The organism is Streptomyces sp. NPDC085900 (genome assembly GCF_044540925.1).
GTDB classification, from domain to species: Bacteria; Actinomycetota; Actinomycetes; order Streptomycetales; family Streptomycetaceae; genus Streptomyces; species Streptomyces gilvifuscus.
On the sequence record NZ_JBITSP010000004.1, the window covers coordinates 12,192 to 125,603 of the forward strand.

99 protein-coding genes and 1 pseudogene (1 of these 100 cut by a window edge) are annotated in these 113,412 nt (G+C 71.8%); 54 read left to right on the plus strand and 46 right to left on the minus strand.

Annotated features, from left to right (window positions below):
- Window positions 1-370: 370 nt before the first annotated feature.
- Entirely contained in the window at window positions 371-1,393 is a 1,023-nt protein-coding gene (locus ACIGDI_RS14175) for a LacI family DNA-binding transcriptional regulator (protein ID WP_399895339.1), read from the minus strand.
- A gap of 220 nt (window positions 1,394-1,613) precedes the next feature.
- On the opposite strand from ACIGDI_RS14175, the gene ACIGDI_RS14180 reads away from it, so the two are divergent.
- From ACIGDI_RS14180 to ACIGDI_RS14200, 5 genes are read left to right on the plus strand one after another with little or no spacing between them, the layout of a single operon-like run.
- Window positions 1,614-3,533: a glycoside hydrolase family 127 protein gene (locus ACIGDI_RS14180; protein ID WP_399895342.1), complete on the plus strand. Its 1,920-nt coding sequence runs from the start codon at window positions 1,614-1,616 to the stop codon at window positions 3,531-3,533.
- Window positions 3,534-3,586: 53 nt separating this feature from the next.
- Window positions 3,587-4,813: an extracellular solute-binding protein gene (locus ACIGDI_RS14185; protein WP_399895345.1), complete on the plus strand. Its 1,227-nt coding sequence runs from the start codon at window positions 3,587-3,589 to the stop codon at window positions 4,811-4,813.
- 7 nt (window positions 4,814-4,820) lie between these two features.
- Complete coding sequence (locus ACIGDI_RS14190; protein WP_399895348.1) at window positions 4,821-5,792, plus strand: carbohydrate ABC transporter permease; 972 nt, start codon at window positions 4,821-4,823, stop codon at window positions 5,790-5,792.
- Window positions 5,793-5,848: 56 nt separating this feature from the next.
- A complete protein-coding gene (locus tag ACIGDI_RS14195) occupies window positions 5,849-6,610 on the plus strand; it encodes a carbohydrate ABC transporter permease (protein WP_384811192.1) in 762 nt (253 codons plus the stop codon).
- Window positions 6,611-6,654: 44 nt separating this feature from the next.
- Window positions 6,655-8,406 (plus strand): RICIN domain-containing protein, encoded by a 1,752-nt coding sequence (locus ACIGDI_RS14200; protein ID WP_399895352.1) that lies wholly within the window; start codon window positions 6,655-6,657, stop codon window positions 8,404-8,406.
- Between the two features lie 73 nt (window positions 8,407-8,479).
- On the opposite strand, the gene ACIGDI_RS14205 is transcribed toward ACIGDI_RS14200, so the two are convergent.
- Together ACIGDI_RS14205 and ACIGDI_RS14210 are read right to left on the minus strand one after the other, a co-directional pair.
- Window positions 8,480-8,953, minus strand: coding sequence for a carboxymuconolactone decarboxylase family protein (locus ACIGDI_RS14205; RefSeq protein WP_399895356.1), 474 nt, complete (start codon window positions 8,951-8,953; stop codon window positions 8,480-8,482).
- Between the two features lie 116 nt (window positions 8,954-9,069).
- Window positions 9,070-9,765, minus strand: a complete 696-nt coding sequence (locus ACIGDI_RS14210; RefSeq protein ID WP_399895359.1) for a type 1 glutamine amidotransferase domain-containing protein — start codon at window positions 9,763-9,765, stop codon at window positions 9,070-9,072.
- A 121-nt stretch (window positions 9,766-9,886) separates the two neighbouring features.
- Here ACIGDI_RS14210 and ACIGDI_RS14215 point away from each other — a divergent pair, with 121 nt between their 5' ends.
- Complete coding sequence (locus ACIGDI_RS14215; protein ID WP_399895362.1) at window positions 9,887-10,843, plus strand: LysR family transcriptional regulator; 957 nt, start codon at window positions 9,887-9,889, stop codon at window positions 10,841-10,843.
- 209 nt (window positions 10,844-11,052) lie between these two features.
- On the opposite strand, the gene ACIGDI_RS14220 is transcribed toward ACIGDI_RS14215, so the two are convergent.
- Window positions 11,053-11,913: a fructosamine kinase family protein gene (locus ACIGDI_RS14220; RefSeq protein WP_399895365.1), complete on the minus strand. Its 861-nt coding sequence runs from the start codon at window positions 11,911-11,913 to the stop codon at window positions 11,053-11,055.
- Between the two features lie 200 nt (window positions 11,914-12,113).
- Here ACIGDI_RS14220 and ACIGDI_RS14225 point away from each other — a divergent pair, with 200 nt between their 5' ends.
- On the plus strand, window positions 12,114-12,413 hold the full coding sequence (locus tag ACIGDI_RS14225; RefSeq protein WP_399895368.1) for a hypothetical protein: 300 nt from the start codon (window positions 12,114-12,116) through the stop codon (window positions 12,411-12,413).
- Window positions 12,414-12,462: 49 nt separating this feature from the next.
- Here the strand turns inward: ACIGDI_RS14225 and ACIGDI_RS14230 are convergent, their stop codons facing one another.
- Entirely contained in the window at window positions 12,463-12,975 is a 513-nt protein-coding gene (locus ACIGDI_RS14230) for an NUDIX domain-containing protein (protein WP_399895371.1), read from the minus strand.
- A 58-nt stretch (window positions 12,976-13,033) separates the two neighbouring features.
- On the opposite strand from ACIGDI_RS14230, the gene ACIGDI_RS14235 reads away from it, so the two are divergent.
- Window positions 13,034-14,719: a DapH/DapD/GlmU-related protein gene (locus tag ACIGDI_RS14235; protein WP_399895374.1), complete on the plus strand. Its 1,686-nt coding sequence runs from the start codon at window positions 13,034-13,036 to the stop codon at window positions 14,717-14,719.
- A gap of 13 nt (window positions 14,720-14,732) precedes the next feature.
- Here the strand turns inward: ACIGDI_RS14235 and ACIGDI_RS14240 are convergent, their stop codons facing one another.
- Entirely contained in the window at window positions 14,733-15,239 is a 507-nt protein-coding gene (locus tag ACIGDI_RS14240) for a MarR family winged helix-turn-helix transcriptional regulator (protein WP_399895377.1), read from the minus strand.
- Window positions 15,240-15,626: 387 nt separating this feature from the next.
- Here ACIGDI_RS14240 and ACIGDI_RS14245 point away from each other — a divergent pair, with 387 nt between their 5' ends.
- Entirely contained in the window at window positions 15,627-16,034 is a 408-nt protein-coding gene (locus ACIGDI_RS14245) for an ATP-binding protein (RefSeq protein ID WP_399895380.1), read from the plus strand.
- Between the two features lie 4 nt (window positions 16,035-16,038).
- Here ACIGDI_RS14245 and ACIGDI_RS14250 read toward each other — a convergent pair whose 3' ends face one another.
- Both ACIGDI_RS14250 and ACIGDI_RS14255 read right to left on the minus strand, forming a co-directional pair.
- Entirely contained in the window at window positions 16,039-16,740 is a 702-nt protein-coding gene (locus ACIGDI_RS14250) for an SDR family oxidoreductase (protein ID WP_399895383.1), read from the minus strand.
- A gap of 157 nt (window positions 16,741-16,897) precedes the next feature.
- Window positions 16,898-17,503: a PadR family transcriptional regulator gene (locus tag ACIGDI_RS14255; RefSeq protein WP_399895385.1), complete on the minus strand. Its 606-nt coding sequence runs from the start codon at window positions 17,501-17,503 to the stop codon at window positions 16,898-16,900.
- Between the two features lie 192 nt (window positions 17,504-17,695).
- Here ACIGDI_RS14255 and ACIGDI_RS14260 point away from each other — a divergent pair, with 192 nt between their 5' ends.
- A complete protein-coding gene (locus ACIGDI_RS14260; RefSeq protein ID WP_399895388.1) occupies window positions 17,696-19,069 on the plus strand; it encodes a Tat pathway signal sequence domain protein in 1,374 nt (457 codons plus the stop codon).
- A 51-nt stretch (window positions 19,070-19,120) separates the two neighbouring features.
- Here ACIGDI_RS14260 and ACIGDI_RS14265 read toward each other — a convergent pair whose 3' ends face one another.
- Together ACIGDI_RS14265 and argG are read right to left on the minus strand one after the other, a co-directional pair.
- The gene (locus tag ACIGDI_RS14265) at window positions 19,121-20,221 is read right to left on the minus strand and encodes an NAD(P)/FAD-dependent oxidoreductase (protein WP_399895391.1); all 1,101 of its coding nucleotides are present in this window, start codon (window positions 20,219-20,221) and stop codon (window positions 19,121-19,123) included.
- A gap of 222 nt (window positions 20,222-20,443) precedes the next feature.
- Entirely contained in the window at window positions 20,444-21,898 is a 1,455-nt protein-coding gene (argG, locus tag ACIGDI_RS14270) for an argininosuccinate synthase (RefSeq protein ID WP_399897598.1), read from the minus strand.
- Between the two features lie 66 nt (window positions 21,899-21,964).
- Here argG and ACIGDI_RS14275 point away from each other — a divergent pair.
- Window positions 21,965-22,401, plus strand: a pseudogene (locus tag ACIGDI_RS14275) (VOC family protein).
- A gap of 4 nt (window positions 22,402-22,405) precedes the next feature.
- On the opposite strand, the gene ACIGDI_RS14280 reads toward ACIGDI_RS14275, so the two are convergent.
- The 6 genes from ACIGDI_RS14280 to ACIGDI_RS14305 all read right to left on the minus strand — a co-directional run bounded on the left by ACIGDI_RS14280 (window position 22,406) and on the right by ACIGDI_RS14305 (window position 28,537).
- Complete coding sequence (locus tag ACIGDI_RS14280; RefSeq protein ID WP_399895394.1) at window positions 22,406-22,978, minus strand: GNAT family N-acetyltransferase; 573 nt, start codon at window positions 22,976-22,978, stop codon at window positions 22,406-22,408.
- Window positions 22,979-23,016: 38 nt separating this feature from the next.
- Entirely contained in the window at window positions 23,017-24,345 is a 1,329-nt protein-coding gene (locus ACIGDI_RS14285) for an enolase C-terminal domain-like protein (protein WP_399895396.1), read from the minus strand.
- A 41-nt stretch (window positions 24,346-24,386) separates the two neighbouring features.
- Window positions 24,387-25,724 carry a gluconate:H+ symporter gene (locus ACIGDI_RS14290; protein WP_399895399.1) on the minus strand — a complete coding sequence of 446 codons (1,338 nt, stop codon included), beginning with the start codon at window positions 25,722-25,724 and terminating at the stop codon, window positions 24,387-24,389.
- A 156-nt stretch (window positions 25,725-25,880) separates the two neighbouring features.
- Complete coding sequence (locus ACIGDI_RS14295; protein WP_399895402.1) at window positions 25,881-26,645, minus strand: sulfite exporter TauE/SafE family protein; 765 nt, start codon at window positions 26,643-26,645, stop codon at window positions 25,881-25,883.
- 111 nt (window positions 26,646-26,756) lie between these two features.
- Window positions 26,757-27,857 (minus strand): Gfo/Idh/MocA family protein, encoded by a 1,101-nt coding sequence (locus ACIGDI_RS14300; protein WP_399895405.1) that lies wholly within the window; start codon window positions 27,855-27,857, stop codon window positions 26,757-26,759.
- Window positions 27,827-28,537, minus strand: a complete 711-nt coding sequence (locus tag ACIGDI_RS14305) for a ThuA domain-containing protein (RefSeq protein ID WP_399895408.1) — start codon at window positions 28,535-28,537, stop codon at window positions 27,827-27,829. Before ACIGDI_RS14305 ends, ACIGDI_RS14300 begins: the two co-directional genes overlap by 31 nt.
- A 112-nt stretch (window positions 28,538-28,649) precedes the next feature.
- Between ACIGDI_RS14305 and ACIGDI_RS14310 the strand changes: the two genes are divergently transcribed.
- From ACIGDI_RS14310 to ACIGDI_RS14335, 6 genes are all read left to right on the plus strand, one after another.
- The gene (locus ACIGDI_RS14310; protein ID WP_399895411.1) at window positions 28,650-29,039 is read left to right on the plus strand and encodes a VOC family protein; all 390 of its coding nucleotides are present in this window, start codon (window positions 28,650-28,652) and stop codon (window positions 29,037-29,039) included.
- 120 nt (window positions 29,040-29,159) lie between these two features.
- Complete coding sequence (locus tag ACIGDI_RS14315) at window positions 29,160-30,413, plus strand: EfeM/EfeO family lipoprotein (RefSeq protein WP_399895414.1); 1,254 nt, start codon at window positions 29,160-29,162, stop codon at window positions 30,411-30,413.
- The gene (efeB, locus tag ACIGDI_RS14320; RefSeq protein ID WP_399895417.1) at window positions 30,410-31,630 is read left to right on the plus strand and encodes an iron uptake transporter deferrochelatase/peroxidase subunit; all 1,221 of its coding nucleotides are present in this window, start codon (window positions 30,410-30,412) and stop codon (window positions 31,628-31,630) included. The genes ACIGDI_RS14315 and efeB overlap by 4 nt, the downstream gene beginning before the upstream one ends.
- Before the next feature lie 210 nt (window positions 31,631-31,840).
- Window positions 31,841-33,718, plus strand: a complete 1,878-nt coding sequence (locus ACIGDI_RS14325; RefSeq protein WP_399895420.1) for a phospholipase C — start codon at window positions 31,841-31,843, stop codon at window positions 33,716-33,718.
- 172 nt (window positions 33,719-33,890) lie between these two features.
- Window positions 33,891-34,376, plus strand: a complete 486-nt coding sequence (locus tag ACIGDI_RS14330) for a cation:proton antiporter regulatory subunit (protein ID WP_200698769.1) — start codon at window positions 33,891-33,893, stop codon at window positions 34,374-34,376.
- A 3-nt stretch (window positions 34,377-34,379) separates the two neighbouring features.
- On the plus strand, window positions 34,380-35,618 hold the full coding sequence (locus ACIGDI_RS14335; RefSeq protein ID WP_399895423.1) for a cation:proton antiporter: 1,239 nt from the start codon (window positions 34,380-34,382) through the stop codon (window positions 35,616-35,618).
- Between the two features lie 34 nt (window positions 35,619-35,652).
- Here the strand turns inward: ACIGDI_RS14335 and ACIGDI_RS14340 are convergent, their stop codons facing one another.
- From ACIGDI_RS14340 to ACIGDI_RS14350, 3 genes are all read right to left on the minus strand, one after another.
- Complete coding sequence (locus tag ACIGDI_RS14340) at window positions 35,653-36,093, minus strand: OsmC family protein (protein ID WP_399895425.1); 441 nt, start codon at window positions 36,091-36,093, stop codon at window positions 35,653-35,655.
- A 211-nt stretch (window positions 36,094-36,304) separates the two neighbouring features.
- Window positions 36,305-37,735: a rifampin monooxygenase gene (gene rox / locus ACIGDI_RS14345; protein WP_399897601.1), complete on the minus strand. Its 1,431-nt coding sequence runs from the start codon at window positions 37,733-37,735 to the stop codon at window positions 36,305-36,307.
- Between the two features lie 264 nt (window positions 37,736-37,999).
- The gene (locus ACIGDI_RS14350) at window positions 38,000-38,590 is read right to left on the minus strand and encodes a TetR/AcrR family transcriptional regulator (RefSeq protein WP_399895428.1); all 591 of its coding nucleotides are present in this window, start codon (window positions 38,588-38,590) and stop codon (window positions 38,000-38,002) included.
- A 123-nt stretch (window positions 38,591-38,713) separates the two neighbouring features.
- Here ACIGDI_RS14350 and ACIGDI_RS14355 point away from each other — a divergent pair, with 123 nt between their 5' ends.
- Window positions 38,714-39,589, plus strand: coding sequence for an NAD(P)-dependent oxidoreductase (locus ACIGDI_RS14355; protein WP_399895431.1), 876 nt, complete (start codon window positions 38,714-38,716; stop codon window positions 39,587-39,589).
- Window positions 39,590-39,601: 12 nt separating this feature from the next.
- Here the strand turns inward: ACIGDI_RS14355 and ACIGDI_RS14360 are convergent, their stop codons facing one another.
- Window positions 39,602-40,495, minus strand: coding sequence for a transglutaminase domain-containing protein (locus ACIGDI_RS14360; RefSeq protein ID WP_399895434.1), 894 nt, complete (start codon window positions 40,493-40,495; stop codon window positions 39,602-39,604).
- Window positions 40,496-40,711: 216 nt separating this feature from the next.
- Between ACIGDI_RS14360 and ACIGDI_RS14365 the strand changes: the two genes are divergently transcribed.
- Complete coding sequence (locus ACIGDI_RS14365; protein WP_399895437.1) at window positions 40,712-41,713, plus strand: GerMN domain-containing protein; 1,002 nt, start codon at window positions 40,712-40,714, stop codon at window positions 41,711-41,713.
- Window positions 41,714-41,774: 61 nt separating this feature from the next.
- Here ACIGDI_RS14365 and ACIGDI_RS14370 read toward each other — a convergent pair whose 3' ends face one another.
- Window positions 41,775-42,254: a nitroreductase/quinone reductase family protein gene (locus ACIGDI_RS14370; RefSeq protein WP_399895440.1), complete on the minus strand. Its 480-nt coding sequence runs from the start codon at window positions 42,252-42,254 to the stop codon at window positions 41,775-41,777.
- Between the two features lie 210 nt (window positions 42,255-42,464).
- Here ACIGDI_RS14370 and ACIGDI_RS14375 point away from each other — a divergent pair, with 210 nt between their 5' ends.
- Window positions 42,465-42,662: a hypothetical protein gene (locus ACIGDI_RS14375; protein WP_399895443.1), complete on the plus strand. Its 198-nt coding sequence runs from the start codon at window positions 42,465-42,467 to the stop codon at window positions 42,660-42,662.
- 62 nt (window positions 42,663-42,724) lie between these two features.
- Entirely contained in the window at window positions 42,725-43,747 is a 1,023-nt protein-coding gene (locus ACIGDI_RS14380; protein ID WP_399895446.1) for an Acg family FMN-binding oxidoreductase, read from the plus strand.
- A 105-nt stretch (window positions 43,748-43,852) separates the two neighbouring features.
- Here the strand turns inward: ACIGDI_RS14380 and htpG are convergent, their stop codons facing one another.
- On the minus strand, window positions 43,853-45,757 hold the full coding sequence (gene htpG, locus ACIGDI_RS14385; protein WP_399895449.1) for a molecular chaperone HtpG: 1,905 nt from the start codon (window positions 45,755-45,757) through the stop codon (window positions 43,853-43,855).
- A gap of 196 nt (window positions 45,758-45,953) precedes the next feature.
- Between htpG and ACIGDI_RS14390 the strand changes: the two genes are divergently transcribed.
- Window positions 45,954-47,312: an RICIN domain-containing protein gene (locus ACIGDI_RS14390; RefSeq protein ID WP_399895452.1), complete on the plus strand. Its 1,359-nt coding sequence runs from the start codon at window positions 45,954-45,956 to the stop codon at window positions 47,310-47,312.
- A gap of 45 nt (window positions 47,313-47,357) precedes the next feature.
- Here the strand turns inward: ACIGDI_RS14390 and ACIGDI_RS14395 are convergent, their stop codons facing one another.
- The 7 genes from ACIGDI_RS14395 to ACIGDI_RS14425 form a co-directional block, all read right to left on the minus strand.
- Window positions 47,358-49,211 (minus strand): RICIN domain-containing protein, encoded by a 1,854-nt coding sequence (locus tag ACIGDI_RS14395; RefSeq protein ID WP_399895455.1) that lies wholly within the window; start codon window positions 49,209-49,211, stop codon window positions 47,358-47,360.
- Between the two features lie 15 nt (window positions 49,212-49,226).
- Window positions 49,227-50,963, minus strand: a complete 1,737-nt coding sequence (locus ACIGDI_RS14400; RefSeq protein WP_399895457.1) for an amylo-alpha-1,6-glucosidase — start codon at window positions 50,961-50,963, stop codon at window positions 49,227-49,229.
- Window positions 50,964-51,276: 313 nt separating this feature from the next.
- The gene (locus ACIGDI_RS14405; RefSeq protein ID WP_399895461.1) at window positions 51,277-52,293 is read right to left on the minus strand and encodes a LacI family DNA-binding transcriptional regulator; all 1,017 of its coding nucleotides are present in this window, start codon (window positions 52,291-52,293) and stop codon (window positions 51,277-51,279) included.
- A gap of 268 nt (window positions 52,294-52,561) precedes the next feature.
- The gene (locus ACIGDI_RS14410; protein ID WP_399895464.1) at window positions 52,562-53,092 is read right to left on the minus strand and encodes a TerD family protein; all 531 of its coding nucleotides are present in this window, start codon (window positions 53,090-53,092) and stop codon (window positions 52,562-52,564) included.
- 135 nt (window positions 53,093-53,227) lie between these two features.
- Window positions 53,228-55,129: an SMI1/KNR4 family protein gene (locus ACIGDI_RS14415; protein WP_399895467.1), complete on the minus strand. Its 1,902-nt coding sequence runs from the start codon at window positions 55,127-55,129 to the stop codon at window positions 53,228-53,230.
- Window positions 55,117-56,313 carry a hypothetical protein gene (locus ACIGDI_RS14420; protein WP_399897604.1) on the minus strand — a complete coding sequence of 399 codons (1,197 nt, stop codon included), beginning with the start codon at window positions 56,311-56,313 and terminating at the stop codon, window positions 55,117-55,119. The genes ACIGDI_RS14415 and ACIGDI_RS14420 overlap by 13 nt, the downstream gene beginning before the upstream one ends.
- Before the next feature lie 236 nt (window positions 56,314-56,549).
- A complete protein-coding gene (locus ACIGDI_RS14425) occupies window positions 56,550-57,443 on the minus strand; it encodes an alpha/beta hydrolase (RefSeq protein WP_399895470.1) in 894 nt (297 codons plus the stop codon).
- Window positions 57,444-57,682: 239 nt separating this feature from the next.
- Between ACIGDI_RS14425 and ACIGDI_RS14430 the strand changes: the two genes are divergently transcribed.
- Both ACIGDI_RS14430 and ACIGDI_RS14435 read left to right on the plus strand, forming a co-directional pair.
- On the plus strand, window positions 57,683-58,399 hold the full coding sequence (locus tag ACIGDI_RS14430; RefSeq protein WP_399897607.1) for a YqjF family protein: 717 nt from the start codon (window positions 57,683-57,685) through the stop codon (window positions 58,397-58,399).
- Window positions 58,400-58,537: 138 nt separating this feature from the next.
- Window positions 58,538-59,077 carry a hypothetical protein gene (locus tag ACIGDI_RS14435; protein WP_399895473.1) on the plus strand — a complete coding sequence of 180 codons (540 nt, stop codon included), beginning with the start codon at window positions 58,538-58,540 and terminating at the stop codon, window positions 59,075-59,077.
- A gap of 29 nt (window positions 59,078-59,106) precedes the next feature.
- On the opposite strand, the gene ACIGDI_RS14440 is transcribed toward ACIGDI_RS14435, so the two are convergent.
- Window positions 59,107-59,535, minus strand: a complete 429-nt coding sequence (locus tag ACIGDI_RS14440) for an ATP-binding protein (protein ID WP_399895476.1) — start codon at window positions 59,533-59,535, stop codon at window positions 59,107-59,109.
- Between the two features lie 205 nt (window positions 59,536-59,740).
- On the opposite strand from ACIGDI_RS14440, the gene ACIGDI_RS14445 reads away from it, so the two are divergent.
- The 17 genes from ACIGDI_RS14445 (at window position 59,741) to ACIGDI_RS14525 (ending at window position 81,117) form a co-directional block, all read left to right on the plus strand.
- A complete protein-coding gene (locus ACIGDI_RS14445; RefSeq protein WP_399895479.1) occupies window positions 59,741-60,106 on the plus strand; it encodes an STAS domain-containing protein in 366 nt (121 codons plus the stop codon).
- A 267-nt stretch (window positions 60,107-60,373) separates the two neighbouring features.
- Window positions 60,374-64,642: a HAMP domain-containing protein gene (locus tag ACIGDI_RS14450; protein WP_399895481.1), complete on the plus strand. Its 4,269-nt coding sequence runs from the start codon at window positions 60,374-60,376 to the stop codon at window positions 64,640-64,642.
- Window positions 64,643-64,719: 77 nt separating this feature from the next.
- Window positions 64,720-67,179, plus strand: a complete 2,460-nt coding sequence (locus ACIGDI_RS14455) for a SpoIIE family protein phosphatase (RefSeq protein ID WP_399895484.1) — start codon at window positions 64,720-64,722, stop codon at window positions 67,177-67,179.
- Between the two features lie 186 nt (window positions 67,180-67,365).
- Window positions 67,366-68,433, plus strand: a complete 1,068-nt coding sequence (locus ACIGDI_RS14460) for a glucose-1-phosphate thymidylyltransferase (protein WP_399895486.1) — start codon at window positions 67,366-67,368, stop codon at window positions 68,431-68,433.
- On the plus strand, window positions 68,430-69,467 hold the full coding sequence (rfbB, locus tag ACIGDI_RS14465) for a dTDP-glucose 4,6-dehydratase (protein ID WP_399895489.1): 1,038 nt from the start codon (window positions 68,430-68,432) through the stop codon (window positions 69,465-69,467). Before ACIGDI_RS14460 ends, rfbB begins: the two co-directional genes overlap by 4 nt.
- Window positions 69,464-70,063: an acyltransferase gene (locus ACIGDI_RS14470; RefSeq protein WP_399895492.1), complete on the plus strand. Its 600-nt coding sequence runs from the start codon at window positions 69,464-69,466 to the stop codon at window positions 70,061-70,063. The genes rfbB and ACIGDI_RS14470 overlap by 4 nt, the downstream gene beginning before the upstream one ends.
- Window positions 70,064-70,315: 252 nt before the next feature.
- Window positions 70,316-71,485, plus strand: coding sequence for a hypothetical protein (locus ACIGDI_RS14475; RefSeq protein ID WP_399895494.1), 1,170 nt, complete (start codon window positions 70,316-70,318; stop codon window positions 71,483-71,485).
- Window positions 71,482-72,252 (plus strand): WecB/TagA/CpsF family glycosyltransferase, encoded by a 771-nt coding sequence (locus tag ACIGDI_RS14480; protein ID WP_200698797.1) that lies wholly within the window; start codon window positions 71,482-71,484, stop codon window positions 72,250-72,252. The genes ACIGDI_RS14475 and ACIGDI_RS14480 overlap by 4 nt, the downstream gene beginning before the upstream one ends.
- A complete protein-coding gene (locus ACIGDI_RS14485) occupies window positions 72,252-73,511 on the plus strand; it encodes a nucleotide sugar dehydrogenase (RefSeq protein ID WP_399895497.1) in 1,260 nt (419 codons plus the stop codon). The genes ACIGDI_RS14480 and ACIGDI_RS14485 overlap by 1 nt, the downstream gene beginning before the upstream one ends.
- A gap of 3 nt (window positions 73,512-73,514) precedes the next feature.
- On the plus strand, window positions 73,515-74,672 hold the full coding sequence (gene wecB, locus ACIGDI_RS14490; RefSeq protein WP_399895500.1) for a non-hydrolyzing UDP-N-acetylglucosamine 2-epimerase: 1,158 nt from the start codon (window positions 73,515-73,517) through the stop codon (window positions 74,670-74,672).
- Window positions 74,673-74,723: 51 nt separating this feature from the next.
- On the plus strand, window positions 74,724-75,620 hold the full coding sequence (locus ACIGDI_RS14495) for a chain length determinant protein (RefSeq protein ID WP_399895503.1): 897 nt from the start codon (window positions 74,724-74,726) through the stop codon (window positions 75,618-75,620).
- The gene (locus ACIGDI_RS14500; RefSeq protein ID WP_399895506.1) at window positions 75,583-77,136 is read left to right on the plus strand and encodes an oligosaccharide flippase family protein; all 1,554 of its coding nucleotides are present in this window, start codon (window positions 75,583-75,585) and stop codon (window positions 77,134-77,136) included. Before ACIGDI_RS14495 ends, ACIGDI_RS14500 begins: the two co-directional genes overlap by 38 nt.
- A 10-nt stretch (window positions 77,137-77,146) precedes the next feature.
- The gene (locus ACIGDI_RS14505; protein ID WP_399895509.1) at window positions 77,147-78,247 is read left to right on the plus strand and encodes a hypothetical protein; all 1,101 of its coding nucleotides are present in this window, start codon (window positions 77,147-77,149) and stop codon (window positions 78,245-78,247) included.
- Window positions 78,244-79,032, plus strand: coding sequence for a glycosyltransferase family 2 protein (locus ACIGDI_RS14510; RefSeq protein WP_399895512.1), 789 nt, complete (start codon window positions 78,244-78,246; stop codon window positions 79,030-79,032). The genes ACIGDI_RS14505 and ACIGDI_RS14510 overlap by 4 nt, the downstream gene beginning before the upstream one ends.
- Before the next feature lie 64 nt (window positions 79,033-79,096).
- The gene (locus tag ACIGDI_RS14515) at window positions 79,097-79,768 is read left to right on the plus strand and encodes a class I SAM-dependent methyltransferase (protein ID WP_272174509.1); all 672 of its coding nucleotides are present in this window, start codon (window positions 79,097-79,099) and stop codon (window positions 79,766-79,768) included.
- Window positions 79,768-80,751, plus strand: a complete 984-nt coding sequence (locus tag ACIGDI_RS14520) for a class I SAM-dependent methyltransferase (RefSeq protein WP_399895516.1) — start codon at window positions 79,768-79,770, stop codon at window positions 80,749-80,751. Before ACIGDI_RS14515 ends, ACIGDI_RS14520 begins: the two co-directional genes overlap by 1 nt.
- A gap of 12 nt (window positions 80,752-80,763) precedes the next feature.
- Entirely contained in the window at window positions 80,764-81,117 is a 354-nt protein-coding gene (locus ACIGDI_RS14525) for a VOC family protein (protein ID WP_399895519.1), read from the plus strand.
- Between the two features lie 9 nt (window positions 81,118-81,126).
- On the opposite strand, the gene ACIGDI_RS14530 is transcribed toward ACIGDI_RS14525, so the two are convergent.
- Together ACIGDI_RS14530 and ACIGDI_RS14535 are read right to left on the minus strand one after the other, a co-directional pair.
- A complete protein-coding gene (locus ACIGDI_RS14530; protein ID WP_399895522.1) occupies window positions 81,127-82,026 on the minus strand; it encodes a glycosyltransferase family 2 protein in 900 nt (299 codons plus the stop codon).
- Window positions 82,023-84,047 carry an O-antigen ligase family protein gene (locus ACIGDI_RS14535; protein ID WP_399895525.1) on the minus strand — a complete coding sequence of 675 codons (2,025 nt, stop codon included), beginning with the start codon at window positions 84,045-84,047 and terminating at the stop codon, window positions 82,023-82,025. Before ACIGDI_RS14535 ends, ACIGDI_RS14530 begins: the two co-directional genes overlap by 4 nt.
- Window positions 84,048-84,115: 68 nt before the next feature.
- On the opposite strand from ACIGDI_RS14535, the gene ACIGDI_RS14540 reads away from it, so the two are divergent.
- Complete coding sequence (locus ACIGDI_RS14540; protein WP_399895528.1) at window positions 84,116-84,787, plus strand: hypothetical protein; 672 nt, start codon at window positions 84,116-84,118, stop codon at window positions 84,785-84,787.
- A 17-nt stretch (window positions 84,788-84,804) separates the two neighbouring features.
- Here ACIGDI_RS14540 and ACIGDI_RS14545 read toward each other — a convergent pair whose 3' ends face one another.
- The 8 genes from ACIGDI_RS14545 to ACIGDI_RS14580 form a co-directional block, all read right to left on the minus strand.
- A complete protein-coding gene (locus tag ACIGDI_RS14545; protein ID WP_399895531.1) occupies window positions 84,805-85,851 on the minus strand; it encodes a glycosyltransferase family 2 protein in 1,047 nt (348 codons plus the stop codon).
- Window positions 85,852-85,939: 88 nt separating this feature from the next.
- On the minus strand, window positions 85,940-89,476 hold the full coding sequence (locus tag ACIGDI_RS14550; RefSeq protein WP_399895534.1) for a DUF4082 domain-containing protein: 3,537 nt from the start codon (window positions 89,474-89,476) through the stop codon (window positions 85,940-85,942).
- A gap of 130 nt (window positions 89,477-89,606) precedes the next feature.
- Window positions 89,607-90,725: a DegT/DnrJ/EryC1/StrS family aminotransferase gene (locus tag ACIGDI_RS14555; protein ID WP_399895537.1), complete on the minus strand. Its 1,119-nt coding sequence runs from the start codon at window positions 90,723-90,725 to the stop codon at window positions 89,607-89,609.
- The gene (locus ACIGDI_RS14560; protein WP_399895540.1) at window positions 90,722-91,411 is read right to left on the minus strand and encodes an acetyltransferase; all 690 of its coding nucleotides are present in this window, start codon (window positions 91,409-91,411) and stop codon (window positions 90,722-90,724) included. The genes ACIGDI_RS14555 and ACIGDI_RS14560 overlap by 4 nt, the downstream gene beginning before the upstream one ends.
- On the minus strand, window positions 91,408-92,547 hold the full coding sequence (locus ACIGDI_RS14565) for a DegT/DnrJ/EryC1/StrS family aminotransferase (RefSeq protein ID WP_399895543.1): 1,140 nt from the start codon (window positions 92,545-92,547) through the stop codon (window positions 91,408-91,410). The genes ACIGDI_RS14560 and ACIGDI_RS14565 overlap by 4 nt, the downstream gene beginning before the upstream one ends.
- A complete protein-coding gene (locus ACIGDI_RS14570) occupies window positions 92,544-93,518 on the minus strand; it encodes an NAD-dependent epimerase/dehydratase family protein (protein WP_399895546.1) in 975 nt (324 codons plus the stop codon). Before ACIGDI_RS14570 ends, ACIGDI_RS14565 begins: the two co-directional genes overlap by 4 nt.
- 31 nt (window positions 93,519-93,549) lie before the next feature.
- A complete protein-coding gene (locus ACIGDI_RS14575) occupies window positions 93,550-94,599 on the minus strand; it encodes a Gfo/Idh/MocA family protein (protein ID WP_399895549.1) in 1,050 nt (349 codons plus the stop codon).
- 38 nt (window positions 94,600-94,637) lie between these two features.
- The gene (locus tag ACIGDI_RS14580; protein WP_399895552.1) at window positions 94,638-96,044 is read right to left on the minus strand and encodes a sugar transferase; all 1,407 of its coding nucleotides are present in this window, start codon (window positions 96,042-96,044) and stop codon (window positions 94,638-94,640) included.
- 318 nt (window positions 96,045-96,362) lie between these two features.
- On the opposite strand from ACIGDI_RS14580, the gene ACIGDI_RS14585 reads away from it, so the two are divergent.
- Genes ACIGDI_RS14585 through ACIGDI_RS14595 form a run of 3 tightly spaced genes read left to right on the plus strand, consistent with a single transcriptional unit; the run spans window position 96,363 to window position 99,604 of the window.
- Entirely contained in the window at window positions 96,363-97,214 is an 852-nt protein-coding gene (locus ACIGDI_RS14585) for a glycosyltransferase (protein ID WP_399895555.1), read from the plus strand.
- A 30-nt stretch (window positions 97,215-97,244) separates the two neighbouring features.
- Window positions 97,245-98,549 (plus strand): MFS transporter, encoded by a 1,305-nt coding sequence (locus ACIGDI_RS14590; RefSeq protein ID WP_399895558.1) that lies wholly within the window; start codon window positions 97,245-97,247, stop codon window positions 98,547-98,549.
- Window positions 98,550-98,581: 32 nt separating this feature from the next.
- Complete coding sequence (locus ACIGDI_RS14595; protein ID WP_399895561.1) at window positions 98,582-99,604, plus strand: TolB family protein; 1,023 nt, start codon at window positions 98,582-98,584, stop codon at window positions 99,602-99,604.
- A gap of 19 nt (window positions 99,605-99,623) precedes the next feature.
- Here the strand turns inward: ACIGDI_RS14595 and ACIGDI_RS14600 are convergent, their stop codons facing one another.
- Together ACIGDI_RS14600 and ACIGDI_RS14605 are read right to left on the minus strand one after the other, a co-directional pair.
- On the minus strand, window positions 99,624-102,248 hold the full coding sequence (locus ACIGDI_RS14600; RefSeq protein WP_399895564.1) for a LamG-like jellyroll fold domain-containing protein: 2,625 nt from the start codon (window positions 102,246-102,248) through the stop codon (window positions 99,624-99,626).
- Between the two features lie 116 nt (window positions 102,249-102,364).
- Complete coding sequence (locus tag ACIGDI_RS14605; protein ID WP_399895567.1) at window positions 102,365-103,042, minus strand: TetR/AcrR family transcriptional regulator; 678 nt, start codon at window positions 103,040-103,042, stop codon at window positions 102,365-102,367.
- Window positions 103,043-103,124: 82 nt separating this feature from the next.
- Here ACIGDI_RS14605 and ACIGDI_RS14610 point away from each other — a divergent pair, with 82 nt between their 5' ends.
- Window positions 103,125-104,066, plus strand: a complete 942-nt coding sequence (locus ACIGDI_RS14610; RefSeq protein ID WP_399895569.1) for an aldo/keto reductase — start codon at window positions 103,125-103,127, stop codon at window positions 104,064-104,066.
- A 16-nt stretch (window positions 104,067-104,082) separates the two neighbouring features.
- On the opposite strand, the gene ACIGDI_RS14615 is transcribed toward ACIGDI_RS14610, so the two are convergent.
- Window positions 104,083-105,117, minus strand: coding sequence for an alpha/beta fold hydrolase (locus ACIGDI_RS14615; RefSeq protein ID WP_399895572.1), 1,035 nt, complete (start codon window positions 105,115-105,117; stop codon window positions 104,083-104,085).
- 147 nt (window positions 105,118-105,264) lie between these two features.
- On the minus strand, window positions 105,265-106,653 hold the full coding sequence (locus ACIGDI_RS14620) for a glycoside hydrolase family 43 protein (protein WP_399895575.1): 1,389 nt from the start codon (window positions 106,651-106,653) through the stop codon (window positions 105,265-105,267).
- Window positions 106,654-106,897: 244 nt separating this feature from the next.
- Between ACIGDI_RS14620 and ACIGDI_RS14625 the strand changes: the two genes are divergently transcribed.
- The 7 genes from ACIGDI_RS14625 to ACIGDI_RS14655 all read left to right on the plus strand — a co-directional run bounded on the left by ACIGDI_RS14625 (window position 106,898) and on the right by ACIGDI_RS14655 (window position 112,144).
- Window positions 106,898-108,322: an amidase gene (locus tag ACIGDI_RS14625; protein ID WP_399895578.1), complete on the plus strand. Its 1,425-nt coding sequence runs from the start codon at window positions 106,898-106,900 to the stop codon at window positions 108,320-108,322.
- Between the two features lie 26 nt (window positions 108,323-108,348).
- Complete coding sequence (locus ACIGDI_RS14630; protein ID WP_399895581.1) at window positions 108,349-108,576, plus strand: hypothetical protein; 228 nt, start codon at window positions 108,349-108,351, stop codon at window positions 108,574-108,576.
- A gap of 158 nt (window positions 108,577-108,734) precedes the next feature.
- Window positions 108,735-110,222, plus strand: coding sequence for an SPFH domain-containing protein (locus tag ACIGDI_RS14635; protein ID WP_399895584.1), 1,488 nt, complete (start codon window positions 108,735-108,737; stop codon window positions 110,220-110,222).
- A gap of 166 nt (window positions 110,223-110,388) precedes the next feature.
- Window positions 110,389-110,562, plus strand: a complete 174-nt coding sequence (locus tag ACIGDI_RS14640) for a hypothetical protein (protein WP_399895586.1) — start codon at window positions 110,389-110,391, stop codon at window positions 110,560-110,562.
- Window positions 110,563-110,760: 198 nt separating this feature from the next.
- Window positions 110,761-111,207 carry a type II toxin-antitoxin system PemK/MazF family toxin gene (locus tag ACIGDI_RS14645; protein WP_142145021.1) on the plus strand — a complete coding sequence of 149 codons (447 nt, stop codon included), beginning with the start codon at window positions 110,761-110,763 and terminating at the stop codon, window positions 111,205-111,207.
- 287 nt (window positions 111,208-111,494) lie between these two features.
- Window positions 111,495-111,752 (plus strand): hypothetical protein, encoded by a 258-nt coding sequence (locus ACIGDI_RS14650; protein ID WP_399895588.1) that lies wholly within the window; start codon window positions 111,495-111,497, stop codon window positions 111,750-111,752.
- Window positions 111,753-111,790: 38 nt separating this feature from the next.
- A complete protein-coding gene (locus tag ACIGDI_RS14655) occupies window positions 111,791-112,144 on the plus strand; it encodes a carboxymuconolactone decarboxylase (protein ID WP_399895591.1) in 354 nt (117 codons plus the stop codon).
- A gap of 6 nt (window positions 112,145-112,150) precedes the next feature.
- Here the strand turns inward: ACIGDI_RS14655 and ACIGDI_RS14660 are convergent, their stop codons facing one another.
- Together ACIGDI_RS14660 and ACIGDI_RS14665 are read right to left on the minus strand one after the other, a co-directional pair.
- Window positions 112,151-112,582, minus strand: coding sequence for a hypothetical protein (locus tag ACIGDI_RS14660; RefSeq protein WP_399897610.1), 432 nt, complete (start codon window positions 112,580-112,582; stop codon window positions 112,151-112,153).
- Window positions 112,582-113,259, minus strand: a complete 678-nt coding sequence (locus ACIGDI_RS14665) for a helix-turn-helix transcriptional regulator (protein WP_399895594.1) — start codon at window positions 113,257-113,259, stop codon at window positions 112,582-112,584. The genes ACIGDI_RS14660 and ACIGDI_RS14665 overlap by 1 nt, the downstream gene beginning before the upstream one ends.
- Before the next feature lie 125 nt (window positions 113,260-113,384).
- Between ACIGDI_RS14665 and ACIGDI_RS14670 the strand changes: the two genes are divergently transcribed.
- On the plus strand, window positions 113,385-113,412 hold the 5' end (the start) of the coding sequence (locus ACIGDI_RS14670) for a cupin domain-containing protein (RefSeq protein ID WP_399895597.1). The gene runs 359 nt beyond the window's last position; the window shows 28 of its 387 coding nt (coding positions 1-28); the start codon lies at window positions 113,385-113,387; its stop codon lies off the right edge, out of view.

Here is a 113,412-nt window from a genome sequence, read left to right on the forward strand (position 1 = left end):
GGCCCGGCGGAAAGTCCGGACCCCGTATACGCCAGGCCCTGTGCGCACGACCCGGTCAACCAGCGGCGGGCCCGCTCGGCCCGGCGGAAAGTCCGGACCCCGTATACGCCAGGCCCTGTGCGCACGACCCGGTCAACCAGCGGCGGGCCCGCTCGGCCCGGCGGAAAGTCCGGGCCCCGTATATGCCAGGCCCTGTGCGCACGACCGGTCAACCAGCGGCGGGCCCGCTCGGCCCGGCGGAGAGTCCCTGGCCCCGAGCATGCCGGGCGCCGGGCGCTGGGCCTGTGGCCGAGATGCCGACCCCGAGCCCGCCGACATTTCGCCGGGACCACCGCACCGACGCACCCCCGGAACCACCCCGCCGGACGGCTCACGTCGACTCCCTCACCACCAGTCGGCACGGCACCGTGTGGACGCCGGGTGTCGGGCCGGAGTCGATGGCCTCCAGTAGTTTCAGGGCGGCGATGCGGCCGATCTCGGTGAGGTTCATGTCGATCGTGGTGAGGGGCGGGCGGCAGGCCAGGGCCATGGTGTCCCAGTTGTCGTAGCCGACGACGGCGATCCGGCCGGGGACCTCCAGGCCGCGTTCGCGCAGCGCGTCGGCGACGCCCCGGGCTATCTGGTCGTTGCCGCAGAAGAAGGCGTCCGTGTCGGGCGCCGTGCGCAGCACCGCGTCCGCCGCCCGGCGTCCCCACGCCTCGCTCCACTCCCCGAAGTGGACGCGGCCGCCGGAGAGCCGCAGGTCGGAGCGGTCGAGGACGTCGACGGCGTGGCGGGCGCGGTCGCGGGCGGCCGCGTGGTGCTCGGGGCCGGTGACATGCGCGATCCGGGTGCGCCCGGTGGCGATCAGGTGCTCGACGGCGAGCTGTGCGCCGCCCCGGTCGTCCGAGGCGACCGAGGTGTCGGACGGGTCGGTGGACGGCGAGAGGGCGTAGACGATCGGAATGCCGTCGACGCCGCTCATTGGCGGACGGGCGTCGGTGCGGCGGCCGGTGACGATGATGCCGTCGACCCGCCGGTCCATGAGGTTGCGCAGGTGGTGCTGTTCCCGGATGGTGTCGCCCCGGGTGTCGCACAGCAGCACGGAGATCTTCCCGGCTCCGAGCGCGTCCTCCGCGCCCAGCAGGACGGGCGTGCTGAAGCGGCCGATGCCGTCGGTCGTCATCAGCCCGACCGTCCAGCTCCGGCCGGTGTGCAGGCTCTGCGCGTGCTGGTTGGGCCGGAAGCCGAGCTGCTCCACGGCGTCCAGCACCCGCTGCCGGGTCTCCGGACGCATCCGGCCGCTGCCGCTCAACGCCTTGGAGGCCGTGCCCACGCTGACACCGGCGAGCGCGGCGACGTCGGCGAGCTTCGCCCGGCCTGCGGAAGGGGAACGGGGAGCGGCTTCAGTCACGGGCAATCCTTTTCTCAGTCGCGGTGTCCGACGGGTCGACCGCGGCCCATGGTCGCAGGCGGCCGCACCGAGTGCCAGTCCTTGGGAAACAAGAGAAATCCTACGCAGGAGGCTTGACCGGGGTCCTCCGCCTCCCCTCTACTCTTCGACGAGGAAAACGGTTGCTCAAATCGTTGTCCTGTCGCTGTGTCGCTCCCCCGCCTTCCACCTCCGGAGAGCCATGCCCCGCACCCCCTCCGCCCAGCACCCCGCCGGCCCGATCCGGCTGGGCCCCGACGCCCGTGCCGCGCTGCGCCCCGCCACGGCCGAAGTGGCCGACGGCTTCTGGCAGTCGCGTCGCGAGGTCAACGCCGGCACGTCCATCCCGCAGGGCCCCGGCCTGCTGGAGTCCGCCGGCAACCTGCACAACCTGCGGCTCGCGGCGGGCACGGCCGAGGGCGAGTTCCAGGGTGCGTACCCGTTCGTGGACACGGACGTGTACAAGTGGCTGGAGGCCGCGGCCTGGCAGCTGGCCCAGGGCCGGTCGGCGGAGCTGGAGGCGGACGTCGACCGGATCGTCTCCCTGGTCGCCGCCGCCCAGCAGCCCGACGGCTACCTCAACACCTGGTTCCAGCTGGTCAAGGGCGGCGAGCGCTACCAGGACCTGCGCTGGGGCCACGAACTGTACTGCGCGGGCCACCTCGTCCAGGCCGCCGTCGCGCACCACCGGGCCACCGGACGCAGCGAACTCCTCGACGTGGCGGTGAAGTTCGCCGACCACATCGACTCCGTCTTCGGACCGCCCGGCAGCGGCAAGGAGATCGACGGCATCGACGGCCATCCCGAGGTGGAGACCGCCCTGGTCGAGCTGTACCGGGAGACCGGCGAGCGCCGCTATCTCGACCTGGCCGGTTACTTCGTCGACCGGCACGGTCACGGACTGCTCGGCGGCGAGGCCTACTGCCAGGACCGGGTGCCGGTACGCGACGCGGACAACGTCGAGGGCCATGCCGTACGGCAGTTGTACCTGCTGGCCGCCGTCGCAGACCTGGCCACCGAGACCGGCGAGGCCGAACTGCGGTCGGCCGCCGAACGGTTGTGGCACGCCATGACCGCCACCAAGACGCATCTCACCGGCGGCCTCGGCGCCCACCACGACTGGGAGGACTTCGGCGACCCCTACGAGCTGCCCAACGAGCGCGCCTACTGCGAGACCTGCGCCGCGATCGCCTCGATCCAGTGGAGCTGGCGCATGGCCCTGCTCACCGGCGAGGCCCGCTACTCCGACCTGGTCGAGCGAACGCTCTTCAACGGCTTCCTGGCCGGTGTCTCGCGGGACGGCGAGCGCTGGCTGTACGTCAACCCGCTGCAGGTCCGCGACGGTCACACCGACCCGGGCGGCGACCAGTCCGCGCGCCGCACCCGCTGGTTCCGCTGCGCCTGCTGCCCGCCGAACGTGATGCGCCTGCTGGCCGGCCTGGAGCACTATCTCGCCTCGGGCGACCACGACGGCCTGCAGATCCACCAGTACGTCACCGGCCGCTACACCTCCGGTCCGATCGTCGTGCGGGCCGAGACCGACTATCCCTGGGACGGCACGGTCGCCCTCACCGTCGAGGGCACGCCCACCGACCGTCCCTGGACGCTGTCCCTGCGCATCCCGCAGTGGTGCCGCGACTTCCGGGTGCGGTGCGGTCAGGAGACGTACGACCGCGCGGCGGACGACGGCTGGCTGCGGCTGGAGCGGACCTGGGCGCCCGGCGACCGGGTCGTGCTGGAGCTCTCGATGGAGCCCCGGCTGACGGCGGCCGACCCGCGGGTGGACGCCGTACGCGGCTGCGTGGCGATCGAACGCGGGCCGCTCGTCCACTGCCTGGAGCAGGTCGACCATCCCGGCGGCGGTCTGGACGACATCGTCCTGGACACCTCCCGCCCCCTCGCCGTGAAGCACCGGCCGGACCTGCTCGGCGGCGTCACCACCGTGGTGGCCGCCGGGCGGCGGCGCCGCACCCCCGACCGGGGCTGGTGGCCGTACGCCTCCGCCGACACCGCGACCGCCCCCGAACCCGACGGCGAGCCCGTCGAGTTGACCGCGATCCCCTACTACGCCTGGGCCAACCGCGAGGACGGCAGCATGCGCGTCTGGCTCCCCACCTCCTGACACCCGCCCTACGACAACGAGGTCACCCCGTGATACCCACCCGCCGTACCCTCATGGCAGCGCTCGCCGCCGTCGGCACACTCGCCTCCCTCACCGCCTGCGGAGGGGGTTCCAGCTCCTCCTCGGACTCCTCGTCGGGGGGATCGAAGGGGACGTACGCCTTCTGGGACCCCTACCCCCAGTTCAACGCCTCCTCGGCCTGGGGCAGGCTCGTGACCTCGTGCGGGACCAAGGCCGGGGTGAAGCTCAAGCGGACCGCCTACGACACCACCGACCTGGGCAACAAGGCGCTGCTGGCCGCCCAGCAGGGCAACGCGCCGGACGTGATGCTCGTCGACAACCCGGTCGTCTCCACGCTGGTGGAGGCCGGGATCCTCAACAAGACGAGCGACCTCGGCCTGGACACGAAGTCGATCCAGAAGAACATCATCGGCGCGGGCACCCTCGACGGCGCCTCCTACGGTGTGCCGATCGGCGCCAACACCCTGGCCCTCTACTACAACAAGAAGGTCCTCTCCGCCGCCGGCGTCGACCCCGCGTCCGTCAAGGACTGGAACTCCCTCACGGCCGCGCTGAAGAAGGTCAAGGGGGCCGGCAAGAAGGGCATCACGTTCTCGGCGATCAACACCGAGGAGGGCAGCTTCCAGTTCCTGCCCTGGTTCTGGGGCGCGGGCGGTGATCTGACGAAGCTCGACTCCGCCAAGGGAGTCGCCGCGCTGTCCCTGTGGAAGCAGTGGGTCGACTCGGGATACGCGCCCAAGGACGTCCTGCAGAACACGCAGACCACCAGCTGGCAGGAGTTCGCCACCGGCGACTACGCGTTCGGCGAGAACGGCACGTGGCAGCTGGGCAACGCGGAGAAGACGGGCTTCGACTACGGCATCGTCAACATCCCGGCGCAGAACGGCGGTTCGGCGCCGGTGCCGACCGGCGGGGAGTTCGTGACCGTGCCCGTGCAGAAGGACACCGGGCGCTACGACGTCAGCAAGAAGATCGTGACGTGTCTGACCAGCGACGCCAACCTGCTGCCGACCGACACGACGCTGCAGTACATCGCGCCCACGGCCGCCGTCCAGGCCGAACAGGTCAAGCAGAACCCGAAGCTCAAGCCGTGGGTGGACGCGGTGGCCGCGGCCCGTGGCCGGACCAGCGGCGGGCTCGGCACCAAGTACCCGACGATCTCCCAGCCGATGTGGACCGCAGTCCAGGGGGCGCTGTCGGGCGGCAAGAGCCCGCAGGACGCCCTGGCCACCGCCCAGCAGAGCGCGCAGAAGGGCTAGGACCGGCATGACCATCGCCCGGGTCGACCGTCCGCGGCGGGCACCGGCCGCCGCGGCGGGGGCGAGTGGCGCCGACGCGCCGTCCCTGCGCCGCCGTCACCGGCGCAGGAGCCGCCTGACCGCGCTCGCCTTCGTCACGCCCCTGCTCGCCTACCTCGCCGCCTTCTACGTCTACCCGCTCTACCGCAACCTCGACCTGAGCCTGCGCGACTACACCGTGCGGTCGTTCGTGGCGGGCGACGCGCCGTTCTCCGGCTGGCACAACTTCCGTACGGTGCTGGACGATCCGACGTTCGGCCCGGCGATGCGGCACACGATGGTCTTCACCTTCGTGTCGATCGCCTTCCAGTACGCCATCGGGCTCGCCCTCGCGGTCTTCTTCAACCGCCACTTCCGGCTCGCGCCCACCCTGCGCGCGCTGTTCCTGATCCCGTGGCTGCTGCCGCTGATCGTGTCGGCGTCGACGTGGTCGTGGATGTTCAACAGCGAGTCGGGGGTGGTGAACTACCTCCTGCACTTCCTCGGCGTGGGCCAGGTCGGCTGGCTGACCTCGCCGGACTGGGCGCTGACGTCGGTGATCGTCGCCAACATCTGGATCGGCATCCCGTTCAACCTGGTGATCCTCTACAGCGGGTTGCAGAACATCCCGGCCGAGCTGTACGAGGCGGCGTCCCTGGACGGGGCGAGCGCCTGGCAGCAGTTCCGCCGGATCACCTTCCCGCTGCTGCGCCCGGTGTCGGCGATCACCCTGCTGCTCGGGCTGGTGTACACGCTGAAGGTGTTCGACCTGATCTGGATCATGACCAAGGGCGGTCCGGGCGACGCCTCCTCGACCCTGGCGACGTGGTCGTACCAGCTCGGATTCGGCACCCTGCTGCCCAAGTTCGGCCCGGGGGCCGCGGTCGGCAACATCCTCATCCTCATCGCACTCGTCTTCGGGCTGCTGTACATCCGCGTCCAGAGGAGGCAGGAAGCGTGAAGTCCCCTTCCACCGGCCGCCGTCACACCGTCATCGGGGTCGTCCTCACCGCGCTCATGCTGTTCCCGGTGTACTGGATGGTGAACGTCTCGCTCACCCCGCAGCAGGACATGCGCAAGGATCCGCCCGACCTGTTGCCGCTGCACCCCACCTTCGAGGGCTACCGGGCCGTCCTGGACGACCAGTTGCCGTACTTGGGCACCAGCCTGCTCATCGGCCTGGGCACCGTCGCCCTGACCCTCGTCCTCGCGGCCCCGGCCGGGTACTCGCTGGCGAAGCTCCGCCCGCGCGGGGGCGGCGGCCTGGGACTGGCCCTGCTGATCGCACAGATGGTCCCCGGGATCGTCATGGCGATGGGCTTCTACGGCATCTTCCTGGACCTCGGTCTGCTCAACTCCTGGTGGGGGCTGATCATCGCGGACTCCACCATCGCCGTGCCGTTCGGCGTCATGATCTTCACGGCGTTCATGTCGGGCATCCCCGGCGAGCTCATCGCCGCCTCCCGGATCGACGGCGCCGGCACCTTCCGCACGTTCTGGTCGGTCGTGCTGCCGGTCAGCCGCAACGCCCTGGTCACCGTGTCCCTGTTCAGCTTCCTGTGGGCATGGTCCGACTTCGTCTTCGCCAACACCCTCGACGGCGGCGGCGATCTGCGGCCGATCACCCTCGGCATCTACAAGTACATCGGCAACAACAACCAGGAGTGGAACGCGATCATGGCCACCGCCGTCGTCGCGTCCGTCCCCGCAGCCGTCCTGCTGGTCCTCGCACAGCGCTATGTGGCCGCGGGCGTGACCGCGGGCGCCGTGAAGGACTGACGCCCGCATTCCCCTCACCCTTCCTCCCCGAGGAGATCCTTGTCATGAGCCGCACAAGACCGCCCGTTCCCGCACGTCTGACGGCCGTCCTCGGCGCCGCCGCCATGACTGCGGCCGCCCTCGCCACCGCCGCTCCGGCACAGGCGGCCCCCACGTCCTCGACCACACTGGTCGTGAACGCCGCCCAGACCCTGCGCCCGGTCACCCATGTGGCCAGCGGCGGCCTCTACGGTCTGGCCGACGCGAGCACCCCGGCCGACAGCCTGGTCACCCCGCTCAAGCCGAACACCTTCGTCCAGATGGCGCCGGGCGGCTCCCAACTGCCCAACGGCGAGCCCAGGCCGGCCGGTGACGCCCTGGTGGTGGCCGCCAAGGCGGCCAAGGCGGGCGCCAAGGTGGTCGTGCGGATGCCGGACTGGTATCCGAACTTCCCCTACAAATGGGTGAGCTGGAGCGACTGGCTGTCCGCGGTGGACAAGCAGGTCGCCTCCGTGCAGTCCTCCGGCGCCACGAACATCGCCGCGTACGAGCTGTGGAACGAGCCCGACTGGACCTGGGACACCACCAACGCGGGCGCGTTCGACGCCGGCTGGGCACGGACGTACAAGGAGGTCCGCGCGAAGGACACCAAGACGCCGATCCAGGGCCCGAGTCACTCGGCCTGGAACCAGTCCTGGATGAGCACCTTCCTCACCGACGCCAAGGCGAGCGGCACGGTGCCGGACATCATCGCCTGGCACGAGCTGCAGGGTTCGCAGAACATCGCCGCGCACGTCTCCGCCTACCGCGCCATGGAGTCGAGCCTCGGCATCAGCCCGCGGCCGATCGCGATCGAGGAGTACGGCACCACGAGCGAGGTCGGCGTGCCCGGACCGCTGGTCGGCTATGTCGCCAAGTTCGAGCGGGCCGGCGTCCACGACGCCGAGCTGGCCTTCTGGAACCACTACGGCACCCTCGGCGACACCCTGACCGACACCGGCGCCTCCCCGAACGGCTCGTACTGGCTCTACAAGTGGTACGGCGACATGTCCGGGAACATGCTCGTCACCACGCCTCCGGCGCAGACGGGCATCGACGGCTTCGCCTCCCTCAACGGCTCGGGCAACCAGATCAGCGTCGTCACCGGCGGCTGCACCGGCTCGTGCGCGGTCACCGTCAACGGACTGTCCTCACTGTCGGCCTTCGGCTCTACCGTGCACGTCAAGCTGGAGTACACCCCGTCCAAGGGCCGTACGACAGCGCTCTCCGGGCCGATCACCGTCTCGGACGCCAACTACCCGGTGGCCAACGGGTCCATCACCGTGCCCGTCACGATGAACGCCTCCGACGGCTACCACCTGGTGATCACCCCCAGCGGTACCGCGACCTCGCTGGCCGGGCGTTACCAGATCACCAACAAGAACAGCGGACTGGCACTGGACACCAGCGCGGCGGGCACCGCGCAGGGCACCGCCGTCGTCCAGGCCGCCTCCACCACCGGCACCGACCAGAACTGGACCCTGGTGGCCGCCGGAAACGGGCTGTACAAGATCCAGCAGCAGGCGAGCGGTCTGCTCCTGGGGATCACCAACATGAGCACCGGTGACGGCGGAACCGCGGTGATCTGGGGTGACAACGGCACGGCCGACCACCTGTGGCAGCTCATCCCGGACGGCAGCGGCTACTACAAGATCGCCAACTACAACAGCGGTCTGCTGTTCGGCGTGAACAACATGAGCACCGCCTCCGGCGCCCAGGTCCTGCAGTGGACCGACAACGGCACGGCCGACCACCTGTGGAGGCTCACCTCCCGCTGAGCCGGGCCGGGGTGGCCGGTCGAAGGCCCGACGCCGAGCGCGCGGTTCGCACGCTCGGCGTCGGGGTCCGCCGTCAGCCGAACTGGCCGGGCTGGTAGTCGCCGGCCGGCTGCTGCACGAGGACGTTGAACCGGTTGTACATGTTGATCAGGGCGATGGCGGCGACCAGGGCCGCCAGCTGGTCCTCGTCGTACTGCTTGGCGGCATTGGCCCACACCTCGTCCGGGACGCCGCCGGCCGCGTCGGCGATCCGGGTGCCCTGCTCCGTCAGCTCCAGGGCGGCCCGCTCGGCCTCGGTGAACACCTTGGCCTCGCGCCAGGCCGCCACCAGGTTGAGCCGCTGCTGCGTCTCCCCGGCGGCCAGGGCGTCCTTGGTGTGCATGTCGGTGCAGAAGCCGCAGCCGTTGATCTGGCTGGCGCGGAGCTTCACCAGTTCCTGCGTCGCGGCCGGCAGCGTGGACTCGGAGAGCGCCCGGCCCGCGGAGTTGACGTACCGGAAGATCTTGGCGGCAACCGGGTTCTCGAAGAGGTTGAGGCGAGCTTCCATGGTCCGCTCCTGTGTCGTCGTCGTTGGTTACACCTCATTGACGGAGCAGCCCGACGGGATGTGACAGGACGGAATGTGACCTGCGCCTCACCAAATGGAGCCCGGACGGTTGCGGTTCAGCCGAGCGCCTTCAGCAGTTCGGCCGCGAGCGGGGCGGAGGACGCCGGGTTCTGGCCGGTGACCAGGTTGCGGTCGACGACGACGTTCGGCACCCACGGCTCGCCTGCCTGCACCTGCACGCCCGCCTCGGTCAGCCGGTCCTGCAGCAGCCACTTGGCCTTGTCGGCGAAGCCGGCCTGCGTCTCCTCGGCGTTGGTGAACGCCGCCACCCGGTACCCGGCGAAGGTGTTGGCGCCGTCCGCGCCGGTGGCCGCGAGCAGGGCGGCCGGGGCGTGGCAGACGACCCCGAGGGGCTTGCCGGACTCCAGGGCGAGGGTCAGGAGCCTGCCGGAGTCGGCGTCGACGGCGAGGTCCTCCATGGGGCCGTGGCCGCCGGGGTAGAAGACGGCGGCGTAGTCGTCGAGGTCGACGTCCTCCAGCCGGATCGGGTGCCGCAGCTCGTCCGCCGCGTCGAGCACCCCGGCGATCCGGTCGGCGTTCTCCTGGCCGCCGTTCACCTCGGCCGCGAGGCTGCCCTTGTCCACGGTCGGCACCACGCCGCCCGGGGTGGCCACGACGATCTCGTGACCGGCGGCCTTGAACGCCTCGTAGGGGGCGACGGCCTCCTCGGCCCAGAAGCCGGTGGGGTGCTTGGTGCCGTCGGCCAGCGTCCAGTGGTCGGCGCCGGTCATCACGAACAGGATCTTCGACATGGTGTCTCTCTCGATGGTCGCCGGTGGTGGCCGCGCCGGCCCCGCGCGAGCGGATCGCCGGCACGGCGATGTACCCGACCGTAACCTCCCGCACCCATTGGATTCCAATAGGCTCATACATATGAGGCATAGGGAGACCAATGGCCGGGAGGGATCGGAGCAGGCGGGCGCGGCGGCGCTGGACCTGAACCTGCTGCGCACCTTCCTGGCCGTCTACCGCACCGGTTCCTTCACGGCCGCGGCCCGCCTGCTCGGACTGTCGCAGCCGACCGTCACCACGCAGGTACGCACGCTGGAACGGCAGTTGGGCCGGGAGCTGTTCGAGCGGCAGGCCCGCGGGGCCTCCCCCGTCCCCTACGCCGACGAGCTCGCCTCCCGCGTCGTGGGCCCCCTGGACTCCCTCGCCACGGTCACCGGCCCGGGCGGCGCCGGCGAGCACCGGCCGCCGGAGCCGGTACACCTGGCCGGGCCGAACGAACTGCTCACCCGTTGCGTCCTGCCGGGTCTCGCGCCCCTGGTCGCCCAGGGGGTACGACTGCGGGTCACGCCCGGACTGACCGAGCCGCTCCTCGACGAGCTGCGCGCGGGCCGCTACGACCTGGTGATCGCGACCTGGCGGCCGCGGGGCCGCGCCCTGGCGGCGACACCCCTCATGGACGAGGAGTTCGTGCTGGTCGCCTCCCCCGCGTGGGCGGAGCGCGTCGGCGGCCCGGCCCGCGTCGCCGCCGACGGCCCGGCGGCCCTGCACGGCGTCCCGCTGATCGCGTACGCCGAGGACCTGCCGATCGTCCGCCGCTACTGGCGCCATGTCTTCGGCCGGCGGCTGGTGCGGCAGGCCGCGGTCACGGTGCCCGACCTGCACGCGGTCAGGGCGGCGGTCCTCGGCGGTACGGGCTTCACGGTCCTCCCGCGCTACCTGTGCGCCGCCGAACTCGCCTCCGGCGCACTGGTCCTGCTGCACGACCCGGACGACCCCCCGATCAACACCGGCTTCCTGGTACAGCGCCCCGGCGCCTCGGCCAACCCGCACGTGGACCTCGTACGCGACCATCTGCTGCGGGCGGCACGGGATTGGTGAACCCCGTGGGCTGGGGCGGGGGCCGGACGGTCGACGGCCGGTGCTCGACGCGGACCCGGTGAATGCCACGGCCTCGGCGAGTGGCCGGACAGTCGGCGGTCGACGCGGATTCGCGGTCAGCGCGTGCGATCGGCACGGGATTGGTGAACACCGCGACTTCGCCCCAGGGGCCGGACGGCCGACAGCCGGCGCGCGCCGCGAGTCTGCGGTCATCGCGACAGTGCCGCGCGTGCCGTCGCCAGTGCCTGCTCGGCGTAACCGCGCCCGAACAGCACCGCGTGCACCAGGAGCGGGAACAGCTGGTGCAGTCCGATGCGGTCCCGCCAGCCCTCGGCGAGGGGCGCGGCCCGTCGGTAGCCGTCGAGGACGTCGTCCAGGTGGGGGCAGCCGAAGAGGTGGAGCATCGCCAGGTCGGTCTCCCGGTGGCCGCCGTGCGCTGCCGGGTCGATGAGCCAGGCGTGGCCGTCGGCGCCCCACAGCACGTTGCCGTTCCACAGGTCGCCGTGCAGGCGGGCGGGCGACTCGGCGGGGCCGGCGAGTTCGGGCAGCCGTTCGCAGACGCGTTCCACCACGGCCGACTCGGCGGGGCGGATCGTGCCGTCGTCGACGGCGGAGCGCAGATACGGCAGTACACGGTGCTCGGCGTACCAGCGGGGCCAGTCGGTGCCGGAGGCGTTGCGCATGGGGGCCAGGCCGATGTACGCGTCCACGGGGCCGTCCGGCGGCGGCGCGCCGAACGCGGGGGCGCCGGCGGCGTGCAGAGCGGCCAGTTCACCTCCCAGCGCCCGCGCCGCCGCGGCGGTCGGCCGACCCCGCGGGACCAGGTCGGTGACCAGCCAGTCCTCGTCGTGTCCCCGCACCTCGGGCACCCGGACCGCGTCGGCCTCGGCGAGCCAGCGCAGTCCGGCCGCCTCGGCACGTACGGCGCCGGGCGCGTCGCCGCGCTTGACGACGACCGACTGCCCGCCGTCGAGGCCGACCTCGGTGAGCGCCCCCGACAGCCGCCGCTCGCTGCGCGCCGCGCACCCGGTGAACCGCGCCGCGACCGCGCCCGGCCCGGGGCCGCTCATGCGACGGCTCCGCACAGCGCCACGGCCTCGACGCCGACGGGTGGCGTCCGGACCAGGAGCAGGTGTTCCACGCGGGGGCTGAAGTGACGCACGGGCTCCAGCGTACGGACAGGCCCCGCCGGGGAGGGTCAGCCGTGCCGGTGGTCATGGACTGCCCGGTCACGGGTACCCGTAGCGGTGAAAGACCTCATCGTGAGGAGATGACTCGGATGCTGTTCATCGGACTGCTCCTCCTCGGAGCCACCGGTGCCTTCACCGCCTTGGTGATCGCCGGAAACCTGTCCGGGGGACCCGAGTACACCGTGTCGGTGCTGGGTCACCACATCGCCACGATGAACACGCTCGCCGTCTTCTGCTCCGGCCTGGCGCTGGCGCTCATCTTCTGTCTGGCCCTGGCCATGCTGAGCGGGTCGACCCACCGCCGACGCCGCAGGCGGGCGTACGGTCCGGAGGAGACCACCCACCTCGACGAGATGATGGGCGGGGACGCACGCGCCTGAGGGAAGAGGACGGCGGCCTCCCAGCCACGGTGCCGAGTGCCCCGCGGCTCTACCGCCTCGGCATCCGCCGCGCGCACTCCCGCATCCTGAGCCGGTCCTCGGCGAACCAGCCCTGCCAGGGCGCGTCCAACGCATGCCAGGCCGCCGGCTGGCCCTCCTCGGGGGTCAGTGCGGTGTGCCGGTCGAGGACTTCGAGGAACGTGATCCCCGCCGTGGCCGCCCAGCCGGGGCGGTAGGAGCGCACGGTGACGGCCGCGGGCACGGGATGCAGGTCGGTCCGCACCCCGGTCTCCTCGAACAGCTCACGTCGTGCCGCCTCGCGAGGTGTCTCCCCCGGGTCCACGCTGCCGCCCGGCGGCACCCAGCCCCGCCACCGGTGCCGTACCAGAAGGACATGGGTCAGCGTCGAGTCGAAGGCCCACACCTCGCAGGCGAGCGGTCCCTCCAGCTCCGCTCCGGGGCGCAGCAGCCATTCCAGGGCGTCGTCGTACGCGGTCAACGCCTGCCGCGCGTCGGTGATCGCGGCACGCAGGGTGCGGGGGTCGATACGGTGACGGGTCACCGCAGGAGCGTAGGGCCTGCTCTTCCGTGCGGGCGCCGCGCTGCCTAGCGTGCGGTGCATGGATCTTCAACAGCCGCCCTCGGTACGGCATTTCGACCACTGCCCCTGGCTGTTCGGCGAGGCCGCGACCGACGAGCAGCGGCAGGCGCAGCGCGAACGGCAGCGGGCGCTCGGCGGGGACACCGTGATCGGCGAGCGCTGTTACGTCGCCGAGTCCGCGGCGGTCTTCCCGGACCGGCTGCGTCTGGGCGACGACTCGTACATCGCCGCGCACGCCTACGTCACCGGGGAGTTGACCACCGGCACGGACTGCACGCTCAACCCCTTCACCACCGTGCGCGGCACGGTCGCCCTGGGCGCCGGTGTGCGGATCGGCGCGCACACCTCGCTGCTCGGTTTCAACCACTCGATGGCCCCCGACCGCCCGGTCTTCCGGCAGCCGCACACCAGCCGCGGGATCAAGGTGGGCGACGATGTGTGGATCGGTTCGCACGTGGTCGTGGTGGACGGCGTCACCATCGGCGACCACTGCGTGATCGGGGCGGGAGCGGTGGTCACCAAGGACCTCCCGCCCTGGACGGTGGCCGCCGGAAACCCGGCCCGTCCCCTGCGCGACCGCCGTGACGTCCCCACCGCCGCTCCGGCCCGCCGCGACCCGCTGGCCCGGTTCGCCGACACCGCCCGCGCACAGGCGCCCGAGGTCATCGCCCGCTGCTGGGACGGCGCCCGCTACGTCGACCGCCCCGGCGCGGCACCGACCGTGCGGGCGCACTGCGACGCCGTCGAGATCGCCGACCTGCTGCTGGGAACGGCACCCGGGCAGCTGACCGCCGACGAGCACGTCCGGCGGCTGGCCGGGGCCCAGGACCCGGACACCGGTCTGGTGCAGGAGTTCGGCGAACCGCTTTCGGAGCCGGCGGAGGACGGCTTCACCGGCGAGGGCGCCGCCCTCTACCACATCCTGTCGGTGGGATACGCGCTCGACCTGCTGGGCTCGTCCTTCCCTCATCCGGTGCGCGGAGTACGGGACATGACGGCGCGTCAGCTCATGACGCGTTTGGCGGGGCTGGCGTGGCGGGACGGCGCGTGGGGCGCCGGGGCGTGGGTCGACGCCTGGGCCACCGCCGCGCACTGGAATCTGCGGCAGGCGGGGGACGACGGCGGCGGGGCGGTGGAGGCGCTGTTCGGCCGGCTGCTCGGCAGTGTCGACCCGTGGACGGGGATGTGGGGCAGTCCCTCGCCCGTTGAGGGACGGTTGCAGGTGGTCAACGGCTACTACCGGCTGACGCGCGGCTCGTTCGCGCAGTTCGGGCTGCCGGTGCCGCACCCGGAGCGGGTCGTTGACACGGTGCTGGACCATGCCCGCGACCCGCGCCACTTCGGCCCGGGCCGGGAGAACGCCTGCAATGTGCTGGACGTCGCCCACCCGCTGTGGCTGTGCGCGCGCCAGCTCGGTACGGGCATCGGCGGCGACGGGTACCGTACGGCCGAGATACGGGCGTGGGCGGAGCGGCAGTTGGCCGCGGTCCTGCCGCGCTGGCGGGACGGGCAGGGGTTCGGCTTCGGCCCCGCCGGTCCCGCGGGGCCCGGGCCGGAGCCGGGGTTGCAGGGCACCGAGATGTGGCTCGCCATCGTCTGGTACCTGGCGGATCTGCTGGGCCGGTCCGAGGAACTCGGCTACCGCCCAAGGGGCGTTCACCGTCCGGAGCCGGCCCGCACGGGCCTGGGGCCGAATGGCGGCTGAGGGCCCCGGGGGCTCAGCGGCGCCGCCACGGCAGCGTCGCCGGGTCCGTCCCGGCGTTCTCGGCGCGGTGCAGGGCATCGCTGATGGCCTCGCCGATCTCCGCGAACTGCCGGACCTGTTCCGGTGTCAGGGCGTCGAACACCGCCTGCCGGACGGCCTCCACATGGCCGGGCGCGGCCCGCTCCAGCAGGGCCCGCCCCTCGCTCGTGAGGACGGCGAGCTGGCCGCGGCCGTCGGCGGGGTCCTCGCGCCGGTCCACCAGGCCGGCCTCCCGTAGCCGGTTCACGGCGTGGGTGAGCCGACTGCGGGTGATCTTCAGCCGTTGGGCCAGGTCGGACATGCCGAGGGCGCCGTCGGACGCCGAGGAGAGGTGGACCAGCAGGCTGTAGTCGGCGTGCGTCACACCGGCGTCCCGCCGCAGCTGCCGGTTCAGATGGTCGGCGAGCAGGGTGGAGAAGTCGACGTAGGCCAGCCAGGCCCGTCGCTCCTCGGCGTCGAGCCAGCGCGGCGTCACGGACATGCGCTCACTCTAGCCAGCCCGCGTTTGAATTTTCACTCACAGCTCCGGAGCCCGTCGCCCGAACGACGCACGCCTTTGAACCCGCGCGAGTCGGCCATTCTGACCACGCGCCGACGACTCCCGCCACCTCAGCCCGACCGACGGCACCCACACCGCCGCCGTCCGGCTCCCCACCACGCGAAACACCCTCTGACCTGCGCGTCTCGACGACCACAACGATCTCTTACTCGTCGGCCACGGGGAGGCGCTCCAGAGGGTTCAGGTATTTCACCGAAGGTCCGGAACTGGCCGGATTCCTTTGCGCGTCGTGGGCGCGGTGACGTTGATCTGCCACTGTGCGCTCTTCCAGTGGGGGGCTTTTCGGTGGCGATCGAGGAGGGGACGCTCGTGCTGAGACGTGAGGCCTTGCGGCTGCCCAGGCATCCGGCTTCGGTCGGTTTGGCCCGGCACCAGGTCCGGCAGCATCTGGCCACATGGGGGTACGCCGAGGACGACGCGCTCACGGAGGACGTCGTGCTGCTGGCCTCCGAGCTGGCCGCCAACGTCGTCCGGCACGGTCCCATCCTGCAGCGGGAGTTCGAGCTGTCGGTGACGGCGCGGGCGGACGGCTCGTGCCTCATCGCCGTCTCCGACGCGAGCCCCGCGCAGCCCGTCCTGCAGGCCGAGCAGGGTGCGGACGACGAGCGCGGCCACGGTCTGCACCTGGTCGACCAGGTGGCGCGGACGTGGGGCGTACGGCACCGGGGGCGGCACGGCAAGACCGTGTGGGCGCTGGTGGGCGACGCCGCCCCCTGAGGCGCTACTGCACCAACTGGGGGTAGAGCGCCGCGAGTTCGCCCGACAGGCCGGCCTTCACCTGACGCGACAGGTCGTCGGCCAGCACCTCGTACGCGCCGCTCTCGATGCCGTCGAGGGCGAGCGCGGCGACGTCACGGGCGGCGGACTTGGGCGCGTCGATGCGTGCGGTGAGGTCGGTGTCCACGTATCCGACGTGCAGACCGGTCACCTCGATGCCGCGCGGCTGCAGCTCCAGGCGCAGGGAGTTGGTCTGCTGCCACAGGGCGGCCTTCGTCGCGCTGTAGGAGCCGGCGTTGCCCAGCCAGGACAGCACGGAGTGGACGTTGAGGACGTGTCCGCCGCCGTTGCGCTCGATGACCGGCACGAAGGCGCGGGTGACCAGCAGGGGCCCGTAGAAGTTGATCTCGAACTCGCGGCGCACGTCGTCCACCGGGGTGGTCAGGAAGGGGCCGCCGACGGAGACTCCGGCGTTATTGACCAGGACGGTGACGTCCTGGGCCTGCGCCGCGGCGGCCGCCACGGACTGCGGGTCGGTGACCTCCAGCGCCAGGGGTACGGCGTCGGGGTGCGTCACCGTGCGCGGGTCGCGGGCCGTGGCGTACACCTTCCCGGCGCCACGCGCGTACAGCTCCTCCACCAGCGCCTTGCCGATGCCCCGGCTGCCGCCGGTGACGAGAACGACAGCGTCCTTGATCGCGGTCATGACTGACTCCCCAAGCTCGATGATCTCGGTAAACCGATCGGTTTCCGCTTACTGTAAACCGATCGGTTTCCAAGTCTCAAGGCAGACCGGTGAGCCGACGGTCACACCTTGACCGTCGGCTGTCCGCAAAGGGGCGTGGGTGTGCCCTAGACCCTGCTCACGGGCGGGCGTCGGCGCGCGTCTGCGACCGACGGAGCGTCTGCGCGCGTCCGTCGAGCCTCCGCAGAGCCGTCTCCCCCCACTGCACGTTGGCGTGCTCCAGCGCCAAGCCGCCCAGGAGCGTGAGGTAGGGGCCGATGCGTTCGGCGTGGGCGAAGTACTCGTCCTCGTCCCGGCCGTCGAGCAGCCGCTCCCGCAGCCGCTCGTACCGGCCGAGCTTGGCCTCGGCCCGCTCGACGCGCTCGGCGATCGCGGCCCGTACGGCGTCGACGGCGTCGGCATCGGCGATGTCGACGCACTGCACCTTGACCATCAACTCGTCGCGGATCGCCAGCGGCTTGGCCGGGGCGGCGAGGACGTAGTCGCGCAGGACCGCGTAGCCGGCCTCGGTGAGCGAGAACAGCCGTTTGTTGGGGCGCCGTTCCTGGTGGACGACCCGCGCCGAGACGAGCCCCTCGCTCTCCATGCGCTCGAGCTCCCGGTACAGCTGCTGCGGCGTCGCCATCCAGAAGTTGGCGACCGAGGCCTCGAAGCCCTTGGCGAGGTCGTAGCCGGACGCCTCGCCCTCCAGGAGTGCGGCCATCACCGCGTTGCGCAATGCCATCGGCCCAAATTACACCGCGTTGACTAATCAACACGGCGACCGGTCGGCGCGGGCGCACACGCCGATGAGCCGGCCGCCCAACTGGTTTCGGCACGCCAGGCGTTGACCAAACACCACCCCCACAGCACAATGAGCGCGCATCTTTGAGAGCGCTCTCAAGAGCTGCTCGTTCCCACACCCCCGAGGAGACCCATGACCGGCAGCCAAGGCCCTGGACCGAGCCGACGCGCGCTCATCGGCACCGGACTCGGCGTCGGCGCCGCGGTCCTCACCACGGGCGGGACGGCGACGGCGGCGGACCGCACGCCCTCCGCCGCGCGCCGGGCGTCCGCCTTCCTTGCCGCCGCCATGGACGCCTACCCGCTGCACGGCACGGTCCGGCTGGCCCAGAGCTACACCGACCAGGCCGGCCTGTTCAGCACCGCGTTCACCTACGACAACGCGCTCGTGATCCTCGCGAACCTCGCCACCGGCACGGCCGACGGCCGCTCCCGGGCGGTGGCGCTGGGCGACGCGCTGCTCTACGCCCAGGCGCACGATCCCGCCCACGACGACGGCAGACTGCGGCAGGCCTACAACGTCGGGCCGTACACCTTCTACGACGGTTCGGCGCAGCCGGACGGTTTCGTGCGGGCGGACGGAACGGCCAACGTGGGCACCCAGTTCGGCTTCACCGGCACCGCCGTCGGCGACATGGCGTGGGCCGGTATCGCGCTGAGCACCCTCGCCGGACGGACCGGCCGGCGGCGTTTCCTCACGGGTGCCGTGCGGATCGGCGAGTGGATCGAGCGCGTCGGCCGCACCGACGAGCCGCTCGGCGGCTACAAGTTCGGCGTGAACGGCGCCGACGAGAAGCTGCCCTTCACCTCCACCGAGCACAACACCGACCTGGTCGGCCTGTTCGGCCGGCTCGCCCGGCTGACCGGGGACAAGGTGTGGCTCGAACGGCGCTCGCGGGCCGCGGCCTTCGTGCGCCGGATGTGGGAGCCGTCCGGCGGGTTCTTCTACACCGGCACGAACGACGGTGTGACGATCAACAAGTCGCCGGTCCCCGAGGACACCCAGACCTGGACCCACCTCGCCCTCTCCTCCCCCGCCCACTCCCGTTCGCTGGACTGGGCCGCGACCGAACTCGCCGTCCGGGACGGCGCCGACCGCCCCAACAGCACGGTGCCGCAGGGGCAGTCGTACGAGGGCGTCACGTTCAGCTCGGCCAGTCTGGCGGCGAACGAGGACGCCCCCATCGCCTCGGGGCAGCCCAAGCCCGACCGCAACGCCGTCTGGTTCGAGGGGACCGCCCACCTGGCGCTGGCCCTGCGCTGTCGCCGGGCCCCCGGTGACGGGGCGCGGGCCCGCCGGCTGCTCGCCTCGATCGAGCGCGCGCAGGATCTGCTCGGCGGCGGCCAGACCCTCGGCGGGACGGCCGTGGCTCGGGGCTCGGGCGTCGTCTCGGCGAGCAGCCCGCTCGACACCGGTTTCGGTTTCGGCTACTACCCCTACCGGCACACGGGCGCCACGGCCTGGTACCTGCTGGCGGCGGCGCGCGCGAACCCGCTGTCGGCCTGAGCGACGGTGCCGCACGTCAGGCGTCAGGCGTCAGGCGTCAGGCGTCAGGCGTCAGGCGGTGTAGCCGAGCTGGCGCCTCATGTACGGCGTCATGAGGGTCTTCGCCTTGGCCAGGACGGAGGTCCGGGCGCCGAGGACGGCGTTCGCACCCGGCACCGGCAGGATGGTCAGCCCGTCGCCCGCGCCGAACGGCACGATGACGGGGGTGCGGTGGACGGGCCGGTAGAGGCGGGGTTCCCTGCGGTGCCGGCCGGCGCTGTTGAGGTAGGTGCGGATGTTCCAGGCGGCGAGGTCGGCCTGGGCGAGCGCGGCCGGGGTGATCTTGAGTTCGGTGGCGTCGTTGACGTCACCGACCGCGAACACGTCCCGCCGCCCGTCGACCCGGAGGGAGCGGTCGACCTTGACGTGCCCGGCCGAGTTGAGCCAGTCGCCGTGGCCGCCGAGCCGCAGCCAGAGGGTGTTGGGCGTGGTGCCGGTGGCCCAGAAGGAGAGGTCGGCGGCGATGATGTTGCCGCGTGCGTCGCGATAGGTGCCGAAGTCGTTGCCGGGCGACATGAAGGAGTCGAGCCTTACCTCCACGTCGTGCGCCTCCAGCCAGGCCCGCGCCCGGCGTCCGGCGCGCTCGACGCCGGTGTTGTGCAGGAGTTCGGTGCCGGAGTGGGCGAGGGTGATCCGGACGTCGGGCCGGGCCAGGCGTATCTCGGCGCTGAGTTCGACCCCGGAGGGCCCGCCGCCGACGACCAGGACGTGTTCGGCGCCGGCGATCTTCTGCTGGTGCCCGGCGAACGTCTTGAGGGTCTCCTCGGTGGTGGTCCCGGTGAAGCGGGCCGGTTCGGGGTAGTCGGCGCCGGTGGCGATCACGACCACGTCGTACGGCAGCCGCTCCCCCGTGGCCAGTACGACCTGACGCTCGGCGGTGTCGATCCGAAGGGCCTTGCCCACCACCACCCGGCCGTTGGCCAGCAGCCGGTCGTAGGGGATGAAGGGGGTCACCGACCACTCGGGGCGCACACCGGCCCGCAGCGAGGCGATGCGGTGGAAGAAGACGTCCTTGCGGTCCACCAGGGTGACCCGCGCGGTCGCGTCCAGTCGTCTGGCCAGGCGGACGCCCGCGTAGCCGCCGCCGATCACCACTATGTCGCTGTCGTGCACAACGACTCTCCTGTGCCTGCTCGTGGGGAAGCGAGCAGCCGGACGCGTGGGGCTTCCTCGGCCACTCGGACTGGCGACGAGCGTAGCGCTTGAACTCTAAAGCTTCCATGGAGGCATGTGCGCATTGTGTGAAGCGTGGCAGGGCCCCGCGCGCCCCGCACCTGCGCCGAAGGCCGGCCCGACGCCTTTCGGCGCGGGCCGGCCCTCCTCAGCGTTCCGCGGTCAGTCCGTGCCGGACTCCATCGCGGCGCGGTCCAGCAGCGCCTCGTCCTCGGAGACCTCGCCGCGGGAGGCGATGGCCTCGGCGCCGCCCTCGGGCAGCTCCGGCATGGTGCCGATGAGCCCGGTCGCGGCGGCCTGGGAGGCGCCGATGGTGGGGCTGCCGGTGCCGATCAGGCCGAGACCGACGTACTGCTCAAGCTTGGCGCGGGAGTCGGCGATGTCGAGGTTGCGCATGGTCAGCTGGCCGATGCGGTCGACCGGGCCGAACGCGGAGTCCTCGGTGCGCTCCATCGACAGCTTGTCCGGGTGGTAGCTGAACGCCGGGCCCGTGGTGTCGAGGATCGAGTAGTCCTCGCCGCGCCGCAGCCGCAGGGTGACCTCACCGGTGATCGCCGAGCCGACCCAGCGCTGCAGCGACTCACGGATCATCAGCGCCTGCGGGTCCAGCCAGCGGCCCTCGTACATCAGCCGGCCGAGGCGGCGGCCCTCGTTGTGGTACTGGGCGAGGGTGTCCTCGTTGTGGATGGCGTTGACCAGGCGCTCGTAGGCCGCGTGCAGCAGGGCCATGCCGGGGGCCTCGTAGATGCCGCGGCTCTTGGCCTCGATGATGCGGTTCTCGATCTGGTCGGACATGCCCAGGCCGTGCCGGCCGCCGATGGCGTTGGCCTCCATCACCAGGTCAACGGCGGACGCGAACTCCTTGCCGTTGATCGTCACCGGGCGGCCCTGGTCGAAGCCGATCGTCACGTCCTCGGGTGCGATCTCGACTACGGGGTCCCAGAACCGGACGCCCATGATGGGCTCCACGGTCTCGATGCCGGTGTCCAGGTGCTCAAGCGTCTTGGCCTCGTGGGTGGCGCCCCAGATGTTGGCGTCGGTGGAGTACGCCTTCTCCGTGCTGTCGCGGTAGGGCAGCTTGTGCGCGACCAGCCACTCCGACATCTCCTTGCGGCCGCCGAGCTCGGTCACGAAGTGCGCGTCCAGCCACGGCTTGTAGATCCGCAGGTTGGGGTTGGCGAGCAGGCCGTAGCGGTAGAACCGCTCGATGTCGTTGCCCTTGAAGGTCGAGCCGTCGCCCCAGATCTGGACGTCGTCCTCCAGCATGGCCCGCACCAGGAGCGTGCCGGTGACGGCACGGCCGAGCGGGGTGGTGTTGAAGTAGGCCCGACCGCCGGAGCGGATGTGGAACGCGCCGCAGGTGAGCGCGGCCAGGCCCTCCTCGACCAGCGCGGCACGGCAGTCGACCAGGCGCGCGATCTCGGCACCGTAGTTCTTCGCGCGACCGGGCACCGAGGCGATGTCGGGCTCGTCGTACTGGCCGATGTCGGCGGTGTAGGTGCACGGGACGGCGCCCTTGTCGCGCATCCAGGCGACCGCGACGGAGGTGTCGAGGCCGCCGGAGAAGGCGATACCGACGCGCTCGCCGGCGGGCAGGGAGGTGAGGACCTTGGACATAGGAAGAGTATGCATGATGGCGCATGGTCATGCAAAGCCGGATTGCGGAACCGATACGGTCCGGTCATGGCAGCCAGAATCGATCTGACCCTCGACTGCGCGGACGCCCTGCTCCTGGCCCGCTTCTGGAAGACGGCGCTCGGCTATGTGGACGAGCCCCCGCCCCCGCCCTTCGCGACCCGGGAGGAGTGGCTGGCCCAGTTCGACCTCCCGGAGGACGAGTCGGCGGACGACGGCGCGTGGCTGTGCGACCCCGACGGCACCGGTCCCCGCCTGTCCATCCTCAAGGTGCCCGAGCCCAAGACGGCGAAGAACCGGCTCCACATCGACATCCGGGTGCCGGGGCACGGCGAACCGGAGGAGCGATGGGCGCGGATCAGGGCGGAGGCCGGGCGGCTGGTGGCGGCCGGCGGGCGCGTCCTTGAGGAGTTCAAGGGCACCACATCGTGATGGCCGACCCGGAGGGCAACGAGTTCTGCGTCGCCGCCGCGTCCCCGGGCTGATCACTCACCGCAGGTCGAGCCGCATCAGCACCCGGGGCCGGCCGGCCGGCACCGAGGTGGTGTCGGCGGCGTGGACGAACCCGGCGCGCTCGAAGTTCGCGCGGATCCCGGCGTAGGCCATGGTGGTGTCCACCCGGCCGCCGCCGCTGTCGAGGGGATAGGCCTCGATCGCCGGTGCGCCCTGGGCGCGGGCGAAGTCGACCGCTCCGGCGATGAGGGCGTGCGAGACGCCCTGTCCGCGGTGGCCCGGGCTGACCCGGATGCACCACAGCGACCAGACCGGCAGGTCGTCGACGTGGGGGATCGTCCGGCTGCGCGCGTAGGAGGTGGCCGCGCGTGGGGCGACGGCGGCCCAGCCGACCGGTTCGTCACCGTCGTAGGCGAGCACACCCGGCGGCGGAGAGATACGGCACAGTTCGGCGACGTACTCCCCGCGGGCCGGCCCGCGAAGCGCGCGGTCGAGCTTCGCCGGGATGCCGTGACTCAGGCACCAACAGACGGTGGCGCCAGGGGACTTGGGGCCCAGCACCGTACGGACGTCCGCGAAGGCCGATGCCGGGCGCACCTCGAAGGTCATGCCACCACGGTGCCACGGGCCGCCGGTCCGCGCTCCGTTCAGCGCACCAGGCAGGGGCGTTTGGGGTCGAACTCCCAGTCCTCCACCAGATAGCGCATGCCGATCGCGTCGTCGCGGCCCGACAGCGCCTTCGCCCGGTAGAGCTCGTGGGCCGCCATCAGCCGGTCGGGGTCGAGGCGGAGGCCCAGGCCCGGGGTGTCGGGGACGGCGACCTCGCCGCCGACGATGCGCGGCGGTTCGACGGTGAGCCGCTCCTGCCCCTCCTGCCAGATCCAGTGCGTGTCCAGCGCGTTGTACTCGCCGGGGGCCGCTGCGCCGCAGTGGGCCATCATCGCGAGCGAGATGTCGAAATGGTTGTTGGAGTGGCAGCCCCAGGTCAGGCCCGTCTCGTGGCACAGCTGGGCCACGCGCACCGACCCCTGCATGGTCCAGAAGTGCGGGTCGGCGAGCGGGATGGACACGGACTGCAGGGCCAGGGCGTGGGTGAGCTGACGCCAGTCGGTGGCGATCATGTTGGTGGCCGTGGGCAGTCCGGTGGCGCGGCGGAACTCCGCGAGGATCTCGCGGCCGGAGTAGCCGTCCTCGGCGCCGCACGGGTCCTCGGCGTAGGCGAGGGTACCCAGGAGGGGCCGGCACAGGTCGACGGCCTCGCGCAGCGACCAGGCGCCGTTGGGGTCGAGCGTGATCCGGGCCTCGGGGAAGCGGTCCTTCAGCGCCCGTACGGTCCCGACCTCCTCGGCGCCGGGCAGGACGCCGCCCTTGAGCTTGAAGTCCCGGAAGCCGTAATGGTCGTAGGCGGCCTCGGCCTGGCGGACGATCGCCTCCGGGGTGAGCGCCTCCTCGCGCCGGACGCGGTACCACTCGACGTCCGCGTCGGGTTCGCGCAGGTAGTCCAGGTCGGTGCGGTCGGGGTCGCCGACATGGAAGAGGTAGCCGAGGACCCGTACCGCGTCGCGCTGCCTGCCTTCGCCGAGCAGGGCGGCGACCGGCACTTCAAGATGCTGCCCGAGCAGGTCCAGCAGCGCCGACTCGACGGCGGTGACGGCGTGGACGGTGGTGCGCAGGTCGAAGGTCTGGGCGCCGCGGCCCCCGGCGTCGCGGTCGGCGAAGGCCGCCCGCACGGTGTTCAGGACGCGGTTGTGGTCGCCGAGGCGCGCACCGACGACCAGCGGCTCGGCCTCGCGCAGGGTCCGGGTGATCTTTTCGCCGCCGGGCACCTCGCCGAGGCCGGTGCGGCCCTCGGAGTCCTCCATGACGACGACGTTGCGGGTGAAGCAAGGGGCGTGGGCGCCGGAGAGGTTGAGGAGCATGGAGTCGCGTCCGGCGACCGGGTAGACGGAGAACTTCGTGACGACGGGTTGGCTCATGGGGTGAACTGCCGTTCTGCGATGAGGGTTCGGGCGGGCGGTCAGACCTGCAGGGCGTCCAGCACTTGCTCCAGGACCAGGACACCACCGAGGCCGAGGACGGCGAGGACCGTGGTGTACGTGGTGCGTGCCTTGATCGCGTCGACGACCGACAGGTTGAAGTACTCCTTGAACATCCAGAAGCCCGGGTCGTTGACGTGGGAGAAGGCGATCGAGCCGCAGGAGACGGCGAGCACCATGACCTCGGGGTGGACGCCGCTGCCGGCGAGCAGGGGCAGCGCCACGCCGGAGGCGGTGACGACGGCGACGGTCGCCGAGCCCAGGGCCACGCGCAGGATGGCGGCGATCAGCCAGGCCAGGATGAGGGGCGAGATGGACCAGTGCTCGGTGGAGTCCTTGATGTAGTCGGAGATGCCGCCCTCGACGAGGACGTTCTTGAAGGCGCCGCCGGCGCCGATGACGAGCAGGATCATCGCCATCGCCTGGGCGGCCTCCCGGCAGGAGGTGGCGACCTCGGCGAGGCTGCGGCCGATGCGCGGGCCGAGCGCCCACACCGCGAGGCAGAGGGTGAGCAGCAGGGCGATCGGGGCGGAGCCGATGAAGGCGACGAAGTGCAGCAGCGGACTCGACCCGGAGGTGGCGAGGTCGGTCACCGCGGCACCGGCGATCAGCACGACGGGCAGCAGGGCGACCGCGAGCGACCAGCCCATGCCGGGCATCTCGTCCTCCTCGAAGACGCGCTCGCTGACCAGCCCCTTGGGGACCTCGGGGTGCATCGCGCGGACGAAGGGCAGGCGCGGCCAGGTCAGGGCGATGAGCGCGCCGACCGGGACGGCGATGAACAGGCCGTAGAACAGGGTCAGTCCGACCGAGGCGTGGAAGGTGGCGGCCACCGCGGTCGGGCCGGGGTGCGGCGGCAGGAAGCTGTGCATGGTGGACAGGGCTATGGACATGGGCAGTCCGACCCACAGCAGGTTGGAGCGGGTGACGCGGACGAGGGTGAAGGCGACCGGCACGATGATGACGAAGGCGACCTCGTAGAACATCGTCACGCCGATGAGCATGGCGGTCAGCACCATGGCCACCTGCACCCAGCGCGGGCCGCACGCGTCGAGGAGCCGGGTGGCTATCCGCTGGGCCGCGCCGGAGTCCCCCATCACCCGTCCGACCATGGCGCCGAGCCCGATGGTGAGCATCGTGTCGCCGATCTGGCCGCCGATGCCCTCGGCGAGGACGTCGGAGATCTTCTCCAGGGGGATGCCCTGGACCAGGGCCACACCCACGGCCACGAGGAGCAGGGCGGCGAAGCCGTTGAGTCTGAACTTCGTCATCAGCAAAAGCAGGACCAGCACGCTGATTCCGACCACGACGAGCGGCATGCGTCAGTTCTCCTTTGAACTGCCAACGAGGAGAGCAGGGTTCACTCTTTCGAATGGCATCCCTGTATGGGGACATCGTCTACATATGAGGACGGAGGCTAGGTTGATCGACATGCCGTGGTCAATGGGTGTGCACGTGTCAATGCGGTACGGCGGTCAGCCGGTCCGCAGCCACAGCGAGACGGCCAGCCCCAGCCCGGCCAACGCGATGGCGATCCGCAACGGCCTCTCGGGCAGCCGCCGTACGACGACCGGACCCACGCGGCTGCCGACCAGGCACCCCAGACCGAGAGCCGCCGCGGCCCGCCAGTCGACGGGGGCGAGGAAGGCGTAGGCGATCGCGGCGGTGACGTTGGCCGCTCCGGTGGCGATGTTCTTCACGGCGTTGGTCACGCGCAGCGGCTCGTCCGCGGACAGGGACAGCACCGCCAGCATCAGTACGCCGGACGCGGCGCCGAAGTAGCCGCCGTAGAGCCCGACGAGCAGTACCGCGCAGGTCAGCGGCAGCGCCGTGCGCAGGCCTCCGCCCTCCGCCAGGCGTCCCTCGGTCAGCCGGCGCAGCGGTTCGCGGACCAGGATGAGCACCGACCCCAGGGCGATCAGCCAGGGCACGACCCGTTCGAACGCGGACGACGGGGTGCCCAGCAGCAGTGCCGCGCCGACCGAGCCGCCGACGGCCGCCAGGAGCGCCAGGCGGGCGAGCCTGCGGCCCTGCCCGCGCAGTTCCTCGCGCGAACCGGCCGCGGTTCCGGCGGTGTTGAAGAACAGGGCCACCGTGTTGGTGACGTTGGCGGACACCGGCGGCAGGCCGGCGGCCAGCAGTGCCGGGTAACTGAAGAGCGAGGCGAGACCGGCGATCGACCCCGCCAGTCCGGAGGCGATGCCCGCCACGGCGAGCAGCAGGGCGGAGCCGGCGGACACGGAGGGTTCCCTTCCGGAAGCTGACGCGGACGCCTCACCCTCCCCCACGCCCGTTCCGCATACAAGACACTGTCTACATACAGAGACAGTGGCCCATCATCGGGCGGGCCGTCAGCGCCAGGACGCCTTCCACGCCTCGGCCGGGGTCAACGGGACCGGCGCCGGCCGCGCCGCCGTCGTCCCGAGCGTCACGCGGCGGCCCTCGGCCGCCGAGCGCAGCAGGGCGGTCATCGTCTCCAGGACGTGCAGGGCGAGTTCGCCGCCGGCGCGCGGTCGGCCGCCGTGGAGGAAGTCGAGCAGGCCGACGCCGCGACTGCCGCCGGCGTATCCCGCCGACGGCTCGAGCTCGTGCCAGTCGGTCCCGTCCAGCGGGAAGTGGCGCACCTGACCGTCGAAGTGGTTGGGGTCGGGGACAGCGAGCGTGCCCGTCTCGCCATGGACCTCGATCGGGGCGGCCGTGGTCGCGACGCCGTCGAAGCTCGTGGTGAGGGTGGACAGGGCGCCGTTGTCGTGTTCGAGGACGCCGGAGACATGGGTGTCCACCTCGACCGCGATCCGCTCCCCCTGGCGCGGCCCGGAGCCGATGACCCGCGTGCCGCGCAGCCGGGCGGCCGCGCCGGTCACCGCCCGGACCGGGCCGAGGAGTTGGACGAGGGCGGAGATGTAGTAGGGCCCCATGTCCAGCAGCGGGCCGCCGCCCTGGGCGTAGTAGAAGTCGGGATGCGGGTGCCAGCGTTCGTGTCCCGGTGTGACCATGACGGCCTGGGCGGCGAGCGGCCGGCCGACGAGGCCCTTGTCGATTGCGGCGCGGGCCGTCTGGGTGCCGGTGCCCAGGACCGTGTCCGGAGCGCAGCCGACCCGCGTGCCCGCCTTCGTGGCGGCGTCGACGACGGCCTGCCCGCCGGCGAAGGTGTCGGCCAGTGGCTTCTCCGTGTACACGTGCTTGCCGTGCCCGATGGCGCCGAGGGCGATGTCGGCATGGGCGGCGGGGGTGGTGAGGTTGAGCACCGTCTGGATGTCGGGGGCCTCCAGCAGCGCTTCGACGCTCGACTGCCGTGTGCCGGGCAGCTGTTGGGCGGCGGCCTGCGCGCGGGAGCCGTCGAGGTCGGCGACCGCGACGATCTCGACGTCGGGGTGGGGTGCGAGGGTGTCGAGGTAGGCGCGGGATATGAAGCCGAGTCCTACGATGCCGATGCGGTGCGCGTCGCCCACAGCATTCCCCTCTCGACGACGGTGCGGACACTGGGGTGTTGCAGTACGTCCAGGCTGTGCCCCGGCGTCGTGACGACGACGCGTCCGGCGCCCCAGCGGCGGGTCCAGATCGCCGGTGAGGTCACCGGCCGGTGCCAGGGTTCGTACGGCCGTACCGGATGGGTGGTGGTGGCCAGGACGTCGATCAGGTCGTCGTGCAGCACCCAGTACTGCTCGGTCTCCAGCTCGAAGTCCGCCAGCCCGGCGGTGATCGGGTGGGTGCGGCCGAGTTCGGTGAACTGCACGGTGTGGGGCAGGAAGTTGTCCTCCGCCGCTCCGCGCCGCAGACAGGGCTCCTTGCCGGGATGGGTGGCGAACTGGCCGCCGACCAGGTGCAGATAGTCGGAGGAGGCACGGAAGGAGTCGGCGATGCCGCCGTGCCAGCCGGTGAAACCGGTACCGGCGACGACCGCCGCGCCGAGACCGGCCAGTTGCCCGGCGGTGATCTCCGACATGGTGACGCACTGCACGACGAGGTCGGTGCGCTCCATCTCGGTGGCGTCGCCGTAGACCGCGGTCGACTCCTCGACCCTCACCTCGTAGCCGTTGTCCCGCAGGAAGGGGATGAACAGCTCGGTGGCCTCGACCGGCCGGTGCCCCTCCCACCCGCCTCGGACCACCAGGGCCCTCTTCCGCGCCATGACCACTCCCTCGTACGGCAACTCCTCTCATCTTCCCGGCTCTCGAGGGCTCGTACACATGGGCGACTTAGGCTTCCCGCGTACCGGGCGCCCCACTTGAGAGGATCGGGGCATGGCCGACTCACCTCTGCAGATCAACGCCCTCATCGTCGACTCCGTGGACCCCGAGCGGCTCGCCGCGTTCTGGTCGGAGCTGCTCGGCCGCCCCGTCGTGGGCCGTACCGGCCCGTACGTCTGGCTGCGGCGGGACGGAGGTCTGGGGCTGGGCTTCCAGCGCACGACCGCGGTCAAGGCGGGCAAGAACCGGATGCACTTCGACGTGACCTCGCCCGATCCGGCGGCGGAGCGGCAGCGGATCGAGCGGCTCGGCGGCCGCCGGCTGGAGCAGTACGCCGAGGGCGGGTTCCTGGTGATGGCGGACCCCGAGGGCAACGAGTTCTGCGTCATCCCCGAGGGCCCCTTCGAACTCGACGACGAGGGGCGGGCCGACTACCTCGGGTGAACAGTGGCCGAATTCTGGCCCTTGCCCCGGTCAGGACCTGGTCAGGGGGGAGACCGCCGTTCCGGGACCTGCTTAGGATCAACCGGTCGCCCTGCTCGTACGACCCCCAGGAGGCCCCGCGTGCCCGAAGCCGCGGTCGGCGCCGAACCCGGAACCGGTGACGCGCCCGCCCCTCCCCCGCCCGCGCGGCGGCGCACCGCGCTGCTCACCGGCGGCGTGCTGGCGGTCGCGGCGGCCACGGTCGCCGGTCTGCTGGCGGCCCGCGGCGCCGGCGGTCGGCACGAGGCGGCGACGGGCGACGGGCTGCGGCACACCTCCGTGGAGGTCACGCCGGCCGGCTGCGGTCGCGGCTGGAGCCGGCCCGTGGGCGGACGTCAGGTCTTCGACCTGCACAACACCTCCAGCACGGCGGCCGAGGTGGATCTGACCGACCCGAGGACGGGAGCGGTCTATGGCGAGGTGGAGGGACTGGCCCCGGGCACCGTGCGCCCGTTGCGGGTGACGCTCGGCAACGGCACGTACGCCTTCAAGTGCCTGCCCGACGACGCGGACGCCGTCACCGGCCCCACCGTGCGCATCACCGGCGCGAAGGTCAGAAGCGGCCCGGCCGCGGTGCCGGTCACCCAGCAGGACCTCATCCCGCCGACCCTCGCCTACCAGAGGTGGATCCAGGGCCGCACCGTCGAGCTGGAGCGGAAGACCGACGCACTGCGTGACGCCGTCGACCGCGGCGACCTCGCGGCGGCGCGCGCGGCATGGCTGCCCGCGCACCTGGTGTACGAGCGGATGGGCGCCGCCTACGGCACCTTCGGGGACGCCGACGGGCAGATCGACGGCACCACGGCCGGGCTGTCCGGGGGCGTCCGCGACAAGGACTTCACCGGCTTCCACCGGGTCGAGTACGGCCTGTGGCACGGGGAGTCGGCGAGCGGTCTGCGCGGCCCCGCCGACCGTCTCGCCGCGGCCGTCCACGCGCTGCGCGCCGGCTGGCCGGACCAGCGGATGGACCCGGCGGACGTCGGGCTGCGCGCGCACGAGATCCTGGAGAACACCGTGCAGTTCGAGCTGACCGGCCGCAGCGACTACGGCAGCGGCACCAACCTGGCGACGGCCCGCGCCAACCTGGACGGCACCCGGGTGCTCCTCGGATACCTGCGTCCCCTGCTCAGCACCCGCGACACCGGCCTGCCCGGCCTCGACTCCTGGCTGGACCGTACCCAGCGGCTGCTGGACTCCTTCCGGCACGGCCGGAGTTGGACACCTCTGACCCGGCTGACCCGCGCCCAGCGGGAGACCGTCGACGCCGATCTGGGCGAACTGGTGGAACGGCTCGCCGACGTGGCCGCCCTGACCGACGTACGGAGGACCGCGTGAAGCCCGTCAGCAAGGTCGGCCGCCGGGGTTTCCTGACGGGCGCGGCGGCCGTGGCCGGTGCCGGGCTCGTGGCCGCCGATCACGGTGCCGCCTCGGCCACGCCGTCCCGGGAGAGCGGGCGGATCCCCTTCCACGGCCGCCATCAGGCCGGCATCCTCACACCGGCACAGCGCGCCACCGCGTTCGTCTCCTTCGACGCGACCGCGCGCGACCGCGCCGAACTGCGCGACGCGCTGCGCACGCTCACCGAGCGGGCCCGCTTCCTGACGGCCGGCGGCAGCCCGGACGAGCCCGGCATCACCGGCCCGCCCGCCGACTCGGGCACCCTGGGCCCGGACGTGCCCGCGGACCGGCTGACCGTCACCGTCGGCGTCGGCGCCTCCCTCTTCGACGACCGCTACGGCCTGACGGCCCGCAGGCCCCGGCGGCTGACGGCCATGCCGACGTTCCCCGACGACGACCTCGACGCCGACTGGTGCCACGGCGACCTCAGTGTGCAGTTCTGCGCGGACGGCGCGGACACGGTCCTGCACGCGCTGCGCGATGTCGCCCGGCACACCCGGGGCGCTCTGCAGGTGCGTTGGCGGATGGACGGTTTCGTCAGCCCGCCGCGGCCGTCCGGAACCCCGCGCAACCACTTCGGTTTCAAGGACGGCATCTCCAACCCGGACGTAGCCGACGCGCGGGAGACGGACCGGCTGGTGTGGGTGGGCCCCGGCTCCGGCGAGCCGGACTGGGCGACGGGCGGCAGCTACCAGGTCGTACGGCTGATCCGGATGCTGGTGGAGTTCTGGGACCGGGTCTCGCTCGCCGAACAGGAGCGGATGTTCGGGCGCGCCCGCGACACCGGCGCCCCGCTGGACGGGCGGCACGAGAAGGACATCCCGCAGTACGCGCAGGATCCCAAGGGCGACGTCATCCCGCTGGACAGCCACATCCGCCTGGCCAACCCCCGTACCCCGGCCGGCGCCGAGCAGCGGATCCTGCGCCGCGGCTACAACTACGACCGGGGCATGGACGGCAACGGCAACCTCGACATGGGCCTGCTGTTCTGCTGCTACCAGCAGGACGTGGTCCGGCAGTTCGAGACCGTGCAGCGACGGCTGGCCGGTGAGCCGCTCGTCGACTACGTCTCCCCGTTCGGCGGCGGCTACTTCTTCGCGCTGCCCGGCGTCCGGGACGGCTCCGACTGGTACGGGCGCGCGCTGCTGGCCTGATCGCACCGCCGTAGGTCAAGGGCGCCTCAAAAGACCATGAGGATTTCCTGACCGAACATTCGCGCGCATGACATTGCCGCTCACCCGACCCGCCGCAACGATTGCCAAGGATCCGACCGTAGTTGCCATGACCATCGATGTCGTGGCGGCGAAACGCAGTGCTCTCGGAAGCATGTCCTCTGAAGCAGTGTCCTCGGAAGGCGAGACAGCATGATCGGTACAGCAAGAACGACAAGCGCGCGGCGCGGCCTGAGCCGTGTGGGCGCCCTGCTGGGCGCGGCGGCGCTGGCGACGGCGGGTGGCGTAGTCCCGGCCGCGGCGGCCTCGGCGGGCGGCCACGGAACACGCACCGCGACACCGATCAAGCACCTGGTGGTGATCTACGACGAGAACATCTCGTTCGACCACTACTTCGCCACCTACCCGAAGGCGGCCAACACCGACGGCACCACGTTCAGGGCCGCGGCGCACACGCCGAAGGTCGACAACCTGCTCAACGCCGGGCTGCTGAAGAACAACCCGAACCTGTACGCGCCGAAGCGGCTGGCCAGTTCGCAGGCCATGACCTGCGACCAGAACCACTCCTACGGTCCCGAGCAGTACGCGGCCGACGGCGGCAAGGCCGACAAGTACGTGGAGAACACCGAGGTCAGCAAGTGCAGCGGCGGGCTGTTCGGCGAGCCCGGCCTGGTGATGGACTACTACGACGGCAACACCGTGACGGGTCTGTGGAACTATGCCCAGCACTACGCCCTCAACGACCGCTCGTTCAGCTCGGTCTACGGTCCCTCCACGCCCGGCGCGCTCAACCTGGTCTCCGGCCAGACGCACGGCGTGATCTCCGTCGACCCGGCCTCCGGCACGGAGAACCCGAAGCAGACGGCGACCCCGGACCCGTACACGGTCCTCTCCCCGAACGCCAAGGGTGTCGGCACGCTGATCAACGACCCCGACCCGGCCTTCGACGACTGCTCGGGCAAGAACCACACCAGCACCAACGCGCTCGCCGTGATGCAGGGCCGGAACATCGGTGACCTGCTCAACGCCAAGCGCGTCAGCTGGGGTTGGTTCCAGGGCGGCTTCCGGCCGAGCACCGCGTGGGACGGCAAGAGCGGCGACTACGCGAAGTGCGACACCACGCACACCAACGTCGGCGGCGCCTCGGTCGTCGACTACAGCCCCCACCACTCGCCGTTCGAGTACTACAGGTCGACGTCCAACCCGCACCACCTCGCGCCGAAGAACGTCGCCGAGATCGGGCACGACGGCCGCGCCAACCACAACTACGACCTGGCCGACTTCGACGCCGCCCTCAAGGCCGGCAACCTGCCCTCGGTCAGCTTCCTGAAGGCCGCCGAGTACCAGGACGGGCACGCCGGTTACTCCGACCCGACCGACGAGCAGCACTTCCTGATCAACGAGATCAACGCGCTGCAGAAGTCGCCGCAGTGGAAGTCGACCGCGGTCGTGGTCGCCTACGACGACTCCGACGGCTGGTACGACCACGTCACCTCCAAGGTCCTCAACGGCTCCAAGGACTCCACGACCGGCTCCAACGGCAAGGCACTGGACAGCCCGATGTGCCAGTCCGGGCCGGCCGCCGCGGGCGGCTACGCGGACCGCTGCGGGCCGGGCACCCGGCAGCCGCTGCTGGTCATCTCCCCTTACAGCAAGGTCAACTCGGTCGACCACACGGCCACCGAGCAGACGTCGATCACCAAGTTCATCGAGAACAACTGGGGCACCGGCCGCATCGGCGACGCCTCCTTCGACCGGCGGGCGGGCAGCCTGACCGGCATGTTCGACTTCCGGCACCCCAACGGCAAGCAGGTGCTGCTGAACGCGGACGGCTCGGTGAAGTCCGTGAAGCCGATCCCGCACCACTACGCCCAGGCGGCCTCGTCCGCGTCCACGCACGCGCCGTACCCGGCGTACGTGCAGGACCTCAAGGCCCAGAACGTGGCCGCCGCGAGCTCCACCTCGCCGGCCCTGCCGATCGCCCTGACCGCCGGCGTCGTCACCGCCGGCGCGATCGCGACGGGCTTCGCGCTGCGCCGCCGTAGGAGCGGCGCCTCCACCGCCGGGTGACTTTCCGACACAGGTGAACCCTTGAGGGCCCCGGCCGGGCGAAGGCCGGGGCCCTTCGCTCCGCCCGGAGCCGACGCGCCGCGAACGTTCGGTAATGAGAGGGTAAAGGCGGCAGGTTGGGGTAGGTGGGCCGAACGATCACCGCGCTTTCACCGCCGAAGGGAAACCAGACATGGGCGCACCACGCCTGAGCAGCACGCCTCTTCCGGGGATCGGCGTCCGCTACGACATGACGACGCGGGACCGGCAACCCCTGTCGGTGGTGGCGCACCGCGACGGCGACCGGACGTTCAGCGTCTACCGCAGGGACGACCCCGACGCCTGCGCCCTGTCCGTGCGGCTCACCGCCGGCGAGGCGGCCGCCCTCGTCGGCGCGCTGCTGCCCGACCATCACACGCCGAACCTGCTGTCCACCACGGATCTGGGCCTGGTGGCGGAGCGGATCGAGCTGTCGGCCACCTCGTACTGGAACGGCCGGGTCCTCGGCGAGACCCGGATGCGCACCGAGACCGGCGTCTCGGTGGTGGCGGTGCTGCGCCGGGCGGAGGCGATCCCCTCCCCCGCGCCGGACTTCCGGCTTGCGGGCGGTGACACGCTGATCGTGATCGGCACCCGCGAGGGCGTGGACGCGGCGGCGACGATACTCGGGCGGGAGTGAGCCGTGCACTCCTCCGCCACGTTCCTGATCGAGTTCGGTTCCATCATCCTCGCCCTCGGCCTGCTCGGACGCCTGGCCGGGCGGCTGCGGTTCTCCCCGATACCGCTCTACCTGCTGGCCGGGCTCGCCTTCGGCGAGGGCGGGCTGCTCCCGCTGGGCGCCAGTGAGGACTTCGTCGCCATCGGCGCGGAGATCGGCGTGATCCTGCTGCTGCTCATGCTCGGCCTGGAGTACACGGCCAGCGACCTGGTCTCCAATCTCAAGACCCACTATCCGGCAGGTCTGATGGACGCCGCGCTCAACGCCCTGCCGGGTGCCGTAGCGGCGCTGCTGCTGGGCTGGGGGCCGGTCGCCGCCGTCGTCCTCGCCGGGGTCACCTGGATCTCGTCGTCCGGTGTGATCGCGAAGGTCCTCGGCGACCTGGGCCGGCTCGGCAACCGGGAGACCCCGGTGATCCTGAGCATCCTGGTCCTGGAGGACCTCTCCATGGCCGTCTACCTGCCGATCGTCACGGCCCTGCTGGCCGGGGCGGGGCTGGCCGCGGGCGGTCTCACGCTCGCCGTCGCCCTCGGTGTCGCCGCCCTCGTGCTGGTCCTCGCGGTGCGCTACGGCCGTCACATCTCCCGCTTCGTCTCCAGCGACGACCCCGAGAAGCTGCTGCTGGTCGTCCTCGGGCTGACCCTGGTGGTGGCCGGGCTGGCCCAGCAGCTGCAGGTGTCGGCCGCCGTCGGCGCGTTCCTGGTGGGCATCGCCCTGTCCGGCGAGGTGGCCGAGGGGGCGCACGGGCTGCTGGCCCCGCTGCGGGACCTGTTCGCCGCGGTGTTCTTCGTCTTCTTCGGCCTGCACACCGACCCGGCGAGCATCCCGCCGGTCCTGCTGCCCGCCGTCGCCCTCGCGGTCGTCACCACCCTGACCAAGATCGGCACCGGTTACTGGGCGGCCCGCCGCGCCCATGTGTCCGTCAGGGGCCGCTGGCGGGCCGGCGGCACGCTCGTCGCCCGGGGCGAGTTCTCCATCGTCATCGCCGGACTCGCCGTCACCGCGGGCATCGAGCCCTCACTCGGCCCGCTCGCCACGGCCTACGTCCTGATCCTGGTCGTCCTCGGCCCGCTGACCGCCCGCTTCACCGAGCCCGTCGCCACCCGGCTGGCCGCCCGGTTCCGCTCCCCCGCCGCGTCACCGGCGGCCGGGACCGTCGAGCGGGAGAGGACGGCCGATCAGGACCCCGTCGCCCGCCCGTGACCGCCCCGGCGCCGTGTTCCTCGCGAAGGGCTGTTCAGGGGGTGTCCGCGACCGTCACGGTGACCGGCGTGCCGAGCTCGACGGTGCGGCTGACCGTGCAGAGCCGGTCGTGGGAGGTCTTGACCGCCCGGGGCAGGATCGCCCGGGCCCGGTCCGCGGACGCCCCTTCGGGAAAGGTGACGGCGAAGGAGACCGAGAGATCGGTCATCCGGTTGCCGGACTCGTCGGCGATCTTGTGGCCGGTCACGGTGACGGTGAATCCGGTGGGCTCGGCGTGCCGGGTGGTGGCCACGTCCACGTCGGCCGCGGTGCACCCGCCGATCGCGGCGAGCAGCAGCTCGACCGGGGTGAACTCGGTGCCGCCCGGCTCCCCGCCGGTGCCGAAGTCGATCGTGCCGCCGCGGGCGTTGACGGCGGTGAAGTGGCCGGTGGCGGTGCGCCGGACGGTGACCGAGCGCAGGGTGTCGTCTGTCATGCCACGACAGTAGTGCGGGTCGCAGCGAGGGGCCTGCCACCGGTACCCGGCGGCGGGAGCCGGGCGGTTGCCGCCGCCCGGCAGGGCCGTCGGGCAGGGGGCGCGGGACGACGCCCCGGAGCCGGTGTCGCGCGCGGCAGGGCGTCCAGCGCGACGGTTCCGTCCTCCAGGCCCGGGACGCGGAGCGTCTCGACCAGGCGCGCGTGTGCGCTCAGGCGGTGGCGGCCCCGAACCACTTCTCCAGGGCGGCCGGCAGGCCCTCCTGGTCCTCACCGGCCCACGCCACGTGCCCGTCGGGCCGCAGCAGCACGGCGGGGACGTCCTCCAGTTCCGCGGCGGAATCGACGACGTGGTCGACCCGGTCCGCCCAGCCCGCCGCGGAAAGCGTTCCGGTCCGGTCGAGCAGCAGCCCGCGGCCGGCGTGCATCAGCTCGTAGAGGCGCCCCCGCTCCAGCCGCACGTCGTGCAGCCGCCTGCCGAGCAGTTCGTGCCCGTCACCGAAGTCGTAGCGGATCCCGGTCGCGATGATCTTCTCGATCAGGTACCGGTTGACCTCCTCGAAGTCCATCAGTTCAGCCAGCAGCCGCCGCACCGCCCGCGGCCCCGGATCGAGGGACATCAGCTCCATCTGCGCGCGGGCGTTGTCCAGTACGGCGGCGGCCACCGGGCGCCGCTCGGTCTGATAGCTGTCCAGCAGCCCCTCCGGTGCCCACCCCGCCACCTGGGCGGCCAGCTTCCAGCCGAGGTTGAAGGCGTCCTGGACACCGGCGTTGAGCCCCTGGCCGCCCATCGGCGGGTGGACGTGCGCCGCGTCGCCGGCGAGCAGCACCCGGTCCACGCGGTACCGGTCGGCCAGCCGGGTGCCGTCGCCGAAACGGGACAGCCAGCGCGGCGAGTGCGCGCCGAAGTCGGTTCCGGCGGTGGCCTTCAGCTGCCGCCTGACCTCGTCCAGGGTCGGCGGAACCGAGCGGTCCTCGGCGACCTTCTCCGCGGGCACGACGACCCGGTACACCCCGTCGCCCAGGGGCATGGCGCCGAACATCAGCTGGGTCTCGCGTACGTGCGCGACCACGGCGGCCAGTTCCTCCGCAGGGGTGGTCAGCTCGACCTCGCCCAGCAGCGTGTCGACCCTGCTGGGTTCGCCCCGGAAGCCGACGCCCAGCAGTTTGCGGACCGTGCTGCGGCCGCCGTCGCAGCCCACCAGGTAGCGCGAGCGCAACCGCGTGCCGTCGGCCAGTTCGGCGGTCACCCCGTCGGCGTCCTGGCTCAGACCGACCAGTTCGCGGCCGCGGCGGATGTCGGCGCCGGCCTCCACGGCGTGCTCGGCCAGCAGGCGTTCGGTGACGGTCTGCGGAATGCCGAGGACGTACGGGTGGGTGGTGTCCAGCCGCTCCGGCGACGGCTTGGCGATGCCGGCGAAGAAGCCGCCGAGCGGGTGCCGCCGGCCGAGCGCGAGGAAGCGGTCCGCCAGCCCGCGCTGGTCCAACACCTCGATACTGCGCGCGTGCAGGCCGAGCGCCCGGACGACCTCGGTCGGCTCCGGTTCCTTCTCCAGCACCACCACGCTCACACCGTGCAACCGCAGTTCGGCGGCGAGCATCAGCCCCGTCGGTCCACCGCCGGCAATGACCGCGTCGATCATCATGATCCCCCGTTTCCGCAGGTCCTGGCCTCGGCCGACGATTGTGCGACAGCACGGGGACCTTGCCGCAAGCCCCCCTGTGCGCTATAGGTTGAAAGTGGCGAGGAGCCGACGACGACCAACTTCCGTCCGCGCGCCCGTCACCACCTCCTAGCGGTGCTCGTCACCTCTCCCCCCGCCGACACCGGAGCGTCGTCACCTCTCCCCCCGCCGACACCGGAGCGGCCGTAGGGCACTAGTCGCCGCCTACGGCGCAACGGCTGCTCAGTCGTCCTTCCGGACCGCCGCGTCGAGGAGTGGGCCGAGTTCGCGGGTGACGGTCGTCAGGGCCCGCACGTCCCGTTCCGCGCGGGCGATGAGGATGGCGCCCTCCAGGGCGCTGATCATGAGGGTGGCGAGCGCGCCTGCGCGTTCCTCGGGGACGCCCATGCCGGCGAGGGCCCGTGCCACGGGCGCGGTCCAGGTGGTGAACGCGGCGGCCACGGCCTCCCGGGTGGAGGGCACCGACTCCGCGCAGTCCACCGTGGCGGCCGCGACCGGGCAGCCGGCCGCGAACCCGGCGGACTCGTACTCGTCGGTCCACTGCCGCACCATCTCGGCGAACAGCCCGCTGGGCGTCGGTTCGTCCAGGGCGGCGAGGAAGCGGGCCACGCGCCGGCCCGCGTACCGGCCGGCCCAGCCCACCGCCTCGTTGACCAACTGCTCCTTGCCGCCCGGGAAGTAGTGCTGCAGCGACCCACGCGGCGCCTCGGCGTGGGCGGCGACCTCCCGCATGCCGGTGGCGGCGACCCCGTCGCGCCGGATGAGCTGGGCCGCGCTGAAGACCATCCGCTCCCGCGGCCCCCGTTCGGACATCTCCGACCTCCTCGCGTAGGCGTCTCAGCACCCATCCTATGACCGTCGTCATACGGCTCCGCTACTATGACAGCGGTCATAGAGCTATGACCGCTGTCATGGACCGTCGGGTGGTGGTGCGTCGTGTACGTCGGTTTCGTCGGCCTCGGGGTGATGGGGCAGCCCATGGCCCTCAACCTCGCCCGCGCCGGGACGCCCCTCGTCGTCTGGAACCGCACCCCGGCCCGGTGCGAGCCCCTGCGGGCGGCCGGGGCCGAGGTGGCGGCCGGCCCCGCCGAGGTCTTCGAGCGGGCGGGGACGGTGATCCTCATGCTGGCCGACGAGGCCGCCGTGGACACCGTCCTGGGCCGCGGCGGCCCGGACTTCGCCACGCGCGTCGCCGGGCGCACGGTCGTCCACATGGGCACGACCTCGGCCGAGTACTCCGGCGGCCTGCGCGAGGACATCCGCGAGGCGGGCGGCCGCTATGTCGAGGCGCCGGTCTCCGGGTCGCGGGTTCCGGCCGAACGGGGCGAGCTGGTGGGGATGCTCGCGGGCGACGCCGACGCGGTGGCCGCCGTGAGGCCGTTGCTCGCTCCCGTATGCCGCGAGATGTTCGACTGCGGGAGCGTGCCCGGCGCCCTGCTGATGAAGTTCTCGGTCAACCTGTTCCTGATCACCATGGTCACCGGGCTGACCGAGGCGTTCCACTTCGCCGACCGGCACGGCCTCGACCGGCGGCTGCTCCGGGACGTCCTGGACGCGGGCCCCATGGCCAGCGCGGTCTCCCGGGTGAAGGGGGCCAAGCTGCTGGACCGGGACTTCACACGCCAGGCGGGCGCCGCGGACGTACTGAAGAACAACCGGTTGATCGCGGAGGCCGCGCGCAAGGCCGATCTGGCCTCCCCGCTCCTCGACGTCTGCCACGCCCTGTTCGGGGAGACGGTCGAACAGGGCCACGGCAGGCAGGACATGGTGGCCGTACTGCGCGCGATCGAGAGGCGGAGCGGGGCCCGGTGAGACCCCGGCGGCTCACGGCTCGGCGACAGCCGCGAGACCGGCTCGGCCGCCTCCGGCGCCGCGGCGCCCCAGGACGGGCTCGGCCAGCAGTCTCGCCGTCACGCAGAGGGTCTGGCCGTGCCGGGCGAACAGCTCGTCGCGGGAGTCGAAGCGGCCGAGGTCGGCCAGGACGTGGCCCGAGAGGTCGCAGCCGGCGCCCGAGGCCGGGCAGAGCGTCGTGCCGTCCCAGTCGATCGCCGTCCTGGACAGCGCGTCGAAGAGCGTCTCCGCGCCGGCGTTGCTGAAGCCGTCGGCGCGCCGCCCGCTCAACTCGTCCAGGCTGCCGAAGAGTTCGGATGCCGACAGCCAGGGCGTGGCGGGTCCGCCGACCGACGCCGGGCCCGCGACCCGGAATTCGGGCCAGGCCAGCACGACCTGGTCCGGGACGACGCGACGCAGCCGCGGAAAGCGCGGATACCAGAACCTGCCGTCCACCAGCAGGCCGCGCACGCGCGTGGGCACCCCGGACGCCCGTGCCACGGCCTCCAGCACGGCCAGGCGCTGGCTGCAGGAGCCGCGGCCGCGGCGCAGCACCTCGGACACGGGCAGGTCGTCCCGCACCGAGTACACGGGCCGCACGGTGTCCGCGATGTGCCGGTGAGCCCGGCGCAGGAACGCCGACCGGTCGTCGGCCCCCAAGGCCACCCCCGAGCCGGTCTCACCCGAGGCGGTTTCCCTCCAGCCGGTCTCCCCCCAGCCGGGCTCATCCGAGCCGGCCGCCGCCTCGATCCGCCGGAGCAGGGCGACGACGCGTGGATGCCGCCGGTCGAGGATCCGCGTCGGGGCCGTGCTCCCCGTCGCCGCCGCTCCGGCGCCGCTCGTGCGGAGCCGGGCGCGCCTTCGTGGCATGAGAAGTGAACTCGTCATGGCGCCGTCCTCTCGATGCGGCACTCGGAGGGCCGCCGACGGCATCATGACGGAAGAATTGAACATGTTCAACAATATGGTCGCCGAGGGAACCAAGTCGCCGTCGAAAGGTCTGCCGGCCCGCGGTTGCACCCCATTGGGCCCCGTGACAGTGCCGGTCAGCCCTGGTCCGCCGATCCGTCGACGCGTTGGATGGAAGTGTCTCAGGAGGCTGCCATGAACACTCAGGCCCCGAGCGCCCACACCTTCCGACGCCACCGCGCAGCGGTCACCGCGGTGTTGACGCTCCCTCTGCTCACTGTCACCGCGTGCGGCACGACCAACGGCTCGGGTGTACCGGCCGGGGTCGACCGGATCACGAGCCCCTCGACCGGCACGTCCGGTTCGGGCGGCACCTCCGGCGCGCCCGCGCCCTCCGCGCCGTCGGCGCCGACCACCCCGGGCACGACGACCCGGGCACCCTCGACGAGCGGCGGCACGGGCATCGGGACCGGCGCCGCCGTGAAGCACATCCGTACGGCGGTCTACTTCCTGCACGGCGAGCACGTCTCGCCCGCCCCGCGCACCGTCACCGCCCCGGCCACCGCCACCGGCGCCGTCCGCGCCCTGCTGGCCGGCCCCAGCGGCTACGAGAGGTCCAAGGGCCGTACGACGGCCATCCCGTCCGGCACCACGCTGCACTCGATCGTGGTCCGCGACCATGTGGCGACCGTGGATCTCTCCGGACGGTACGACGACGGCGGCGGCAGCCTGTCCATGCGGGCCCGCCTCGCGCAGGTCGTGTTCACCGCGACCCGCTTCTCGTCCATCCACTCCGTTCGCTTCGAACTCGACGGCAAACCGGTGAAGTACTTCGGCGGCGAGGGCATCGTCCTCAACGGGCCCGTGGGACGGGCCGACTTCGAGGACGTCACGCCGGCCGTCCTGATGGAGTCCCCGGTGATCGGCAACAGCGTGCACACGCCCCTGCGGGTCTGGGGCAGCGCCAACACCTTCGAGGCCGTCTTCCGCCTGAAGGTCACCGACATCACCGGGCGCACCTGCGCCGACGTACGCGTCCAGGCGACCTCCGGCACCGGCACCCGGGGCACCTTCGACGTCACCTTCCCCTACAAGGCCGCCCGCAGCGGCCCGGGGCTGCTCACCGCCTACTACCTGTCCGCCAAGGACGGCAGGCCCGTCACCGTCGACACCGTCCCGCTGACCGTCAACCGCTGAGGAGGACCCGCGTACCGCTCCGAGCCCGGCGGCCGGCATCCCGTCCGGGCTCGGAGAACGTTCACGCGAGGGGGGTGACGCGGAAGACCGGGAACCGGTCCGCGATCCGCGCGAACTCCCGCAGCGGAGCATGCCGATCGACCGGGACGTGAGCCCTGGCGCCCGGCGCCAGCCGCAGGTACGCGCGCAGGACGGGCGCCCGTTCGCCCGGGTCCACCTCCTCCAGACGCACCTCCTCGCGGCGCCCGTGACGCAGCGCCACCCGCCCGTCGGCGGCGCGGACGTTCCGCACCCAGTTCGCGCGCTCGCCGAGCATCGACACCAGATAGCGCTCGCCCTCGTGCTCCGCGACGACGACCGGGAACCTGATCAGCCGTCCGGTGCGCCGTCCGCGGACCTCCAGCGCCACCCAGTTGCGGGGGCCGAGACCGGCCGCGTACTGGGCGGCCCCGACGCGGTTGAGCACCCGGGCCGTACGGTGGGGGCGGCCGCCCCGGTACAGCCACCGGTCCAGTCGGTGCAGTCCTCCCACCGCGGCCATCACGCCACCTCCCTGCGTTCACGAGCCGGCTCCCGGCCTCACGGGTTCCTCGGTCGTGCCAGGGTCCCGCCGTCCTGGCGCCGATCGCAGGGGTCCTTCGGTCCGGGTTCCGGGACGGTGGTCCCCTCCCGGGCGGGGGCCGGCAACGCGACCGTGGAGGAGCGGCCGCCGATCGGTGATCCGGCGGTGTCCCGAGAGCGAAGAGGCGACATGAGCATCCGGCGTCACAACCACCACCGGCACCAGCCCGCGGAGACGGTCACGGATCCGGTGTGCGGTATGCGGATCAGCAAGTACGGCGCCACCCCGCGCAGAGAGACGGCGAGCGCCCTCGTCCACTTCTGCTCCGCCGACTGCGCGTCCGCCTTCGACGGCGATCCGGCCCGCTACCTCCGCGCCCGCGAGTAGCGGCGCCCGGCGGCCGGGCCCGCCCATCCGACCACCGTCACGCAGACAAGGGGAGGCATCCCATGCAGGCCGTACGAGCCGCGCTCGACACCGCCACCGTGGAATCCCTGCTGGCCGCCGCCGTGGCGGCGCCCTCGATCCACAACACCCAGCCGTGGCGCTTCCGCGTGGACCCCGACGGCAGGCTGGTGGAGGTGCACGCGGCGCCCGGCCGCTCCCTCCCGCTGGCCGATCCGGTGCATCGCGCCCAGTACCTGTCGGTGGGCGCCGCGCTGTTCAACCTCCGTCTCGCGGCGGTCCGTTCGGGGTGGCGGCCGGAGGTGCGGCTGCTGCCGGAGCGGGCCCGTCCGGGGCCGCTGGCCACGGTACGGCTGACCGATTCGCTCACCGCCGGCGAGCGGGATTCCGACCCGGGCCTGTACGACGCCATCGCGCGCCGGCACACCAGCCGGCTGCCGTTCACCGGCCGGCCGGTGCCCGATCCGGTCCTGGCGGAGATGGTGACGGCGGCGCAGGCCGCGGGCGCGCGGCTGCACGTGCCGGACATCGCCGGCACCCGCCGTCTCCTGCGCCTGACCGCCATGGCCGAGGCCCGCAACCAGGGCCGGCCGGACCGCGCCGCGGAGACCCGCGCCTGGCTCAACGCGCCGGAGGCGAGGACCCCTTACGGCATCCCCGTCACCGCCCTCGGCCCGCCGGACGCGGCCGGGCGGATGCCGATGCGGGACTTCACCGGCGACCTGCCGGGCCTGCGGCTGCCGGCCCTGTGGTTCGAACGGCATGTGCAGCTGGCGCTGTTGTGGACGGGCAACGACCGGCGCGACGACTGGCTGCGCGCGGGTCAGGCCCTGCAGTACGTCCTGCTCACGGCGACCGCCCGCGGCCTGCGCACCTCCCTGCTGCACCAGGCCATGGAGTGGCCGGACCTGCGGGCGGCCATGGCCCTCCCGGGCCACAAGCGCTGCCACCCGCACCTGCTGCTGCGCCTCGGCCACGGCCCGGACGGCGGCCGTACACCGCGGGCCCCCGGACGGCAGGTCACCGGCCGTACGACGTCACCCGGCACCGGCGACGCGAAGGTCTGACGGCTGCCGAGGGGCGGCCGGTGCGACAAGGACGAGTGGGCGCCGCCACCGAGCCCGGCGAGGATGCCCCCACCGAGCCCGGCGAGGCGGCGCCCACCCCCCGGCTCAGTGCAGGCCGCGCTCCAGGCGTTCCGCGACCAGCTTCACGAAGCGTGCGGGTTCCTTCGGCTGACCGCCCTCCGCGAGGATGGCCAGACCGTGCAACAGCTCGGCCGTCTCGACGAGTTCGGCGCGGTCCTCGCGCTCCTGGTAGGCCTGGTTCAGGCCCCGCACGAGCGCGTGCCCGGGGTTGAGTTCGAGGATCCGCTTGGTGGGCGGGACCTCCTGGCCCATGGCGCGGTACATGTTCTCCAGCGCCGGCGTCAGATCGTGGGCGTCGGAGACGACGCAGGCCGGGGAGACGGTGAGCCGGGTCGACAGGCGGACGTCCTTCACGTCCTCGCCGAGCTGCTCCTTCATCCAGCCGAGCAGCCCGGCGTACTCCTCGGCCTGCTTCTCCCGCTCGCCGTCGGTCTGTTCGTCGCCCTGGACGTCCAGATCGATCTCGCCCTTGGCGACGGAGCGCAGCCGCTTGCCGTCGAACTCGCCGACCGCGTCGACCCACACCTCGTCGACGGGGTCGGTGAGCAGCAGGACCTCGACGCCCCGGGCGCGGAAGGCCTCCATGTGCGGGGAGTTCTCGATGCTCTGCCGGGACTCGCCGGTCATGTAGTAGATGTCGTCCTGGCCGTCCTTCATCCGCTCCACGTACTGCTGGAGCGTGGTCGGCTCGTCCTCGGAGTGCGTGCTGGCGAAGGACGCGACGGCGAGGATGGCGTCGCGGTTGTCGGGGTCGCCGAGCAGGCCCTCCTTCACCACGGCTCCGAACTCCCGCCAGAAGGTGGCGTACTTGGCGGAGTCGGCGGCCTTCATCTCCTTGACCGACGCCAGCACCTTCTTGGTCAGCCGGCGCTGGATCATCCGGATGTGCCGATCCTGCTGGAGGATCTCGCGGGAGACGTTGAGCGAGAGGTCCTGCGCGTCGACGACGCCCTTGACGAAGCGGAGGTACGGCGGCAGCAGCGCCTCGCAGTCGTCCATGATCAGGACGCGCTTGACGTACAGCTGGAGGCCGCGCCGGAAGTCGCGGGTGAACAGGTCGTGCGGGGCGTGTTCCGGGAGGAACAGCAGGGCCTGGTACTCGAAGGTGCCCTCGGCCTGGAGCCGGATCGTCTCCAGGGGGTCGCGCCAGTCATGGCTGACGTGCTTGTACAGCTCGTGGTACTCGTCGTCGGAGACCTCGTCGCGCGAGCGCGCCCACAGCGCCTTCATCGAGTTGAGCGTCTCGGGTTCGGGCGTGTCCTCGCCCTCGCCCTTCGTGCCGGGCACGAGCCGGATCGGCCAGGTGATGAAGTCGGAGTACCGCTTGACGATCTCCTTGATCGTCCAGGTGGACGTGTAGTCGTGCAGCTGGTTCTCGGGGTCGGCCGGCTTGAGGTGGAGCGTGACGGCGGTGCCCTGCGGCGCGTCGTCGACGGTTTCCAGGGTGTACGTGCCTTCGCCGCGCGACGACCAGCGGGTGCCGCTGCTCTCGCCGGCGCGCCGGGTCACCAGGGTCATCTCGTCGGCCACCATGAAGCCGGAGTAGAAGCCGACGCCGAACTGGCCGATGAGCCCCTCGGCCCCCGCCGCGTCCTTGGCCTCCCTCAGCTCCTTGAGGAATTCGGCGGTGCCGGAGTTGGCGATGGTCCCGATGAGCTTTCCGACCTCGTCGTACGACATTCCGATGCCGTTGTCCCGCACGGTGAGCGTGCGGGCGTCGGGGTCGGCGTCGATCTCGATGTGCAGGTCGGAGGTGTCGGCGTCGAGGCCGTCCTGCCGCAGCGCGGCCAGGCGCAGCTTGTCCAGCGCGTCGGAGGCGTTGGAGACGAGCTCCCGCAGGAAGACGTCCTTGTTCGAGTAGACGGAGTGGATCATCAGCTGGAGCAGCTGACGGGCCTCCACTTGGAACTCAAACGTTTCGGTCGGCATGGTTCGCATGTCCTCGCAGGTCCCGAAGTTGCCAGGTCAGGTGAGAGCCACTGTAGGACACCCGGCCGGGGTCGCCGACGCATCCCGGTAGAGGGCGGGAATTCACCCACGACACCTGGCGCGTCCCGCCTCCCCTCCGGTATGTCATGCCTCTGTCAGCATCGGCATTCTCGTGCCGGAGTGAAGGGAAGACCTTGTGCGCCTGCGCCCCTTGCGCCTCCTCAGCTGCTCCACCGCCCTCGCCCTGTCGCTGCCCGCCCTGCTTCCGGGCGCGGCCTCGGCGGCGGTCCCGGCCTCCTCGGTCTATCTGCAGAACTACGTCACCGGCCGCAACGCGGCCGACAGCGGCGGCACCGTCGCCGCGCACAACCCCAAGGGCAACGAGGACCACCAGCAGTGGACCCCGCTCGCGGTCGACGGCGGCTACCAGCTGCGCAACGCCGACGAGTCCGGCACCTGCCTCGGCCGCACCGCCACCAGCGCGGTCACCGCGGCCTGCGGCGCGGACGGCACGACCTGGACGCTCACCGCCGGCGCCGACGGCACCTACACCCTCTCCGCCCCGGGCACCTCGCAGTACCTCACCGGATCCTCCGCCGACGCCGGCGCCGTACAGCTCGGCTCCGCCGGCGACCTCGCCCGCTGGTACCTGACCCCCGTCGCCTACGCCACTGCGGCGATGCCCTCCGCCGACACCCGCACGCTGGACCAGGTCACCTTCCTCACCGCGCACAATGCCTTCGCCAACGGCGCCGACGGCGACTTCGCCTCCTGGCCGGTCAGCTGGTTCCCCAACCAGACCTACGGCATCAGCCGCCAACTCGCCGACGGCGTGCGCGGGTTCATGCTCGACGACTACACCGTCTCCGGGCAGGCGGTGCTGTGCCACAACAGCTGCGACGGCGTCAGCCGTCCCGTCCCGCTCGCCACCGACCTGCAGCGCATCGTCGACTTCCTCAAGGCGCACCCCGGCCAGTTCGCCACCGTCTTCCTCGAGGACTACGCCTCCTCCGACGTGCTGAAGTCCTCCCTCGCGTCCGTCGACGGCCTTTCCGACCTCCTCTACCGGCCCGACCAGGACGGCGTCGCCACCAAGGGCTGGCCCACGATGGCCGACCTCGCCGCGCGCGGCAGGCAACTGCTGATCTTCAGCGACCGCACCCGGGCGAGCGACACGGCCAACGGCTGGGCGACCCGGGACAGCTTCGGGGTGATGTACCAGCGGGAGTGGACGGTGGAGAACTACTGGTCCATGGGCGGCGGCCTCGGCGGCTCGGACTGGTCCTGCTACAGCCGCTGGGACACCAGGCCGCTGACCACGGACTCGTCCGCGTTCCATCCGCTGTTCGTGATGAACCACTTCCGTGACTACACCGTCGCCGCCACCGCCTCGACCGACAACGGCAAGATCCTCAACCGCGCGCAGAACTTCTGCACACCGGCCGCCCGCAAGAAGCCCAACTACGTCGCCGTGGACCGCTACGACCTCGGCTCCCCCGGCCCGCTGTCCACCGTGGAGACTCTCAACACCTACATCCTCGCGCCGGGACAGTGACCGCGGCCCGGTGCGGGCCCCCGCCGCCGGGGGCCCGCACCGCGCTCAGTTCTTGCCGGTGAGCCGCCAGATCTGGTTCTTCTTGGTGCTCAGCGCGCTCGCCGGGTCGCAGGTCCACTGGTGGATCCGCGCGCCGGCCGTGGTGGAGACGTTGCTGACGTCGACGCACTTGCCACTGTGCACGGCGAGCAGCTGGTAGTCCTTGCTGTTGCCGAGCGCGGTGACGGGCTTGAGGGTGAACTGCTGGTTGGTGCCTCCGTTGCAGGTGTACTGGATGACGGCGGCGCCGTCGGCGGTGGAGGCCTGCGACACGTCCAGGCACTTGCCGCTGAGCTCGTCGACCACGGTGTAGGTGTCGGTCCTGCCGCTGACCGGCTTCAGGTCGAGCATCTGCTGGTAGCCGCCTTCGCAGTACCACTGCTGGTACTGGGTGCCGTCGGCCCTGCTCAGGTCGGTGTCGTCCAGGCACTGGCCGCTGTTCTCACTGACCGCGACCGTGGAGACGGTCCGGTCGGACGGCGGGAGCAGGGTGACGGTGTAGCCGTCCTTGGCGCTGCTCCAGGGGATGCTCACCGAGGCCGCGTTGTCGCTGACGCTCAGCACGGTGTCGGAGACGGTCTCCGGCCCGGCCACCGCCGCGCCGCCGTTGTACGGGACCCGCTGGACGACCGCGCGGACCTTGCCGCTCTCCACCACCGAAGTGGTGTCGAGGCCGGTGAGGCCGACGGTGACGTTGCCGGTGTTGCCGTTGCTGCCGAGCAGGAGCTTGGTGTTCTTGGCCGTGTTGTCCTTGGTGGCCAGTCCGTCGATGCCGGAGCCGGGGGTGAGTTTGACGATGTTGCCGCTCTGGGAGCCGTAGTAGCGGTACATGAACCACTCGCCCAGCGGCAGGTACTGGCCGGCGCCGTTCTTGGTGAGCAGGTTGGCCTCGTTGTCGTGCAGGCCGGTGCCGGAGGCCCAGTTTCCGCGCAGCCCGTCGGCGCCGGCGCGCTCCAGGCGGCCGATGAACCAGGCGCCGCCGCCCGGGGACTGCATGGACAGGGTGGCGTACTCGTTGATCTGGTACGGGCGGGTGTTGGTCAACCCGGCTGCGGTGAGGGTGGAGTTGGCGCTGGAGACGCCGCTGACGGGGTCGCCGGGCTCGTCGTGCCAGCTGTAGATGTCCGGGGCGACCTTGTTGGCCTTGACGTAGTTCAGGTAGGTGGTCCACCAGGTGTTGGACGACGTGGGCTGCCCGGCGATGCTGGGGCCGACGATCAGCTGGCCCGGGAAGGCCGCCCGGACCCGCGCGTGGAAGCGGGACCACATCTGCAGGTACTGCGCCTGTGAGGGCTTCCAGAAGCCGCTGCCGTCGGGTTCGTTCCACAGGTCCCACTGGACCGTCATGTTGTTGGCCTTGACGTCACCGATGAGCTGGTCGAGGAAGGCGTCGAACTGCGTCCAGTCGCCGTTGTCGCCGGGGAAGGCCTGGTCGGTGGTGCCGTCCGCGCCCCACAGGTCGTGCGGCAGCAGGACGAAGGTGCCGCCGAGGGCGACGGTGCGCTTGTACTGCGCGAGCGTGGAGTCCCAGCGGGTCCGGTAGTCGGCGAGGCTGGTCGCGTAGCCGCCGCTGTTGAGCTGTGCGCCGCCGGCCCGCATGAAGTGCCACTTGATGTCCGTGAAGAAGTGGTCCTGCGGGAGTGAGCCGTTCGGCGTCATCCCGTAGATCATTCCGGAGCCGTGGTAGGTGGGTGCGCCGCCGGCGGTGGCGAAGTCCACGGTGACGCCGGTGTCGGCGGCACGCGAGGGGGCCGCGGGCACCAGGGTGGAGGCGAGGGCGGCCAGGAGGACGGCGACGGAGGCGGCTGCCCGGCGCCTGACGCGGGTCGTGGACGTGGCGGGTATGGCGGGTGAGTTCATGTGGGGGCTCCTGAGTCATCGGCGGTGTCGGTGTGCGTGTGCTTCGGCCAGCAGGAGGTAGCTGCCGGCGGTCCAGGTGTAGGCGCGGTCGCGCAGGCCCGTTCCGGTGAGGGCGTCGAAGTTCTCGGCGAATCCATGGGTCTCGCACAGGGCGCGGAAGCGGGCGCTGATGTCGTCGGCCAGCCGGTGGTGGCCCGCGCGGCGCAGGCCGTCCTCGACGAGGACGGTGGCGGGCGCCCAGATGGGGCCGCGCCAGTAGCCGTCGGCGCGGTAGTGCGGTGACGTGGTCAGTTCGGTGGCCAGGCCGTACGGCGTGAGGTGCGCCTCGATGCGGTCGGCCAGGGCGCCGGCGACGTCGGCGGGCAGGTGTTCGCCGAGTACGACGGGCATGAGGTCGAGGAGACCGGCGCTGCTCCAGGTGTTGCCGGTGGCGGCACCGCGGGCGAGGAACCTGTCGCCGGTCCAGAGCCGGTCGAGGAGCTCCGTCTGCATCTCCGCGGCTGCGGCGGTCCACCTGGCCGCCTGCTCCGGCCGCTCCAACTCGTCTGCGAGGTCGGCGAGTTCGCGCATCTGGAGGACGAGGAAGGCGGCCAGGTCGGCGGTGACCACCACGCGTTCGGGGTCGAAGGTGGTGGCGTTGTCCCAGCCGCTGTCGTTGCCGTGCTCGTAGTGGGCCAGTCGGGACCCGGGAGCCCTGCGTGCGGTGAGCCAGAAGTCGGTCCAGCGCTCCAACCGCTCGTACGCCTCGGCCAGTTCGGCCCGGCCGGGCGGGGTCGGCAGGCGGCGGCGCAGATGGCCGTATGCCCAGCCGTGGATGGGTGGCTTGACGAAGTTGTACAGGACCTCGGAGTGGGTGACGGAGTCGGGCAGGGCACCGCCGGCGTCCTGGTGGTCGAAGGGCAGGTGGTACTGGTCCAGCGCCAGTTCGGGGCAACCACGGGCCAGCGCGAGGGCGTTGAAGCAGTGGTCCCAGCTCCAGACCTTGTCCATCCAGTGCTTGGACATCAGTACGGCGGGCCGGGTGACCAGGCCGGCGGGCCGTACCGTCGCCGACCACAGGACGTAGGCGGCGAGTTCGGCCGCCGGGGTGGCGGAGGAGCGCCAGGGAGCCACCGCGTCGACGAAACCGGTGAACGCCCTCAGCGCGCGGTCCACGACGTCGTCGAAGGCGGCCTCGAGCCGGTACGGGGGGCGCGCGGTCTCGAACTCCTCGATCGCGATCTCCCAGGTGCCGTCCGCCTCCCCTCTCACGGCGAGACCGCGCTCGGCGCCGCCCAGGGCCTGGCTTCCGGCCGTCCGGGCGGTGGTGCCTCGCAGCACGGTGACGCGGTAGCGGCGTCCCGTCTCGTACGACGTGAACACCTGCGCGTCGGCCACGGGGTCGTGGAAGAAGTAGGTGCCGCTGAACGGGGTGAGGGCGGACGCGGCGGCGAGGACGCCTACGCCGAGTCCGCTGCCGCGCAGACGTACGGTGTCCGGCGACTCGTAGGCGAGGTCGATGCGCCCGCCCGGGGCGCTCCAGCGGAGCAGGGCCGCTGTGGCCTCGACGCGGGTCTCGACGCGGTCGTCCGTGCCGGGGTCCAGGGGAACCAGGCGCAGTACGGCGTGCATGCCGTTCTGGTGCGAGACGAGGTGGAGGTCGTCGGCGTACGCCTTCTCCGCGACGACGGGCGAGATGTCGAACCAGGAACCGTGGGTGCTGAACGGGATGTCGTGGACGGAGAAGGCCGGGCCGGGAGAGGCGGCGGTCATGTGGCGTGACTCGTTTCTGGAGCAGGGGGCAGCAGCAGGCCGACAACTGAGCGGCGGTCCGGGCGGGTTGGGGGTTTCAGTCCTTGACGGCACCGGCGGTCACGCCGGCGGCGACATCACTGCCTGGGCGGTCAGGGCGGCGGCGGTCAGCCGGCGCTGTCCTGCGGAGCTGTTCATCGCGGAGTCCTCTGTTCCGGGCATGCGGGTGCCGAGGCATGGGGTGATGAGGGTGAAAGGGGCATGCTGAAGGCACCGGGGGGCGATCGGCGGGTGAAGGAAGCGACGCCGCGCGGGGGTTGCCCGCGGGGCAGGGTCAGGTCGTCGAAGTACCGGGCCCGGTGCTGGCCCGCAGGGAGATCGGCGGGGTCAGGAGGTGGTGGCGGGGCGGCGCGTCGGGGTGGTCGAGCCGTTCCACCAGCAGGTCGACGGCTCGTCGGCCCATCTCCTCGGCAGGTACGTCGGCCGCGGTGAGCTGCGGGGTCACCGTCTCCGCCCAGCGACCGGCCACGACCCCCGTGACGGAGAAGTCGCGCGGCACATGGCGGCCGGCCTGGGCGAGCCCCCGGTACAGGCCGCCGAGGGCGGCCTCGTTCAGGGTGACCAGGGCCGTGGTGGCCGGGTCGTCGTGCAGGATCTGTTCCACGCAGGCCTGGCCGGAGGCCGCGTCGTCGCCGCAGCAGTACGTCCGTACCGTCAGCCCGCGCTCGGCGGCGGCCTTGGTGAAGCCGTCGAGGCCGCGCTGAGCGGACTCGTACCCGGACCGCAGCAGTTGCTCGGGCCGGTTGACGAAGGCGACCCGGCGGTGGCCGAGGTCCGCCAGATGGTGCACGCAGGCCGCCGCCAGGGCGGTGTGGTCCAGGCCCACCCACCAGCTGCCCTCGGGTCGTGCGGTGCGGCCGATGGCGACGAAGGGGAAGTCCAGGGCGGTCAGGTGGTCGACCCGGTCGTCCTGGAGCCTGATCTCCATCAGGATCGCGCCGTCGACGCGCCGCTCCCCCAGCAGCCGCTGGAAGGAGCGGTCGCTGTCGACGCCGCTCGGCGACAGCAGGACGTCGTAGTCGTGGGCCGCGGCGGCCTCGACCACGCTGCCGATGAAGTCCAGCTGCATGCCGGTGTAGTGGTTGCCGGCCGGCGGGAAGACCAGGCCGATCGTGCTGGTGCGGCCGTTGGCCAGGGCGCGGGCGCTGGCGTTCGGGCGGTAGCCCAGTTCGTCGATGACCTGCTGGATCTTCCGGCGGGTGTCGTCCGAGACCGGGCGCTTGCCGCTCAGCGCGTAGGACACGGTGCTCCGCGACACACCGGCCCGCCGGGCGATCTCACCGATGTTCACGAGGGGCTCCTAGCTCGAACCGGTGCGGCACCTCACAGGAGGGTACGCCCGCCGGTCGCGAGGGGGTGAGAGGGAGAGGGACCGCGAGCCGATCGCTTGTCGAACCGGTTCGCGTGAAGTGAACGTAGGAACTGCCCGCGCGGCTGTCAACACCCCTGGCAAGGCTCGTCCGTTGGAAAGAGAGAGGCGAAGTCCGCGCGAGAGGGATTGTCGGTCGGGGCAGCCGGCGCTAGTTTTCGAACCGGTTCGACGATTGGCGGGGCGGGCGTCAGTGCCGGACGCCGCCCATCTCCGCGGTGAACAGCACGGGGTCGCTGTCGAAACCTCTGACCATCTCGTGCATCTCCCACCGGCCGGAGGCGTCGCGGGTGAACTCCGCGATCGTCGCGGCGGTGGCATCGGCGACCTGCGTGAAGTCGTCCACGAGGAGTTGCCGGTATCCCTCGACGACGAGCACCCCGGCGTTGGTGAGGTCGCCGAAGGTACGAGGACCGCCGTCCTGGTGGATGGCCACGCCCACCACGACCCGTCCGTAGGCGGGCGAGAGCCGGTCGAACTCCAGCACCATGACCTCCACGTACCCGAAGCCCATGCCGGTCTCGCTGTGCCGGGGCATGTTGATGGTGCCGTCGGGTGAGCGGCTCTCGTAGTGCACGACGTAGGCGGGCCGCCCATGGGGATCGTCCGCCGAGTAGGTCGCCCCGATGATGTCGAGGTGACGGGCCGGCTCGCCGAAGGGACTCGGGTCCCACTTGAGCCTGACCTCGACCTTGCCCAGGCCCTCGCCGACACCGCTCATTTCCGCCACTCCCCCGTCAGACCGGCGCGGGCTCGCCCCGCATCCTCAAGTATGTGCCGTGACCAGCCGTTTGACGCCTTCATGACGGAGCCGGACAGGCCGCCGGACGACGGCGGATTCCGCCGAAGGCGGGGTTCAGGGCCGATACCGCACGAAGCGCAGGGTCGCGACGCGCTCGCCCGGCGCCGGGGGACGGTTCCACGGCCGGGTGCGGAAGCTGTGCAGGCGACCCCGGGTGAGGGCGAGCTTCGGCAGACGGACACCGAACTCGACGGCGAGGGCCTCCAGGGCGCGCCGCTCGCCCAGCCTCTCGGCGAGGGGCTCACCGGGAGGGAAGAGGCGGTCGGGATCGAGGGCGGCCGGAACGGGCCCTCGTCTGCCGATCGTGCCCGACCGCACGGTGAATCCGTAGGTTTCCTGGCCGTTCTCCGTGACGGACAGCAGGAAGTGCCCGATGGGGCCCCCGTCGCAGGGCTCGCTCCACACCGTGACCGCGCGGGCGCCCCGGGAGGCGGCGACGGCCGGGGAGACGAACCGCTTCTCGTCGAAGCCGCCGGGCCCGGGCTCCAGGGCGAAGCTCCAGCCGGGTCCCGCCCAGCCGACGACGGCCACCGCCTCGTCCCCGGACGTCGCGAGGTCGTGGTCGTGGCGCATGCTTCTGCGCGCGTCCCACAACGTCATCGGCTCCCGCAGGCCGGTGGCTCCGTCCGCGCCGATACGGCCGGGCAGTTCGGCCGGTTCCACGCCCTCCACCAGCAGGAAGCGGTACGACGTCAGGATGGAGCCCCGATCCGTGTCCGCCAGCCAGGCCAGGCCCGGGGGATCCTGGTCGGCCGCCGGAGCGGGGGCACTGCCGTGCTGCCCGGCCCTCGGTGTGGCCAGCAGTTCCCGGCCCCGCTCCGGCGTGAGGAGGGGGCCCAGGACCGGGTCGGCGCACAGGCCGACGGGTGCGATGTGGTCCGGGCCGAGCGGCCGCCATTCGGGCAGCGCGGTGCGCAGCGTGTGCCAGGCAGCGTCCGTCTCGCCCCAACGGGCCTGCTCCCGGGCCTCCTTCACGGCGGCCGCGAAGGGGCCCGCGGGCGTGTAGCGGAACGTGCCGTCCCGCAGCTGCCGCAGGGACTCGTCCACCGTCGGGCGCACGGTCTCGGGAGCTCCCCGCAGGAACGTGCTGTCGTCCCAGTGGTTCCGTATGTGTTCGGCGGCCAGCACCGGCAGCATCTCCGGCGCGTACCGCGGGTCGTCCGAGAGCCCGTGGAAGGACACCGTGTACGTCTCCCCGAGCAGGCGGCGGATCTGGTCACGCAGCCCCGTCGCCCGGGGCCTGCCGTACTCGATCGCCTCCGTCAGGGCCGCCGATGCCCGCTCGTATCTTCCGGCCAGGGCGTCGAGCCGGGCGGCCTCGACGGAGGCGTCCAGGGACCGCGTGGTGGCGTTGACGAACTCCCGCCCCTCGCGCGCCGATCGGTCCGTCTCCAGTTGGTGGAACTCCCTGTGCATCGCCTCCATGAAGGCGCGGAACGACGGGTGCCGTTCGGGCGGACTCGCACGCCACGGCGCCCAGGTGTGGACGGCCCACTCGCCGGTGTCGTCGACGTCACCGGGGTCGAGCAGGACGTACACGGCGTCCGACTCCACGTCGAGTTGCAGGGCCCGCTGCCACATCCCGGCCAGGAGTGCCTCTTCCCTGGTCGGGGCGTCGTCGAGTTCGCCGGGGAAGTACTCGGACAGGCCTGCCGCGTCCTCGTGCGGACGGATCCGGTCCGAGCCCGCCAGCAGCCAGACGAAGGCGCCCGCGTGCCGCCAGCCGTCGCTCACCGCCAGGAACGTCCGGTACGAGGGCGGCAGCCGGAGTCCGAGTCGTTCCTCCAGCGCCTGGATGCGCTCCTCGGAGGCGGGGGGAAATCCGAGCCACCGTGTGCGGCGCGGTTCCTCGTCACGCGGGTGTGTGTCTTCCGGTGCCTCCGGGTCCTGTGCGTCCGCCCACTCCTCGCTCCACCGCCGTAGGAAGGACCGCCAGTCGTCGCTCATGTCCGCCATGCCCGAAGCCTGACAGGTGCCACTGACAACGCCCTTGGCCCGGCAGGCGGTTGGCCCGGCGAAGGGGCCAAGTGCCGTTGGGCGGGGCGCGGGTCGGGGTTCGGTGGGCGGCGGGTGTCGCGTCTGCCGCGCGGCATGCGCTGGGGCCACCACAGGACGTAGGCGGCCGAACCGAACGCGAAGGCGAGGCGGATGAGGCCGCGGGCGCCGTCGGACGGGATCAGCAGGGCGCTGCCGTAGAGGGACAGCAGCGCGATCCAGCTCACCCAGGGCACCAGACGCCGCTGGCCGATCGAGTCCCAGATCAAGGTGCCGAGGAGGACGGAGGCGTTGTAGTACGTGTACACGCTGGGGTCCAAGGCGATGCGGGCGTCGGCGGCGAGCAGGACGACGGCCGGCCAGCGCTGCCGGCGGACGGCCAGGACGCCCAGGGCGACGCCGAGGCCCATCTGGGCGGGCCGGTCCCACCAGGGGGTGACGGGATCGTGCACGCCGAACCAGCGCAGGGACGAGGCCGGTTGGTTGGGAATGGTGAAGCGGGCGGCGGCGAAGGTGTCCGTGTGGGTGAGGTAGAACGGCAGCCAGGCGGCGGCCACCAGGGCGAACAGCCAGGCCGCGGCGCGCGCCCGGCCGCCGCGCGGCAGTGCCAGGAAGAGGGGAACGAAGCCGACCGCCCAGGGCTTGCAGCCGACGGCCAGGGCCAGGCAGACGCCGACGGCGGTCGCCCGGCCGCGGACCAGGGCGCGCACCGCCAGCGTGGTGAAGAACAGGGCCAGGACGTCGTCGAGATGCGCGAACCGCACGGCGACCTCCACCCACATGGGGATGAAGGCCGCGCCGGCGACCAGGACCCGCTGCTGGAGGCGCCGGTGGTTGACCCCGGTGCCCCGGTAGTGGTCCGCGGCCGCCCGGCCGACCAGGACGAGCATGTACAGGCCCAGGACCGACATGAACAGGTCCGCGAGCTTCTCCCCCGTCTCGGGCGGGAACGGCGCGAACAGCCCGGCGACGAGGAAGCTGACGGGGCCGATCTGCAGCTCGGGGTGGTTGGCGTAGAGAGCGAGGCCGCCCCCGGGGATCTGGTTGAACAGCAGCTGCTGGCCGGTCCTCAAGTAGTGCCAGGAGACGGCCTCGTGACGTTCGGCCACGACGAACCAGCCGGCCGTCCACACGGCCAGCAGCATGGTGTGCCGACGGACCGGCAGCCGCTTCGCCCAGCCGAACCGCTCCCCGCCCCCGGGCGCGGCACTCGCCGTTCGCCGGTTCGGCACACCCCGTCCTTCCGCTCCACGCACTGTCGGCACCGGGGCGGCCGAGGACACGGCCCCGCCCGGCTCACCTCAGTAGAGGGACTGGGCGCGACGTGGGTTCCTCCGGGGCGGGCCGGATCCCCGCGTGGAGCGCGGTGGCGCCGTCGGCCTCACTCGTGGAGCGCGCCGCGCAGGGTGGTGGCCATCAACTCCAAGGCCTCCTTCGCCGCCGTCGCCGGGCCGGTGTGGGTGAAGTAGTGGTCGACGCCCGTGAAGACCCGGTGGGTGACCGGGACACCGGCGGCCTCCAATGCCTTCGCGTAGGCGTCTCCTTCGTCGCGCAGGCGGTCGTTCTCGGCGGTGATGACCAGGGCGGGAGGCAGGCCGGCGAGGTCGTCGGCGAGTGCGGGCGAGACGAGGGGGTCCGCGCGGTCGGCCGGGTCCGGGACGTAGACGTCGGTGAAGATCCGCATCAGCCGGGGGCCGAGCAACGGTCTGGCGATGGGCGACTGCTTGGTGGCGGGGTCGGCGTGCTGGTCGAGCGGGGCGGAGTCCAGGATCTGGAGCCGGGGCGTGAAGGTGCCGCGGTCCCGGGCCGTGCGGCAGACCGCGGCGGTGAGGTTGCCGCCGGCGCTGTGCCCGCCCACGGCGAGCCGCGAACCGTCCCAGCCGTTCGCGGCGCCGTTCTCGACGACCCATGCGGTGACGTCGTACGCCTGTGTGACGGGGACCGGGAAGGGCCGCTGCGGGGCGACGGCGTAGTCCACGTTGACGACGACGCAGCCGGCCTCGGCGGCCAGGTAGCGGCAGATGTGGTCGTCCTGTTCCGGGCGGGCGATCACGAAGCCGCCGCCGTGGAAGTTGACGTAGACGGGGGCGTGGGCCTCGGCGGTGGCCGGCGGGCGGTAGACCGTGGAGGTCACCGGTCCGGCGCCGGTCTCCACGCGGAGGACTTCGGTGCGCTTCGGTATGTCCGTGAAGCGCAGGTCCTCGTGCACCCGGGCCATCACGCGGCCGAGGAGCAACTGCATGCCCCTGGCCTGGAGTCTGGAGCCGAACGGCATGACCGTACCCCTTACTGCAACATTAAATCAACAGGATTCCTGATGATGAATGATCGCCTCGCGCAGCGCAATGGGGTGGAGGACAGAACCGTGTGCCGGGCCCGGTTCGCGGGAGTGACCTCGCGAACCAGGAGCTGTGTGTGATGGCGTTCCGTGATCGCGGGCACGGGGCGCAGCTCACCGGGATCATCCCTCTGACCTGCAGTTTTGCTCTGGCTCGTGTGGGGGACTCGTCCCGTGTGGTGGCCTATGGGGCGGAGCAGCGGGTGCGGGTGCCGGCTCTGCGGGCCCGGTGGCGGAGCCAGGCTTTCGTGCACTGGGCGTACCCGCCGCAGGCCGTGCAGGCCCTGCTGCCCGGGGAACTCGTCGTGGACGAGTACGACGGAGCCGCCTGGGTGGGCCTGACGCCGTTCGAGATGACGGGGGTGCGCCCGCCGGGGGTGCCGGGCGCGGGCTTGACGTTCGCGGAGACGAACCTGCGCACCTATGTCCGCAACGGCGACGGGCAGGACGGGCTGTGGTTCCTCTCCATCGAGGTCGGCTGTCCGCTGATGCTGGCGGCGCGTGCCGTCGGGGCGCCGTACCACCCGGGCAGACTGGGCCTGCGGGTGTGCGGGGACACCGTCTCGTACGCCGGTTCGCGCCGGGGCGGCCGTCCTTCCTACCGTCTCGTCGTCCGGCCCGGAGACCCTGTCCGGCCAACGGAGCGCGATGTGTGGCTGACCTCGCGCTGGCGGTCGTACACGCGGCGGTTCGGCAGGCTGTGGGAGACACCGGTCGAGCACGAACCGTGGCCGCTGGCCGCGGCGACGGTCGACGTCCTCGAGGAGACGCTCACCGCCGCGGCGGGCCTGCCCTCCCCCGCGGATGAGCCCGTCGTGCACTTCTCGGCGGGCGTCCGGCACGTACGGCTGGGCGCGTCCCGCCCCGTGCGCACGGGACCACGCCGGTCGTGACGCCGCCGGGCGGGCGCGGTCGTCCCCTCCGAAAGGCGGTCGTCCGGGCGGTGGACCGGCCCGGACGGGGCACTCGCCGCCCTACGGCGGATTTCCACCCACCCACCGACGGCGGTTTCACCGACCCCAAGGAGTGCCATGCCTGCCCCACGACTGCTCGGCGTCTATCTCAACGACCACCTGGCCGGCGCGACCGTCGGTGCGGAGCTGGGGCACCGCATGGTCCAGGAGCACGGCGACACGGCGTACGGCGACGAGCTGCGGAACCTGGCGACCGAGATCGCCCAGGACCGGCGGGCCCTGCTGCGGATCATGGGCGAAGTGGAGGTCCCCGCGCGACGGTACAAGGTCTACGGGGCGTGGCTGGGCGAGAAGCTGGGCCGGGCCAAGCCCAACGGCCGTCTGCTGCGCCGATCCGGCCTCACACTGCTGATCGAGTTGGAGGCGCTGCGGTCGGGCGTGGCCGGAAAGGCGCTGCTCTGGCGGGCCCTGCTCGCCGCGGCGGCGGACGATGCGCGCTTCGACCAGGACCGGCTGGAGGAGTTGCGGCAGCGGGCGGACCGGCAGAGGCAGACGCTCGACTCACTGCACGCCCGGGCCGCCGCCGGCCTGCTGTCCGCCCCGGAGTCCGCCCCGGAGTCGCAGCTCTCGGGATCGTCGGCGGCCCGGTCCGGCTGATGCCCGCGGTGCCGCCGCCGTCGAACCACTCAGCCCAGCAGCGGATCGTCGAAGAGCGAGAGCCTGGCGGTGACGCGCTTGCCGACGGGCTCCCGGCGAGCCTCGAAGCCCTGCACGACCGCCATCACGATCTCCAGGCCGTGCTGCCCCACCCGTCCGGCGTCGGCGGCCTGGGCCCAAGGAAGCGTGGGATCGGTGTCCCACACCTCGATCTCCACCGTGCTGCCGTCCGCGATACGCAGCTGCAGCAGGGCCGGGCCGGGCGCGTACTTCAGCGCATTGGTGACCAGTTCGCTGACGACCAGCTGCGACAGGTCCAGCGTCCGCGCCGAGACCGGCAGTCCGTGCTCGGACTGTGCGCGCGCCAGGAAGGCGGACACCTGGCCCCTGGCGTCGGCGATGCAGCCCGGCGCTCCGTCAAGGGCCACGGTTACCTCGGCAGGTGCGGCTTCCGGCATCCGAAACCACTCCTCGGGCGGAACAGACTGCCTGCCGCCGATGTGCAATACCCCGTTCATGAGCGCGCGACTACCCCGTAGGTCTCGTCCTACTCCTGCGCCGCGCACACATGAATGCGGCTCGTGCGTGCATCGAGCCCGGAATACGGGGCAGCGATGGCAAGAGGGACGTGACGGGGTGCCGACCGACCGCGGAAGGACGCGAGTGGCAGACAACCGGGAAGCAGTGGGCCACGGCGGGCTGTCCGTGGTCCGTGCCGACGTCGGCGGCATCGCCGTCCTCGGCCTCGAGGGGGAAGTGGACTACCAGAGCTCGTCGGCCCTGACCCGGGTGATGCCACCGGCCGACGACGACCCGGGCCGTCGGCTCGTGCTCGACCTGAGCCAGGTCACGTTCATGGACTCCAGCGGTGTCAACGCCCTGATCGCCGCCCATCAGGCCAGGCGGCCGGTACAGGGGTGGCTGCGGCTGGCCGGGGTGCGCGGAGCGGTGCTGCGCACCTTGCAGCTGGTGGGCCTCGACACGATGATCGCCTGTTTTCCGAGCGTCGAGGATGCCCTTCGACCGTGACGGGCGGGCGGTGGACGACCGCCTGAGAATCTGTCCGAGTACCCCGCATCACCCAGGGCATGCCGCCTTTCGCATGCCTTTTTTCGGCCTCCTCAATGGCCTGCGCGAGGCTTTGGCCGCCGCCCGGGAACTGCGTTAACCTTCGACCGATTTCTCATCAGGCATATCCGTGAACTGCGGATTTGCCGCTCAAAGCGGGGCTTCGGGCCCCGGCGCGGTTCCGAGTCCTCGGGGTGAGGGCTCTTGGGGAGCGGAACGAGGATGCGCATGACCACCAAGTCGGTCGAGGTCGAGAAGCAGGGGCCGGGCGAGCAGGAGCTGCGGCAGCTGCTGGCCGGGCTGACCGCCGTACGCGACGGTGACTTCGGCACCCGCCTGCCGTCGGACGGCGAGGGGCTGCTCGGCGACATCGCCACGGTTTTCAACGGCATGGTCGACCAGCTGTCCGTGTTCACCTCGGAAGTGACGCGGGTGGCCCGCGAGGTGGGTACCGAGGGCACGCTGGGCGGGCAGGCGGAGGTGCCGGGAGTCTCCGGCACCTGGGCCGACCTGACCGACTCGGTCAACGCCATGGCGGGCAACCTGACCACGCAGGTCCGTGACATCGCCCAGGTGGCCACCGCGGTCGCCAAGGGAGATCTGTCACAGAAGATCGACGTGCCCGCCCGCGGCGAGATCCTGCAGCTGAAGGAGACCGTCAACACGATGGTCGACCAGCTCTCCGCGTTCGCCGACGAGGTCACCCGCGTCGCCCGCGAGGTCGGCAGCGAGGGCCGGCTCGGCGGCCAGGCGCAGGTGCCCGGCGTCGGCGGTGTCTGGCGCGACCTGACCGACTCGGTCAACTTCATGGCCGGAAACCTGACCTCCCAGGTCCGCAACATCGCCCAGGTGACGACCGCGGTGGCGCAGGGCGACCTCTCCCAGAAGATCACCGTGGACGCCCGCGGCGAGATCCTGGAACTGAAGAACACCATCAACACCATGGTCGACCAGCTCTCCGCCTTCGGAGACGAGGTCACCCGCGTCGCCCGGGAGGTCGGCACCGAGGGGCGCCTGGGCGGCCAGGCGGACGTCAAGGGCGTGAAGGGCACCTGGCGCGACCTCACGGACTCCGTGAACTTCATGGCGGGCAACCTCACCGCACAGGTCCGCAACGTCGCCCAGGTGGCCACCGCGGTGGCGCAGGGCGACCTCTCCCAGAAGATCACCGTGGACGCCCGCGGCGAGATCCTGGAACTGAAGAACACCATCAACACCATGGTCGACCAGCTCTCCGCGTTCGCCGACGAGGTCACCCGCGTCGCCCGCGAGGTCGGCACCGAGGGCAACCTCGGCGGCCAGGCGATCGTGCGGGGTGTGTCGGGGACCTGGAAGGACCTGACGGACAACGTCAACGTGATGGCGTCCAACCTGACCGGGCAGGTCCGCTCCATCGCCCAGGTCGCCACCGCGGTCGCGCGCGGCGACCTGTCGCAGAAGATCACCGTCGAGGCCAAGGGCGAGGTCGCCGCCCTCGCCGACGTGATCAACACCATGGTCGACACGCTGTCCGCGTTCGCCGACGAGGTCACCCGCGTCGCCCGCGAGGTGGGCACCGAGGGACGCCTGGGTGGCCAGGCGCACGTGCCGAACGTGGCCGGCACCTGGAAGGACCTGACGGACAACGTCAACTCCATGGCCAACAACCTCACCGGGCAGGTGCGCAACATCGCCCTGGTGACGACCGCGGTGGCCAACGGCGACCTGTCGAAGAAGATCGACGTCGACGCGCGCGGCGAGATCCTGGAGCTGAAGACGACCATCAACACGATGGTCGACCAGCTGTCGTCGTTCGCCGCGGAGGTCACCCGCGTCGCCCGCGAGGTCGGCAGCGAGGGCCGACTGGGCGGCCAGGCCGAGGTGGAGGGCGTCGAGGGCACCTGGAAGCGGCTCACGGAGAACGTCAACGAGCTCGCCGGGAACCTCACCCGGCAGGTCCGCGCGATCGCCGAGGTCGCCAGCGCCGTGGCCGAGGGCGACCTGACCCGCTCGATCACCGTGGAGGCGTCCGGTGAGGTCGCCGAGCTGAAGGACAACATCAACTCCATGGTGGAGTCGCTGCGGGAGACCACGCGGGCCAACCAGGAGCAGGACTGGCTCAAGACCAACCTGGCCCGTATCTCCAGTCTGATGCAGGGCCACCGCGACCTGCCGGTCGTCGCCGAGCTGATCATGGACGAGCTGACGCCGCTGGTCTCCGCCCAGTACGGCGCCTTCTACCTCGCCGAGGACACCGAAGCCGGGCACGACCTGCGCCTGGTGGGCTCCTACGGCTTCCCGGACGACGACGGCCGGCCCACCCGCATCCCCATCGGCCGCTCCCTGGTCGGCCAGGCGGCGCGCAACCGCCGGACCATCACGGTGGAGGACCTGCCCGAGGACTACGTCAGCATCTCCTCCGGCCTCGGCCACGCGCTCCCGCGCGCCCTGGTGGTGCTGCCCATCGTGGTCGAGGAGCAGGTGCTCGGCGTCATCGAACTGGCCTCGCTCACCCGCTTCAGGCAGATCCACCAGGACTTCCTGACGCAGCTGATGCCGACCATCGGCGTCAACCTCAACACCATCGTCGCCAACGTCCGCACCGACGAACTGCTGGAGGAGTCCCAGCGGCTGACCGTGGAACTGCAGGCCAGGTCCGGGGAGTTGCAGGTCCAGCAGGTCGAACTGCAGCGCTCCAACGCCGAGCTGGAGGAGAAGGCCTCCCTGCTGGCATCGCAGAACCGCGACATCGAGGCCAAGAACCTGCAGATCGAGCAGGCCCGGCAGGAACTGGAGACCCGGGCGCAGCAGCTGGCCCTGGCCTCCAAGTACAAGTCGGAGTTCCTGGCCAACATGAGCCACGAACTGCGCACCCCGCTCAACAGCCTGCTGATCCTGGCCCAGTTGCTGGCCCAGAACCCCTCGCGCAACCTCACGCCGAAGCAGGTCGAGTACGCGGGAATCATCCACTCGGCCGGTTCGGACCTGCTGCAGCTGATCAACGACATCCTCGACCTGTCCAAGGTCGAGGCGGGCAAGATGGACGTCTCCCCCGAGCGGGTCCCGCTGCGCCAGCTGCTGGAGTACGTCGAGGCGACGTTCCGCCCGATGACCACGCAGAAGAGCCTGGAATTCACCGTGGCCACCGCGCCCGGCACGCCCGCGGACCTGCTCACCGACGACTCCCGGCTGCGCCAGATCCTGCGCAACCTGCTGTCCAACGCGGTGAAGTTCACCGAGCAGGGCGGCGTGGAGCTGCGCATCGAACCGGCGGCCGACCGGGAGGTGCCGCCCGGTGTGCACCGGGGCGGCCCCGTGGTGGCGTTCCGGGTGAAGGACACCGGCATCGGCATCCCCCAGCAGCAACTGGAGACGATCTTCGGGGCGTTCCAGCAGGCCGACGGGACGACCAGCCGCAAGTACGGCGGCACCGGCCTGGGCCTGTCCATCACCCGGGAGATCGCCCACCTGCTCGGCGGTGCCGTCAGCGTCGACAGCACTCCCGGCCAGGGCAGCACGTTCACGCTCTATCTGCCCGTCGCCCGCGCCGACTTCGAGGAGCTGGCGGACGGCGGACGGCCGGCCGAGCAGCACCGGGACGAGAGCGTGCCGGACACGGCGGAGCCCCGGGCGCTGTCCGGTGCCACGCCACCGTCCGGGCACCGCAGGCGCCGCCTGCTGGTCGTCGAGGAGCGCCAGCGCGGTCTGCTCTCGCTCGTCGCCGAGCGTGCCGTCGCGGACATCGCGCACGACCCGGCGGACCCGCACGGCGAGATCGACATCATCACCGCCGTCGGAGCGGAGGAGGCCGCGAGCACGCTGGCGGCCGAGCCCTGCCACTGCGTGGTCCTCGAACTCGGCATGCCGCACGCCGAGGGCGCGGACTTCCTGGAGGCCATGCGCGGTGACTCCGCGCTGGCCAGCGTGCCCGTGCTGGTGCACACCGGTCACCGGGTGGACCTCTCCCAGGAACAGGCCCTGCGGGCGCTGGCGGGCGACCGGCCGCTGGACTTCCTCTCCAGCCTGGACGAGCTGCGCGAGCGGATCACCCTGCACCTGTCCGCCGAGCAGCCGGGCGACGTGCTCTCGCTGGTGCGCGCCGAGGAGTCGCAGCACGCCCCGGCGCAGGTGGTGGACGACTCGTTCATCGGCCGGACGGTCCTGGTGGTCGACGACGACGCGCGCAACCTCTTCGCCCTCAGCGGGGTACTGGAGCTGCACGGTTTCGAGGTCCTGCACGCGGACAACGGCCGCAAGGGCATCGAGATGCTGCTCGCGCACCCGGACATCTCGCTGGTCCTGATGGACGTGATGATGCCGGAGATGGACGGCTACGCGGCCACCTCGGAGATCCGGTCCATGCCGCAGTACGCGGAGCTGCCGATCATCGCCGTCACCGCGAAGGCGATGCCGGGCGACCAGGAGAAGAGTCTCGCGTCGGGCGCGAACGACTACATCACGAAGCCTGTCGACACCGGCGACCTGATCGCCCGCGTCCGGCACTGGCTGCCCTCGTGACCGGGCGGCACCACCGCCGCGTCCCCCAGCCGACCGTGTGACGTCCCCCGGCGTCCCCGCCGCAGAACAGGCCAACCGTGAGTGATCTCCGTCAGCCGCCCGAATCACCCGCCGCCGAGCCCGCCGAGTCGCCCGACGACGTCGGCACGTCCGTCGCGGAGAGCGCCGGCACCGACGATCCCGGGCAGACGTCCCCCGTCGGGCGGCTGGCGGCGACCGTGGACCGGCTGCGCCGCGAGGTACGGGCGGCGCAGGCCGAGGCGGACGGGCGCGCCCTGATCGAGCTGGCCAAGGGCATCCTGGTCGAGCGGCTGGGCTGTGGTCCGGCGCAGGCGGCGCGGCAGCTCGCCGAACTGACCGAGCAGGCGGGCGTGACGCCACTGGAGTTCGCCGTCGAGGTCATCAACCAGGCCTCGCGCGACCGGGTCTCGGAGGTCACCAGCGCCTTCCTCGCCGCCACGGCGGCCCGGTCCGACGTGGCCGCGGCCGCGGCCACCGACGGCACCTCCTCCGCCGTACGGCTGCGCACCGCGGAGAGCGGGGTGCTGGCCGCGGACGACACCCAGGCCGTCGCCGACTCCCTGCTGGAGCACGCCCTGACCCCGCTGGGCGCGGAGGCGGTGGCCATCTGGGGGCTGGGGGCCGACGGCTCGCTGAGCCTCGCGGGCAGCGCCGGGTTCTCCACCGCCGAGGCCGGGCGGTGGCGGCACGTGCCGCCGGGCGTGACGACGGTGGCGCGCCGTGGGCTCACCGAGGAGGGGGGCCAGTGGATCCGCAGCCTGGCCGACACCGGGCTGCCGTCCATCGGCCAGCACCACCACCCCGAGGGCGGCCGGGTGGCCGTACCGGCCGGGACCGGCGGGCGGATCCACGGTGTGCTGGAGATCGCCTGGCCCGCACCGCTGGACACGCTGTCGCCGCCGATCGTCCGGCAGATCGAGGCCCTCGCGGAGCTGTGCGCGCACACGCTGGAGACCTCGGCGCTGCCGGACCCCGCGGAGGACACGGGCCCGCGCGTCCTGCCGGACGTCGCCGAGCTGATGGACCTCGCCGACGGGCTGCACGACCCGGCGCTGGTGCTGACGCCGCACCTGGACGCCGAGGGACGGCTGGTCGACTTCCTCATCCAGCACGTCAACGGGCGCTTCCTGGACCCCGCGGGCCGGCCGCGCGGCGTCATCAACGGCGCCCTGCTGCTGGAGACCTATCCCCTGGCCGCGGGGCAGAGCGAACTGTTCGAGCGGATCGAGCGCGTCTACGCCACCGGCGAGCCCTACCGTGCCCACCGTATGCGGCTGACGGCGCTGGTGGACGACGTGCACCTGACCGCGGTCGCCGACATCAACATCAGTCGGCACGGCAGCAGCGTCCTGCTGATCTGGCGCATCGAGGACGAGACGGCCAGGCTGGCCAATCTGCTCCAGCACGCCCAACGCCTGGGCCGCATCGGTGGTTTCGAGGAGAACCTGCTCACCGGCGAGATCACCTGGAACGGCCAGCTGTACCACCTCTACGGCAGGTCGGCCTCCAGCGCTCCGGTGCCGCTGGAGGAACTGCCCGCCCACGCGCACCCCGACGACGCCGTGGCCATCGGCCGGTTCCTGCGGGCCCTGCTGCACCACCGCCGGCCCGCGTCCGCCGCCTTCCGGCTGCAGCGCCCCGACGGGGTCACCCGGCACATCCGGGTCGTCGCGGAGCCGGTCCTCGACTCCGACGGCCAGCTGTACGTCGTACGCGGCGCGTACCAGGACATCTCCGCGCACCACTGGACCGAGGTCGCGCTCGCCGCCACCCGTGACCAGCTCGCCCACACCGAGCAGCAGGCCAGCGAGCGCAACCGGCTCGCCCTGCAGCTGCAGCACGCCATCATGCCTCCGGCGCAGGCTCCGCTGGAGGCGCCCGGGCTGCGGGTGGCCGTGCGCTACCGGCCCGCGGAGACCCAGCACCTGGTGGGCGGCGACTGGTACGACGCGGTCGTGCTGCCGTCCGGGCTGGTGCTGCTGTGCGTGGGCGACGTCGCGGGGCACGGCATAGAGGCGGCCACCAGCATGGTCGTGCTGCGCAACGCGATGCGCGGGCTCGCCGTCACCGGCGCCGGGCCGGCCCAGGTGCTGGCCTGGCTGAACATGGTGGCCCACCATCTGACCGGCGCCGTCACCGCCACCGCGGTCTGCGCCCTGTACGACCCCGACAAGCGCACCCTGCGCTGGGCCCGCGCCGGCCATCTGCCGCCGGTTCTGGTGCGCGGCACGGAGGCGACGGCCCTGCCGCTGGTCAAGGGCCTGCTGCTGGGCGCCGTACCGGAGGCCGGTTATGAGGAGCACGAGGTGCAACTCGCCGTCGACGACACGCTGTTGATGTACACAGACGGCCTGATCGAGCGCCGCGACCGGTCCGTGGAGGAGTCCCTGGCGCAGTTGCTGACGGCGGCGCGCGCGGTTCCGCCCTCGCTGGACCAGCAGCTGGACCGGCTGCTCACGCACAGCAGGTCCGACACGGACGACGACACCTGCATCGTCGGGATCCGCGTCGCCTGACCCGCGAACGGCCGCCACGGCCCGAACCGCCCTACACCGGACCGACCGAACCCGCCCGACACCTGACCGACCGAACCGCCCGACCTGACGACACCGGAGCGACCGGCGCGGGCCGGCCCGGCCGGCACCGGCCACACCTGTGCGGAATCCTTTCCTCTACAAGTGTGGCGTAAGTATGGTGATCTCGTGAAGGCACTCCTGCTGTCAGGTGGCTCGGGCACCCGTCTGCGTCCCATCACCCACACGTCGGCGAAACAGCTCGTACCGGTCGCGAACAAGCCGGTGCTGTTCTACGGACTGGAGGCGATCGCGCAGGCCGGTATCACAGAGGTCGGGATCGTCGTCGGGGAGACGGCCGAGGAGATCCGGGAGGCGGTCGGCGACGGGAGCGCGTTCGGCCTCGACGTCACCTACATCCCGCAGTCCGCGCCGCTGGGGCTGGCCCACGCGGTGCTGATCGCCCGGGAGTTCCTGGGCGAGGACGACTTCGTGATGTACCTCGGCGACAACTTCGTCGTCGGCGGCATCACGGCCCTGGTGGACGCCTTCCGGGCCGAACGGCCCGACGCGCGGATCCTGTTGACGCGGGTGTCGAACCCGAGTGCGTTCGGCGTGGCCCAACTCGACTCCTCCGGGCGGGTGGTGGGCCTGGAGGAGAAGCCGGCGCAGCCCAGGAGCGACCTGGCACTGGTGGGCGTCTATCTGTTCACCCCGGCCGTCCACGAGGCCGTGCGCGCGATCAAGCCGTCCGGGCGCGGCGAGTTGGAGATCACCGACGCCCTCCAGTGGATGATCGACGCCGGGCGCGACGTGCGCTCCACGACGATCTCCGGGTACTGGAAGGACACCGGGAACGTCACCGACATGCTGGAGGTCAACCGCTCGGTGCTGGAGACCCTGGAGCGCCGGATCGACGGCACGGTCGACGAGGGCAGCGAGCTCATCGGCCGGGTGCGCGTCGAGGCGGGCGCGAAGGTGACCGGCAGCAGGATCGTGGGCCCGGTGGTCATCGGCGCGAACACCGTGATCGCCGACTCCTACGTGGGCCCCTTCACCTCGATCGCCGAGGACTGCCGGATCGAGGACAGCGAGATCGAGTACTCGATCGTGCTGCGCGGCTCCTCGGTGCGCGGCGTCCGGCGGGTGGAGGCCTCCCTCATCGGCCGCGACGTCGAGGTCACTCCGGCGCCCCGCAAGCCCGCCGCCCACCGTCTCGTCCTCGGCGACCACAGCAAGGTGCAGATCTCCTCATGACGACCAGGATCCTGGTGACCGGCGGGGCCGGTTTCATCGGCTCGCACTACGTCCGCACCCTGCTCGGCCCGACCGGACCGGGCGACGTGACGGTCACGGTGCTGGACGCGCTCACCTACGCGGGCGACCCGGGCAACCTCGACGAGGTGCGCGACCACCCGCGGTTCGCCTTCGTCAAGGGCGACGTCTGCGACGCCGGGCTCGTGAGCGAACTCCTCGCCGAGCACGACGAGGTCGTCCACTTCGCCGCCGAGTCGCACGTCGACCGCTCCATCCTGGGCGCCGGCGAGTTCGTCCGGACCAATGTGCTGGGCACCCAGGCCCTGCTGGACGCGGCCCTGCGACAGCGCAGGCCGCCCGCCTTCGTGCACGTCTCCACCGACGAGGTGTACGGCTCCATCGACGTGGGCTCCTGGCCGGAGACGGACCCGCTGCGCCCCAACTCCCCCTACGCCGCGTCGAAGGCCTCCTCCGACCTGATCGCCCTCGCCCACCACCGCACCCACGGCCTCGACGTTCGGGTGACCCGCTGCTCCAACAACTACGGTCACCACCAGTTCCCCGAGAAGGTCGTCCCGCTGTTCGTCACCAACCTGCTGGACGGCAAGAAGGTCCCGCTCTACGGCGACGGCGGCAACGTCCGCGACTGGCTGCACATCGACGACCACGTCCAGGGCATCGAGCTGGTGCGCGCCGGCGGACGCCCCGGAGAGGTCTACAACATCGGCGGCGGCACGGAGTTGTCCAACAGGGAGCTGACCGCACTGCTCCTCGAGGCCTGCGGCGCGGACTGGGACGGCAGCGTCGAGTACGTCGCCGACCGCAAGGGCCACGACCGCCGCTACTCGGTGGACTGCGGCAAGATCCGCACCGAGCTGGGCTACGAGCCCCGTAAGGACTTCGCCGCCGGACTGGCGGAGACGGTCACCTGGTACCGCGACAACCGCGACTGGTGGGAGCCGCTGAAGAAGCGCTCGGCACCGGAGACGGCGTCCGCGGTCGCGTTCGACGACGAGAGAGGTCCAGCCCGGTGAGCTTCAGGAAGCAGCCGACCGCCCAGGTCGACGACAAGGCGACGATCGGTGACGGCACGACGGTCTGGGACCTGGCCCAGATACGGGAGGACGCCCGGCTGGGCAGCGGGTGCATCGTGGGCCGGGGGGCCTACGTCGGTCCCGGCGTGCGCATCGGCGACAACGTCAAACTCCAGAACTACGCGCTGGTCTACGAACCCGCGGTGCTCGCCGACGGGGTCTTCGTCGGCCCGGCCGCCGTCCTCACCAACGACTACTTCCCCCGCTCGGTGGACCCGGGCGGAAAGCTCAAGCGCGGGGACGACTGGGAGGCCGTGGCCGTGACGGTGGACGAGGGGGCGTCGCTGGGCGCGCGTTCGGTGTGCGTGGCGCCGGTGCGCGTGGGGCGGTGGGCACTGGTCGCGGCGGGCGCGGTGGTGACCCGGGACGTGCCGGACTTCGCGCTGGTGGCCGGTGTTCCGGCGCGCCGCATCGGCTGGGTGGGGCGGGCCGGTGTACGTCTGGTGGAGCGGGAGGGCGAGCCGGGCGTGTGGGAGTGCCCCGAGACGGGCGCGCTGCACGACGAGAGGGACGGCGGACTCGTCGAGCGCGCATGACGCGTCTTTCCGCCAAATCGCAAATCTTCGAACATTCACCGGCATAACATGTGTGCGAACTGTGCAGACACAGCACAATGAGCACACGAACCAGTGCCCAGGGGGGGTTACCGGGTGAGGACACCTGTGCCTGAAGCGAGGAGCGGAATCCGCTCCGTCGCCTGACGTCCGTCTTGTCTCGCACCGTCCGGCCGTTCGCGCCGCGACGCTCTCAAGTCTGCGCAAAAACAGGGGGGTTGGTGTGTCCAACCGATGACCAGTTCACGTCTCGCGGCACTCGGTGACGAGGACCCGCCGCTGCTCGCACTCACCCAACGCCTGCTGGCCGTGGCCGAGTCGGGGCTTCCGTCGATGCTGCTTCCCGGCGGGGAGGCCTTCGTCTTCACCATGGCCGGACAGCAGGCCCCCGACGGCTCCTGGACCCTGGAGCGGCGCGGTACCAGCACCCGCTATGCGGCCATCACGGTGCTCGGGGCCCGGTTCCTGCCGGAGGACCGCCAGCGCGCGGTGCTCGGTGGACGCACCGCCGAGGAGTTCGCGGGTCTGCTCATCGAGTCGCTGCCCGCGGTGACCAACCTCGGTGACGCGGCGCTCATCGCCTGGGCCGCCGCCGAGACCGGGCACCCCAAACTCTCCGACGCCCTCGCACGGGTCGGGGAACTCGACGTGGAGGGCCGCCCGCAGTACACCGTGGAGGCGGCCTGGGTGCTCTCCGCGCTCGCGGCGGCCCGTGCCACGGTCGATGTGGAGAGACGTTTCACCGCAGCTCGTGACCGTCTGCTCCGCTCCCGGATCGGTGACAGCCCGCTGTTCCCGCACGCCACCGCACTCGGCCTGGTGCCCTGGTACCGGGCGCACGTCAGCTGCTTCGCCGACCAGACGTACCCGCTGCAGGCCCTGGCCCGCGCGCACGCCAGCGGTGACGGGGACGGCGATCCCGAGGCACTGGCCGCCGCGGACGCGTGCGCGGCGCGCATCTGCGAACTGCAGGGCGACGGCGGACAGTGGTGGTGGCACTACGACGCCCGCACCGGCGCGGTGATCGAGGGCTACCCCGTCTACAGCGTCCACCAGCACGCGATGGCGCCGACCGCCTTGTTCGACCTCGCCGACGCCGGCGGCACCGACTTCGGCGCGGCGATCCGCAAGGGCCTGCGCTGGATGACGGACGTACCCGAACTGGCCGGCTCCCGGCACCGGGAGCCGATGATCCTGGACGAGCTCGGGGCCACCTGGCGCAAGGTCCACCGGGGTGATCCGAAGAAGGCCGTGCGGGCCGCCCGCGGCCTGTCCACCCGGCTCGCTCCGGCCCTGCGGCTGAAGTCACTGGACCGGGTCTACCGTCCCCTGTCCGTGGACCGCGAGTGCCGGCCGTACGAGTTCGGCTGGATGCTCCACGCCTGGCAGGCGGGCCGAATATGAGCGGGCGCCGCACGCTGTTCGGGGTCGAGCTGGACCCCCTGACCATGGACGAGACCGTGGCGCACTGCCTGGAGGCGGTACGCGACGGCAGGCAGCTGGAGATCGGCGTGGTCAACGCCGCCAAGCTGGTGAACATGCGCCGCGACCCGCGGCTCGCCGAGGCCGTGTCCGGCTGCGACCTGGTCCTCGCCGACGGTCAGGCCGTCGTGTGGGCCGGGCGGGTGCTGCGCGCCCCGCTGCCCGAACGGGTCGCCGGGATCGACCTGTTCCTGCGGCTGCTGGGCGAGGCGGAGGCCGCGGGCATCTCCGTGTACTTCCTGGGCGCCCGGCAGGACGTGCTCGACCGGATGCTGCTGCGGGTCGCCGACCGCTTCCCCGGCCTGAAGGTGGCCGGCAGCCGCAACGGCTACTTCGACGACTCCGAGCAGGAGACGATCGCCGACGGCATCGCCCGCAGCGGTGCCCAGATGCTCTTCCTCGGCATGACCTCCCCGAAGAAGGAGATCTTCACCGCCGCCCACGGCGCCCGCACCGGCGCCCGCGTGGTGCACGGCGTCGGCGGATCCTTCGACATCCTCGCCGGGGTCACCAAGCGGGCCCCCGCGACCTGGCAGCGGTGGGGGCTGGAATGGCTCTACCGCGTGCTGCAGGAGCCGCGCCGCCTGGGCCGGCGCTACCTCACCACCAATGTCTCATTCCTCCTCATGACGGCACGGGAGCTGATCCGGCTCACCCCGTCGACCGCTCCCGCGAACAGGAGTCACTGATGCGCGTCGTCGTGGTTGGACAGGGATACGTCGGCCTGCCGCTGGCCATCCGGGCCGCCGAGGTCGGACACGAGGTGATCGGCTACGACGTCGACGCCCGCCGGATCAAGAGCCTGGCCGCGGGCGAGTCCTTCGTCGAGGACGTCTCCTCGGAGAGAATCCGCGCGGCACTGGACGACGGCACCTACAGACCGAGCGAGTCGGCGCGGGACTGCGGCGGCTTCGACGTCGCCGTGGTGACCGTGCCGACACCGCTGCACGAGGGCACCCCCGACCTGCGCTACATCAGGGAGTCGGCGGTCACCCTCGCCCGCTATCTGCGCCCCGGGGCGACGGTCGTCCTGGAGTCGACGACCTATCCCGGCACCACCCAGGAGCTGTTCGCCCCGATCCTGGAGGAGGGCTCGGGCCTGACCGCGGGCAGCGACTTCCACCTCGGCTACAGCCCGGAGCGGATCGACCCCGGCAACGCCGTGTGGGGGTTCAAGGAGACACCGAAGGTCGTCTCCGGGGTCAACGAGGCCTCCTTGAAGGCGGTTCGGGACTTCTACGGCCAACTCGTCGACACCACCGTGCCGGTGCGGTCGCCCAAGGAGGCCGAACTCGCCAAGCTGCTGGAGAACACCTTCCGGCACGTGAACATCGCGCTGGTCAACGAGATCGCGATGTTCGCCCACCACCTGGACATCGACGTCTGGCAGTCCATCGACGCCGCCTCCACCAAGCCCTTCGGGTTCATGAAGTTCACGCCCGGACCGGGGGTGGGCGGGCACTGCCTGCCCATCGACCCCTCCTACCTGTCCTGGCGGGTGCAGCGCGAACTCGGCCAGAGCTTCCGGTTCGTGGAGCTCGCCAACGACATCAACAACCACATGCCCGAGTACGTGACCCGGCGGATCGGCGACCACTTCAACGCCAGACGGCGTTCCGTGAACGGCTCGCGCATCCTGTTGCTGGGCCTCGCGTACAAGAAGAACACCGGCGACGCCCGCGAGTCGCCCGCCCTGCGCATCTCCCAGCTGCTGCTCGACATGGGCGCCCAGGTCAGGGCGGCGGACCCGCACGTCGTCGAGGGCCTGCCGGCGGACAACCGGCTGGTGCGGGTCGAGCCGACGCGCGAGGAACTGGCGGAGGCCGACGTGGTGGTGCTGCTCACCGACCACGACGGCTTCGACTACGAACTCGTCGCCGAACATGCCCAGTTCGTCCTCGACTGCCGTCGGCGGCTGCCCTCCGGACCCACGATCGAGGTGCTCTGAACCATGCCGCGCATCGTGTGCGTCGCCGGGGCGCGCCCCAACTACATGAAGATCAAACCGGTGATGGACGCCCTGGAAGGACGGGGCGCGGAGGTCCTGCTCGTCCACACCGGCCAGCACTACGACCCGGCCATGAACGACGTGTTCTTCGCCGACCTCGGCATCCGCCCGCCCGACCGCTTCCTCGGGGTCGGCTCCGGCACCCACGCCGAGCAGACCGGCCGGGTGATGACGGCGTTCGAGCCGCTGCTGGAAGAGGTGTCCCCGGACATCGTCGTCGTGGTCGGCGACATCAACTCCACGCTGGCCTGCGCGCTGGTCACCGCAAAGGCCGGGCCGCTGCTGGCCCATGTCGAGGCGGGTCTGCGGAGCCGGGACTGGAGCATGCCCGAGGAGGTCAACCGGGTCGCCACCGACCGCGTCGCCGACCATCTGCTGGCCCCCTCCCCCGACGCCGTGGACAACCTGCGCGCGGAGGGGTACCGGGAGGACCAGATCCATCTGGTCGGCAACGTCATGATCGACACGCTGCTGACCAACCTGGAGCGGGCCCGCGCCTCCGACGTGCTCGCCCGACACGGGCTCACCCGGCGCGAGTTCGGGCTGGTCACGTTGCATCGCCCGGCCAACGTGGACGATCCCGCGGTGCTCACCGGGCTGTTGAAGGCTCTTGGCGAGATCGCCGGGCGCTGCCCGCTGCTGCTGCCCGTGCATCCGCGCGCGGCCGGACGGCTCGCCGAGATCGGCGTCCCCGGCGGCATCCGGCTCGTACCACCCGCCGGCTACCTGGACTTCATCGCCCTGCAGGACGCCGCCCGGGTCGTGCTCACCGACTCGGGCGGGGTGCAGGAGGAGACCACCGCACTGGGCGTGCCGTGCGTGACGCTGCGGGACAACACCGAGCGCCCCATCACCGTCGAACAGGGCACCAATGTGCTGGCCGGCCGGGATCCGGAGCGGATCGTGGCCACGGTCAACCGGGTGCTGGACGATCCGCCCGCGCCCCGCCGGCCCGAGTTGTGGGACGGCCGCGCCAGCGACCGCATCGCCGACGTGCTGCTGAACGGAGGCACCGCGAGCACCCGGCCGCGGCCCACCTCTCTCCCCCGGCCGAAATCCGCCGACCGGCCCAGCCCCGAGGATCGAACGCTCCCCATATGATCCGCTTGCAACTTATGCTCGTCGAACGTTTGGCCGCTAGGGGGGACCGTCATGGATCTCGCTGAGATCTTCCGGGTGATGCGCAGGCGCTGGTACGTCCTGCTGCCCGGGCTGCTGCTGACCGCCGCCCTGATCGTCGGTGTCGTGGTGCTGGTGCCGGTCAGCTACCAGTCGCAGAGCACGGTGGTCCTGCTCAACTCCCAGAAGGCCACGCGCGCCTACGACGGCAACCCCTTCCTCAGCACGCAGACCTCGCTCACCGGCATGGCCGACAGCCTGGCCCGCAACCTCAACTCCGACGACTCGCTGCGGGACCTCAAGGCCCGCGGCGCCACGGGCACGTTCGAGGCGAAGCTCGCCGACAACGCGCAGGGGCCGCTGCTGTGGCTCACCGTCACCGGCACCGACAAGGCGGCCGTCCTGTCCTCGGACAAGATCCTGACCGCCTACGCCAAGGAACGGCTGGACCAGTTCCAGAAGCAGCAGTCGGTCGCGCCGAAGGCCATGATCCGCATGACGACCATCGTCTCCCCGCAGAACCCGGTGGCGCAGACCAAGACCCGGCTCGAGTACCTGATCATGGCGGGTGCCCTGGGCCTGGTGGTCACCCTGGTCGCCGCCTTCTACATGGAGGCCCGCAAGAGGCCCCGCACGCCCGAGCCGCAGGCCGCGCCCGAGGGACCGCGGCAGCCGGGGACGACCGCGGCCGCCACCGCTCCCTCCGCCGAGAAACCGGTCGCGGAGGAGCCGTTCGTGCAGGAGGGGGCCGTGGAGGAGACGCTCGCCATCCGGCGCCCGCCGAGCTGGTCACGGTCCGCCGGGGACGGCAGGGCCGCCGCCGAGACCGACGCGCCCCGGCCCGCCATGGCCGTGGCGTCCGCCGCCGAGCCGCTCGACGAGGAGTCGACCCATGGACATCGCCCGCGCACCGGACAGCGCGACCGGTGAGACGGGCGACGTACCCGCTGCTCCCGCTCCCGCACCTCCCGCCACCGCCTCCCTCGGCCGCAAGGTCCGCTCCGCGGCCCGCTGGAGCCTGATCAACACCGTCGTCCTGCGCCTGGGCAACTTCGCCACCGGCATCGTCCTGGCGCGCTTCGCCCTCGGCCCCGCGGAATGGGGCGTGTACGGCATCGCCCAGACGGTGCTGCTGGTCCTGCTGTCCGCGAACGAACTGGGCGTGGGCCTGGCCATCGTGCGCTGGGAGGGCGACGCGCGGCGGTTCGCGCCGACCGTGCTGACCCTCAGCACCCTCTCCAGCGGCCTGCTGTACGTGGCGCTGTTCACTGCTGCCCCGACGGTGGCCGGACTGCTCGGCTCGCCGCACGCCGCGGGCGTGCTGCGGGTGATGTGCCTGTGCGTGGTGATCGACGGGGTGGCGCAGGTCCCCGGCGGCTTCCTGACCCGTGAGTTCGCCCAGGGCAGGCGAATGATCATCGACGGGCTCAACTTCGTGCTCGGCACGGCGGTGACCCTGCTGCTGGCCTTCCAGGGCTGGGGCGCGATGAGCTTCGCCGTGGGAGCCGTCGTCGGGAACGTCGTGACGCTGATCGGCTGCGCGCTCGCGGCGCCGGGCACGTTGAAGTTCGGCTGGGACGGCGAACAGGCCCGGGCGCTGCTGCGGTTCGGGCTACCGCTGGCCGGGGCGAGCATGCTGGCCCTCGCGGTGGTCAACGTCGACACCATGGTGGTGGGCGCGACGCTGGGCAGCGTCTCACTCGGCTTCTACGTCCTCGCCTTCAACATCTCCGGCTGGCCCGTACGGATCATCTCCGAGGCCGCCCGCCGGGTGTCCTTCGCCGGGTTCTCCCGGCTGGCCGACTCGCCGCAGGCGCTCGCCCAGGGCTTCAGCCGTGCCCTGGGCGTGCTGATCACCGGCACCGTCCCGCTGTGCGTCCTGCTGGCGGGCCTCGCGGAGCCGCTCATCCGGACGGTCTACGGCGACCGGTGGGCCCCCGCCGCCGCGGCCCTGCCCTGGTTGATGGTCCTCGGCCTGATCCGCATCGGCGGCGAACTCGCCTACGACTGCCTGGTGGCGGTCGGACAGCGCCGCTCGCTCTTCCTGGTGCAGGGTCTGTGGCTGGTCTCCCTCGTCCCGGTGCTCCTCGCCGCCGCCCACCTCAACGGCATCGTCGGCGTCTCCCAGGGCCATGTCCTGGTGGCCGCCGGCCTGGTGGTGCCCGTCTTCCTGGTCGCCCTCCGCCGGGGTGGTATCGGCCTCGGACGCATCGCCCGGGCCTGCGCCTGGCCCTTCCTCGGCGGGGCAGTGATGGCCCTGATCATCCTCGGTCTGGAGCGCCTGTTGGGCGACGGACGGCTCGCGCTCCTCGCCATCGGCACCATCGCCCTGGCCGGCTACACGCTGTGCGTCCTGCCCAGCCGCGACTTCCTGCGCGGCGTGGACCGGCCCCACCGCGGACGGCACCGGTCGACGGCACCGTCCGCCCTTCCCGACAGGACATGAGGTGAACCGCATGTCACGGCGTATCCGCCGGAGCTCGCTCGTCTGGCTGCTGCTGGCGTCCCTGCTGGCCGTCGTGGGTGCCGCCTGCTCGGGATCGCACGACTCCGCGCTGCCGGACTGCCCGGACGACGCGCTGACCTGCCCGGCGAGCGGGTCCTCCGCGGCGGCGCCGAGCACGAGTCCGACGAGTTCGGCCCCCGGCGGGACGACCACGAGCCCCGCCGCCTCGCCGTCCCCGTCCGGCAAGCCCTCGGCGAGCGGCACGTCCGGCTCCCCCGCGGCGAAGGCCGCGTGCTCCTCGCCCGGCGCCTGCGGCTTCCCCGACGCCCGCACCACCGGCCCCCGTATCGCCCTCACCCCCCACAGGACCGGCTACAAGGCCATCCGCACCAACGGGCTCACCATCCGGGGCTGGGACATCACGGGCTCCCTCGACATCTACGCCAACGACGTCACGATCATCGACACGAAGATCACCTCGGACAGCTGGTGGGGCATCAACCTGCGTCCGGGCTACCACGGCCTGCGCGTGCTGCACTCCACGATCACGGCCGTGCCCGGCAAGGGGCCGGACAACGGCGGGGTGGACTACGCGGTGTCGAACATGGGCGGCAGCTCCATCGAGGTCGGCTGGTGCGACGTCTCCGTGTTCGGCGACGCCCTGTCCATGGGCCAGGGCAGCATCCACGACAACTACGTGCACGACATCGAGCCGTTCATCAACCAGGGCGGCGAGTGGCAGCACACCAACGCGGTCATCAGCGGCGGCGGCAACACCGGGCACCTGGTCATCCGCCACAACACCCTGCTGAACCCGACCGGTCTGAAACAGGGGGCCTCGGGCAGCATCGGCCTGTTCGCCGACACCGGCGTGGTCCGCAACGTCACCGTCGACCACAACTGGATCGCCGGCGGCGCGTACGCCCTGTACGGCGGGGACACGGGCGCCACCGGGATCAGGGTCACGAACAACGTGTTCTCGACGCAGTACCACCCCGCCGCCGGCGGCTACGGCGTGGTCGCCCACTGGAACCACGACGGCGCCGGGAACGTCTGGCGCGACAACCGGATGTCCGACGGCCGCCCGATCGCCCCCGAGCCCGCCTCATGATGCGCCGCGTCGCGCGGGCGCCCTGGACCCTGCTCAAGGCGCTGTTCGGCTGGCTGGTGCTCTTCGAGGCACGCAACAAGGTCCTGCTGGCGCCCTCCGCGCTGCGGCTGCGCCGCGTCGAGGACGCCGAGACCCGGCGGCTGTCCGCCGAACTGCCGACGCCGCCCTCGGCGCTCGTCGCCACCGTGATCGCCACCCACCGGCGCCCGGAGGCGTTGCGCGCCGCGGTGCGCTCGGCCCTGGACCAGACGCTGCGCGACCAGGTCGTCATCGTCGTCGACGACGGCGCGGGACTGCCCGAACTCCCCGCCGACACCCGGCTGTTCGCCGTCTCCCTGGCCCGCAACACCGGCGTCGCGGGCGTCGTGCGCAACGTCGGCATCCGCCTCACCCGCTCGCGCTACGTGGCCTTCCTGGACGACGACAACCTGTGGGAACCCGACCACCTGGAACGGGCGTTGGCGGCCCTGGAGGCCCCCGGCGGCCCCGACGGCGTCTACACGGCGCTGCGCCGCGTCCTGCCCGACGGCAGCGAGAAGGACGTCCTGTCGGTGCCCTTCGACCGGCGCCGGGCGGCCCGCGAGGCCTTCCTGGACACCAACGCCTTCGTCGCCCGCCGCGACCGCTCCCTGCGCTTCAGCCGGCTGCGCCGCACACCGGAGGTGCTGCCCCGGGAGGACTGGGAGCTGATCCGCCGGTACGGCCGCGGGCACCGGGTGCTGCACGTGCCCCACCCCACCGTGCGGTACCTGGTGAACCCGGCCAGCTTCTACACGGACTGGTGACGGCCCGTGCCCCTCCGCCCTCTTCCGCGCTCCTCTTCCGCTCCGACGTCAGGTGGTTGATCCGATGCCCCGATCCCGCGCACTGAGAAACAAGTTCGTCGACGCACCGGGCTCCCTGGGCGAACGCCTGCGCATCGCCCGCTGGGAACGGTTCCGGCGCTGCTTCCCCGGCATCGAGAACATGAGCGTCGTCGATCTGGGCGGGACGGCCGAGATGTGGCTGCGCGCGCCGGTGCGCGCCAAGCACGTCCACCTGATCAACCTGGAGGCGCATCCGGCCGACCTGCCCGACTGGATCACCGCGGAGAACGCCGACGTCACCGACCCGGCGGTCGCCGCGGAACTGAGCCGCGACGGCGGCTACGACATGGTGTTCTCCAACTCCACGATCGAGCACGTGGGCGGCCACAGCCAGCGCCAGAGGTTCGTCGCGGCCGTCGAGCGGCTGGCGCCGCTGCACTGGATCCAGACGCCGTACCGCTACTTCCCCGTCGAGCCGCACTTCGTCGCGCCCGGCTTCCAGTTCCTGCCCCTGGCCGCCCGGGCCCGTCTGGTGCGGCACTGGCCGCTGGTGCACAGCCGCCCGGACAGCCCGGAGTCGGCGATGAACGCCGTGATCAACATCGAGCTGCTGACCCGCACCGAGATGCGCTACCTCTTCCCCCGGTCGGAGCTGCTCAGCGAGCGGGTGCTCGGCGCGCCGAAGTCGCTCATCGCCGTACGGACGGAGCGCTGATGCTGAACAACCTGGTCAACAGACATGACGCGGACCGGCTGCTGCGCAAGGTGCGCAAGCTTGACCTGGACCCGGTACTGGCCAAGCTGCGGGTGCGCGGCGGCGCACGGGTCGTCCAGCACTGGTCCCAGGTCGACCCCTCGCTCACCGAGTGGTGGGCGATACCGGCCGTCATCAAGCGGTGGAACCTGCTGATGACGGGAGACGCGAAGACGTCCTTCCCTCAGTACGTCGCCGCCAAGCACTTCGCGCCGCGCACCGACCTGCGCGGCCTGTCGCTGGGCTGCGGCACCGGCGGGAACGAGCTGCTGTGGGCGCGGACCGGCGCGTTCTCCCTGCTGGAGGGCGTGGACGTGGCCCCGGAGCGCATCGACTTCGCCACCCGGACGGCCGCCGAGGAGGGGCTCGGCGACGTGCTGCGCTTCCGGGTCACCGACGTCAACCGGATGACCGCCGACGGGGAGCGCTTCGACGTCCTGCTGGGTCTTCAGTCGCTGCACCACTTCGACCACCTCGACGAGACCCTGCCGCGGCTGGCCGAACTGATCGAGCCGGACGGCACGTTCGTGGTCGACGAGTTCGTCGGCCCCACCCGCTTCCAGTGGACCGACGCCCAGCTCGACGCGGCGAACGCCCTGCTGGCCGAACTCCCCGAGGAGCGCCGCCGCCTGGCCGACGGCCGGATCAAGCACCGTGTCGTACGGCCCAGCAGGCTGTCGATGGTGCTGGACGACCCCTCGGAGGCCGTCGACGCGGCGGCGCTGCTGCCGGGTCTGCGACGGCATTTCGAGGTCGTCGAGGAACGCCCCTACGGCGGCACCGTGCTGCACATCGCGTTCTCCGGCATCGCGCACAACTTCCGCGACGGGCGGCCCGAGACGCTGGGGCTGCTGGAGCGGTGCTTCGCCGCCGAGGACGCCGCGCTGCCCGAAGTGGGACACGACTTCGTCGCCATGGTGTGCCGAAAGCGAAGCGCCGGCTGACAGGATGGCGGCATGGAACGAGTGCTGGGAATCGGCGGTTACTTCATGCGGGCCGCCGATCCGGCGGCCCTGACCGCCTGGTATCGCGACTGCCTTGGTCTGGACGCCGACGAGGTCGGCCTGTGGCGGCAGGAGGCGGGGCCGACGGTGTTCGCGCCGTTCGAGTCCGACACCGACTACTTCGGCTCCCCCACCCAGCAGACCATGCTCAACTTCCGCGTCCGCGACCTGGAGGCGATGCTCGCCCAACTGCGTGCCAGGGGCGCGGACGTGGCCGAGGAGACGCAGGACCTGCCGGACGTCGGCCGGTTCGGCTGGGTCACCGATCCGGAGGGCAACCGGATCGAGCTGTGGCAGCCGGCCTGATCGTGCCCGTCACGGACCCGGCGTGACGCTCAGGGACCCCGGCCGGGCGAGGGCGGCCGCGGCCGCGCGGCTGGCCGGGCGGCCGAGCGCCGCGCGCGAGGTCTCCCGGAGCAGGACGGCCGCACGGAAGGCGGCCGTGGCGAGCGGGCCGTGCCGGCGCCGGTAGAGACGGACGCGGTTGAGGGTGAGCAGGGTCCACAGGCGGGGTGACACCTGGGAGTCGCCGCCCAGGTGGACGGCCTCGGCCGTGGGCTCCAGCTGCGTGGCGTACCCCAGGTCCCGGGCCCGCAGACAGTACTCCGTCTCCTCCGAGTAGAGGAAGAAGGACTCGTCCCACGGGCCGCACGCGGCCAGACAGTCCCTGGAGACGGCCATCAGGGCGCCGGTCGCCCAGTCCGCGCGTGTGGGCCGACGGTAGGCGACGGGATCGGTGACCAGCTCGCTCAGGGCCGGGAACCGTCCGGCCCGGGTGTTGCCGATGACGGCCTCGCCCAGTGCCCGCAGCACGCTCGACTCCCGGCGCAGTGACCGGTGCGGGGTGTCGTGCCCTTCCTCGTAGAGCAGGGGCACGGCGATGCCGACGCCGGGGCCGAGGCTGTCGAGGAGGCGTTTGGCGCAGCCCTGCCGCATGCGGATGTCGGGGTTGCAGATGAGGACGGCGTCGTACTCCCCCGCCGCGGCCAGCGCCGCGTTGATGCCGGCCGCGTACCCGGCGTTGCGGCCGGTCTCGACGACCGTGGCGTCCGGGGCCAGGGTGCGCAGCACCTCGACGGTGTCGTCGGCGGAGTCGTTGTCGGCGACGACCAGCCGGTGGTCGAGGCCGGCCATGCCGTCGGGCAGCGCGGCGAGGAACCCGGGCAGCACCTCGGCGCTGTTCCAGGTGACGACGATGACGGCGACGGTGCTCATCGGGACTCCGCGAGTTGGGGGAGCTTGACTTCGGACGTCGTACGAGGGGCGGGGAGGGCCGCGATGGCGGCCTCGCGGCGGATGAAGCCCAGGTAGCTGCCGCCGGCGCCCAGGGTCAGGAAGAACATCCCGGCGTACATGGGGAAGCTGAGCGCGTCGAAGGTGGCGCTGATGACCAGGGCGACCAGGGCCGAGGCGAGGAAGGCCTGGCCGAGTTCCCGGTCCGACTCCGTGCGGGCGAGGCGCCGTATGGCACCCCCCTGGTGGATGCCGGTGACGAACAGGGCGAGCAGCGCGACCATCCCCAGGGCGCCCGTCTCGGCCAGGGTCAACATGTACTGGTTGTCGGTGAAGAAGTACAGGTCCGGGGTGAAGGTGCCGAACCCCCGCCCGAACCAGGGGTGTTCCTCCAGATAGGGCACGATCGCGCTGTACTTCACGGTGCGCGCCTGGGTGCTGCTGTCGGAGTTGGACAGGAAGGTGGCGAACAGGTTGGTGATGGTTCCGATCAGGCCCGGGATGATCACCTTGAAGCCGGCCACGGAACCCAGGATCAGCCCGATCGCGGCCCAGCGGCGCTGCGGCTTCCAGCGGGGCACCATCACCAGGATCACGATGAAGGCGCCGATGATGGAGGTCCTGGACACCGTCAGCGGCAGGGCGCCCGCCATGATCGCCACGGGGCCCCAGCGGCGCATCGCGCCCGCGTGCCTGCGCACCGGGTCGAAGGCCTGGTGGACGGCGAAGGGAAGCAGGATGGCCAGCATCCCCCCGAACTCCAGGGGATGGGCGGTGGTGGAGCGCGGCCGGGTGAACGAGCCGCGGTCCATGGCGCTGATCCCGGCGGTGCTGGAGTGCAGGCCGGGGATGTGGATGGAGTCGGCGATGTTCGTCGCGGCGAAGAAGTCGTAGTAGCCGATCAGGGCGACCACGGTGCCCAGGACGACGAGCCGGCGCATCAGGGTCTCCAGTCGGCTGCGCTCCTGGATGCCGGCCGAGGAGAGCACCACCAGCGCCACCCACACCCCGAGCCCGATGAGCCCGCGGTCGGCGCCGAGGACCTCCTCGTGCGAGCTGTCCCGGGTGGCGTTCGCCAGGTAGGCCAGCAGCACCGCCGCGGCCAGCAGGCACATCACCACGCGCGGCAGCCGGGTGCCCGGGGCCGGGAGGATACGGCCGCCCAGCCAGGTCGCGAGGTACCAGAGAAGTCCCAGCAGGGCGAAGACGTTGGCGGGGGTGCCGACCCCGCCCAGCGCGGGCAGGGTGAGGTTGGACGGCACGAAGAAGGCCAGCGCCAGATAGCCGCTGAGGACGGTCGTGGCGTCCAGTCTGCGCACCAGCAGGCCCTTGGGCCGCTCGGGCGGCCGGGCGCGGTGGCGCCGGGGCACGTAACCGGCCAGGGCGCGGCCGCGGCGGCGGACCACCGCGACGCCCTCGGCGAGGATGGACAGCAGGAAGGCGGCGACCATCCCGACGATGACGACCGCCGCGATGCCCTGGTAGCGGCCCTTGGACTGCGAGACCGGGGTCTGCGGCAGGACGACCGGCGCGCTCTGCACCGCGTACACGGCCGGCACCTTGGAGGCGGCCTGCAGGGCCTTGAGCTGCTCCCCGGTGAACTTGGTCAGCGTGGTGGTCTCCCGGAGCACCTTCGCCCGGTCGGTGCCGGTGACGCTCAGGGTGAGCAGCGGGCTGTCGGCCTGCGGCGCGAAGCCGACCGTGTACTGGTCGGTGACGCCGCGGGAGTGCAGTTCCTTGGCCGAGTCGCTCGACTGGAGCGTCCTGATCAGCACGTCCGCGGTGACGACCAGCGAACCGCCCGCGTTCGACAGGGGGTTGCCGAAGGTCGGGGCGAGATCGGCGATCGCGGTGGAGTCGAGGAGCGTGACGGAGCTCTGCGACTCGTAGGAGACCGGGATGGTCCGGTACAGGTAGCCGCCGGCGAGAACGCTGAGCAGGGTCAGGGGCACCATGAAGTACCAACGCCTGCGCATGATCGCCAAAAGGTCGGCAAGGCTCATGAGAACTCCCTTTTGGTGGCGAACCGCCCGTGCGCCTGCGAGGATCGGTGCCGACGGAAGGAATCCCCGTGTCGCCTCGTGACGTCGCCGAAGCGCTGCTCCGCCGCTGGTACGTGCTGCTGCTGGCGCTCCTGCTGACGGCCGCCGGAGCCTACAAGGTGCTGCACCCGGCCCCGCGCTACCTGAGTTCGGCGGTGGTCGTGCTCAAGCCGCCCGTGACCGGCTCGCAGCCGAACCAGCTGACGAACCTCCAGCCGCCGCTCGCCACGCTGTCCTACGGCGTCATCCAGCAGCTCGAGTCGCCCGCCGGACGCGGCGAGCTGGCCGCCGCAGGCGTGCACGGGACGTACCAGTTGATCCCGCGCAACAGCGGCACCAGTGCGACGCCGCGCTATCTGATCCCCTCGGTGCAGGTGCAGGCGCGGCGCGGGGACGCCGTCGAGGCCGACACGGCGGTCCAGCGGGTCATCGAGGTGTACTCCCGGCATGTGGCGGCCATGCAGGAGAAGCAGGGCGTCGCACCCGGCTCGCGGATCACGGCGTCCGTACTGGTCGCCCCGAGCGCCGCCCCGGTGCAGGGCAACAGGTCCCGCGCCCTTGCGGGTACGGCGCTGCTGGGCGCGACCACCGGGCTGCTGGGCGCGCTGTGGCTCGACAGGTTCGCGCTGCGCCGCGCACGGCGCGAGGATGACACGCCGGGCACGGTCCGCGGCGCCGACCGGGTGCCGGTGGCGGGCTGAGCTGAACTGATCGCGCATCAGATACCGCGGCGCTTCCAGGACTCCCACCACAGCCACTCCCGCCCGCGCTCGGCCACGGCCGACCACACCAGCGGCTGCAGATACGGCATGGCCTTCGGCCCGACGCGTCTGCGCAGGCGCAGGGCGCGGTACTCGGGCAGCTTCCGGTAGTCGGGCAGGCACTGCTCGGCGAACGCGACGCACTCCTCGACCGGTACGACGGCGGTGCGCCCCCGGTCGTAGGCCCGGTAGGCGCGGCGCAGGGCGTAGCGGGCGAGGCGGGTGTGGACCTGGTCGGCGAGGCGGTCGGCGTGCGGCAGCCGGTCGGCGCACTTGGCGAGCACCGAGTCGAAGGCCACCAGGCGCTGGCGCAGGTCGTCGAGTTGGCCGCCGAAGTCGACGGTGGACATGTTGTTGCCGTGGACGCGATAGAAGGCCTGGTCGGCGCCGCGAACGTAGCCGACGTCGGCGTGGGCGGCGAGCCGCATCCACATCTCGATGTCGCCGGCGTGCGGCAGGGCGGGGTCGTAGCCGCCGACCTTGCGCTGCAGGCCGGTGCGGACGACGACCTCCGGGGAGGTGATGCAGCCGGTGCCCTCGCGGAAGCGGCGCTCCAGCCACCACTGGCCGGGGTAGACGACCGAACCGGTGCTGCGGGTGCGGGCCTTGGGCAGTGGTCCGCCGTGCTGGAAGCGCAGGGGCCGGCCGTAGGCGAAGCCCGCCTCGGGGTGGGCGTCCAGGAGCCGGGCGGCCCGGACGAGCGCGCCCGGGACCAGCCGGTCGTCGGCGGACAGCAGGGCCACGTAGTCGCCGTCGGCCCAGTCCAGGAGGCCTTCGTTGTAGGTGGCGATGTGGCCCTTGTTGGTCTCGTGGACGTGGACCTCGATCCGCGGGTCGGCGGCGGCCAGCTTCTGCGCCACCTCCGCCGAGTCGTCGGGCGAGGCGTCGTCGATGATGAGTACGCGGACGTCAACGCCGTCCTGCTCGTCCAGGACGCTGCTCACGCAGTCGGCGAGGAAGTGCCCGTACTTGTAGCAGGGGATCACAACACTGACGCTGCTCATCGGTGGGGAAGCCAATCCCCGTCGGTGGTCCGCGCCGTGCTGGCGCGGACCACCGACGGTGTGTGGGGACGGGTCGGTGCTGGTTCCGTCAGTTCTTCTTCTTCTTGAAAGTGGTCTTGCCGGTCAGGGTCCAGCTGTGGGACTTCACCGTGTGGTGGTGTTTGTCCCTGGCCGTCACCGTGACCTTGAACCGGGTGCCGTCCGGGAGCGGCGAGGACAGGTGCACGGACACCTTGTGCGTCGCCCGGTTGTAGGAGACGACGGCCGTGACGTGGAGCTTCCGGGCGGCCTTGGAGCCGCTCAGCACGGTCACGGTCGCCTTCACGGACGCCACCGGGGCCTTCTTCTGCACGGTCATGACGAGGGCGTTCGCCGCGTCGGCGGTGTGCGCCACGGTGGACGCGGTCACCTCCGAGGCGGCCGTCTCCGACGCCAGGGACGCGCTCGGGTTGTCGGCGGTGAAGACGGGGCCCACCCAGTAGTTCGACGATCCGTAGGAACCGTTGGGGAAGGCCGAGCCGCTGCCGTACTTGTAGAGCCCGTTGTGGTGGGTGGTGGTGTCGGCCGTGGCCGTGAGCGGATAGGACTTGTGGGCCGCCGCGAAGTAGCCGCCGTCCACCGCGTAGTTGCCGTTCGGCGCGTGGTAGGAGACGACGTACCCGGTGTCCGCGGTGACGGCCACCGGAGTGGCGAAGGTCAGCGTCTGCCAGCCGGAGGCGGTCTCGTTGGTGAAGGTGCCGCTGGCGAGCAGGGTGCCGTCGTCGCTCCACAGGCTGCCGGTGTGGGTGCCCGTGTTGCCGGTGCCCTTGTAGAAGGTGACGCCGGTGACCCAGCCGGCCGCGGAGGACGTGAACCGGGTGCCCAGCTCCACGGAGTTGGGGTCGGCGGTCATGTCGGGTGTGGCCGGTACCGCGGAGGAACTCCACAGCGTGCAGGGGCAGGTGACCGCGGGCGGTGTGGAACTGGTGGTGAACGACCAGGTCACCGGGTCCGCCATGGCGTTGCCCCACACGTCGGAGGCCTGGACGGACGCGGTGTAGGTGGTGTGCAGTTCCAGTTCCGTCGACGGCGTGTAGGTCGCCTTGTTCGACGCGGGGTAGGTGACGGCGCCCGGCACGGTGTTGCCGTCCGGGTCCTTCAGGGTGAACGTCACGCTGTCGGTGTCGACGGCCGAGCTGAAGGTGGCCGACACCGGTGCCGTGATCGAGGCGCCGGTCGCCCCGGAGGTCGGTGAGGTCGAGGTGACGGTCGGCGGGGTGGTGCTGGCCGTCGAGGTGTCCAGCACGACGTCGACCCAGTAGTTGCTGCCGGAGGTCTGCGAGGACGGGAAGGCGCTGGAGGAGCCGTAGTGGTAGACGCCGTTGCCGCCGTCGGTACCGGACTTCAGGGCCGTCAGCGGGGCCAGTCCGGCGTCACTGCCGGCGAACGTTGTGTCGTACGAGTAGCCGCCGTTGGGCGCGAAGTAGGAGGCGACATAAGTGGTGTTGGCCTTGACGGTGACCGGGGTGGAGAAGTTCAGCTGCTGCCAGCCGGAGGCCGTCTCGCCGGTGAAGGTGCCGGTGGCCAGGCGGGTGCCGGATGCCGTCCACAGGTTGCCGATGTGGGTGCCGGTGTTCACCGGGGACTTGTAGAAGCGGACACCGGTGATGGAACCGGCCACCGTGGTGCGGAACTTGACGCCGAGCTCCACCGAGCCGCCGTCGCCCCCGTTGACGGTGCCGGGCACGGCGGAGGCGGGCCAGATGGTGCAGGGGCAGGCCTGGGGTCCGACGGTCAGCGGGATGGTGGTGACGGCGCCGATGTTGACGCTGTCGTCGACCGCGCGGACCTTGATGGACGCCGAGCCCGGGGTGGTCGGGGTCCAGCTGAAGCTCCAGGACGTCAGGCCGGTGGCGGCCTTCCAGGTCGTGCCGCCGTCCGTGGACACCTCCACCCGGGCCACGACGCCGCCGGAGTCACTGGCGGTGCCCTTGATGGTGACCGGCTTCAGCGCGGGCACGGTGACCCCGGAGGACGGGCTCGTCACGGTGACGGCCGGGCCACTGGTGTCGGTGGAGGCCGTCGCCGCGACGAGGTTGCTCTGCCGGGTCAGCGGCTGGACACCCATGTCGGCGAGCACGTTGAGCGTCGCCTGCTGCATCCGGGAGTCCTCGGTGACCACCGTGTCGGCGGGGTCGTAGGTGGGCACGTTGGTCAGGCCCCACGACCACTGCACGGTTCCCGAACCGAACACCAGCGCCCCGGAGTCCTGGTCGCGGAACTCGACGAGGTTGTGCGTGGCGGTGCCGTTGCCGTAGAGGTTGCCCCAGTCCTGGCGGAGCTTGCCGTCGTTGATGTCGACGGTCGTGGACGACACGTCGATCGCGCCGGCGGGCCGGGTGCTGTTGTCGAGGTCGCTGTCCCACTCGTAGCCGAGGGTGCCCGTCGGGAAGGTCGCGGTCTGGCTGGACGTGAGGTTCGCGATGGAGGTGTTGCGCCAGATGCGGTTCTTGCCGTAGGAGCCGGGGACGGTGATGGCGTCGGCGCGGTAGCCGTTCACGGTGAACATGGAGCCGGTGAGGATGTTCGGCGGCTGGTAGGTCTGCCCGTAGTTGGTGCTGGCCGGGTCCATCCAGGTGCCGGTCCACACGCCGCTGGGATCGGCGATCCCGTTGTTCTGCGCCATCTTGGTCATCTTGTAGCAGACCAGGGTGCGGTCGGCCGTGCTCGTGCCGTCGATGCTCGGCGCGAGCCGCGTCTTCCAGAACACCTCGTTGCCGCTGAAGAAGGCCTCCCGCACCCCAGCCTTCCGGGCCGCGAGGACGTTGGAGTACTGGCTCTGCGTCCAGTACTCGTCATGGCCGGACGACAGGTACACCTTGTGCTTCTTCAGCAGGGTGGCGCCGCCCGCGGACGACACCTGCACCCCGGAGGTGTAGCTGACGTCGTAGCCGTTGCGCTCCAGCCAGGACAGCATCATGTACTCGGAGCCGTAGATGCCGTTGTCGCCGCCGATGTCCAGCGGCCGGTTGTAACTGACCTCGTAGGCGCGGCCGTCGGGCGCGGGCCCGGTGCCGCCGTACAGGTCCTGGCCGCCGTAGTCGTTGTACGCCTGCCAGGTCTGGTCACTGGTCTGTACGACGATGTCGGAGGTGCTGGCGTCGTTGCGCACCACGAACGGGTACGGCATCAGGCCGTCGCCGTCGGTCTGCGTGATGTTGGCGATGTACAGGCCGGACACGGCGTCGCTGGGCACGGTCCAGGTGGCGGTCACCGGCCAGTTGCCGCAGTCGACCAGGCCGGTGCTGCTCTTGGTGGTGCAACTGGCGGCCTTGGAGGTGTAGTTCGCCGGGTACGTCACGGCCGCCTGGGCCGCGGTCGACATCTGGCGGGCGCCGTCGCCGCCGTACCAGCCCAGCCGGTAGATCTGGATGTTGTACGAGACCGGCGACTGGACCTTGAACTGGACGGTGTCGCCCGCCTGGACGCTCTCCTTGGTGGTGAAGCCCTTGATGTCGCCGTAGGCGTTGGGCGAGAACCAGTCGGACTTCGGGCTGCCCGTCTTGGAGTTCTCGCAGACGATGGCGTTGGAGCCCGACCCGCACGGATCGGATGCCGCCTGGGCGGACCCGGCCAGCGGGAGCACCGCCAATATCAATGCCGCTACGACGGCGAGGCGACCGCCTCTGATCCGTCTGCTCCATCTTTTCATGCGTACCTCTCAGCGGTGCTGTGCAGGACCGACCCGTGGGCCGGCGGTAAGGCGTGGGGGGCGGTCAGATGCCCAGCGCGTCGGCGAGCGTGTCGACGACCCGCTGCTGCTGCTCGGGCGTGATCTGCGGGTAGAGCGGCAGGGAGAGGATGCGGTCCGCTGCCTGCTCCGCGTTCGGGAAGTCGCCCCGGCGGTGGCCGAGATGGCGGTACGCCGGCGTGAGGTGGACCGGGGCGGGGTAGTGCACGCCCGCGCCGATGCCCTCCGCGTTGAGCTTGCCGACGACGTCGTCCCGGTCGGCGCCGACGACCTGGACGACGTACAGGTGCCAGACGTGGAGGTTGCCCGGCGCGGTCACGGGGAGGACGACCCGGCCGGCGTCGGCCAGGTCGGCCAGCAGTGCGTCGTAGCGGGCGGCGGCCGCCCGGCGGGCCGCGTTGCCGTCGGCCAGCCGCGCCAGCTTGGCCCGCAGGACGACGGCCTGCAGCCCGTCCAGGCGGCTGTTGAACCCGGGGACGTCGTGGCGGTACTTGGCGACCCCGCCGTGGTTGGCGATCGCGCGCACCAGGCCGGCGCGTTCCTCGTCGTCGGTGAGCACGGCGCCCGCGTCGCCGTAGGCCCCGAGGTTCTTGCCCGGGTAGAAGCTGGTGGCCGCGATGCCGCCGCTGCCCGGCGCACGGCCGTCGCGGGTGGCGCCCTGGCACTGGGCGGCGTCCTCCACCACCCGCACCTGGTCCGGGAGTTGGGCGATGAGGGGCGTCACGTCGGCCATCTGGCCGTAGAGGTGCACTGGTACGACCGCCCGCGTGGCCGGGCCGACGGCGTCCAGCGCGGCCTGCGGGTCGAGGAGATGGCTGTCGGGCAGGCAGTCGGCCAGGACCGGGCGCGCGCCGATCCGGGCGACCGCGCCGGCGGTGGCGATGAAGGTGTTGGCGGGCACCACGACCTCGTCGCCCGGGCCCACTCCGCTGGCCCGCAGGGCGAGTTCGACGGCGTCGGTGCCGTTGGCGACGCCCACGCAGTGCGCGACGCCGCCGAACTCGGCGTACTCGCGCTCGAATCGGCGGACTTCGTCACCGCCGACGAACGCGGTGTTCGCCAGGACCCGTTCGAATCCGGCCCTTACCTCGTCGGCGACCTCCTCGTGGGCCGCCTTGAGGTCCACAAGCGGAATCTGGTTCATGTCAGCGGTCCCCCCACTGTCGGTACTGCGAGTTCGTCGAGCGCGGGCGCGTCCGCCGCGCGCAGCCGCCGGGCCGGGCTCCCCACCCAGACCTCGCCCGGCGGCACATCGCCGAGCACGGCACTGCCCATCCCGATCAGCGACCAGGCGCCGACCGTCGTACCCTCCCTGACCAGCGCGCCGGAGCCCACATAGGCCCCCTGCTCCAGCCGCGCTCCGCCGCCCAGGCGTACTCCGGAGGCGAGCGTCGCGAAGTCCTCGACCACGTCGTCGTGGGTGAGGACGACGTGCGGCATCACGGCGACGTGCGCGCCCACCCGCACGGCGGCGGTCAGCGCGCAGTGCGCGAGCAGCACCGAGCCGGGGCCGATCCGGGACGACCGGGACACCGACGCCGTCGGATGGACGACGGTGGCGTAGCGGTCCGCGGGCAGGGCGAGCCTGCGGACCAGGCGGGCGCGGGCCGCGTAGTCCCGGGGGTTGCCGACGCAGACCACCGCCCGGGCGCCGGGCAGTCGGTGGACCAGGTCGCAGCCGCCGAGGACGGGTACGCCGTCCACCGCGGTGCCGTGCAGGGCCGCGTTGTCGTCCAGGTGGCCGAGCAGCTCGAAGCCGCCCGCGTCCCGTACGGCCTGTGCGGTCTCCCGGGCGAAGCCGCCCGCGCCGATGATGACAAGTTCCGTCATCCGCCCGCCTGTTCACGCAGTGCGGCCACGACGCGGTCCTGCTGGTCCTCGGTCATGGTGTGGAACAGGGGAAGGATCAGCGAGTCGCGGGTGAGGCGTTCGCTGACCGGCAGCGGTGCGCTCGGGTGGTCCGCGTAGGCGGGTTCGAGGTGCGCGGCCATGATCCCGCGCCGCGCGGAGACGCCGGCCTCGGCGAGCGCGGCGAGCAGGTCGTCCCGGCCGACGGGGAAGTCCTCCTCCAGCAGCACCCAGTAGGACTGGAAGTTGCTCTGCCCGTGTCCGGGGTCGCGTACGGGGGTGAGGCCGGGGACGTCGTGCAGCAACGCGTCGTAGCGGGCTGCCAGTTCGCGGCGGCGGGCGATCATCGTGTCGAGCTTGCCGAGCTGGACCAGGCCGACGGCGGCCTGGATGTCGGTCATCCGGTAGTTGAAGCCGACTTCCAGGTAGCTCTCCAGGACCGGCCTGCTGCTCGCGTGCCGGTCCGCGGCGGAGGCGTTCATGCCGTGCTCGCGCAGCCGGCGCAGCCGGGCCGCCCATTCGGCGTCGTCGGTGGTGATCATGCCGCCCTCGCCGGTGGTGACCACCTTGCGGGGGTGGAAGGACCAGGCGGCGAGCAGCGCGCCGTGCCCGACGGGCTTGCCGCCGACCGTGGAGCCGATGGCACAGGCGGCGTCCTCGACCAGGGGCAGGTCCCACTCGGCGCAGGCGGCGCGCAGGGCGTGCACCTCGGCCGGTACGCCGCCCTGGTGGACGGCGAGGACGGCCCTGGTGCGGGCGGTGCGGACCGCGTCGACGGTGGCCGGGGTCAGGTTGCCGGTGGCGAGGTCGACGTCGGCGAACACCGGCTCGGCGCCGACGTACCGTACGGCGTTGGCGGTGGCGATGAACGACAGCGACGGCACCACGACCTCGTCGCCGGGGCCGAGGCCGAGCGCGACGAGGCAGAGGTGCAGGGCGGTCGTGCAGGAGCTGACGGCGATGCCGTGCTCGGCGCCCACCCGCTCGGCGAAGGCACGCTCGAACTCGGCGACGCGGGGACCTTGGGCGACCCACCCGGACAGCACGGCGTCGGAGGCGGCGCGGGCCTCCTCCTCGCCGAGCCAGGGGATCATCACCGGGATGCGGTCGGAGCTCACTTGGCGGCCTCCCGCTCCGCGCGCCACCACTCGACCAGGTCGCGCAGGCCGGTGCGCAGGTCGATCCGCGCGGTGAACCCGAGGCGTTCGGCGGCGTGCGAGGTGTCCGCGAGGCGCCGGACCACGCCGTTGACCGCGCGGGCGGGCCCGTGCTCGGGCTCCAGGCCGTCGGCGCCCATGGCCTCCAGCAGGCCTTCGGCGAGTTCCTTCAGCGAAGTCTCCGTACCGCTGGCGATGTTGAAGACCTCGTCGGTGAGGTCCGACTCCGCGGCCAGGACGTTGGCGCGCGCGATGTCGCGGACGTCGACGAAGTCCATGGTCTGCGTGCCGTCGCCGAGGATCAGCGGCGGCTCGCCCGCCTCGATGCGCTCCATCCAGCGGATGAGCACCTCGGTGTAGAGGCCGTGGATGTCCATGCGGGGGCCGTAGACGTTGAAGTAGCGCAGGGCCACGTAGTCCAGGCCGTACATGGCGTGGAAGCTGCGCAGCATGCCCTCGTTGAAGGCCTTGGCGGCGCCGTAGAAGGTGTCGTTGTTGTACGGGTGGTGGCGCTCGGTCGTCGGGAACTCTTCGGCCATGCCGTACACGGAGGCCGAGGAGGAGGCGATCACCTTGCCGACGCCGGCCTCGGCCGCCGCCTCCAGGACGTTGAAGGTGCCGCCGACCAGGACCTCGTTGGCGAGCCGGGGCTCCTCCGCGCACTGGGTGATGCGGATCGCGGCCAGGTGGAACACCAGGTCGGCGCCCTCGATGACCTTCCGTACGGTCTCGGCGTCCCGGACGTCGCCCTCGACGATCTCCACGACCCCGCTGGGCAGGGCCTTCGCGAGGTTGGCCCGCCGTCCGCGCACGAAGTTGTCGAGCACGACGATCTCGCGGGCGCCGCCCTCGGCCAGGAGGTCGACCAGATTGGAGCCGATGGTGCCCGCTCCCCCGGTGACCAGGATCTTCTTGCCTCGTACGCTGCTCAAGTGCTGTTACCTCTCAGCGATTTCGGATCTGTCAACGCCCGGCGCGCAGGCCGACGACCGCGCCCTTGAACTCGAGGCTCCGGGACGCGGCCTCGAGAATGTCCAGCACCCTCAGGCCGGCCCGGCCGTCGGTGAGCGGCGCCCGGCCCGCCCTGATGGCGTCGCCGAACTCGTCGACCATGCTGCGCAGCGCTTCCTTCTCGCCGATCGCGGGCGCGACCATGTCGCCGGAGCGGTACGAGACGAGCATCTCCCGGCGCTCGTCGGCGCCGATCTCCTGCGGTGCTGCCATCTCCACGCCGCGGTCGTAGACGGCCACCCGCTGCAGGGGGTTGAGGTCGTCCCAGAGCAGGGTGCGCTTGGAGCCGCCGACCATGGTGGTGCGCACCTTGGTCGGGGAGAGCCAGTTGACGTGCACGTGGGCGATGGCCCCGGTGCTGAGCGTGAGGGTCAGATAGGCGACGCAGGCCTGTCCGGCGCCGATCGGGTCGGCGCCGTGGGCGGCGACGGCGACGGGTTCGACGCCCGCGGGGAGGATGAAGTCCAGGATGGACAGGTCGTGCGGGGCCAGGTCCCACAGGACGTCGATGTCCTTCTGCACGAGCCCGAGGTTGATCCGGACCGAGTCGACGAAGTGGATCTCGCCGAGATCGCCGGCCCGGACCATTTCGCGGATACGGCCCACCGCGGGCGTGTAGCAGTAGGTGTGGTCGCACATCAGGGTCAGGCCGCGTTCCTCGGCCTCGGTCACCAGACGCACCCCGTCGGCGTAGGTCGCCGCGAGCGGCTTCTCCACCAGGACGTGCTTGCCGGCGCGCAGGGCGGCCAGGGCGATGTCGAGGTGGGTGCCGGCGGGCGTGGCCACGGCGACGGCGGCCACGTCGGGATCGGCGAGGACGGCCGCGTAGTCCGCGGTGGCCTGGACCGTGGAGTAGCCGCCGAGGACCCGCCGGGCCCGCTCCACGTCGAGGTCGCACAGCCAGCGCAGCCGGAACCGCTCGCTGGCCTGGAAGTTGCGTACGAGGTTGGGGCCCCAGTAGCCGGCCCCGACGACGGCGACCCCCAACGGCTCCTGCGTCACTGTCTTCCTCTTCCTGTGGTCCTTCAGTGGGCGGTCCATCAGTAGGCCCCCGTTCCCCGCACCACCGCGGACCCGGTGCGCGCCAGGATCGACAGGTCGAGGCCCATCGACCAGTTGTCCACGTATCCGAGATCGAGCCGGACGGCCTCGTCCCAGGGCAGGTCGGAGCGGCCGCTGACCTGCCACAGCCCGGTGAGGCCGGGCTTGACCAGCAGCCGGCGTTTGATGTCCGAGGTGTACTCCTCGACCTCCTCGGGCAGCGGCGGACGCGGGCCGACGAGCGACATCTGGCCCCGTACGACGTTGATGAGCTGCGGGAGTTCGTCGATCGAGCTGTGCCGCAGGAAGGAGCCGACCCGGGTGATCCGGGGGTCCTTCTTCACCTTGAACAGCAGGCCGTCGCTGTTCTGGTTGAGGTGCTCCAGTTCCGCGCGCAGGGCCTCGGAGTCGGAGCGCATGGTGCGGAACTTGAACATGGTGAAGTGGTCGCCGTACCGGCCGACCCGCTGCTGCCGGAAGAGCGCGGGGCCGGGGCTGTCCAGCCGGACGACCAGGGCGATCAGCAGCATCGGCAGGGCGAGGAACAGCAGCAGCGCGGCCGCGAGGGAACGATCCAGCAGTTCCTTGGGCAGCCGGGAGACCCGGGAGAGGTTCGGGGGCTTGATCCGCACCAGCGGCACCCCGTTGGTGGGCCGCACGGCCATGCGGGCGGCGGACACGTCGGTCAGCACGGGGGCGAGCAGGAAGTCGACGCCCTGCACGGCCGCGGTCCAGGAGATCCGGCGCAGGACGGAGGCGTCCAGCTCGGGGGCGGGCAGCACCACCACGGTGGTGATGCCCAGGGCACGCACGACGTCGTTCATGTCACCGACACCGCCGAGCGCGGGGACCCCGAGCCTGCGGATCTGCGAGGCGTTCTCCGGGTCGGTCAGGCAGACCCCGGCGGCCTGGAGCCGCGGGGTGCCGCCGCGCCGCAGTACGGCGATCAGTTCGGCGACCCCGTGGGCCGGTCCGACCAGCAGCGTCGCGCTTCCGTCGGGGCTGCGCGCCCATCGCCGGTGCAGGCGGCGGCGCAGCCAGTACCGGACCGCGAGGGCGATCACCGCGGCCGGCACAACCGCCATGATCATGTCATGGAGGAGCCCCGCATCGTGCCTGAACAGCCAGTACGCGACGGCGGCCAGCGCCGGCAGCGCGACGGCCCCGCGGAGCACCCGTCGGTACTCCTCGACGCCCAGGCCGAGCACACCGCGGTCGTAGGACCGGTGGGCGAGCATGGCCACGATCCAGGTCGGCGGCAGCACCAGGGCGACCGCCCACCGGCCGTAGGCCGCGTGGACCAGGAAGGCCGCGGCTGCGGCTGCGAAGCCGTCCGCGGCCAGGAGAAGAATCCGGTACTTCTGTTCCCAACGTCTTCGGCGAGCTGGTGGACGTCTGTGATCCACACCAACTTGCTCATGCGTGACCTCAATGGTCATGCGCCCCCCACCACATGCGCGGTACCCCTGACCGAAGCGCCCTCGAAGAGAGGGCGCTGGAAAGCGATGGGAGCTTCGGCGGTTCCCCAACCGCCTCATGCACCCAGCATGCTGGCTACTGATTGATCAAAACGTGTCACTCAGCCGTACCGTGACATGCAGTCAAGAACAAGTTCCCCACCCAAACCGGTCCGGCCGCCATCAATCTAGACCACGCGGCGCAGTGTCGGGAACAGTTGGACGAAACACATGTCGCAATAGTGACACCGGCGGCATACTGCCCGCGTGACGAGCATCGTGATCCCGGCCCACAATGAGGCGCCTGTCATCGGAAGACTCCTCGACGCGCTGTTGGCCGATTCCGCCTCCGAGGACGACCCCGACATCGTGGTCGTGTGCAACGGCTGCACGGACGACACCGCGAGCGTCGCGGCCGCCCGGGGCCCGCGCGTGCGGGTGGTGGAGATCCCCGTCCCGTCCAAGCACGCCGCCCTGCGCGCAGGTGACGACCACGCGCGCGGCTTCCCCCGCGTCTACGTGGACGCCGACGTCGTGATCGGCGGCGCCGACGTGCGGAAGCTGACCGAGCCCCTGGAGGACGAGACCTCGGGCATCCTGGCCACCGCCCCGCAACGGCGCATTCCGCTCGCCGGCTGCGTTTGGCGGGTGCGCGCCTACTACCGGGTGTGGCAGCGGCTGCCCGCCGTACGCGAGGGGCTTTTCGGCCGGGGCGTCATCGCCGTATCCAAGGCCGGGCACGCGCGGCTCTCCGCGCTGCCGCCGCTGATGGCGGACGACCTGGCCGCCTCCCTGGCGTTCACCGCGCGGGAGCGGCGCGTGGTCGACGCCGCCGGCGTCGTGATCCGACCGCCCCGCACATGGCCGGATCTGATCAGACGGCGCATCCGGGCGGCGGTCTCCACCGCCCAGGTCGAACAGCATCAGGGACCGCAGCAGGCCTCGGCGCGCACGAGCAAGGCGGACCTGAAGGCCATCGTCCGCGAGAAACCGGGGCTCCTCCCGAGCGTCGCGGTCTTCGTCGCGGCGGCGCTCGCCGCCCGGCGCGGGTCCCGGAAGGCCATTCGCGCACAGGACTTCGGCACCTGGCTGCGGGACGAGAGCAGCCGGCAGAACTGATCGCACGACCGTCGTACCGGGAGCCACCACTTGTACCTCACCGATCGCTCCGCGCCCCCGAAGCCGGGCGCCGCCGAGCAGGGCCGAAGACGCGGACCGGTGACCGGAGTCGCCCCGGTCGTCCTCGTCCTGGGCACGGTCAGCCTGATCACCGACATCTCCTCGGAGATGGTCACCGCCGTCCTGCCGCTGTACCTCGTCACCACGCTCGGCTTCAGCCCGCTCGGCTTCGGCACCCTCGACGGCGTCTACAACGGCGTCAGCGCGCTGGTCCAGCTCACCGGCGGGCACCTCGCCGACCGGGTGCGCAACCACAAGCTGATGGCGGGGCTCGGCTACGGGCTGTCCGCGCTGTGCAAGCCGCTGCTGCTGCTCGCGAGCAGTGTCGGCGCGCTCGGCACGGTCCTCGCCCTGGACCGGACCGGCAAGGGCCTGCGCACCGCCCCGCGCGACGCGATGATCTCCCTGTCCACGCCCGCCGAGAGACAGGGCCGGGCCTTCGGCGTGCACCGGGCGATGGACACCACCGGCGCACTGCTCGGCCCGCTCACGGCCTTCCTCATCCTGCGCGCGGCGGCCGACGGTTACGACGCCGTGTTCGGCGTGAGCGCGTGCGTCGCCGTGCTCGGCGTGCTGGTACTGGTGCTGTTCGTGCCGGGCAGACGGCGGGCGGCGGGGGACCCGGGAGCATCGGGCGCGGGCACGACCGCGGCGGCGGACGAGGGGGGCGGTGACAGGCAGCCCGTCCGGGTCCGCGAGGCCGTGGCCCTGCTGCGTCTGCCCCGACTGCGCGCGCTGGCCGGGTGCGCGGCACTGCTCGGCCTGACCACCGTCAGCGACGCGTTCGTCTACCTGCTGCTGCAACGGCGCACGGGTATCGCCGAGGAGTGGTTCCCGCTGCTGCCGCTCGGCACCGCCGCCGTCTTCCTGCTGCTGGCCGTGCCCGTCGGCGCCCTGGCCGACCGGATCGGGCGCCGTACCGTGTTCCTCGCCGGGCACGCGGTCCTGCTCACCGGCTACGCGCTGCTGCTCTGGGCCCCGGCCACGCCGGCCCTCCCCTTCCTGGTCCTCGCCCTGCACGGCGTGTTCTACGCGGCCACGGACGGAGTGCTCCCGGCCGCCCTGGCCGGTGTCGTGCCCGACCATCTGCGCGCCAGCGGCCTGGCCATCGTCGGCACCAGCCAGGCGCTGGCCAGATTCTGCTGCTCCCTCGCCTTCGGCGCCGCCTGGACGATGTGGGGCCCCGGCCCGGCCCTGGCCGGCTCGGCGGCCGGCCTGCTGTGCTGCGCCACCGTCGCGGGTGTGGTGCTGCGACCCGCCGACGAGACCCGATGACCACCTCAGCGACCCGAACCACGAGGATCCACATGACATCGACGCGCCGCCGCCTGCTCGTACTCGTCGCGGCGGTCCTGGTGCTGGCGGGCGTGGGCACCGGCGTGGTGTTGCACGCCGCCGCCCGCGCGGACCGCCAGAACCGGCCACAGGCGGGCGGACCCGCGGTGGACGACGGCAAGTTGACGCTCCGCCAGAAACAGCGGCTGGTCTTCGTCAACGGCGCCGCCGGCCCGCACCGGACGGCGGTCGCCTCCGTCGCGTCCGCCGATCCCAAGGGCCGGCGCACCGCCTCGGACCTGAAGTGCGCACGCTTCTACGCGGCGGCCGGCACGGGCGTCTGCCTCCAGTCCACCACCGGCGTCCTCAAGCAGAGCAACCGCGCCCTGCTGCTCGACGCGAACCTGAGCACCCGGCACACCTTCGCGCTCGCGGGCACACCCAGCCGGGCCCGGGTCTCGCCCAGCGGCCGCTTCGTCGCCTGGACCGTGTTCGTCTCCGGCGAGTCCTACTCCTCGGCGTTCTTCTCCACACGCACCTCGGTCCTGGACACCCGCACCATGAAGCTGACCCCGAGCCTGGAGACGTTCTCCGTCGTCAAGGACGGCAAGCCCTACCACGCCTCGGACATCAACTTCTGGGGCGTCACCTTCGCCTCCGACGACGACACCTTCTACGCCACCCTCAACACCGCCAACAAGACCTATCTGGTGCGGGGTTCGCTCTCCCGGCGGACGGTCACGACGCTGGTCGAGAACGTCGAGTGCCCCTCGCTCTCCCCCGACGGGACCCGCGTCGCCTTCAAGAAGCGGATCCTGTCGCGCACCGACCTGTGGCACGAGTACGTCCTCGACCTCAGGACGCTCAAGGAGACCCCGCTGGCCGAGCGCCACAGCGTCGACGACCAGGCCACCTGGCTCGACGACCACACCGTCGCCTACGCCCTTCCGACGGACGGCAAGGTCGGCACCAGCGACCTGTGGAGCGTCCCCGCGGACGGCACGGGAACGCCCCGTCTGCTGCTGGCGGGCGCCTCCTCTCCTGCGCCGCTCTAGCCGCGGCGACCGGAAGTGATCAGGTCAGCCGGAGTTCCAGCACGGTCACCGAGAGCGGTGGTACGACGCTGGTGAAGGACGGCGCCGCGCCGGTGACGGTGCTCGTCCTCGGCACCAGCGTGTCGGGCGCGGTCAGGGTGTTGGTGGCCGTGCGCGAGGCACCCGTGAGGACCGTCGCGGTGGCCCGGCTCCTGACCCCCTTGACCAGCCCCCTCAGTTCGACCGGCACATTCAGCTTCTCCGTACCGGAGTTGACGACCGCGAGGTAGAGGCGGTCGCCTGAGCGGGTGGCCACGGTGGCGAGACCCGGCAGCGCCCGCGCGGTGGCCGGCAGCACCGTCCTCCCGAGCCTGCTCGTCAGCATCTGCTGTGCCCAGTAGCTGGGCGACACATAGCTGTCGAGGTTGTCGTAGGCGATCAGGTTGGTGGCCCACACGTTGTTCTTGACGTGCGAGAAGAGCGGGGCGTAGCACTCCATGAGGACCTGGTCGGAGTTGCGGATCAGTCCGGCCAGCCAGGCGGCGTCGCCGAGCGCCGCGTTCAGGTCGGGCGTGGGACGGCCCTCCTGCGCCGCCCACTCACCGACGAACACCTTGGTCGAACTCCGGTCCCGGTTGTCGTACTTGTGCGTGGAGGCCTGCGCGGCGGACGGCGCGAGGTAGTAGTGCTCGTCGATCAGGTCCGGCGTGCGGCTCCGCACGGTCGTCGTGGCGATCAGCTTCAAGTGCGGGTACTTCGCCTTGATCGCGTCGTGGAAGGCCGCGAACCGCTCGTCGTACGACCCCGAGGCGTCGAACCAGTCCTCGTTGCCGATCTCCACGAACTCCAGCGGGAACGGCCGCGGATGTCCGTCGGCGGCCCGGCGCGCGCCCCACTCGCTGGTGACCGGGCCGGTGACGTACTCGATCTCGTCGAGCGCGTCCTGGATGTACGGCTTGAGGGCGTCGCCGGTGACGTGCGCGCCGTGGAGCGAGTAGCCGGCGTACACGGCGAGGACGGGCTGGGCGTGCAGGTCCTCCGCCCATTGCAGGTACTCGAGGAGTCCGAGGCCGTCCGTGGACCAGTAGCCCCAGGCGTCGTCCATGTGGCCGGGGCGCTCCCAGACCGGGCCGATGGTGTTCTTCCAGTCGAACCGTGTGGCGATGGTGTTGCCCTCGAGGAAGTTCCCGCCAGGGAAGCGCAGGAACTTCGGCTTGAGAGCGACCAGTTTCTCCATCAGGTCGATGCGCAGGCCGTTGGGCCGGTTGCGGTGGGTCGGCGGGAAGAGGGACACGTGCTGGAGCCACAGCGTCTCGCCCGCGGCGGCGGGGTCGGCGGTGGTGACGGTCAGCTTCGCGTCACCCGTCACGGGCGCGCCCGGACCCGTGCGCAGGGTCAGTTCGAACGGGCGGTCGCGGAAGGCGGTGCCGATGTGCGGCACGTGGGCGGAGGCGTGGACCGTGGCGCCGTCCGCGGACTCGATGGCCACGGTGAGCGGGCCGATACGGCGCGAGGCCTTGGCGAACAGCCGGGCGGTGTAGGTGGTCCGGGGGCGCACGGGTATGCCCCAGAAGCCGTCGTTGGCTACGCCGGCGCGGTTTCCGGCGCCCGTGCCGCTCGGCAGTTCGACCTTCAGGGAGCGGTCGAGCGCGGTGTTGAGCGGGGTGTCGGTGTCCAGCGAGAGGGTGGTGCCGCCGACGGCGGACCAGTGGAGCGGCGCGGTGTCGTCGGCCATCATCGAGCGGTTCTGGACGAGTTCGGCGTAGATGCCGCCCTCGCCGGAGTGGTTGATGTCCTCGAACATCAAGCCGGGCAGGATCGGGGACACGGCGTGCGCGGGGTTGCCGACGTCCACGCTCAGCAGCGGGGTCGTGTTCTCCACGGGCACTCCGGCCAGTGCCGCGACCTGCTCGGCGGTCAGGGCGGCCGGGAACATGTGCACGTCGTCGATCAGGCCGTGCCACTGGTCGACGTGGCCGCCGCCGTAGAGGGCACGGCCGACGGCGGTGTCGCCGCTGCCGGCCCAGCCCGCCGTGTAGGCGGCCTCGCCCTCCAGCACGCCGTTGACGTAGAGGCGGATGACGCCGGCGGCCGGGTCGCTGACCCCGGTCAGGTGGGTCCAGGTGCCGGTGGTGGGCGCCGAGGCGGCGGCCGCGACGGCGGCGTTCTGGGTGGCGTCCGAGGCGAGCCGGGCGAAGGCGAAGGTGCCGGTGTCGTCCCGCAGCCCCAGGTAGAAGGAGCTGACGACCCTGCCGTCGATGCTCACGGCGGTCTGGTAGCCGCCCAGTTGGGCGAGATTGACCCAGACGCCCACCGAGAACGCCTTGGAGGTGTCGAGGGCCGGTCCGGACGCTGTGGCGTCGCCGCCCGCGGTGAGGCTCAGGCTGTGGGCGCCGGTCTTGCCGGTGTCCCAGCCGGCGGCGCCCTGGAGGGTCGCGGTGCGGCCGTTGCCCGACGAGTCGGCGGCGGAGGTGCCCGAACCCTCGTCGAAGGTCCAGTGGGCGGCAGCGGCGGGGAGGTCCGCGGTCGCGGCGGCGGCGGTCGTTCCCGTGAGTGGGGCGGCCCCGGCGGGGGCGGCGGCGAAGGTCCCGGCGAGAGATGCGGCGGACGCGGCCCCCAGGACGGTGAGGACGGTTCTGCGGGGCACTCCGGCTTCTGAAGGCATGCGGCTCATTCCTTGGTGACAGACCGTTCGACATTTCGTACAGCGGTCGGTACTTCGAGCAGCAGGGATCTTAGGGTGTCCGCTCGGACCGTCAACACCCCTCGCACGGCAATGCTTTACGGGTTTCGCCCGCCTCTCGGCGCGAGGGCGTCGCAGATGAGGTCGAGCAGGCGATCGGTCTGCCCCTGGGGGGAGTTGGACGCGATGGCGAAGAACACGCCGACGAGCATCGTCGTGACGTCCGCGGCGTCCACGTCGGCGCGGAGCGTGCCCTGCGCGGCGCCCCGATCGAGGAACCCGGCGATGGTGGCGGTGACCCGTTCCCGCGAGGGAGGCGCGATGCGTCCGGTGGCGAAGCCCGCCCGCAGGGTGTCCATCATCCCCCGCTTGGTGGCGACGAAGGACGCGTAACGGCCCATCCAGGCCCGGAGCGCGACGTCGGCGGGGTGCTGCTCCAGCAGCGCGGGGACGCTCGCGGCGACGGCGTCGAGCTCGGCGGCGTACACGGCGTCGACCAGGCTCTCGCGGGTGGGGAAGTGGCGGTACAGGGTGCCGATCCCCACCCCGGCCTGCCGGGCGATGGCCTCCAGCGCGACCGGGCCGTCCGCCGCCGCGAAGGCGGCCTGGGCGGTGGCGATCAGCTTCTCGCGGTTGCGCCGCGCATCACGACGCACCGGCCGGCCGGCGGCGTCCGGGGTGTCCGCCGAGGTATGGGCATCCGGCGACCCGTCCGGACGACGGGCATCCGGGGTTCCCTCGGGGCGGCGGGCCGATGAGGCTTCGGACGAACTCAAAACGGAGGCTCCTCCGGTAGTGCTACGGTGGCTTAACGGAGGCTCCTCCGCTTTCCCCATCCTCTCACGGGAGCAGGTAGTCATGACATCCGCCGACACCCCCGCCGTCGAAGCCGCCCCGCCCGGCACCCCGCGCCCCGGAGGGCCCGCCCCGCTGGCCGGCCGCACCGTCTCCCGCGTCGGGTACGGGGCGATGCAGCTGCACCGTCTGCACGACGACCGCCCCGCCGCCGTCGCCCTGCTCCGGCACGCGATCGACCTGGGTGTCGATCACGTCGACACCGCCCAGTTCTACGGCGACGGCTTCGTCAACGACGTCATCCGCGAGGCCCTGGGCCCGCAGGACGACGTCCTGGTCGTCAGCAAGGTCGGCGCCACCTCCGACCCCGACGGCCCGCTCCCCCTGCGTCTGGCACAGCGGCCCGAGGAGCTGCGGGCCGAGGTCGAGGACAACCTCGCCACGCTCCGGACGGAGCGGATACCGGTGGTGAACCTCCGCCGCGTCGACAGCGGGGTCACCGCGGTCCCCATCCCGGACGACCAGGTGATCGACCTCGACGACCAGCTCGCGGAACTGATCGCGTTGCGCGACGAGGGCAAGGTGGGCGCGATCGGGCTGAGCAGCGTGAGCCTGGACGTGCTGCGCCGCGCCCTGCCTTCGGGCATCGTCTGCGTGCAGAACGCCTACAGCCTCGTGGCACGCGACGACGAGGACATACTCCGGCTCTGCGTGGACGAGGGGATCGCCTGGGTGCCGTACTTCCCTCTGGGCGGCGCCTTCCCGGGGCTTCCGAAGGTGACCGACGAGCCGGCCGTGCTCGCCGCCGCCGCGCGGCTGGGACGCACCCCGGCGCAGATCGGCCTGGCCTGGCTCCTGCACCACGCTCCCGACGGACTGCTCATCCCGGGCACCGCCGACCGCGCGCATCTCGAGGCGAACCTGGCAGCGGGCGCCATCACCCTCGACGAGGAGACTCTCGCCGCGCTCGACGCGATCCCGACCCGCTCACCCGCCGTTCCGTGAGCTCCGCCCCGGCCCTTCAGACCGTGCCGGCACGGGACAGGGATTCCACCGCGGCCGCGACCTCGTGAGGGCTGGAGATCATCGTCAGATGGCGGCCACCGGGGACGAGCGTGGGCGGCGGTGCGCCGATGCGCCGGGCCGTCTCCCGCGGGGTCTGCTCGCTGAACACGTCGTCCTGCGCGCCGAACACCACGGACTTGGGGATGCGGACGTCCGCGAGACGGGCGACCCGGCTCGCCGGAAGGCCGGGCACGCCCTCGCCGAGCATGTCCCACAGTGCCGCCTCGGCGCCCGCCACCCGCAGCGGCCGGCGCCACTCGTCCACTCCGGCGGCGTCCAGGCGCGGACAGGCCGGTCCGCACTGGGCGTCGTACACCGAGCGGATCAGCCGGTCGGTGCTCAGACCGAGACGCAGCAGGCTGGTGCGGTAGGGGTCGATCAGCACGTACCCGAGCCCGGGCGGCGGTCCGGCGCCGGTGTCCAGGGCGTCTCCGTCGAGCAGCATCACGCTCCCGATCCGTCCCGGGGCACGCAGCGCCGCCTCCGTGACGACCGCGGCGCCGCTCGAGTGACCCACCAGCAGGGGACGCTCACCCGGCCTGCCGAGGTGCATGGCGCTCAGGAAGCCCAGGAGCTGCCGGGTGAAGTGGTCGACGGTGTACGGGCCGCGGCGCTGGCTGTAACCGTCGCCGGTCAGATCGAGCGCGTAGACCCGGTGATCGCGCGCGAGCAGGGGCGCGAGCCGGGACCAGGTGTCCACCTGCTCGAAGGCGCCGTGGACGAGTACGACGGGCGAGCCGGTCGTACCCCACTCCCGGTAACGGGTGCGGATGTCGGCCGCCTGGACGTAACGCAGTCCGGCGGGCGGCGCGGCGCGTCCCGCGGTGAACGCGTTGTAGGTGAGGGACGCCGCGGTGACGACCATCAGCAGCACCGAAAGGACGAGCACCGCGCGCCGCACCCACCGCCCGAGCCGCGTGGTCGGACGGTGTACGGCGTCGGCATCCGCCTGCGGGGCCTCGATCGGCCCGGCCTCGGGGTCGGCATCCACGTGAGTTCCATTCTGCCCGGTCTCTCCGGTGACAGGATCGCCCCACGCGCCGCCGAGATCATCCACCCACGGGCGTGTGCGCCCGTACACCCACGGAAGTAGCTCCGGTCAGGGGGTAGGCGACCACGGCCCCGGGTGCCCCCGCCCTCAGCCCCAGGCCGTCACGGGCACGAAGGAGCTGTCCTGGCGGAACAGGTCCGTGCCGTCGGTGGGGTCGACCCGCAGCTGGTAGTCGTAGTGCCGCAGGTAGTGGCCGGGGTAGTTGTACGACTCGAATCTGATCGAGCCGGTCGCCGAGCCCGTCCTGGCGACGAAGGTCGCGTCCTTGGCGAACGTCGACGTGCCGTCGTTGGCGTCGAAGCGGCCCCGGAAGTCGTAGTGGCGCAGGTAGTTGCCGGACGCGTCACGGAAGGAGAAGGCGTTGGCGTCGGCCAGGCCGGGAACGACCGTGAACGAGGACGCCTGCTTCTGCGCGGTCGTACTGGAACCGGTCACCACCGGGAGGTTCAGCAGGGACGACTGCTCCTGCCAGTACCGGGTCGTGTAGTTGGCGGACCGGAACGAGCGCGAGACGTTCGTCGGGAGGGCCACTCCTCCCGGCACGGTCTCCTTGATGACCGTGAAGTGGCGTGCCGTTCCCGAGATGACCGGCAACGCCTTGGGGGCGGTCCAGGTGGCGAACGTGTCGTAGCTGTCGCTGCAGTAGTAGTTGCCGTCTCCGTAGCCGTCGAAGAAGATCCGCCAGGCGCCGTTGTCGAGCTGGACGACCGACGGGCCCTCCCGGTAGCTGCCCCAGCCCGCCCAGTCGCCGGTCCTGGAGATCGTGTACGGGCCGGTGAGGCTCGACGCCGTGCCGTACTCGATGTACTTGGCCGTCTCGTTCTTCGTGAACGCGTGATAGGTCGCGCCGATCCGCACGATGTCCGTGTCGATGTGGTTGGCGCCGATGCCGGACAGCGCGGTCGGTGAACTCCAGGCGGTCAGCGCGGAGTTGGTCGCCTTCATGACGTACGGCGTGAAGATCCACTCGTTGTCGGTGGTCGAGCAGGAGACGATGACGTGCACGCTGCCGTCGCCGTCGACGAACCACTCCGGCGCCCACGCCCGGGACAGGTCGGCGATCGGCACGGTGTAGTCGTACAGGAAGGTCCAGGCGACCCGGTCCGCGCTCCGCGCGAAGCCGATCGTGGTGCTGACGTCCTGCCAGGTGTGCGTGGTGTACGTCAGGTAGTAGTAGCCGTCGGTGTGCTTGAAGACGCTCGCGTCGCGGATGCGGTTGGCGGGCGGGGTGTAGGCGGAGGACCGCACGAGGCGGAAGTCGGTCGCGTCGTCGGACTGGTAGACGTTCACCGTGCCGTCGTCGCTGTTGAGGAAGGGCACGATGGTGTAGCGGGTGGCCGAGCCGCTCGCGGGTGCGGCGGCGGCCGCCGTTCCCAGCAGGCCGGGGAGTTCGCCCAGGACGAGCGCCGAGGCGGGCAGGGCGGCCATCGCGCGCAGGAGGGCGCGGCGGGACGGGGCGGGGGGTCGTGTGCTCACGTGCGGCTCCTTGGTCCAGCCGGAACCATGGGTGCGGGATTTCGAACATGGTTCGGCAAGTCGGTCAGAAGGTAAGGGTGAGACGTGAGCACGTCAATGATTTGGGCGAGGCTTCGCGGGACCTGTGCGGCGCATGTGCCGCTGTTCGGTCGACACCCCGGCCGTGGATGTTCGACATGCCGTACCGAGGCGGGCCGCCACACGTTACCGTTCAGTAGACAACCCGCTTCCGGAGGTGTCCCGTATGAGGCTCGACCGTGCCGCAGGCCTGGCGGAGTCCGCCCGAGCGCTGGCCGAGGGAGAGGTGACCTCGCGGGAACTGGTGGAGCGGGCGCTGTCCCGGATCGAGGCCACCCAGGGCTCGCTCAACGCCTTCCGGATCGTGCGGGCGGAGGCCGCGCTGGCCGAAGCCGACGCCGCCGACCAGGAGTTGGCGGCCGGCGCGCGCAAGCCGCTGCTCGGGGTGCCGGTCGCCGTCAAGGACGACATGGACGTCGCCGGCCTGCCGACCGCGTTCGGCTGCGCCGGGGAGTTCCCGCCCGTCGCGCGGGACGGCCAGGCCGTACGGCGGTTGCGGGCGGCCGGGGCGGTCGTCGTCGGCAAGACCAACACGTGCGAGTTCGGGCAGTGGCCGTTCACCGAGGGGCCCGCGTTCGGGGCGACCCTCAACCCGTGGAACACCGGTCACACTCCGGGCGGTTCGTCCGGCGGGTCGGCCGCCGCGGTCGCCGCCGGACTGGTGCCCGCCGCCCTCGGCTCCGACGGCGCCGGTTCCGTGCGCATCCCCGCCGCCTGGACCCACCTCGTCGGCATCAAGCCCCAGCGCGGCCGCATCTCCACCTGGCCGCGCGGCGAATCCTTCCAGGGCATCACCGTCAACGGCACGCTCGCGCGCACCGTCGCGGACGCGGCACTCCTCCTCGACGCGGCGAGCGGCAACCACGAGCTCGATCCGCACCGGCCGCCGGCCATCCGGGCGGCCGAGGCCGTCGGCCGGGACCCCGGCCGGCTGCGCGTCGCCCTGTCGCTCAAGCCGCCGTTCACCGCGGTGCCCGCGCGCCTGCGGCCGGAGGTCCGCGCGAAGGTCGTCGAACTCGCCGAGCAGTTGAGCCGGTTGGGGCACTTCGTGGAGGAGGCCGATCCGCCGTACGGCCAGATCGGCCTGACCTTCGTGCCCCGGGCCACCGCCGGGATCGCCGAACGCGTCGTCGAGGCCCCTTTTCCCGCGCTCCTTGACCGGCGCACCCGTGATGCCGCCCGGCTCGGACGGCTGCTCGGCGGGGCACCGTTGCGGGCGGCGCGGCGGGCGGAGGCGGTCCTGCACCGTCGTATCGGCGGGTTCTTCCAGTCGTACGACGTCGTCCTCGCGCCCACGACCGCCGCTCCCCCGCCGCGCGTCGGGGAGATGCTGGCGCTCGGCGGATTCGCCACCGACCGGGCGATGATCGCCGCCTGCCCCTACGCCTGGCCGTGGAACGTGCTGGGCTGGCCGGGCGTCAACGTGCCCGCCGGCTTCGTCGGCGACGGACTGCCCGTCGGCGCCCAGCTCCTCGGTCCCGCGGGCAGCGAACCGCTGCTGCTCTCGCTGGCCGCACAGTTGGAGGCGGAGCTGCGCTGGTACGAGGCGTGGCCGCCGCAGCGCCTCGCCACGAACTCCCCGGCGGCGTAGACGGGTTCGGTGCGTACCCTGTGACCATGGACGATGCGTCGATGGTCGGGCTCATGGGGCGGGTCACCGGGACGGTCGGGCCCGGGCTCGTCGGCGAGGTGATCGTCAGGGTGCGCGGCGGCGCCGAGCACTTCCTCGCCTACCCGGCCCAGGGGACGGCGCGGATCGAGCGGGGCACGGTGGTCATGGTGGTGGAGTACCTGCCGCCGAGGACGGTCTACGTCACCGAGGCGTACGACGGCCAAGCCGTCTGACGGCTCAACAGGTGAGCCGGCTTCCGCGCAGGTGAGAGGCCCTTCGCGGGCCGCGCGTCAAGATTGCGACAAGGATTCGCCGGCGTCTTCACCCCGGCTCCCCGCAGGAGCACACTCCCTTCGTTCGGTGCCGAGAGGGCACCATTCAAAGGGGGCGTATGCCGATGATCGTCGGCGTCGTTGCGGGAGTGGTGGTCGCCGCCGTTCTCGTTCTGATCGGTCTGTTCAAGATGATGTGGCGAGTCGCCGAGCCGAACGAGGCGCTCGTCATCTCCGGTTCCAAGCACCGCACCGAGGGCCTCGAGGAAGGCATGGGATTCCGCATCGTCACCGGGCGCGGCACACTGGTGCTGCCCGGAGTACAGGCGGTGCGCAAGCTCTCGCTCGACCTGAACGAGACCGAACTGCACGTGGACTGCGTGACGCACCAGGGCATTCCGCTCAAGGTACGGGGCGTGGTCATCTTCAAGGTGGGCGACGACTTCGTGTCGATCGCCAACGCGTCCCGCCGGTTCCTCGACCAGCAGAAGCTGATGGCCGAGCGGGTGCACAACGTCTTCGCCGGTCATCTGCGGTCCATCGTGGGCGGGTTGACGGTCGAGGACATGATCCGCGACCGGGAGAAGCTGACCGCGCAGACGCGGGCGGCCTGCGGCACGGAGATGGAGAAGCTCGGGCTGATCGTGGACTCCCTGCAGATCCACGAGATCGAGGACCCGACCGGGTACATCCAGAACCTGGCCGCCCCGCACGCGGCGGCCGTCCAGCGGGACGCGCGCATCGCGCAGGCGGAGGCGAACCGGCTGGCCACCGAGGCGGAGCAGCAGTCGTACGCGCGGATGGCCGAGGCCACCCGGGACAGCGAGATCCTGCAGGCCGGCTATCAGGCCGAGCGGGACAAGGCGGCGGCGAAGTCCCGTCAGGCCGGCCCGCTCGCGGACGCCGCGGCGCGGCAGGAGGTCGTCGTACAGGAGACGCGGGTGGCCGAACTGGAGGCGAACCGGCGCGAGCAGCAGTTGCAGGCGGACGTCCGCAAGCCGGCCGACGCCCAGGCCTACGAGAAGCGGACGCTGGCCGAGGCCGAGCGTGACGCGCGGATCTCGGCGGCGCAGGCCAAGGCCAAGGAGACGGAGCTCGCGGCGGCGGCCGAGGCGACCAGGGTCAAGACGGCCGCGGGTGCCGAGGCGGAGGCGACCCAGGCCCGCGGTACCGCCACGGCGGCCGCGACGCGGGCCACCGGTGAGGCCGAGGCGGCGGCCGCGCAGGCGAGGGGTCTGGCGGAGGCCGAGGCCACCAAGGCCAGGGGACTCGCCGAGGCGGAGGCCATCAAGGCCCGGGCGGCCGCGCTCGCCGAGAACCAGGAGGCGGTCGTCGCCCAGCAACTCGCCGAGAACTGGCCGGAGATCGTGCGGGCCGGCGCGTCCGCCTTCGGCAGCGTCGACAACATGGTGCTGCTCAACGGCGCCGACGGCATGACGGACATGTTCACCAAGGCGCTCACCATGGGCGGCGCCGGCCTCGGGCTCGCTCGCCAGCTGCTGGCGTCGATGAACCAGAACGGGCAGACCACAGACGGGACTTCGCCGTCCCTGAACGGGGTCACGCCGCCGCCGTCGAAGAAGGTGCCGGTGGACAAGGAAGGGTAGACGCGGGGACGGGCGACCGCCCGGACAGCACGCCCGGGGGCCTCGGTTTCGAGAGCCCCCGGGCTCTGTCGTGCTCCCCTGTGCTTCAAGCGCCCCCTGGCCGGGCCCGGTCGGCAGCGGGAAGCATCGCCCTGTGCACGGACCGCACGCACCCTGAGGAGGCCCCGTGTCCGAGTCGGCGAAAGACCCCGAGGACGAGGCGGAGGACATCGCCGAGGGCGACCGCGGAACCGTCGGTGAGGCGGTCGGGGAAGGGCCGGAGAAGACCTCCGCCGACAGGACCAGGGATCTGCTCGACCGGCTGGCCGAACAGGCGGCGGACGCCGGGGCCGACGGGTGAATGGTGCTCGCGGCGCGACGAAGGAGTAAGGGGGGTCACCCGGGGTTTGGGGCGGCATGACGGAGGGTTCCGAGTGGCCACCCGGGGTTTGGGGCGGCACGACGAAGGCTTCCCACTGGCCACCACCCGCCTGAGCGGGTCGGGGCGAGGGGCGGCGGCCGCCGTAATGGCCGCGGGACCGACCACTAAGGTGCCTGCGTGACTGCGTTTACCGATGAGAACGTCCCGGGCCGTTTCGGCCCCACCGCCACCACCGAGGCCGACCCCCGCCAGGTCGGCCCGGTGCGCACCGAGTACTCCCCCGCCCACGACGGCGACCCGGACCCGGGCGAGATCGTGTGGACCTGGGTGCCGTTCGAGGAGAACGACGGCCGCGGCAAGGACCGTCCGGTCCTGGTGGTCGCCCGCGAGGCCGCCGGCACCCTGCTCGCCGTGCAGCTCTCCAGCAAGCGGCACGACGACGACCGGGAGTGGGTGGCGATCGGCAACGGGCCGTGGGACCGATCGGGTCGCGACTCCTGGATCTCCGTGGACCGGGTGCTGCGGCTGCACGAGGACGGGATGCGCCGGGAGGCGTGCGCCCTGGACCGGGGCCGGTTCAACCTGGTCCGCCACCGCCTGCACGAGCGGTACGGCTGGAGCTGACCGATCCGCCACCCCGGCTCCCCCTTCGCCGGGGGCCGAGCGCCGCGCGGAACTTTTCACCCGCTTCGGGTGATTGAGGCGCTCGCCGTCCCGTGGATTCTGCTGTTCAGAAGTTCGGCCCAGCAGCTGATCGCCCTCGCGACCCGCTCTTCGCATGAGCTTCGGTCGGGCGGAGAGGGAGGCCGGATGGACACGGCACAGATGTCCGGGCACTGGGCGCTCGACTGGGCCGTGAGGGCCCGGCGCGTACGGGGGGCGGCCTGCTCGCGGCGTTCCTGGTGGATCTGGTGGCCGACGCGGAACCCGTCCGCGAAGCCGACACGGTCAGCTTCCCGCTGTGTCCCGCGGCCCACGCGCTGGGGGTGCAGCCGAGGCATGTCAGCACGGCTCTGGGCCGCCTTTCGGACGCGGGTCTGCTGACCTGGTACGCCGACGGTGCGCCGGAGGCGTCGGACGTGACCGTGACTCTCCTGCTCTCGTTCGCCGGCTCCGAGCTCAACGGTGGCGCGTCGTCCACCACGAAGTGTGAACCAGCACGGTCCTGACAACACACGGTCCTGACAACACAGGAAGGCGGTGCGCGATGACCGCTGCACCCGACACTCCCGTACTCGACACGATCACGGCCATGACCATCGACTCCGTCGAGCGATGCCACATGGACCAACGCTCGCTCCTCCTCGCCCGGGTCGCGGCTCTCGTCGCCATGGACGCGCCCGCGATCTCCTACCTGGCGCACATCGACCCGGCGATCAAGGCCGACTTCACGGTGGAGCAGTTGCAGGACCTGCTGGTCGCCATCGCTCCCGTCGTGGGCACGGCACGCGTCATGTCGGCCGCCGGTCACATCGCCCAGGCCTTCGGCGTCGCGATCGCGCTGGCCGAGACCGAGGCGGAGGCCATGGCCCGGGCCGGGGCGGACAGCCATAAGCCCTGACGGCCGTCAGGGACGGGTGAGGAGCCCGATCCCGAGTGCCACCAGTGCGGCGACCTTGGCGACCTCGAGGCCGACGTAGTACAGGTGCTCGCGGGATCGAGGCACGTCCTCGCCCGCCAGGACGCGGTCGGACCTGCGGTTGAGCCGCGGCCGCACCACGACCAACTGGGCCGCGAGCAGGACGACCACGGCGACGAGCGGTCCGACGATCCCGACGGGCCGGTCCCCGACGGCGACGGCAACCGCCAGCGCGACGGCGAGTACGGCCTCGACGAGGTTCAGGGCGCGGAAGACCAGCCGCCCGATCCCCAGACCGATGGGGATGGTCACGCCCGGGGCGCGGAACTTCAGCGGCGCCTCCAGGAAGGAGATCGCCAGCACCATCCCGAGCCAGAGGAAGGTGACCGCGACCGACGTCACGGCCCATGCGGGGTGCATCAAGGGTGCCTTTCTGCTGTCTGCCGCGGTACGGGCGCCAAGTGGGCCAGACACGCGTCGGGTTCGGCGAAGGGTTCGAGGCCGGTCGCGGTCAGCGGGGCGCGCAGCTCGGCCAAGGCGCCCTGCATCAGCGCGAGATGCAGGGGGCAGACCAACTGGCCGTGCTCCTCGGCGAGTTCGAGGAAGGGGCAGTGGCGCAGCCGGATCCGGGTGGGCGGCGTGCCGTCCTCGGCGTCCGGGGCGAAGCCGAGCTCGTCCAGCAGGCGGACGAGCCGGGCGGCCGCGTCTTCGGGAGTGGGTTGCCGGTACGGTTCCGGCTGCTCAATCAGAAAGCGGCCCCAGGCGCGGCCCGTCTCCATGGCGGCGGAGCGCGCTTCGGATCCGGTGGCCGCCAGCCGGCTGAGCAGCATGCGCGCGAGCAGTTGGTAGCCGCGGGTTCCGCCGCGGTCCATGCCCGCGCGGGGCTCGTAGACGGTACGCGGGCGTCCGCGGCCGGAGGGCTGCCGCGTCCGTCGCTCGACGGCGCCCTCCTCGACGAGGGCGTCCAGGTGGAACCGCACGGTGTTGGGGTGGACGCCGACGCGCTCGGCCGTCTCGGTGACGCCGAGCGGAGCATCGGCCGCCCGCAGCACGGCGAGGACCTCGCCGCGGCGCGGGCTGGTGCGTGCGGTGGACATGCCTTCTCGCCCCTCTTCCAGCCCTCCGGCCCGAAGTAATTTCTCCAAATAATACTTGTAATAATTGGTCGAAGGCGAGGCGGGTCGAGAGCCGAAAGGCTCGGACGGTCGGGAGCGGAGAGACGATGACACAGGTCCCGCAGGGACATGAGG

Excerpts from the sequence above, each read along its gene's own strand:
- ACIGDI_RS14595 (WP_399895561.1), top strand. The coding sequence starts at position 98,582 with ATGACATCGACGCGCCGCCGCCTGCTCGTACTCGTCGCGGCGGTCCTG.
- ACIGDI_RS14655 (WP_399895591.1), top strand. The coding sequence starts at position 111,791 with ATGACCGCTGCACCCGACACTCCCGTACTCGACACGATCACGGCCATG.
- ACIGDI_RS14480 (WP_200698797.1), top strand. The coding sequence starts at position 71,482 with ATGAGCGGGCGCCGCACGCTGTTCGGGGTCGAGCTGGACCCCCTGACC.
- ACIGDI_RS14485 (WP_399895497.1), top strand. The coding sequence starts at position 72,252 with ATGCGCGTCGTCGTGGTTGGACAGGGATACGTCGGCCTGCCGCTGGCC.
- ACIGDI_RS14340 (WP_399895425.1), bottom strand. The coding sequence starts at position 36,093 with ATGACAGACGACACCCTGCGCTCGGTCACCGTCCGGCGCACCGCCACC.
- ACIGDI_RS14255 (WP_399895385.1), bottom strand. The coding sequence starts at position 17,503 with ATGGCATTGCGCAACGCGGTGATGGCCGCACTCCTGGAGGGCGAGGCG.
- ACIGDI_RS14215 (WP_399895362.1), top strand. The coding sequence starts at position 9,887 with ATGAGGCATAGGGAGACCAATGGCCGGGAGGGATCGGAGCAGGCGGGC.
- ACIGDI_RS14560 (WP_399895540.1), bottom strand. The coding sequence starts at position 91,411 with ATGACGGAACTTGTCATCATCGGCGCGGGCGGCTTCGCCCGGGAGACC.
- ACIGDI_RS14410 (WP_399895464.1), bottom strand. The coding sequence starts at position 53,092 with ATGAGCGGTGTCGGCGAGGGCCTGGGCAAGGTCGAGGTCAGGCTCAAG.
- ACIGDI_RS14435 (WP_399895473.1), top strand. The coding sequence starts at position 58,538 with ATGCCTGCCCCACGACTGCTCGGCGTCTATCTCAACGACCACCTGGCC.
- ACIGDI_RS14380 (WP_399895446.1), top strand. The coding sequence starts at position 42,725 with ATGCAGGCCGTACGAGCCGCGCTCGACACCGCCACCGTGGAATCCCTG.
- ACIGDI_RS14370 (WP_399895440.1), bottom strand. The coding sequence starts at position 42,254 with ATGGCCGCGGTGGGAGGACTGCACCGACTGGACCGGTGGCTGTACCGG.
- ACIGDI_RS14180 (WP_399895342.1), top strand. The coding sequence starts at position 1,614 with ATGCCCCGCACCCCCTCCGCCCAGCACCCCGCCGGCCCGATCCGGCTG.
- ACIGDI_RS14420 (WP_399897604.1), bottom strand. The coding sequence starts at position 56,313 with ATGCTGCTGGCCGTGTGGACGGCCGGCTGGTTCGTCGTGGCCGAACGT.
- ACIGDI_RS14220 (WP_399895365.1), bottom strand. The coding sequence starts at position 11,913 with ATGAGCGGCCCCGGGCCGGGCGCGGTCGCGGCGCGGTTCACCGGGTGC.
- ACIGDI_RS14600 (WP_399895564.1), bottom strand. The coding sequence starts at position 102,248 with ATGCCTTCAGAAGCCGGAGTGCCCCGCAGAACCGTCCTCACCGTCCTG.
- ACIGDI_RS14250 (WP_399895383.1), bottom strand. The coding sequence starts at position 16,740 with ATGACCGCGATCAAGGACGCTGTCGTTCTCGTCACCGGCGGCAGCCGG.
- ACIGDI_RS14325 (WP_399895420.1), top strand. The coding sequence starts at position 31,841 with ATGATCGGTACAGCAAGAACGACAAGCGCGCGGCGCGGCCTGAGCCGT.
- ACIGDI_RS14190 (WP_399895348.1), top strand. The coding sequence starts at position 4,821 with ATGACCATCGCCCGGGTCGACCGTCCGCGGCGGGCACCGGCCGCCGCG.
- ACIGDI_RS14535 (WP_399895525.1), bottom strand. The coding sequence starts at position 84,047 with ATGAGCCTTGCCGACCTTTTGGCGATCATGCGCAGGCGTTGGTACTTC.
- ACIGDI_RS14520 (WP_399895516.1), top strand. The coding sequence starts at position 79,768 with ATGCTGAACAACCTGGTCAACAGACATGACGCGGACCGGCTGCTGCGC.
- ACIGDI_RS14400 (WP_399895457.1), bottom strand. The coding sequence starts at position 50,963 with ATGACCGCCGCCTCTCCCGGCCCGGCCTTCTCCGTCCACGACATCCCG.
- rfbB (WP_399895489.1), top strand. The coding sequence starts at position 68,430 with ATGACGACCAGGATCCTGGTGACCGGCGGGGCCGGTTTCATCGGCTCG.
- htpG (WP_399895449.1), bottom strand. The coding sequence starts at position 45,757 with ATGCCGACCGAAACGTTTGAGTTCCAAGTGGAGGCCCGTCAGCTGCTC.
- ACIGDI_RS14425 (WP_399895470.1), bottom strand. The coding sequence starts at position 57,443 with ATGCCGTTCGGCTCCAGACTCCAGGCCAGGGGCATGCAGTTGCTCCTC.
- ACIGDI_RS14365 (WP_399895437.1), top strand. The coding sequence starts at position 40,712 with ATGAACACTCAGGCCCCGAGCGCCCACACCTTCCGACGCCACCGCGCA.
- ACIGDI_RS14660 (WP_399897610.1), bottom strand. The coding sequence starts at position 112,582 with ATGCACCCCGCATGGGCCGTGACGTCGGTCGCGGTCACCTTCCTCTGG.
- ACIGDI_RS14280 (WP_399895394.1), bottom strand. The coding sequence starts at position 22,978 with ATGACCTTCGAGGTGCGCCCGGCATCGGCCTTCGCGGACGTCCGTACG.
- ACIGDI_RS14285 (WP_399895396.1), bottom strand. The coding sequence starts at position 24,345 with ATGAGCCAACCCGTCGTCACGAAGTTCTCCGTCTACCCGGTCGCCGGA.
- ACIGDI_RS14360 (WP_399895434.1), bottom strand. The coding sequence starts at position 40,495 with ATGACGAGTTCACTTCTCATGCCACGAAGGCGCGCCCGGCTCCGCACG.
- ACIGDI_RS14330 (WP_200698769.1), top strand. The coding sequence starts at position 33,891 with ATGGGCGCACCACGCCTGAGCAGCACGCCTCTTCCGGGGATCGGCGTC.
- ACIGDI_RS14450 (WP_399895481.1), top strand. The coding sequence starts at position 60,374 with ATGACCACCAAGTCGGTCGAGGTCGAGAAGCAGGGGCCGGGCGAGCAG.
- ACIGDI_RS14415 (WP_399895467.1), bottom strand. The coding sequence starts at position 55,129 with ATGGCGGACATGAGCGACGACTGGCGGTCCTTCCTACGGCGGTGGAGC.
- ACIGDI_RS14305 (WP_399895408.1), bottom strand. The coding sequence starts at position 28,537 with ATGGCGCGGAAGAGGGCCCTGGTGGTCCGAGGCGGGTGGGAGGGGCAC.
- ACIGDI_RS14205 (WP_399895356.1), bottom strand. The coding sequence starts at position 8,953 with ATGGAAGCTCGCCTCAACCTCTTCGAGAACCCGGTTGCCGCCAAGATC.
- wecB (WP_399895500.1), top strand. The coding sequence starts at position 73,515 with ATGCCGCGCATCGTGTGCGTCGCCGGGGCGCGCCCCAACTACATGAAG.
- ACIGDI_RS14260 (WP_399895388.1), top strand. The coding sequence starts at position 17,696 with ATGACCGGCAGCCAAGGCCCTGGACCGAGCCGACGCGCGCTCATCGGC.
- ACIGDI_RS14665 (WP_399895594.1), bottom strand. The coding sequence starts at position 113,259 with ATGTCCACCGCACGCACCAGCCCGCGCCGCGGCGAGGTCCTCGCCGTG.
- ACIGDI_RS14610 (WP_399895569.1), top strand. The coding sequence starts at position 103,125 with ATGACATCCGCCGACACCCCCGCCGTCGAAGCCGCCCCGCCCGGCACC.
- ACIGDI_RS14185 (WP_399895345.1), top strand. The coding sequence starts at position 3,587 with ATGGCAGCGCTCGCCGCCGTCGGCACACTCGCCTCCCTCACCGCCTGC.
- ACIGDI_RS14625 (WP_399895578.1), top strand. The coding sequence starts at position 106,898 with ATGAGGCTCGACCGTGCCGCAGGCCTGGCGGAGTCCGCCCGAGCGCTG.
- ACIGDI_RS14510 (WP_399895512.1), top strand. The coding sequence starts at position 78,244 with ATGATGCGCCGCGTCGCGCGGGCGCCCTGGACCCTGCTCAAGGCGCTG.
- ACIGDI_RS14310 (WP_399895411.1), top strand. The coding sequence starts at position 28,650 with ATGGCCGACTCACCTCTGCAGATCAACGCCCTCATCGTCGACTCCGTG.
- ACIGDI_RS14290 (WP_399895399.1), bottom strand. The coding sequence starts at position 25,724 with ATGCCGCTCGTCGTGGTCGGAATCAGCGTGCTGGTCCTGCTTTTGCTG.
- ACIGDI_RS14375 (WP_399895443.1), top strand. The coding sequence starts at position 42,465 with ATGAGCATCCGGCGTCACAACCACCACCGGCACCAGCCCGCGGAGACG.
- ACIGDI_RS14225 (WP_399895368.1), top strand. The coding sequence starts at position 12,114 with ATGACTCGGATGCTGTTCATCGGACTGCTCCTCCTCGGAGCCACCGGT.
- ACIGDI_RS14240 (WP_399895377.1), bottom strand. The coding sequence starts at position 15,239 with ATGTCCGTGACGCCGCGCTGGCTCGACGCCGAGGAGCGACGGGCCTGG.
- ACIGDI_RS14210 (WP_399895359.1), bottom strand. The coding sequence starts at position 9,765 with ATGTCGAAGATCCTGTTCGTGATGACCGGCGCCGACCACTGGACGCTG.
- ACIGDI_RS14545 (WP_399895531.1), bottom strand. The coding sequence starts at position 85,851 with ATGAGCAGCGTCAGTGTTGTGATCCCCTGCTACAAGTACGGGCACTTC.
- ACIGDI_RS14500 (WP_399895506.1), top strand. The coding sequence starts at position 75,583 with ATGGACATCGCCCGCGCACCGGACAGCGCGACCGGTGAGACGGGCGAC.
- argG (WP_399897598.1), bottom strand. The coding sequence starts at position 21,898 with ATGTCCAAGGTCCTCACCTCCCTGCCCGCCGGCGAGCGCGTCGGTATC.
- ACIGDI_RS14530 (WP_399895522.1), bottom strand. The coding sequence starts at position 82,026 with ATGAGCACCGTCGCCGTCATCGTCGTCACCTGGAACAGCGCCGAGGTG.
- ACIGDI_RS14395 (WP_399895455.1), bottom strand. The coding sequence starts at position 49,211 with ATGAACTCACCCGCCATACCCGCCACGTCCACGACCCGCGTCAGGCGC.
- ACIGDI_RS14350 (WP_399895428.1), bottom strand. The coding sequence starts at position 38,590 with ATGTCCGAACGGGGGCCGCGGGAGCGGATGGTCTTCAGCGCGGCCCAG.
- ACIGDI_RS14555 (WP_399895537.1), bottom strand. The coding sequence starts at position 90,725 with ATGAACCAGATTCCGCTTGTGGACCTCAAGGCGGCCCACGAGGAGGTC.
- ACIGDI_RS14495 (WP_399895503.1), top strand. The coding sequence starts at position 74,724 with ATGGATCTCGCTGAGATCTTCCGGGTGATGCGCAGGCGCTGGTACGTC.
- ACIGDI_RS14635 (WP_399895584.1), top strand. The coding sequence starts at position 108,735 with ATGCCGATGATCGTCGGCGTCGTTGCGGGAGTGGTGGTCGCCGCCGTT.
- rox (WP_399897601.1), bottom strand. The coding sequence starts at position 37,735 with ATGATCGACGCGGTCATTGCCGGCGGTGGACCGACGGGGCTGATGCTC.
- ACIGDI_RS14515 (WP_272174509.1), top strand. The coding sequence starts at position 79,097 with ATGCCCCGATCCCGCGCACTGAGAAACAAGTTCGTCGACGCACCGGGC.
- ACIGDI_RS14475 (WP_399895494.1), top strand. The coding sequence starts at position 70,316 with ATGACCAGTTCACGTCTCGCGGCACTCGGTGACGAGGACCCGCCGCTG.
- ACIGDI_RS14195 (WP_384811192.1), top strand. The coding sequence starts at position 5,849 with ATGCTGTTCCCGGTGTACTGGATGGTGAACGTCTCGCTCACCCCGCAG.
- ACIGDI_RS14235 (WP_399895374.1), top strand. The coding sequence starts at position 13,034 with ATGGATCTTCAACAGCCGCCCTCGGTACGGCATTTCGACCACTGCCCC.
- ACIGDI_RS14525 (WP_399895519.1), top strand. The coding sequence starts at position 80,764 with ATGGAACGAGTGCTGGGAATCGGCGGTTACTTCATGCGGGCCGCCGAT.
- ACIGDI_RS14200 (WP_399895352.1), top strand. The coding sequence starts at position 6,655 with ATGAGCCGCACAAGACCGCCCGTTCCCGCACGTCTGACGGCCGTCCTC.
- ACIGDI_RS14440 (WP_399895476.1), bottom strand. The coding sequence starts at position 59,535 with ATGCCGGAAGCCGCACCTGCCGAGGTAACCGTGGCCCTTGACGGAGCG.
- ACIGDI_RS14630 (WP_399895581.1), top strand. The coding sequence starts at position 108,349 with ATGGACGATGCGTCGATGGTCGGGCTCATGGGGCGGGTCACCGGGACG.
- ACIGDI_RS14505 (WP_399895509.1), top strand. The coding sequence starts at position 77,147 with ATGTCACGGCGTATCCGCCGGAGCTCGCTCGTCTGGCTGCTGCTGGCG.